We start from the raw sequence: 92,877 nt of genomic DNA, 5'->3' as shown, positions 1-92,877 counted from the left end.
CTGACGCCGGAAGAGTACCGGCTGATGGCTGAAACACCGGAAATCTCAAAAAGTGTGTGGAACTAAAACGGGTGTGCTTACAATACCCATACCGGACTCGGCAACGGCCATTTTTGCGAGCGGTATGCGAGCACCAGCAGCAGCCAGAGCGGCGGCGCGGAAAATTTTGTCTACCTTCTCTTGAGGGAATTTAGCAAATTCGGCTTGAGCTATTTTTACCCGGTTAACTAAATCATTAAGCGATATTATACTTGCTGTGTACTCATTTTTGGATAATGATAAAGCCTCAGTCTGTTCAGCTGATTGATTATCAATGATTGACATGTAATATCCCCAGGAATTAATGAAAACTATCAATGGATTGGTTTCTCTTAAAAAAACAATCCATTGATATAAGGATAATATAAGTAGGTTGCTTTGCTTTTTTACATTGACTTCAGAAAAAGTATAATACAAGTTAATCACATGCACTTTTATCATTTTTTATGAGGTAGGATTTTGAAAACCAACATTAATGCGATTGTGTTGGTTGCGGAAAACCCTACCTGTGGTATAATTAATGTCCGTTCTTTTAAATATTTAAATTACCCTTGAGGCTGAAAGAAACCTTCATTAATGCGGCTAAGTTTCTGGAGTTGTTGTAAATGTTTTTTTCGGCATTTTTTAAAATAACATCAAGAGGTTCAACTTTATTTAGGATGCTAAAGACAGCATCAATCCCGCAGGAATAAACCATTTCGAACCCTTCGCCATAAACACCTGAGATTGCAATTACAGGTACGTCATATTTTTTTGCTATCCTAGCAACACCAGTCGGTACTTTACCATTTACAGTCTGACTATCGATCCGACCTTCTCCCGTAATAACAAGATGCGCATCCTTTATCTTGCTCTCGATATTTAAACTTTCTGAAATCAAGCTAAATCCAGGCTTTAATTCGGCATTAAAAAAAGCTAAAAAGGCAGCGCCTAAACCACCTGCAGCTCCCCCCCCAGCAACACCACTCACGTCGACATTGAACTTTTCATAGATAACTTTTGAAAAATTCTGCAAATTTTTATCAAGTTTTATTACCATTTCAGAAGTAGCGCCTTTTTGTGGACCAAATATATAAGACGCCCCATTTCTACCGAGTAAGGGATTTGTTACATCACATGCTATTTGAAAAGAACATTTACTTATCCGAGGGTCAAAATGAGAAATATCTATATATTTTAAAGATGCCAGACCACAACCTCCACGTGGAATTGATTTTCCATCGATATCAAGTAGATCTACACCAAGTGCTTGCAACATGCCTGCACCACCATCGTTTGTTGCACTACCTCCTATGCCAATAATAAAGTGCGTGGCACCATAATCTAATGCTTTCCTTATAAGTTCACCAGTGCCAAAAGAAGTCGCATAAAGTGGATTTCTTTTTTCTTGTGATATTAATTCTAATCCACTTGCAGTAGCCATCTCTATGAAGGCAGTTTTCTTATCGAGTGATAAGCCAAAGTATGACTGTATTCTTTCCCCATTAGGGTTTGTTACCTCAGTTGAAATAATACTTCCACCGCTAGCTTCTACCATTGTGATGAGGCTTCCTTCTCCTCCATCAGCCATTGGGCATTTAATACACTCAGCTTCAGGAAATATTTCTTTGAAGCCTTTTTCTATAGCATTTGCTACATTTAAAGCTGATAAGCTCTCTTTGAAAGAATCTGGAGCGATGACAATTTTCATAGAAATCCTTAAAATAAAATTAAATACGCCGAGAACCCATCAGCTATTTATAGACTATTATTTTGGTTCGTCAATTATCAAAATCATAATCAGACCAATTACTGCGCACACCCCAAAGTAGGTAAATACAGAGGTAAAGTGCCCGGTCTGATCCAGCAAGAATCCAGCTGCCATTGGTGAAACAAAACCACCCAAATTCCCCCCGCTGTTTACCACAGAAATAGCAATTGGATAATTCTTTCTGTCGACTACCCCCATTGGATATGCAGTGAAAGCAGGCCAACCAATGTTAAGAAGAAAACCTACGAAGAACAATGCAGTACCAACCAGTACAGTGTTCTGAGGTACATTAATCATGATAATCATCATAACAATGGTCGCTACGGCAGTAAATAACATTGTTGGTTTGCGACGTCTCCCAAAAATATTATCTGATATCCAACCACCGAAGATTGATCCAATAAATCCGCCAACGAATGGCATCGCGGCAACAAATCCCATTTTTACGAAAGAGAAACCTTTCTCATTCACTAAATATGATGGAATCCATGTCAATATTCCATATAGGATACTAACCATCATAAAGTATGCAACTGCATTGCCTATGATGTTTTTTGATACAAAGATCTTTGATGCGGTATCGATAGGTTTCAAATCTTTAACTTTAATGAACTTATCTAATTTATTGAATTTGCTATCGATAATTATATTGCCGGTTTTTTCTTCAGTATTGTTGCTGCCCTCAGTTGAACGAATGTATTCAAGTTCACTTTGTGATACATAACGGCTATCTTCTGGTCTGGATTTAACAAACAGATACCATATCAGTGCCAAGAAAAGACCCGGAATCGCAAAGCTAAAAAATACCCAACGCCATCCATAAGTTAAAGAAATCCAAACAACAAGTGGCGGTACAAGGATAGGGGAAAACATTGTTGATGCAATATAAATGCCTGTCGCAGTTGCTTTTTCTTTTGGTGGGAACCAGTTGTTAATTATCGATGTTAAACCTACTGGAGTAGGGCCTTCTGTAATACCAAGTCCTAGTCTCATCCATTTAATAGCAAATGCAGACGACGCGGTACCAATCAACCATGTGAATGCTGAAAAACCAAGGATTGATAGCGTTACGATGCCTCGCACACCTCTTTTTGCCATTAAAAAGCCAGCTGGAATTTGGCAAAGAGCATATCCAAGGAAGAACATACTTGCTATTTGACCCGCTTCGAAGTTACTAAGGTGAAACTCCTCTGTTATAAATGGAAGAACTGCACCTATGTTTGAACGATCTGCATAATTAACAGCATATACAGCAAAAATCAATGCCAATACAACCCATCTATAATTGGTTTTTGGCTTTGCCAAATTTAATTCCATAGCTTTCATGGTGTATTCTCTTTTGTAGGGTAAAAGATAATATTGCTTTATGGTGTTCCTTTTTATTAACGTCACTTTCACTTAAGGTAGCCATATAAAATAAATGGCTACCAAGTGTTGGTTCTCATATATTCTATTTTCTACCGAATAAGGAGTGCATCGTATTTTTCAGAACGGGATATAAACTCTCATATATATGATAGTTTTGATCATAAAGTGCTTTTGTTTTTTTATCCTGACTTGGTTTAAAACTTAAATCTTCGGTTCTTAAGATAGGTAAGTCCGGGTCATTTATACCACAGAAGAAACCAGACCCTGTGGCACCTATCATTGCAGCACCAAATGCAGCTGCATCGCTCGTTTTTGCGACGTTATATTCTACGTCAAGGATATCTGCCTTAATCTGAGTCCATAACAAGTTTCGCGACCCTCCCCCAACACTTAATAGCTCATCAAGTTTAAACCCCCATCTTTCATATGCGATTTTAAGTATTTGCTTCATACCATACGCGGTGCCTTCCATTGCGGCTCTGATTAAATCATTACGATTATGAGACAATCTCATTCCCAACCAAGCGCCAGAGGCTTTTGCATCCCAAATTGGACTTCTTTCTCCAGCAAGATAGGGTAGATAAATTAATCCATTAGCCCCAGGAACCGATTTTTCTGCAAACTTTTCCAGCTCATTAAGATTATTAATCTCTGGCCACACTGACTCACTTAACCACCCAAATGTTCCACCTGCGGTTGACATAGCACCATGAGCCAGCCACTGGTTAGGTACCACATGATATCGGTTCATAAATCTGCAATCGAAAATCGGGTTTTCAAGGCAAAAAGTAATAACTCCAGAGGTTCCGGTAGATTCAAATGCAGTACCGCCATCAATAAGTCCTACTGCAAACGCTGATGCGGCAGTATCAGCAGAACCAAGTACAATGGGCGTTCCTTCTTTCAATCCCGTAATTTCACTTATTACATAATTTATTTTCCCCACCACAGAGATACACTGATAAATAGGCGGTAAAATATTGTAATCAAATTTCCAAAACTTTAATAATTCTTTTGACCATTTTGGTGATGAAGCCAAAGCAACTGCACCAGAATAGGATGCCTGAGTCGGATCGATGCCAATTTTGTTCGCACCAAGACGCAATGCCAGGTAACCATTAAAGAGTGTGACTTTATACACTCTTTTCATTAACTCAGGCTGCTGCTGCTGTAACCATCCGAGAGTTCCAACCCAACATGCGGAGGGGCTAGGGCTGTTGTGTGTTAAAGAACTAACAAATTCTTTCTCCGCACCTAAAGTTTGATGGATAAAGCCTTCGGAGCGACCATCAAGATATGTAATCGCATTGCAAACAGGTTTCTTATCAGCATCAAGCAAAACCAATGTTGGACACGCTACTGACAGACCAATTGAAACGATGTTATCGACTTTTGCTGTTACATCTTTGATAGCATCAACTACATGCTCCCAGTATTCATCAAGATCCAATTCATGATGAACTGAGGATTTAGATATTATTTTGGTTTCTCTTGATGCTTTCGCGAGCAGCTCTCCGTGAAAGTTAAAAGCGCATACTTTTACACTGCTACTACCTGCATCAATACCTAAATAGGCTTTATCCATCATCAATGCCTCCATCCGAAGCAGTTATTTGTTATTGATAATAACCTTTACCGCATCGCCATTTTGAGCGTAATTGAAAGCATCATTTATCTCATCCAGACTAAGCCTGTGTGTTATTAGTTTCTCAACATCAACCTGCCCTGAAGAGATAAGCGAAAGGGCAGTACGGTAACCTTCTCGACTTAGTGCACTCGCTCCGGTAATGATAAGTTCATTATAGTGAATGAGATTTACATCAATACTGGACATATCATCTTTCGAGAAACCAGCAAACAGATTGGCGCGCCCTCCTTTTCGTAATAACTCGAATGCGGAGTTAACAAGAGAAGGGATTCCAATTGCCATGATAACGACATCTGCACCTACACCGTCTGTTTCTGACATAACAAAATCTTTGAGGTTTTGTTTACTGGAATCGATGGCATGGTCTGCCCCAATCGCAAGTGCCGCTTCCCGTCTCTTTTCACTGAGTTCGCTGACAATCACATTGGAGGCACCTGACAATTTCGCCAGAATAATGTGCATCAAACCAATGGGACCGGCACCAATAACGACGACAGTATCACCAAGTTCGATTCCGACATTTTTTTGTCCATTAATACAACAAGCAAGAGGTTCCGCAAGTGCAGCAGCATCAAACGACACTGAATCAGGAATTTTAAAAACATTGCCTGCTTCGAGTGCAATCGCAGGTACTTTTAAGTATTCTGCAAAGGCACCATTAAACTCATAACCAATCGCCTGCCGGTTTTTACAAACGTTTTCTTTGCCACTGCGACAATAAACGCATGAACGGCATGGAACAACAGGATCAACAGCAATGCGATCCGAAACTTTAAACTGAGTAACGCCTTTGCCGACATCGACCACTTCACCAGCGAACTCATGACCAATTACCGAAGGAAAGCGCACACCTTTAGTTTTTTTTCCCATCACAATACGGCTGTCTGTACCACAGAGTGCCGCTGATTTGACTCGAATAACAAGCTCACCTTCATCAGCAACGGGTTTATCAATATCGGTAATTTCAAGTTTATTAGCTTCAAATAGCACTGCTGCTTTCATAATTAGATCCTCAGTAATGATACTAAATGGTTATTTGCCGCCAGCTTGTTTATAAACAGCAATGGCTTCGTCAACACTGCAATCATCGTTAATCATTGCATCTAATGCTCTGATAACAGCCGTAGGGTTCTCGTGTTGCCATACAAATCGACCGTAAGTAACACCACCAACTCCGATATCGAGTGCCTGGCGAGTATTAGTCAGGAAACTGACTAAGTCTTTGCCCATGTCACCACCAGCCAGAGCTACCATTGCAGGGCAGCAATCCACGACTTCTTTAAATGTATCTGCCGACCCTGACCAAAGGGTTTTAATAATATCCACACCAAGCTCTGCGCCAGCACGGACGCAATACGCTAAATTTTTAGGATCAAAGGAATTTTCAACCATTGGCCCTTTAGGGTAAATATGCGCTACGACAGGTAAGCCAGCTGAACCTGCTGCTTTGGTAATTTGCCCAAGGAAGCTTAATTGCTGTGCTTGTTCAGGACCGCCCATGATACAACCTACCGAGATTGCATCTGCACCAAGACGAATGGCTTCTTCTACATCAGCCACAGGAGTATCATAAGCTTCATGGTAAGGAATTGAATAACTAGTAGCCTTCATAATTACTGAAATATCTGATGCAGCATATGGAGGGAATACTTTTTCAATAATTCCTTTGTGCATTGTAATCGCGTCTGGTTGCCCGGCAACAACTTGCTCCATTACGGTGTTAATTTGTCCTATGCCCGGCAGTACACCACGAGTAATAGGATGATCCATGGTAATAGCAAGCAGGCGACCAGATTTTTTATTTAACAGGCGTTTTAAACGAATTTCTTTACCCAAGAACATATTTTATATCTCCATATTTAATTGCAACGATTTATTGATTAACGATATTTTTTGGACATCCGGAAAGATATGAATTTATGTTATCAATTAGCATATCTGCTAATGTTTGAATAGCTTCAACACTTGCCCACGAAATGTGTGGCGTCAAAATGAAATTAGGTAGTGAAGTTAATTTCATTATTAATTCATCTTTCCCTGGTGGTTCATTTACAGCAACATCAAAGGCAGCTCCGGCGATATTACCATTCATTAGAGCATTATAGAGTGCGGTTTCATTAACAATGCCGCCGCGAGCCGTGTTAATAAGAAGCGCTTCCTTTTTCATCATTTTAAACTCTCTTTCTGAAATCATATCTTTGGTTGATTTTAAAAGAGGGCAATGGATGGTGATAATATCACTTTCTTGTATAACTTGGTCGAAGTCTGTGTATAAAGGTCCCATGTTTGAGACTCCTTTATACGAAGAGAATAATACTTTCATTCCGAATGCTTTAGCGAGTTCGGCAACTTTTTTACCTAAAACGCCGTCACCAATGATACCTAATGTTGCATCAGAAAGATTCTTGATTGGGTAATCAAAAAAACAAAACTGCTCCGATTGGATCCATCTTCCTTTCTGAACTGCCTGATGGTAAGCAGCGATGCTTCTTCTTAAAGTTAACATTAATGCAAATGTATGCTCTGGCACAGTATCAATTGCATAATTCTTAATGTTTGAAACGGGGATTTTTTTAATCTTACAGGCTTCTAAATCGATGACATCAGTTCCAGTAGCTGCAACGGCGATGAATTCTAATTTTTTGGCTTCATCAAGGATATCACTTGTTATTTTGACTTTATTCGTAATTATGATTTCAGCATCCTTGATTCTGTCAATAATTTCATCTTTATTTGTTCTAATGTAACAAGCCAGGTCATAGGGAATATCCAGTTTTTTTTAATTTTACTTCACCAGGAAATGTTCCGTAATCCAGGAATACTACTTTTTTCTTTTTCATCGGATAAGCACCTTGAATCATTCACCATGCAATGACAAAAATATAATCCATTTGTTATGTTAATCGCATTGTGCAAGTGCACAGATATATTTTTAATATGGCTTATTTATTTGTAAAAAATCACAATCCAATGCCGCTTCTGTCACATATGTATGTCTCAGATCATTTCGATTCTGCTGTATGACGATAGAAGACAGTGAAAAATGGACAGGGCTAAGTGAGTATATTTTCAATCAGAGGTAACTTACATTGTATAAAACCCAATGAGCGCAAGCGAGCTGTAGCTCACCTGACGCTGTCTGAGCGCGAGGAAATACGAGCCGGTTTGTCAGCCAAAATGAGCATCTGCGGGCGCTGAATATCCAGATCCAGCGAGTGGAGCAGATCAAAGTGCGTCATATTGAATGCTACATCGAGGAACGACTGGAGCAGGATATTGGTCAACGGACGCTGCAAAACGAAATGGCGGCATTGCGATCTGTGTTGAAACAGGCGGGACGCCGACAGGTGGTGGAGCATCCGCGCCTGACCAATAAGGCGCTGGGGTTGTCGGGTGCTTCGCGCAACGGCACGCGCCGCGCCATCACGCCGGAACATTATGAAAAGGTGATGGAGAAGGCCCGCGCACAGGATGCGGGACTGGCGACAGCGCTGGAGATTGCGCGGCTGATGGGGCTGCGTTCACAGGAAGCGGTGCAAAGTTCGCAGTCGCTAAAGACATGGCTGAAAGCCATTGAGCGCGGGGAAACCCGGCTGAAAGTGGTGTTTGGCACCAAAGGCGGGCGTCCGCGCTATACGACGATTCTGGACACTGACGCAGTCAGAAAGGCGCTGGAAAAGGCATTACCTGTTGCAAAACAGCATAATGGCAGACTGATCGACAAGCCTGACCTCAAAACGGCGATGGATCACTGGCACAAGCAGGCGACTAAAATCGGGCTGACGGGCGAATTTTCCCCGCACTCCCTGCGTTATGCCTGGGCACAGGATGTGATCCGCCATGATCTGGCGCAGGGATTCAGCGAAAAGGAATCCCTGGCACTGACCGCGACGGATCTGGGCCACGGCGACGGTCGCGGACGCTGGGTGAAACAGGTCTATGGCTACCGCTGGAAAGAGGAATAACGATTTTCATGAATGGCGCAAAATCAGACAGCGATAATATATCTGGCGCAAATTCTCATGACACATTTCTGAATAAACTGGCTGCACCACAAAGGGAAAGGGCATAAAGGTTTTAAGGGTAACAGCGCCTTACCGGAAAGGGCCGGTACTCGCGCAGTCCTGAATGTTTATGCCAGCAAAATACGCGTTTTGTTAATCGCACCATTAGCCGCCGCGTACAACCCAGGCACCACACAGCGGTATTTCCCCAATCTGCATAATCCACGGTTCATTAACTGACCGCATTTCATCTTCATAGTCGCGACAACACATCATGGGCTAACGCGCTCACAGATAGCCATAGCGTGTTAAACAAGTACGCCAGTAAGTACGCGAGAGGAAAAATGAGAAGATTTCAATAAGAGATGGTGATGTAACTCTTTGATTTTTATGGTGCCGATAAGAGGAGTCGAACCTCCGACCTTCGCATTACGAATGCGAGCCAACTTCAAATTGAAGTACAAATAAAAATATAAATTAATTAAACATTACAGTCAACAAGTTAGAGTTCAAATAACGGTTCAACGTATAAATGGTAACTTCATTGCGTTTTCTCTTAATCCTCTGGAATCATTCTTAATGCTGCATCACGTTCATCATTTAACATGCTGCCTACAAACGAACTTTGTGAGGCAAAGTATTTTACTCCCGGGCCAAGAGCACCAACACGCTTTAAAATACGTTGCTGCGCTGCATAAGCTGGCTTTATTCTACTATCAACATCTCTCCACCATTTGAGACCATATTTTCTAATTATCTTCCCCTTTATTCTTTTAAAATACTCCTTACTATCCTCACCCTTATAAGAGACTAATACACTAGCCCAGATCATTTTCTTGTGAATAGATAATGGCCTATACTCCCGCTCAATTAAATCAATTCGAACATTAGGATGTAAAAGCAAACTACCATCAAGTATTTTACGTTTTATCCACAAACGTCTGGCACACTCATAGATGCTTTTCTTGACTTCTTTTTCAAGATATCTGGTATAAGTTGCCCAAGTTTCTAGTTCATCAACTAATGATAATTTCTCAATTAGAGTTTGCTGTTCGGTATTAAAATTGCTAAGCATGAATAATCCCTTCTATTGCAGCAACATAAATTAATAATACATCTGTATTTGTTATTTTATCAGGCCATCCAAATAATCCGCCCACACCAGCAACCACTTCCGGCACTCAGCATCATACTTATACAAATTATAAATACCTTCAACGCCGCCACGTGTATGCCCCAATACGGCCTCTGCTACCTCATTTGGACACTGCAAACGAGATAACCCCGTTCGTACTGTACGACGCAGATCGTGCGGCGTCCAATGAGGTATATCAAGCATTTGACCGCTTTCACGTAAACGCCATGAGTTTTCAGTTAGATACTTCTGCTGAATTGGCTTCTTAGTGGCTTGCGAAGGAAACAGATATTTGTCAGAGGTAAGGTGTAGAACTTTGAGAAAGTCGATTGCCTGATCAGATAACTGTACGTAGCGCTCTACCCCTGTTTTGGTTTCTCGCAGATGAATAGTGCCTTTTTCAAGATCAACATCCTTCCATGCCATATTGCAGACTTCACCGGTACGACACCCGGTCCAGAGAGTCAGACGTAACACGTTTTTGATCGTTGGCGTGTAAGCCGAACCCGGAAGCCATTTAAGGAATTTTGCTAGCTCGTCCTCGCTCAGTACTCGTGTTCCACGTCCGTTTGTGAGCTTGATTCTGGTCTGTCGTAAGCTGGATTTTGCTAACAGCGCCGGATTCGCAAAGCTGTCATCAAAGCGCCCAAGGCCAATTGCAAACTCATAAGCGAGTGAAAGTTCCCTCAGTACATTCCCAGCCTGTACGGTTGCCCCTCGGGCTACAATGCCATTGATTAAATTAATGACATCCTGGCGCGTAATCTCAGCAGCATTCCGGGTTCCTAGGCTTTTGACGGCATCACCATAAAGAGTACGACGGACTTCGGCCTGCCCTTTCGGTTTTCTGGCACCGGGTATGATCTTTCCGTCCTTCGTTTTACGATCCTCAATACGTTCGGTAAGATACAGTTCAACTAATCCCTGTACGGTCAATTCAGGGATTTTAGCTTGTTCAGCCTCAATCGCACGCTGGATCTTATCTTTTTTGAGTTCAGTCGCAGGGCACCGACCTTCCTGTCGGAGGAGCTTTAATTCGTGGAGTTTAAGACGTGCAGCGGCGAGAGAAGTCTGCGGGAAGTTACCAATTTTAACCTGAGCAAGCTTGCCAGTCAGAGGACTTGTGTAACGGTAGAAAAATGACTTAACCCCGGTTGCACCACAGGAGACACGTAAGCCACGATTTTCGCCTACATCAGCCTTATCTTTATCGCCTGGCTTCATCATTTCTACCGCTTTAAACGAAAGTGGCTTTCCCTCTTATTTTCCTGCCATAAAGACTCCGTTATCATGCACCTTATGCAGTCATGAACATAAATGTAGGTTGCGCTGTATGTGCCCATATTTTACCAGGCTATAGGTTGGCAAGCTACACTTTAACCTACATTTAAATGTAGGATTTCATGATATCCGATGAGACAACGTGAAACCTAATGATAACCATAAAAACCAATAACTCATTAAAAATTAAGAGAATGGACATCACAAGCCGATGAGTACAATAGAAAGTTTAGACTCGCACACCCCAATGATGCAGCAGTATCTTAAGCTGAAAGCTCAGCACCCGGAGATCCTGCTGTTCTATCGTATGGGGGACTTTTACGAGCTGTTTTATGACGATGCGAAACGCGCATCGCAACTGCTCGATATTTCGCTGACCAAACGCGGCGCCTCGGCGGGCGAGCCGATCCCTATGGCCGGAATCCCACACCATGCGGTGGAAAACTACCTTGCCAAACTGGTCAATCAGGGCGAATCGGTAGCCATTTGCGAACAGATTGGCGACCCGGCCACCACCAAAGGTCCGGTCGAGCGCAAGGTGGTGCGTATCGTCACGCCCGGCACCATCAGCGATGAAGCGCTGCTGCAGGAGCGTCAGGATAACCTGCTGGCCGCTATCTGGCAGGACAGCAAAGGCTTTGGCTATGCGACGCTGGATATCAGCTCCGGTCGTTTTCGCCTGAGCGAACCGGCCGACCGTGAAACCATGGCCGCCGAGTTGCAGCGTACCAACCCGGCTGAACTGCTGTATGCCGAAGATTTTGCCGAGTCGGCGTTGATTGAAGGCCGCCGCGGCCTGCGCCGCCGTCCGCTATGGGAGTTTGAAATCGACACCGCGCGCCAGCAGCTGAATTTACAGTTTGGCACCCGCGACCTGGTCGGTTTCGGCGTCGAAAACGCGCCGCGTGGTCTCTGCGCCGCCGGCTGCCTGTTGCAGTACGTCAAAGATACCCAGCGCACCTCCCTGCCGCATATTCGCTCTATCACGATGGAGCGCCAGCAGGACAGCATTATCATGGACGCGGCAACCCGCCGTAACCTTGAGATAACCCAGAACCTGGCCGGTGGTTTCGACAATACGCTGGCGTCGGTGCTCGACTGCACCGTAACCGCGATGGGCAGCCGGATGCTCAAACGCTGGCTGCATATGCCGGTACGCGATACGGTGGTGCTCGTCGAACGTCAGCAAACCATCGGCGCACTGCAGGAGCGTTACAGCGAACTGCAGCCGGTGCTGCGTCAGGTGGGCGATCTGGAACGTATTCTGGCGCGACTGGCGCTGCGCACCGCGCGTCCGCGCGATCTTGCCCGCATGCGTCATGCGTTCCAGCAGTTGCCGACCCTGCGCGAGATGCTGGCCGACGTCGGCTGCGCGCCGGTCCAGAAGTTGCGCGATAAAATGGGCGAGTTCAGCGAACTGCGCGAACTGCTCGAACGCGCGATTATCGATGCGCCGCCGGTGCTGGTGCGCGACGGTGGCGTTATTGCCCCCGGCTACCATGAAGAACTCGATGAATGGCGCGCGCTGGCGGATGGCGCCACCGATTATCTCGATAAGCTGGAAATTCGCGAACGCGAAAGGCTAGGGCTGGACACGCTGAAGGTCGGTTACAATGCCGTTCACGGTTACTACATCCAGATCAGCCGCGGCCAAAGCCAGCACGCCCCGATTCACTACGTCCGTCGCCAGACGCTGAAAAACGCCGAGCGTTACATTATTCCGGAACTCAAGGAGTATGAAGACAAAGTACTGACGTCGAAAGGGAAAGCGTTGGCGCTGGAGAAACAGCTCTACGAGCAGCTGTTCGATATGCTGCTGCCGCACCTTGCCGACCTTCAGCAAAGCGCCAGCGCGCTGGCGGAGCTGGATGTGCTGGTAAACCTCGCCGAGCGTGCGGAAACCCTGAACTACTGCTGCCCGACCTTTAGCGATAAACCGGGTATCCGCATCAGCGAAGGCCGCCACCCTGTGGTTGAGCAGGTTTTGAAAGAACCTTTTATCGCCAACCCATTAAATCTGGTCCCGCAGCGGCGGATGCTGATTATTACCGGCCCGAATATGGGCGGTAAAAGTACCTATATGCGTCAGACTGCGCTGATTGCGCTGCTGGCCTGGATAGGCAGCTACGTCCCGGCGGAAAAAGTTGAAATCGGCCCCATCGATCGCATCTTTACCCGCGTCGGCGCGGCCGATGACCTGGCAAGCGGCCGTTCCACTTTCATGGTCGAAATGACCGAAACCGCCAATATTCTGCACAACGCCACCGAACACAGCCTGGTACTGATGGATGAAATCGGCCGCGGAACCTCTACCTACGATGGCCTGTCGCTGGCGTGGGCCTGTGCGGAAAGTCTGGCCAATAAGATTAAGGCACTGACCCTTTTTGCCACCCACTACTTCGAACTGACCCAGCTGCCGGAGAAAATGGAAGGCGTGGCGAACGTCCATCTTGATGCGCTGGAACATGGCGATACCATCGCCTTCATGCACAGCGTCCAGGATGGCGCCGCCAGCAAAAGCTACGGTCTGGCGGTTGCCGCGCTGGCGGGCGTGCCTAAAGAGGTGATTAAGCGCGCGCGGCAGAAATTGCGCGAGCTGGAGAGCATTGCCCCAGGCGTTGCCGCCACGCAGGTCGACGGTACGCAGATGTCGCTGCTCTCCGCCCCGGAGGAGACCTCGCCGGCGGTAGAAGCCCTGGAGAACCTCGATCCGGATTCGTTGACCCCGCGTCAGGCGCTGGAGTGGATTTACCGGCTGAAGAGCCTGGTGTAACGCCTTCTTGTTCCGCTGAAGCGACAAAAGGGCAGCCCGCTAAGCGCTGCCCTTTTACAAAAATAAATGGGTGCGAGAGGATGCGACCTGACAACCAATACGCGGGGTCGCCCCCGCGCGCGGTTGCTACTTCTTCGGTTCGTAAGCGAGAACAGCTTTAAACTCCATACTACGCTCTTTAATATTCAGCTCGCACAATGAGCCGCGTACCATTAGCGTAAATCCCAGCACTGTAATACACAGTACAATGATTGCCACAAGGGCATATTTTGTCAGCATGTCTTGCCTCCCTGCAAAGAAGAGACTAACATCTGAATTGTCTAGGTTCAAACGCCAGCCTCAGTTGATAGAAATATCTCCTGGGGCTTTCGTCTGTCTGAACCCTGTCAATGCCCAAAGCCAGACAGCCTCAAGCACCCGCCGTTATTCTATACTCACCTGGTCGACAAAATTACTCCACCGGAATAAAACGGAATGGAATTATTTTAGATTGCGAGAAGACTCGCAAATATTGATATGCCGTTAATCTTTTACGTTATTTTAAATTTTAATTAATAAAGATTCTTTCATTGAAAAGAGAAATATAAAAAGGGCCCGACTGCGCGGACCCGTTTATTTAGCCTTTATCTTCCGCCAGCAGCGGCGGAATACTCGGCACCATCGGCGCCTCATCAATATCTTTCTGGGTCATCCGAAATGCTTCCGGGTAGTGCTCGCGACTAATACGGCGCAGCGGTTCGGTGTCGCGCCAGGTATAGAAACAGTGCTGGCACTGGAACACAGTCCAGACATCTTTTACCGGCGACTTCGCCAGCACGTCAATCTGCGCATCGGCGCAACGTGGACATATCATCTTTTTCTCCTTACTTACGGTTGGCCAGCATGGCGGTCAGTTTTTCAACCCAGGCTCTGGTTTCAGGGAGATCCCGCACCGGCTGGCTGTAGTGGCCGCGGAGATCCGGCGCAACCGGCGTGGTGGCATCAATAACCAGTTTGTCGGTAATTCCCGCCGGGCTGGAGCCAGGGTCAAGCTCCAGCACGGACATATTCGGTAGCTGTACCAAATCCCCCGCCGGATTGACCTTCGAAGACAGTGCCCACATCACCTGAGGGAGGTTGAACGGGTCAACGTCCTCATCAACCATAATCACCATCTTCACATAGCCCAGGCCATGCGGCGTGGTCATTGCTCGCAGACCGACCGCACGCGCAAAACCGCCGTAGCGTTTTTTGGTCGAGATAATCGCCAGCAGGCCGTGGGTATACATGGCATTGACAGCCTGCACTTCCGGGAACTCAGCTTTGAGCTGCTGATATAGCGGTACGCAGGTCGCCGGGCCCATCAGATAATCAATTTCGGTCCACGGCATACCGAGGTACAGCGATTCAAAAATCGGTCTCGTGCGATAAGAAACTTTATCGATGCGCACCACCGTCATATTGCGCCCGCCGGAGTAGTGACCGGTAAATTCACCGAACGGGCCTTCGATTTCACGTTTGCGGCTCTCGATAACCCCTTCAAGAATCACCTCCGACCCCCAGGGCACATCAAAACCGGTCAGCGGTGCGGTGGCAATCGGATACGGGCTTTCACGCAGCGCACCCGCCATTTCATATTCCGACTGATCGTACTTCAGCGGCGTTGCGCCCATGAGCGTGATAATCGGGTCATTGCCTAATGTAATGGCGATTGGCAGATCTTCGCCGCGCTCTTCGGCTTTGTGCAGGTGTAGCGCGATATCATGCATGGGGACAGGCTGCAGGCCGAGCTTGCGTTTGCCCTTCACCTCCATGCGATAGATACCGACGTTCTGCTTGCCAAAGTGGTTGGGGTCGAGCGGATCGCGCGAGACGACGCAGGCTTTATCGAGATAAAAACCACCATCCCCATCGTTCAGACGAAACAGCGGCAGAATATCAAACAGGTTAATATCCTGGCCGTCGACGGTATTCTCCGCCCACCCCGGGTTAGCCCTGCGCTCCGGCGTGACCGGGTATGCATCCCAGCGGCGGATAAACTCATCAATCTGTTTCCTCACCGGCGTGTTAGCCGGCAGGCCCAGCGAGATAGCATGGTTCTGCCACGAACCGATGGTATTCATCGCCACCCGGGCATCGGTAAAGCCGCGAATATTGTCAAACCACAGCGCCGGTGCCCCATCGCCGATACGCCCGGTGGCGTTAGCCGCGGCAGCCAGATCCGGTTCGGCATTCACTTCTTCACAAATTTTCAGCAATTGCCCCTGGTCGTCCAGCGCCTGTAAAAAGCTGCGCAAATCATCAAAAGCCATTATTTATCCTCCTGTGAAAAATTCTCTGTGGCCCGTAGTCCGTTCCAGCGACGCGCTTTGTGGTACTCAAGACCAAACTGATCCAGAACTCGCGTGACAACGTGGTCAGTCACGTCTTCAATCGTTGCCGGATGGTTGTAATAAGCAGGCATCGGCGGCACCATCGCCACCCCCATACGGGACAGGGCCAGCATGTTTTCCAGGTGGATAGTGCTCAACGGCATTTCCCGTGGGACAAGCACCAGCCTGCGCCCCTCTTTCAGCACCACATCCGCCGCACGTCCAACCAACCCTTCTGCATAACCCGCACGAATTCCGGCCAGCGTTTTCATACTGCAGGGGATGACAATCATGCCCGCGGTACGAAAGGAGCCTGATGAGATGATGGCGGCCTGGTCAGCAGGGCTATGTGAGAAATCAGCCAGTTCAGCCACTTCACGAGCGCTATACGGCGTTTCCAGTTCAATCGTGGTCTTAGCCCACTTCGACATCACCAGATGGGTTTCCACTTCCGGCATCCCGCGAAGCGCCTTAAGCAGCGCGACACCCAACGGAGCACCGGTGGCACCGGTTATCCCGACAATCAGCTTCATCATTTCCTCCGCACATTGTTCGTATACGAACGTTTTTATTAAAACTACGCCTGATACCCATCGCGTGCAAGTGCGTTCACGGTTGGCCGCATTTTTAATCAAAGCGGGAAAGATGCGTAAAAGCGTCGCAAACGGCTATTATAGAGCCGACGTTGTTTTTACGGAGTTCCCATGGAGTTAAGAAACGAGGCGTTCCACCTCTTGCGCCAGCTTTTCCAGCAGCACACCGCCCGCTGGCAGCACGAACTGCCAGAGCTGACTAAGCCCCAGTATGCGGTGATGCGCTCGATTGCAGAGCACCCGGGAATTGAACAGGTCACGCTGACGGAAGCGGCAGTCAGTACGAAAGCGACGCTGGCGGAAATGCTCAGCCGTATGGAGAGCCGCGGACTGGTCCGTCGCGAACACGATCCGGCGGATAAACGTCGCCGGTTTGTCTATTTAACCGCGGAAGGTGAAGCGTTGCTGGCACATTCAGTACCGCTGGGAAATGCCGTCGATGACGAGTTCCTGGGACGGTTGAGCGACGCAGAGCGCCAACAGTTCTCGCACATCATCCACAAGCTGATCGCTCAAGAAACAAAAGATTAGCGCTGGCTGAATTCGGCTAGTGCGGGAATAATCACCTGGGCGCCGTACTCCGGAGTCGTGGTGATACGGCGTTCACCGCTCAACCCGCTATGGCTGGCCCGCACCTCATCCTGCAGGTTTTCCGCCGTTTTCAGTAACGCCAGGCCGCGATGATAGAACAGCGACCCCGCCTCGGTGAGCGTGAGCCGTCGCGTGGATCGTAACAATAGCGATAGTCACGCGCCTGCACAAAAAAATGGAGACCCCATGAACCCGTATATTCAGGAAACGATCGACGCCCATGTGGCTATTGAAAACTGGCTGAGTCAGAAACAAGGCGCGGTAGAGGCCTTAATGGAACGCTTTTCCCCTGATTTTTCAATGATCGGTATCGGCGGAAACGTGATGAACCATCAGGCGCTCAGCGCTTTCTTTGCTACCTCAGGCGGCAGTCGTCCAGGCTTGCGCATCGCCATTGATAGCACGGCCACGCTCGCCGAATGGCACGATGGCGCGGTGATATGCTATCGGGAAAGGCAGTGTTTGCCCGAACAGGGCGAGACCATCCGTTGGTCAACGGTCTTATTCAGGAAAGCTGAAGGGCGCATTTTGTGGCGTCATTTACACGAGACCCGACAGGCGTAGCATGCAAAGAAAAAGGCCCGATCGTCCGATCGGGCCTTTTTGAGAGGAAAATGGCTTATTCGCGGAATAGCGCTTCGATGTTCAGCCCCTGTCCTTGCAGGATTTCCCGCAGGCGCCGCAGGCCTTCTACCTGGATCTGACGTACGCGTTCGCGGGTCAGACCAATTTCACGACCAACATCTTCAAGCGTAGCGGCTTCGTAGCCCAGCAGGCCAAAACGACGCGCCAGGACTTCACGCTGCTTGGCGTTCAGTTCGAACAGCCATTTAACGATGCTTTGTTTCATATCATCGTCCTGCGTGGTGTCTTCCGGACCGTTGTCTTTCTCATCGGCCAGAATATCCAGCAGCGCTTTTTCCGAATCGCCGCCCAGCGGCGTGTCCACTGAGGTAATACGCTCATTGAGACGCAGCATACGGCTCACGTCATCAACCGGCTTATCCAGCTGCTCGGCAATCTCTTCCGCACTCGGCTCGTGGTCCAGCTTATGGGACAACTCACGCGCGGTACGCAGATAGACGTTCAGCTCTTTGACAATATGGATAGGTAAACGGATGGTACGGGTTTGGTTCATAATAGCCCGTTCAATCGTTTGACGAATCCACCAGGTGGCATAGGTCGAGAAACGGAACCCACGTTCCGGGTCAAACTTCTCAACCGCGCGGATCAGCCCCAGATTGCCCTCTTCAATCAGATCCAGCAACGCCAGACCACGATTGCTATAACGACGAGCAATTTTCACCACCAGACGCAGGTTGCTTTCAATCATCCGGCGGCGTGAAGCCACATCACCACGCAATGCGCGACGGGCGAAATAAACTTCTTCTTCGGCCGTCAGCAGTGGGGAATAACCAATCTCACCCAAATAGAGCTGCGTCGCATCCAGCACGCGTTGCGTGGCGCCTTGCGACAGAAGATCTTCCTCGGCCAGATCGCTATCACTGGGTTCCTCTTCTACTAAGGCTTTCTCATCGAAAACCTCGACTCCGTTCTCATCAAATTCCGCGTCTTCATTTAAATCATGAACTTTCAGCGTATTCTGACTCATAAAGATGGCTCCTACCCGTGATCCCTGAGCAAAGCACCTTCGCGATACATCATTCAACGACGCCAGACGGAGACGTTTTGCCCCGGTGAAGGGGCAGTTGCGACCGGCCTGACGTCGGTTAACTGATGCGACGCTTATCCGTACTTCGCCAAATTATCGCTGCGGTAAATACTGCAGCGGGTTGACGGATTTCCCCTTGTAACGAATTTCAAAATGCAATCTTGTAGAGCTGGTGCCGGTGCTACCCATGGTAGCGATTTTCTGCCCCGCTTTAACTTCCTGTTGTTCCCGGACCAGCATTGTATCGTTATGAGCGTAGGCACTCAGGTAATCATCGTTGTGTTTGATGATAATAAGATTACCGTAACCGCGCAGCGCGTTACCGGCATAGACGACGCGCCCATCAGCGGTCGCGACAATAGCCTGTCCCTTACTGCCTGCAATATCAATACCTTTATTGCCGCCCTCTGCGCCACTAAAGTTCTCGATAACCTTGCCATCAGTCGGCCAGCGCCATGTGGAGATAGGCGAACTGGTTGACGTACTGCTTGCAGTCGGTTGGTTGCTGCTAACAGCGGGAGCCGTCACTGGCGCAACGACAGTCGTCGCTGGCTTATTGTTCGGCAACATCTTATTAGCATTCTGTTCACCTGAGGATTCAGAATACGTAATAGTTGGTTGTGACGCAACCACCGCGGTCGATTTTTGTGCAGTATTTGAGGCCGCCGTCGCACCTCCACTTGCCCGCACGCTTGCCGCAGCAACGGCGTTATCACCGGTGATCGGCTGGCCTGCGGAGTTGCCAACCTGCAGCGTCTGACCGACGTTCAGGCCGTACGGCGCGGGGATGTTGTTGCGTTGCGCGAGGTCACGGAAATCGTTGCCTGTTACCCATGCAATATAGAACAGCGTATCGCCGCGTTTCACGGTATAGGTGCTGCCGCCCGTATAGCTGCCTTTCGGAATATCGCCATATTTACGGTTATAGACTATCTTACCGTTCACGGTCTGCACCGGCTGCTGGGCCATCGGCTGAACCTGCGGCGCTGGCGTCTGAACCGGCTGTACCTGAGGTGTGCGCGGAACAATGGCGGATCCTGTCGTCGGCGGCGGAGTGATCAGCATCCCGGAATTCGTTCCCGAGGATGGGGCTCCACCCGCCGTGCTAACCGGCGCTGGCGGATGATTGGTGTTTGAACACCCCGCCAGCCAGAGTGAAACCAATGATAACGCCGCAATACGGCTTAAGGTAAATTTTGGGCTTCCCGCGCTCATTTATCCCCCAGGAATATGTTAACAGCCAATATCTTGCTTACCGGACAACACCCGGCCAGGACACTGAAAATGTGTCCACCCTACGCCTAAAGTCAGGCAAAAAAAACCTGGATTAATCCGGGTCTCATGCCAGCTCCCCTTGCACCAGGGGAACAAAGCGTACGGCTTCAACGGTATCCATCACAAATTCATTACCGCGACGACGGATCCGTTTCAGAAACTGATGCACCTCGCCGACCGGTAATACCAGCACGCCTCCCTCATCCAGCTGCGCCAGCAGCGCAGGCGGCACTTCCGGCGGTGCGGCGGTGACAATAATCGCATCAAAGGGAGCGCGTGCCTTCCAACCCTGCCATCCATCGCCATGACGGGTTGAAACATTATGTAAATCAAGTTGTTTCAGGCGACGACGCGCCTGCCACTGTAAACTCTTAATTCGTTCGACCGAACACACATGATGAACGAGGTGTGCCAGTATCGCCGTCTGGTAGCCTGAACCGGTGCCAATCTCCAGCACCCGCGATTCCGGCGTCAGCGTCAGAAGCTCCGTCATCCGCGCCACCATGTAGGGTTGCGAGATGGTTTGCCCCTGGCCGATAGGTAATGCCGTGTTCTCCCACGCCTTGTGTTCGAAGGCTTCATCAACGAATTTTTCACGCGGTACCTGGGCTATCGCCTCCAGCACGCGCTCGTCAACAATGCCCTGAGTACGCAGCTGATTCAGCAGGCTTTCAACACGTTTGCTTACCATTGAGTGTCCACTCCGACGCGATCCAGCCAGTCGGCCACCATCCCGTGAGCCTGGTGGGCGGTTAAATCAACGTGCAGCGGCGTCACGGAGACATAGCCTTCGTCGACGGCGGCAAAGTCGGTATCCGGCCCGGCATCGTGCTTCTCTCCCGGCGGGCCAATCCAGTACAGCGTATTGCCGCGCGGATCTTTTTGCGGAATAACCTGATCGGCGGGATGTCGGCTACCGCAGCGGGTCACGCGGATACCTTTGATCTGCTCAAGAGGCAGATCGGGCACATTGATATTGAGGATACGGCCGGTCCGCAGTGGCTCGCGGCTTAAAGCCCGCAGGATAGAGCAGGTGATGGCCGCCGCGGTGTCATAGTGCTGATGGCCATTCAGGGAGACGGCCAGGGCCGGAAAGCCGAGATGACGACCTTCCATTGCGGCAGCGACAGTGCCGGAGTAGATAACGTCATCGCCGAGATTGGGACCGGCATTAATGCCGGAAACCACGATATCCGGACGGGGACGCATCAGGGCGTTAACCCCGAGATAGACACAGTCCGTCGGCGTCCCCATCTGGACGGCGATATCGCCGTTATCGAAAGTGAAAGTGCGTAGCGAAGACTCGAGGGTCAGGGAATTTGATGCGCCACTGCGGTTACGATCGGGTGCAACTACCTGGACCTCAGCAAACTCCCGTAAGGCCTTCGCCAGGGTCTGAATGCCCGGCGCATGAATCCCGTCATCGTTACTCAGCAATATTCGCATAGTCACCCGTTGTATTGATAAGTTCCCTTACCACGCTGGTGGCGAAGCTGCCCGCTGGTAGCCAGAAATGCAGTTCAACGGTTACGTCATCCCACCAGTTCCAGCTCATCTGCTGCGGATAGAGCAACATCGCCCGGCGCGCCGCTTCGACTTTTTCACGCACCAGCAGAGCCTGGAGCGGCGTCTCTTCGGCAACAGCCGCCTGCTCGGCGGCCAGCGCCTCGCGTTGGCTGCCCCACTCACCGCTTCCCGGTAACGCCGCCGTAATCAGCAGTTCACGGTTATCAACCCGCTCCTGCAGCTGCATGCGCTCCTCAGAGGTGGCGACAAACCAGCTCCCGCGCCCCGCTAATTGTAGCGCATCGCCATCAACAACCTGATTAAATTCCGGTTTTTTTAATCTAATACTGACCTGTTGATTAAACAAGCCGCTACGCGCCGCCGACAGCCAAAAACTGCGTTTATTGCGATCGCGAACCGCTGCGCCGCTCTCCGCCCAGCGCAGCGCGCCCAGCAGATTACTGCCGCCAATACCAAAGCGCTGGGCGCCGAAATAGTTCGGCACCCCCTGCGCGGCAACAGCCTGCAGACGCCGCTCGACATCGTCGCGATCGCTGATTTCCCGCAGAATCAGAGTAAACTGGTTGCCCTTGAGCGCGCCGAGCCGCAGCTTGCGTTTATGCCGCGCGTATTCCAGCACCTGGCAACCTTCCAGCTGAAACTTGCTCAGGTCGGGCATCTCTTTGCCCGGGAGTCGGGCGCACAGCCACTGTTCGGTCACGGCATGCTTATCTTTCTGCCCGGCAAAACTCACTTCACGCGCATGGATTTTAAGAAACTTAGCCAGCGCATCAGCCACAAACCGCGTATTGCAGTCCGTTTTCAGAATCCGTACCAGCAGATGCTCACCTTCGCCATCCGGCGCAAAGCCGAGATCTTCGACCACCACGAAATCTTCCGGGTTGGCTTTCAGTATCCCCTGCCCCTGTGGTTTACCGTGCAGCCAGGTGAGGTCATTGAAAGCGATCATGACTGAGCCTTATGCAGCAGCGCCACCGCTTCACAGGCGATGCCTTCACCGCGGCCGGTGAAACCGAGCTTCTCGGTAGTGGTGGCTTTGACGTTGACCTGATCCATATGGCAGCCGAGGTCTTCGGCGATAAAGACACGCATCTGTGGAATATGCGGCAGCATTTTCGGCGCCTGAGCAATGATGGTGACATCCACGTTTCCGAGGGTATAGCCTTTGGCCTGAATCCGCCGCCAGGCTTCGCGCAGCAGTTCGCGGCTGTCGGCGCCCTTAAAGGCCGGGTCGGTATCCGGGAACAGCTTGCCAATATCCCCCAGCGCCGCCGCCCCCAGCAGGGCATCGGTCAGCGCGTGCAGCGCCACGTCGCCATCGGAATGGGCCAACAGCCCTTTTTCGTAAGGGATGCGTACCCCACCAATAATGATTGGGCCTTCACCACCAAAAGCGTGTACGTCAAAACCATGTCCAATTCGCATTAAGCCTTCTCCTGGTGTCGGGAACGGGTAAGGTAAAATTCTGCCAGCGCCAGGTCTTCCGGGCGCGTCACTTTAATATTATCAGCTCGTCCGGCCACCAGTTCGGGATGGAAGCCGCAGTACTCCAGCGCCGAGGCTTCATCGGTGATGGTCGCGCTTTCATTAAGCGCGCGCGTCAGGCACTGGAGGAGTAATTCACGCGGGAAAAATTGCGGCGTCAGCGCATGCCATAGGTCATTGCGATCGACGGTGTGCGCAATAGCCCCCTTGCCGGGTTCAGCGCGTTTCATGGTATCGCGCACCGGCGCGGCGAGAATGCCCCCCACGCGACTGGTTTCGCGCAGCGCCAACAGGCGCCGGAGGTCGTCCTGGTGCAGGCACGGGCGCGCGGCATCGTGCACCAGCACCCATTCGGCTTCGGGCAACGCCTGCAGACCAGCCAGTACGGAGTCAGCGCGCTCGGCGCCGCCGTCGACGACGGTAATTTGTGGATGGGTGGCCAGCGGCAGTTGGCTAAAGCGGATATCGCCGGGACTGACGGCAATCACCACGCGCTGCACGCACGCGTTCGCCAGCAGCGCGGCGACCGCATGTTCGAGAATCGTTTTGTTACCGATTGAGAGATATTGTTTCGGGCATTCCGTTTGCATACGGCGGCCAAAACCGGCCGCCGGCACCACGGCGCAAACACCCGGAAAAGTGGCTGCCATGTCGTCATCCTGGGCTTGTTTATCGATTGTTCTGCGTCGACCCCTGGTTGCGCTTAGACGCATCCGGGACCAGACGATAAAATGTTTCGCCCGGGCGGGTCATGCTTAGTTCATTGCGTGCGCGCTCTTCGATCGCTTCCTGACCGCCGTTAAGGTCATCGATTTCCGCAAAGAGTTGATCGTTGCGCGCCTTTAATTTGCTGTTAGTGGCTTGCTGCGCGGTGACGTCATCATTCACCCGGCTATAGTCATGCAGACCATTTTTACCGAACCACAGCGAGTACTGTAGCCAGACCAGCAAAGCCAATAGTAGCAGCGTTAATTTACCCATTCTGCCCCCTGAAAAACGGCATCATCATCCCATAACTCGCCCGAGTATTTCACTCCGACGCGCGGACGATGCCGCGTAACGCGGGGACTGTAACACATTTCTGTCGCCGATACCCAGGCTTGATTCATACGCAGAAAGGACTATCCCAGCAGCCAGAGAAACAGCAGGCCAAACATCATCCCCACGGTCAAAATCGTCGCGCATGCGCTGTACAGGAGCTTACCGCTCAACAGCGAGTGCAGCGCAATCCCAACCACAACGGCGACCGGCATTAAGGCGAGAAAAAAGGGCCAGGTGTAGAGAAGGAAAAATAACGTATTACTGCCATACATGAGGAAGGGAATACCCAGCGCCAGCAGCCATGAAATAAAACCCACGGCGGCGCCTGACAAAGACCAGGTGGTCTCGTCATGGGACACCGCGGGCGGTTCCGGACGAATAAGACTGATGTTCTGGGTATTGCGCATATCGAATCCTGTTGACCTGGCGACCGGCATCTCAATGCCGCCGCCGTTTCAGGATCTGATAATATCTTGCTGTCTGAGGAGGTCTAATAGTTGGTGCACCAAATTTGTTACCAATTGTTCACCATCCAGATGAATTTCCGCCTTTTCTGGCGATTCGTACACCGAATCTATCCCGGTAAAGTTGCGCAATTCACCCGCACGCGCCTTCTTGTATAACCCTTTTGGATCCCGCGCCTCGCAGATAGCCAGCGGCGTATCGACAAACACTTCGATAAAAGTCCCTTCGCCCAGGCGCTCACGCACCATCTGGCGTTCAGCGCGGTGCGGGGAGATAAAGGCGGTCAACACCACCAGCCCGGCATCAACCATCAGTTTCGCCACTTCCCCGACGCGACGAATATTTTCTTTACGATCGCTATCGCTAAAACCGAGATCGCTGCACAGGCCGTGCCGCACGTTATCGCCATCCAGCAGATAGGTGCTGACGCCCAGTCGATGCAGCGCCTCTTCCAGCGCACCGGCAACGGTAGACTTACCAGAGCCGGACAGCCCGGTAAACCACAGCACCACCCCGCGATGGCCGTGGTGATGTTCGCGCTGCTGCCGGGTGACCGGATGGGCGTGCCAGACGACGTTTTCGTCATGCAGGGCCATTACTTGCCTCCCAGCAGGTCGCGCGCATCCCAGTGCGGGAAGTGTTTACGGATCAGCTGGTTCAGTTCCAGTTCAAACGCGCTGTAGGAGGATGCCGACGCCTGACGTTGTTCCTGCGGTTCGCGCACCATACCGGCGCCCACCGTCACGTTGGTCAGCCGATCGATGAAGATCAGCCCGCCGGTGACCGGGTTATGCTGATACTTGTCCAGCACCAGCGGCTCGTCGAAGGTCAAATCGACAAGGCCAATCCCGTTCAGCGGCAGCGACTCGACTTCACGCTGGGTCAGGTTATTGATATCAACCTGATAGCGAATCCCGTCGACGCGAGCGCGGGTTTTCTTGCCGGCAATTTTGATGTCATAGCTCTGACCCGGGGCTAACGCCTGCTCGGCCATCCACACCACATCCACGCTGGCGCTTTGCACCGCAGGCAGCGTCACCTGCGCATCGACCAACAGGTCGCCGCGGCTGATATCAATCTCATCTTTCAACACGATGGTGATGGCTTCACCGGCACCGGCTTCCTGCAGGTCGCCGTCAAACGTCACAATACGCGCCACGCTCGACTCCACGCCCGACGGCAGTACCTTCAGGCGCTGTCCGATCGTCACGCTGCCGGAAGCCACAGTACCGGAGAAACCGCGGAAATCGAGGTTGGGCCGGTTAACAAACTGGACCGGGAAACGCAGCGGCTGGCTTTCCACCACGCGACGAATTTCAACGGTTTCCAGCACTTCCAGCAGCGTCGGGCCGCTGTACCACGGCATACTGGCGCTCTGGGTTGCGACATTGTCCCCCTCGAGGGCAGAAAGCGGAACAAAGCGAATATCAACATCGCCCGGCAGCTGCTCCGCAAAAGAGAGATACTCTTCGCGAATGCGATTAAACGTCTCTTCGCTAAAATCCACCAGGTCCATTTTATTCACCGCCACCACCAGGTTTTTAATTCCCAGCAGCGTCGAGATAAAGCTGTGGCGGCGGGTCTGATCGAGCACGCCTTTGCGCGCATCCATCAGCAGAATCGCCAGATCGCAGGTGGAAGCGCCGGTGGCCATATTGCGAGTGTACTGCTCGTGCCCCGGCGTATCGGCGATAATAAATTTGCGTTTCTCGGTGGAGAAATAGCGATAGGCGACATCGATGGTGATGCCCTGCTCGCGCTCAGCCTGCAGGCCATCCACCAGCAGCGCCAGATCCAGTTTTTCACCCTGCGTACCGTGACGCTTACTGTCATTATGCAGCGATGAGAGCTGATCTTCGTAAATCTGCCGGGTATCGTGCAGCAGGCGGCCAATCAGGGTACTTTTCCCGTCATCGACGCTGCCGCAGGTCAGGAAACGCAGCAGGCTTTTGTGCTGTTGCGCGTGCAGATAAGCTTCTACGCCGCCTTCATTAGCAATTTGTTGGGCAATGGTCGTGTTCATGGCGGCTCCTTAGAAATACCCCTGACGTTTCTTCAGCTCCATGGAGCCGGCCTGGTCGCGGTCAATCATACGACCCTGACGCTCGCTGGTGGTGGAGACCAGCATCTCTTCAATAATCTCCGGCAGCGTCTGCGCGTTGGATTCCACCGCGCCGGTCAGCGGCCAGCAGCCTAAAGTACGGAAGCGCACCATCTGCTTTTTGATCATCTCGCCCGGTTGCAGATCGATACGATCGTCATCAATCATCATCAGCATACCGTCGCGCTCAAGCACCGGACGCTCGGCCGCCAGATACAGCGGAACGATTTCAATATTTTCCAGATAGATGTACTGCCAGATATCCAGCTCGGTCCAGTTGGAGAGCGGGAACACGCGGATGCTTTCGCCCTTGTTAATCTGGCCGTTGTAGTTGTGCCACAGCTCCGGACGCTGGTTTTTCGGATCCCAGCGGTGGAAACGGTCGCGGAAAGAGTAGATACGCTCTTTGGCGCGGGATTTTTCTTCGTCGCGACGGGCGCCGCCGAAGGCGGCGTCAAAGCCGTATTTGTCCAGCGCCTGCTTCAGACCTTCGGTCTTCATGATGTCGGTGTGCTTGGCGCTGCCGTGAACAAACGGGTTAATCCCCATCGCCACCCCTTCCGGGTTTTTGTGCACCAGCAGTTCGCAGCCGTAGGCTTTGGCAGTCCGGTCGCGGAATTCATACATTTCGCGGAATTTCCAGCCGGTATCAACGTGCAGCAGCGGAAAAGGTAAGGTTCCCGGATAAAACGCTTTACGCGCCAGATGCAGCATAACGCTGGAATCTTTACCGATGGAGTACATCATCACCGGGTTAGAGAATTCGGCGGCCACCTCGCGAATAATATGGATGCTTTCCGCCTCCAGTTGCCGCAGGTGAGTGAGTCGTTTTTGGTCCATAACCGTTCCTTAAGCCAGATTCACCACAGACGCGTTAAACGCATCTGCTTGAGTTGTTTGTTGAAACCAGGCGAGCTGTTGGTGTAATTGCACCACTTCGCCCACCACCAGCAGAGCAGGCATCGGAGCATCTTTCGCCAGCTCTTCGAGCTGCTGTAATGTGCCCGTTATCGTTTGCTGATCGGCGCGGGTGCCGCGAGAAATTACCGCCACCGGCGTATTGCTGTCCCGGCCGTGGGCGATAAGCTGCGCGCTAATTTCCGCCGCTTTCATCGTCCCCATATAGATAGCCAGCGTCTGACGACTCTGCGCCAGCAGCGACCAGTCGTGCGCGGCGCTGTCAGCCTTGTAATGACCGGTGACGAAGGTGACGCTCTGGGCGTAATCGCGATGGGTCAGCGGAATGCCGGCATAGGCCGTCGCCCCGGCGGCAGCCGTTACGCCCGGGACCACCTGAAACGGGATCCCTGCATCGGCGGCGGCCTGTAGTTCTTCGCCGCCGCGTCCGAAAATAAACGGATCGCCGCCTTTCAGGCGCACCACCGTTTTGCCTTCTCGCGCCGCATCGACCAGCATCTGGTTCGTTTCATGCTGCGGCACCGAATGTTCGCCCGCGCGTTTACCCACGCAAATCATCTCGGCGTCGCGGCGCACCAGCTCGCGGATCTCCGGCGTCACCAGATGGTCATAAAACACCACGTCCGCCTTCTGTACCGCCTGCAGGCCGCGCAGCGTCAGCAGCCCGGCATCGCCCGGTCCGGCGCCGACGAGAATAATTTCACCCAGCCGTTTTTCCGGCTGATACAGTTCTTCTTCCAGCGCCTTATCGGCGGCGGCTTTATTTCCGGCAATCATCAGACTGGCAAAGCGGCCATTGAAGACCCGCTCCCAGAAGCGCCGCCGCGCTGCGGTGGTCGTCAGATGGGTTTTAATATGCTGCCGCCAGTAGCTTGCCGCTTCGGCAACACGTCCGAGATTGGTCGGCAGTAAAGCTTCAATTTTTTCGCGAATCAGCCGGGACAGTACCGGCGCCGAACCGCCGGAGAAAATGGCGATCAGCAGCGGAGAGCGGTCCACGATGGAGGGAAAAACCACCGAGCAGAGCGGCTGATTATCGACAACGTTCACCAACCGGTAACGGGCGCTGGCGGCAGCGGAAACCCGCTGATTGAGCGCGTCATCGTCGGTCGCGGCAATCACTAAAAAGACGTCGTCGAGCTGGGGTTCTTCAAATTCGTGGGCCCGCCACTGAATCTCCTGACGCTCAACCAGAGCGGCGACGTCTTCGCATAAGGCTGCCGCCACGACCTGCACGTTGGCTCCTGCCCGCCGCAAGAACATAATTTTGCGCGCCGCAATGTCCCCGCCGCCAATAACCAGCACCGGTTTTGCTTTCAGTTCGGCAAATAAGGGCAAATAGTCCACGTTGCAACAACCCGCTTACAATCAGTCATAGAGCGACTATAGGGTGCTGTTTAGAGCAAATGAAATTACTAAATGGAATGAGTAGTTACCCAAAAGAATAACGACCTGAAAAAGCAAATATCAAAAAGTGCTTAACGCGCGACTTTTCCGCTATTTAAGAGGAAATGAAATTGTTTAACCGCAGTCACAGTTTCATACTAAGGGCGTTAAATATTTCCCTCGAGAAAGGACCCCCGCTATGTTTTCCGCGTTGTGCCGCCGCCTCCTTCCCCTGGCGCTTGGCGCAGGTTTTGTTTTCTCCGCCCCGGCTTTCAGCGCCATCGGCGAAACCGCAAATACCCAGGCTCGTCATATCGCGACTGTTTTTCCCGGAAGAATGACCGGTTCACCCGCAGAAATGCTGTCAGCGGACTATGTGCGTCAGCAGTTTGCCCAAATGGGCTATCAAAGCGACATCCGCAGCTTCCATGCGCGCTATATCTACAGCAATACGGATAAACGGAAAAACTGGCAAAACGTCACCGGCAGCACCGTCATTGCCGCCCACGAAGGCGCGGCTCGCCAGCAGATCATTGTGATAGCCCATCTCGATACCTATGCCCCGATGAGCGATGCTGACGTCGAACGCAACCTTGGCGGTCTGACTTTGCAGGGCATCGACGATAATGCCATGGGTGTCGGCGTGTTGCTGGAGCTGGCCGAGCGGTTGAAAAGTGTGCCCACCCACTATGGCATCCGCTTTATTGCTTCAAGCGGCGAAGAAGAAGGTAATCTCGGCGCGCAAAATGTCCTGAAACGAATGAACGATGCGGAGAAGAAAAATACGCTGCTGGTGATTAATCTCGATAACCTGGTGGTTGGCGATAAGCTCTATTTTAATAGCGGGCGCAGCACTCCCGCCTCGATTCGCAAACTCACCCGAGACCGCGCGCTGGCCATTGCGCGCAGCAAAGGGATCGCCGCCTATACCCATCCAGGCCTCAATCATGATTCTCCGCAGGGGACCGGCTGCTGTAATGACGCCAGCATTTTTGATAGCGCGGGGATCCCGGTCCTGTCCGTGGAGGCCACGAACTGGTCGCCGGGTAAGAAAGATGGCCATCAGCAGCGCAACAAATCCGCCGCCTTCCCGCAAGGAACCCGCTGGCATGACGTGCAGTTCGATAACCAGCAGTATATTGATAAAGCTCTGCCGAGCCGTATCGAACGCCGCAGCCGCGATGTCGTCAAGGTGATGCTGCCGCTGATAAAAGAGCTGGCGAAGGCAGAGAAGCACAGCTAATCCGCTGGCCGATGATATGAAAAGCCCTCGTCGTTCAGACTGAGGGCTTTGTCTCAGGAAACCGTCTCTTAGCCTTCGTGCAGTCCGCACTCGCGCTTAAGACCAAAGAAACGGGTCTCTTCTTCCGCCATGCCCGGCTCCCATTTGCGGGTAGTGTGGGTATCCCCTACCGACAGATAGCCTTCATCCCACAGCGGATGGTATTTCAGCCCGTGTTTTTGCAGATACTGGTATACCGTCCGGTTATCCCAGTCGATGATCGGCAGCACCTTAAACACGCCGCGCTGTACCGCCAGCACCGGCAGCGTGGCGCGGCTGCCGGACTGTTCCCGGCGGAGTCCCGCAAACCAGGTTTGCGCGTTCAGCTCTTCCAGCGCCCGGTTCATCGGTTCGACTTTGTTGATTTCATTGTATTTTTCAATGCCTTCAACGCCCTGCTCCCAAAGCTTACCGTAGCGTGCCTCCTGCCAGGCGGCGCTCTCCTTCGCCCGATAGACCTTCAGGTTCAGCTTGAGCTTGTCCGTCAGCTCGTCGATAAAGCGATAGGTTTCCGGGAACAGATAGCCGGTATCGGTCAGAATGACCGGAATATCCGGCCGTACCTGATTGACCAGATGCAGACTCACCGCCGCCTGAATACCAAAACTTGACGAGAGCACATAGTCACCCGGCAGGTTTTCCAGCGCCCACGCCACGCGCCCTTCGGCGTCCAGCGTTTCGAGATGCGCGTTGGTTTCTGCGAGAGCCAGAATACGTTCGACTTTTGGCAATGCGTTAAGCGCGTTTAGATCGAGTACGGACATAAAGACCTCGTTAGCCTGTTTTGCCGGGCGGCACTGCGTTTGCCCGGCCTACTAAACCCGTAGACCCGGTAAGCAAAGCGCCACCGGGCAATTGGGTGTTACTCCCAGAAATCCCGTGCGGGATCGAGCACCGGGCGAATGATGCCCGCACGCACCGTAAAGTCGCCGAAGCCTTCACCCGCTTCGCGCTCTTTCGCCCAGCGCCCTACCAGTTGGTCAATTGAATCGAGAATCTCCGACTCGGTTATATTCTCGCGATACATCCGTGGAATACGCGTCCCGCTGCGGTTACCGCCGAGATGCAGGTTGTAGCGACCCGGCGCTTTACCCACCAGCCCGACTTCCGCCAGCATCGCACGGCCACAACCGTTCGGACAGCCGGTTACGCGCGTCACGATATGCTCATCGCTCACGCCGTACTTGCTCATGATCCCGTCGACCTTATCAATAAACGACGGCAGGAAGCGTTCTGCTTCGGCCATCGCCAGCGGACAGGTCGGGAAGGAGACGCAGGCCATTGAGTTTTCACGCTGCGGGGTGACGGCATTCATCAGCCCGTGGTCGCGCGCCAGCTTCTCAATCCGGGCCTTTTCCGTCTCCGGAACGCCGGCAATAATCAGGTTCTGGTTCGCCGTGATCCGGAACTCGCCCTGATGGATCTTCGCTATCTCCAGCAGACCGGTTTTCAGCGGACGGCCTGGGTAATCAAGAATACGTCCGTTTTCAATAAACAGCGTCAGGTGCCATTTTTTGTCGATCCCTTTGACCCAGCCGATGCGATCGCCGCGACCGGTGAACTCATACGGACGGATCGGTTCAAACTTGATCCCCGCCCGGCGCTCCACTTCGGCCTTGAACGTCTCGACGCCGACGCGCTCAAGCGTATATTTGGTTTTCGCATTTTTACGGTCGGTACGGTTGCCCCAGTCACGCTGGGTGGTGACAACGGCTTCCGCGACCGCCAGGGTATGCTCCAGCGGCAGGTAGCCAAACTCGCTCGCCGTACGGGCGTAGGTTTTTTTGTTGCCGTGCTCAATAGACAATCCGCCGCCGACCAGCAGGTTAAAGCCGACCAGCTTGCCGTTTTCGGCAATCGCCACGAAGTTCATGTCGTTGGCGTGTAGATCGATATCGTTCTGCGGCGGGATCACCACGGTGGTTTTGAACTTACGCGGCAGATAAGTCTGACCGAGGATCGGTTCTTCGTCAGTGGTGGCGACCTTTTTCTGATCGAGCCAGATCTCCGCATAGGCGCGGGTACGCGGCAGCAGGTGCTCAGAGATCTTTTTCGCCCACTCATAGGCTTCAGCATGCAGCTGAGACTCGTGCGGGTTAGAGGTACAGAGCACGTTACGGTTCATGTCGTTGGCGGTGGCCAGCGCGTCCAGACCAACCGAGTGCAGCATCTGATGCACCGGCTTCACGTTCTTCTTCAGAATGCCGTGGAACTGGAACGTCTGACGGTTGGTCAGACGAATGCTGCCGTAAATGGTGTTATCGGCGGCAAATTTATCAATCGCCTGCCACTGCGTGGTGGTGATAACGCCACCCGGCAGACGGCAGCGCAGCAGCATCGCATGACGCGGCTCCAGCTTCTGTGCCGCGCGCTCGGCGCGGATATCACGGTCATCCTGCTGATACATGCCATGAAAGCGAATCAGCAGAAAGTTGTCGCCTTTAAAGCCACCGGTGAGGGGGTCGTTTAAGTCTTCTGCGATCGTGCCGCGCAGGTAGTTGCTCTCTACCTTCATACGCTCGGCGTCGGTCAGTTTACCTTCGACCACCAGAGGTCCTGGATGTTTTTCGCTCATTAGTAGACATCTCGCTGATAACGGCGCTCAACGCGCAGCTCACTTAAAAATTCGTCCGCCGCTTCGGCGTCCATCGCGCCGTATTCGGCAATCACTTCCAGCAACGTCTGCTCAACGTCTTTCGCCATACGATTGGCATCGCCGCAGACATAAATATGGGCACCGTCATTAATCCAGCGCCACAGTTCGGCCCCCTGCTCGCGCAGCTTGTCCTGAACATAGACTTTTTGTTGTTGATCGCGGGACCAGGCCAGGTCGATACGGCTCAGCACGCCTTCTTTGACGTAGCGCTGCCATTCCACCTGATAGAGGAAATCTTCCGTAAAGTGCGGGTTGCCGAAGAACAGCCAGTTCTTGCCTTCCGCACCATCCGCCGCACGCTGCTGCATGAAGGCACGGAACGGTGCAATACCGGTCCCCGGGCCAATCATAATCACCGGCGTCTGCGGGTTGGCAGGCAGACGGAAGTTGTCGTTGTGTTCGATGAAGACGCGAACTTCACCCTCTTCTTCCAGGCGATCGGCCAGGAAGCTGGACGCACCGCCAGCGCGGGCGCGGCCTTCGATGTCGTAGCGAACGGCGCCAACGGTGATATGGACTTCGCTTTCGACTTCCGCCTGCGATGAAGCAATGGAGTAGAGACGCGGCGTCAGCGGACGCAGCAGACCGATTAAGGTGTCAGCATCCAGTTGCGCCGGAGAGAAACGCACCATATCGACGATTGGGGTGTTGGCGGCATACTGTTGCAACTGGGCTTTGTCGCCCACCAGCGGCAGCAGCGTCTCGCTACGGGTCAGGGTGGCATAGTTTTCGACGATAGTGGCGGTGTTGACCGTGAGTTCAAAATGCCACTGCAGAGCTTCTGCCAGCGGCAGGGTTTTGCCCTCGACGGTTACCGACTCGTCACCCTTCAGCCACAGCAGTTCAACCAGCTCTTTCACCAGCTCAGGATCGTTCTGATACCAGACGCCCAGCGCATCGCCAGGCTGGTAACGCAGACCGGAGTCAGCGAGGTCGATTTCAATATGGCGCACATCTTTTTCAGAATCGCGGCCGGTGATTTTCTGATTCACCGCCAGCGTCGCCGTCAGCGGCGCTTCTTTGGTATACGGGCTGGAGTGAATGTCATTCACCGCCCCGCTTGCCGCGGCCTGGGTCGGAGCCGCGGCTGGCGCACGGGCTTTCAACACGTCGACCACGCGCGCGCGCCATTGCGCCGCCGCAGGCTGGTATTCGACGTCAGCGTCAACGCGATCCAGCAGGCGTTCACCGCCCAGCTCAGCCAGACGGCTGTCAAAATCTTTCCCGGACTGGCAGAAGAATTCGTAGGAGGTATCGCCTAAGCCAAATACCGCAAAGGCGGTGCCTTCAAGCTTCGGCGCTTTTTTGGAAAACAGGAATTTATGCAGCGCAACGGCCTCTTCCGGCGACTCGCCCTCACCTTGCGTCGACGTCACGATAACCAGCAGCTTTTCGGAGGCAATTTGTTTGAATTTATAGTCGCCTGCGTTCACCAGTTTAACGTTCAGCTGTGCTGCCAGCAGATCGTCACGCAGCGCTTCCGCCACCCGGCGGGCGTTGCCGGTTTGCGATGCGGAAATAAGGGTAATGCCCGGCATTTCTGCCGCCTGCGCAGGAACCGCTGTCGCCGCGCCAGCGTGCTGATTCAGCACGCCCCAAAAGTAGCCCGAAACCCAGGCAAGCTGAGTCGGCGTGAAGTCTGTCGTGGCCGCCTGAAGGCGCGCCAGTTGCTCCGGGTTCAGCGGAAGCAAATTGGAAGGTGGGGCCTGTGTCGTCATGCGTCGTTATGTTCCAGTAAGCAAAGCTGTTATTCGCACCCTGTCAGCGCGGCAAAAACAGAAGAGAATGTAAGGTTAACGGTGCTAATAGTAACAATTAAAGAAGGGATGGAAATAACAAATAACCAAATGGACTAACCTGTTTTAGTTATAGTTATTAACAACAAAAACGATTAATTAAGCTCATGAAATTAAAAAGAATATTACGTAATCAGCTGGCGAATGCGTCGATATTTTGCTCAGGGCAGTTTTAGTTAATGATAAAAAAATCGCTTTCCGGTACCCTACGGCGGTTTTTTTGTCTTATTGAGAGTAAAAGATGTCCACCACCCTGTTTAAAGATTTCACCTTCGAAGCCGCCCATCGCCTGCCTCACGTACCGGAAGGTCATAAGTGCGGTCGCCTGCACGGCCACTCTTTTATGGTGCGACTGGAGATTACCGGTGAAGTCGATCCCCATACGGGTTGGATCATGGATTTTGCCGAACTCAAGGCCGCGTTTAAACCGACCTACGATCGCCTGGATCACTACTACCTGAACGATATTCCCGGCCTGGAAAATCCAACCAGCGAAGTGCTGGCGAAGTGGATTTGGCAGCAGATGAAACCGCTGGTGCCGCTGCTGAGCGCCGTGATGATTAAAGAGACCTGCACCGCTGGCTGTATCTATCGCGGCGAATAACGCGCGGGTCGTAAACCGATCGTTTGCTGGCCCGCAGAACACAAAGGCCCGGTATGCATCCTGCAACCGGGCCTTTTTATCAGGCAATATTCAGATATTTATGCGTCTGCATCGACAACCGCCAGTTACGGGCGATACAGGTTTCGATACATAAACGCGTGGCGTCGTCTTTCTGACTGATGGGCTGCAGGGCAATGATCCGCGGTTTTTCATCGCTCAGCGTTTCCAGCAGTTCGTCCAGCGCTTCGATATCCCGCACGCGCCCTACCGGATGCTTAATTTCATCGGCCCGCAGCAGCGCCTGCGACAGCACGTCATAACCACCGCGCATATTGACCTTCGGCGATACCGTTACCCAGGTATTGGGGCTACAGCGCACTTCATGAGTACCGCTGGTTTCAATCTGGCAACTGAATCCGTTCTGCTCCAGCAGCATAGTCAGCGGCGTTAAATCGTGGATGCAGGGTTCACCGCCGGTGATCACGACGTGACGGGCGGTCCAGTCCTGACGCCCAATGATCGCCAGCAGGTCTTCGCCGCTTGCCGGGCCCCACTTATCGCTCTCTTTGGTTTTCGCCAGAATACTAAACAGCGACACTTCCCGATCCGCAAGCTTATCCCAGGTATGTTTAGTATCGCACCAGGCGCAACCAACCGGGCATCCCTGCAGACGAATAAAAATGGCAGGCACGCCGGTGAAGTAACCCTCGCCTTGCAAGGTCTGGAACATCTCGTTAATCGGGTACTGCATAATCATCTCTGTTTAAGTTCGAAACGCGCATTATCGCAGATTTAGCGCCCGGGGTCTTGTCTTCAGCAGTGATTGCACATTATCCGCTATCCATGGTTCTATACTGCTTGTCGTGAGCCATTGCTTCCGGCGCCTTAGCAGGATATTGCTTCACCTGATTGGCTCAGCCGTTTTATTTTTCTCTCCATTGATGTAACAAAATATTTTATATATAACATTTATATGAAACTATAAAACTCGAAAAGAAAAATAAAACATCTATAAAAATCAGCATAGTACAAATGGATACATAATAAATGGAATCTTTTTAAATGTCAGAATGTCTTATCTAATCCGCATCGGCTAGTAACCTTAATTTAGTCTTAAGAAGCCATTTTAATCCCCTTTTTCTATTGATTTACTGTTTAGTTTTCCCCGCTTAGAATCCAGTCGACTAACCATGTTGAGACTGCATTCATGAATACATTATTAATTACAGGCGTTACCGGATTTCTGGGGGGAGCGGTTTTAGAGAATATCCTGAATCAAAAAAAAGGAATTAATCTACTGCTTTTAGTTCGTGCCGAAAATGCCGAAGCGGCTCTTAACCGCGTGAAAGAAAACATGCGCAAATTCAACATTGCTGAGGAAAAACTGGCGGCGCTGACCTCGCGGAATATCCTCCTCGGTGATTTGGTCAATCCACAAGGGTTTCTTGACGATCCGCGCCTGGAGCAGGTGACTCACGTCCTCAACTGCGCTGCCGTCGCCTCCTTTGGCAATAACCCGCTCATCTGGAAGGTGAACGTGGAAGGCACCCTGCAGTTTGCCCAACGCATGTCCCAGGTTGCCGGATTACAGCGCTTTCTGCACGTCGGCACGGCAATGTCATGCTCGCCTGAACCTGACTCGTTGGTGGCGGAAAGCGCCGAATTCCGTGAGCGCGCTGAACACCTTGTCGAGTACACTCACTCTAAATCCGCAATAGAACAACTGATGCAGCAGACCTGTCCGACGCTTCCGTTGACGATCGCTCGCCCGTCGATTGTGGTGGGCCATACTCATCACGGCTGTCAGCCCTCCAGCAGTATCTTCTGGGTATTCAGCATGGGTTTAATGCTGCAAAAATTCCTCTGCTCGATGGAAGATCGGATCGATGTGATTCCCGTCGACTATTGCGCCGATGCGCTGATGATGCTGCTTGATAACCAGCTTGCGCGCGGCGAAGTCGTGCACATTTCGGCAGGCGAAGAAAATAGCGTGAAATTTGCGGAGATCGATCGCGCCATGGCCTCTGCGCTGGAACAGGTGCCCGTCGGCGATAAGTATGCGCAGGTCAGCTATGAGACGCTGGTCAAGATGCGTCGCGAACTGAAGGATATCTTCGGGCCCTGCAATGAACGTCTGATGCTCAAAGCCATGCGCCTCTATGGTGCCTTCGCGACCCTTAACGTACGCTTCAGCAACGATAAGCTGCTCAGTCTGGGAATGCCGAAGCCACCGCGCTTTACCGATTATATCGATCGCTGCGTACAGACCACCCGCGGGCTTTCGATTCCGCAGCAGATGGCGGTCGACTTTAAGTAATCGCCGGCGCGAAGATAAACCGCAAAGGTAAAAAAAATGCCAGTCCGAAGACTGGCATTTTCATATCAGATAAAGACAGGCTTATGCCTGACCTTTGATCTCTTTACGACCGTTGTACGGTGCTTTTTCGCCCAGCGCTTCTTCGATACGAATCAGCTGGTTGTATTTAGCAACGCGGTCAGAACGGCTCATAGAACCGGTTTTGATCTGGCCTGCAGCGGTACCCACTGCCAGGTCAGCGATGGTCGCGTCTTCAGTTTCGCCAGAACGGTGAGAGATAACGGCAGTGTAGCCAGCGTCTTTCGCCATTTTGATCGCAGCCAGAGTTTCGGTCAGGGAACCGATCTGGTTGAATTTGATCAGGATGGAGTTAACGATGCCTTTGTCGATACCTTCTTTCAGGATCTTGGTGTTGGTTACGAACAGATCGTCACCAACCAGCTGGATTTTGTCGCCCAGGACTTTAGTCTGGTATGCGAAACCAGCCCAGTCAGATTCGTCCAGACCGTCTTCGATAGAAACGATCGGGTACTGTTTGGTCAGGTCTTCCAGGAAGTGAGTGAACTCTTCAGAGGTGAACGCTTTGTTGCCTTCGCCAGCCAGAACGTATTTACCGTCTTTGTAGAATTCAGACGCTGCGCAGTCCATCGCCAGAGTGATGTCTGTGCCCAGCTCGTAACCTGCTGCTTTAACCGCTTCAGCGATAACAGCCAGCGCTTCTGCGTTGGAACCCAGGTTCGGCGCGTAGCCGCCTTCGTCACCCACTGCAGTGTTCATACCTTTAGCTTTCAGAACTTTAGCCAGGTTGTGGAACACTTCAGAACCCATACGTACGGCTTCTTTCAGGGATTTAGCGCCAACCGGCTGAATCATAAATTCCTGGATGTCGACGTTGTTGTCAGCGTGCTCGCCACCGTTGATGATGTTCATCATCGGAACCGGCATGGAGTATTTGCCCGGAGTGCCGTTCAGCTCAGCGATGTGTTCGTACAGCGGCTGGCCTTTAGAGGCAGCGGCTGCTTTGGCGTTAGCCAGGGACACAGCCAGAATGGCGTTCGCACCGAAGTTAGATTTGTTTTCAGTACCGTCCAGGTCGATCATGATTTTATCGATGCCAGCCTGATCTTTGGCGTCTTTGCCAAGGATAGCCTGAGCAATCGGGCCGTTGACCGCGCCAACAGCTTTCAGTACGCCTTTACCCATGAAACGGGATTTGTCGCCATCGCGCAGTTCCAGCGCTTCGCGGGAACCAGTAGAAGCACCTGACGGAGCTGCTGCCATACCAACGAAACCACCTTCCAGGTGTACTTCGGCTTCAACAGTCGGGTTACCACGGGAGTCGATGATTTCACGACCGATGACTTTAACGATTTTGGACATTAGGTTTTCCTCAGTACAAGTTAAACTAAAACTCCAGACAAACAATGCACCCGAAGGGGTGCATTGCCGTTCTAACTCTTTTACTTCGCCTGACGCTTTTGATACTCGCTTGCCGCTTTCACAAAACCGGCAAACAGCGGATGGCCATCACGCGGCGTCGAAGTAAACTCCGGGTGGAACTGACAAGCAACGAACCACGGGTGATTCGGCACTTCGATGATCTCGACCAACTGATCATCCCCGGAACGGCCTGCAACACGCAGGCCCGCATTTTCAATCGGTTTCAACAACATGTTGTTGACTTCGTAGCGGTGACGGTGGCGCTCGGTAATGATTGACTCACCGTACAGCTGGCGCACCAGGCTCGCGTCGTCCAGCTGGCACTGCTGCGCGCCCAGGCGCATGGTGCCGCCGAGGTCGCTCTTCTCAGAGCGCACTTCAACGTTGCCTTCTTCATCACGCCATTCAGTAATGAGCGCCACGACCGGATACTTACAGTCTGGCACAAATTCTGTGGAGTTGGCGTTTTCCATCCCCGCGACGTTGCGCGCGAACTCAATCAGCGCAACCTGCATACCCAGGCAAATACCCAGATACGGAATATTATTTTCACGCGCATAGCGTGCAGTGGCGATCTTCCCTTCAACACCGCGGTAGCCGAAGCCGCCAGGGATCAGGATAGCGTCGAGATTCTTCAGAATTTCAACGCCGCGCGTTTCCACATCCTGCGAATCAATCAGCTTGATGTTAACGGTCACGCGGTTTTTCAGACCACCGTGTTTCAGCGCTTCAATCACTGACTTGTACGCGTCCGGCAGTTCAATGTACTTGCCGACCATACCGATCGTGACTTCACCAGCCGGATTAGCTTCTTCGTAAATCACCTGTTCCCATTCGGCCAGGTTTGCTTCCGGGCAGTTCAAGCTGAATCGTTTACAAATATAATCGTCAAGGCCCTGAGATTTCAACAGGCCTGGAATTTTATAAATGGAATCGACATCTTTCATCGAAATAACGGCTTTTTCTGGCACGTTACAGAACAATGCAATTTTTGCACGTTCGTTAGCCGGAATCGCACGATCGGAACGGCACACCAGAATGTCAGGCTGAATACCGATGGACAGCAGTTCTTTTACAGAGTGCTGAGTCGGTTTGGTTTTGACTTCACCCGCTGCCGCCAGATAAGGAACCAGGGTCAGGTGCATGAACAGCGCGTGTTCACGTCCGATATCTACCGCCAGCTGACGGATAGCTTCGAGGAACGGCAGGGATTCGATATCGCCGACGGTACCACCGATTTCTACCAGCACCACGTCATGGCCTTCGCCACCGGCAAGCACGCGTTCTTTAATGGCGTTAGTGATGTGCGGGATAACCTGTACGGTTGCGCCCAGATAGTCGCCGCGGCGCTCTTTACGCAGAACGTCGGAGTAAATACGGCCCGTGGTGAAGTTGTTGCGGCGGCTCATTTTGGTACGGATGAAACGCTCGTAGTGCCCCAGGTCCAGATCGGTTTCAGCGCCGTCTTCAGTAACGAACACTTCCCCGTGTTGGATTGGGCTCATGGTGCCCGGATCGACGTTGATGTACGGATCCAGTTTCATCATGGTTACGTTAAGCCCACGGGCTTCGAGAATAGCGGCCAGGGAGGCTGCGGCAATGCCTTTACCCAGAGAGGATACGACCCCGCCGGTCACAAAAATATAGTTCGTTGTCATGCTGAACCTGAGAAGTTAGGGTGAAACGATGGAATAACCAGGACGGGAAAGTAGTATACCCGAACACGGCGAGCGCCACAAACTTTCATTCTCCGTCTCCTTTCCAGGTCATGACAAACATAAGGAGTGAGAAAATAGCCCCTTTTGGGTAAATGTTTTTGACGCAAATCAAGCGCTTGTCATTTAAAAAATCACACAAATAGCGCTTGATCGCAAAATTTCTTTAGAGATCAGTTTCCTGGCGTTTTACCTCTTGCCACACTTCCTCCATGGTATCGAGGTCTACACCGGTCATTTCCAGGCCGCGAGCGGCGACGATTCGTTCAACTTCACGGAAACGACGTTCGAATTTCAGGTTCGCTTTCTGCAAGGCGACTTCAGCTTTTACCCCTAAATGGCGGGATAAATTGACCGTTGCGAACAGCAGATCGCCCATCTCCTCCTCCAGTTTAGCTTCATCGACGACCGCCTGCTGCGCTTCGTGCATGACCTCATCGATCTCTTCATGCACTTTATCCAGCACCGGTCCGAGCGATGTCCAGTCAAACCCTACCGCCGAGCAGCGACGCTGAATTTTGTGCGCACGCATCAGCGCCGGCAGACTGTGCGGAATGTCGTCCAGCGCGGAATGCTGCGCCTTTTCCGCCCGTTCAGCGCTTTTTATCTGCTCCCAGCGCGCCAGCACGTCAGCGCTGTTGCCGGCGGTAGCCTCGCCGAAGATATGCGGATGACGGCGCTCCAGCTTGTCGCTGATGGCGGCACAGATGTCGTCAAATGCAAAGCGACCTTCTTCCTGGGCCATCTGGGCGTAGAACACCACCTGAAACAGCAGGTCCCCCAGCTCGCCGCGCAGATCGTCGAAATCTTCACGGGCGATGGCATCCAGCACTTCGTACGTCTCTTCAAGGGTATACGGGGCGATAGTGGCGAAGGTCTGCTCTTTGTCCCACGGACAGCCGTTTTCCGGATCACGCAGGCGTTTCATAATGCCAAGCAGGCGATCGATTTGGGTCATAGTGATTCCTTGCAACATATTGGTTTTATTTACCTTCCCCGGCTAAAACACGGGAAAAATCAGCGCAGTTCGCGGGTAAAAGACGCGCAAAACCCTCTCTCCGTCAGAGAGAGGGTCAGCATGGAAGGCAAAGCGGTTAGCCGCCGTGCAGGCGGCGGGCATCAATCACATCCGGAACCTGGTTCAGTTTCCCGAGCACGCGGCCGAGGACCTGCAGGTTGTAGATTTCAATGTTCATATCGATAGTCGCCAGCTGCTGTTTGGTGTCGCTACGGCTGGCAACGCCCAGCACATTCACCTTCTCGTTAGCGAGAATGGTGGTGATATCGCGCAGCAGGCCGCTACGATCGTTGGCCACGACCCGAACGACTAACGAATAGCCAGCGGAATAGCTTTCTCCCCAGACCGCGTCAACGATACGCTCCGGGGCGTGCGATTGCAGCTCAGCCAGCTGATCGCAGTCTGCCCGGTGCACGGAAATCCCGCGCCCCTGGGTGATGAAACCGACGATCTCATCGCCTGGAATCGGCTGACAGCAGCGCGCGATGTGGTGCATCAGATTGCCCACCCCTTCCACAACGACGCGACCGTTGTCTTTGCTGCGATTCTGAGGCGCCCAGGTTTTCTGCTGCAGTTGTTTCAGCGCCGCCGCGTCCTGCTCTTCGGCGCTCGGCTTATTGAACTGCGACTGCAGGAAGTTGACCATCTGGTTAAGGCGAATATCTCCGCCGCCAATGGCCGCCAGCAGCTCATCCAGCTCATTGAAGTTGTAACGCGGCAGCAGCTGTTTCTCTGCCTCCTTGAGGCTAATCCCCAGGTGCTCAAGCTCATCATCGAGAATCTGTCGCCCGGCGAGAATATTCTTGTCGCGATCCTGCTTGCGGAACCAGGCGTGGATTTTGGAACGTCCGCGGCTGGTGGTGACATAGCCGAGGTTGGGGTTCAGCCAGTCGCGGCTTGGGTTTGGCTGCTTCTGGGTAATGATTTCAATCTGATCGCCCATTTGCAGCTGATAGGTAAACGGTACAATGCGCCCGCTGATTTTGGCGCCAATGCAGCGGTGGCCGACGTCGCTATGGATATGGTAGGCGAAGTCGAGCGGCGTGGAGCCGGCAGGTAAATCGACCACGTCGCCTTTTGGCGTAAAGACATATACCCGGTCGTCAAAGACCTGGCTGCGCACCTCATCGAGCATTTCGCCGGAATCCGCCATCTCTTCTTGCCAGGCGATCAGCTTACGCAGCCAGGCAATACGATCTTCATAGCCGCGTCCACCGCCTGCCGCCGCGCCGGCGCCTTCTTTGTATTTCCAGTGCGCGGCGACGCCCAGCTCGGCATCTTCATGCATCTGGCGGGTACGAATCTGGATCTCCACCGTTTTACCGCCCGGCCCCAACACCACGGTATGAATCGACTGATAGCCATTCGGTTTGGGATTGGCAACGTAATCATCGAACTCATCCGGCAGATGGCGATAGTGAGTGTGCACTATCCCCAGTGCGGCATAGCAGTCCTGCAGGCGCTCGGCGACAATACGTACCGCGCGCACATCAAACAGCTCATCAAAGGTGAGATGTTTTTTCTGCATTTTGCGCCAGATGCTGTAGATGTGCTTCGGTCGGCCATAGACTTCGGCCTTCACCCCTTCGGTTTTCATTTCGACACGCAGATGGCCGACAAACTCATCAATGTAGTGTTCACGATCGATGCGCCGCTCGTGCAGCAGTTTGGCAATCCGCTTATATTCATCGGGATGCAGGTAGCGGAAGCAATAATCTTCCAGCTCCCATTTCAGCTGGCCAATACCTAAACGGTTGGCCAGCGGGGCGTAGATATTGGTGCACTCTTTTGCCGCCAGTACGCGTTCGTCTTCGGGCTCATCTTTGACTTCCCGCAGGTGGGCGATCCGCTCGGCCAGCTTGATGACCACGCAACGGAAATCGTCGACCATCGCCAGCAGCATGCGGCGAATATTATCAACTTGCTCCGATGAGACCGAGTCGGTATGGGTGGCTTTAAGCTGGCGAATCGCCGCCATATCGCGCACGCCGTGAATCAATGTCACGACGGACTTGCCGACGCTCTCCTGCATCACCTCTTCGCTGACGACGTTGCCATCCGCCAGCGGGAACAGCATCGCGGCCCGTAGCGTATCGATATCCATGCTTAGTGTAGAAAGGATTTCCACCATTTCTACGCCGCGCCATAAGATCAGATCCGCTCGAGGATGCCCCTGCGTTTTCTCGCGACAATAGTCCCAGGTTTCGGCTAAGCGTTCACACGACTGCTGGCTGGAAATTCCCAGACTCGCGATCCATTTCTTCGGGTCAAATTCACCAGCTTTATTTAAATGTGCACTTCTTACCGCAACCATTGTCCTCTCCTTAAGGGACCTGGCCTGCCGAAGTCGGCAAGCCTCAACGTTGACACTTCATCCTTCGGTACGCCGGGGGATTGGCTGCCTCGGTCTGATCCGAACGATTCTATGCATCTCTGTGCTCAAACAACACCATTGATTCCAGATGTCCGGTGTGCGGGAACATATCCAGCATCGCCAGGCGTTGAATCTTATAGCCCGCCTGCAGCAGCAGGTCGCTATCGCGCGCCAGGGTCGCCGGATTACAGGAGACATAGACGACGCGACGCGGGGCAAGTTTTATAATGTGTGACATCACGCCCGGCGCCCCGGCTCGCGCCGGGTCGAGTAATATTTTATCAAAACCATGCTGCGCCCAGGCCTGACGGGTTACATCTTCTTCCAGATTTTCATGAAAGAACGTCACGTTATGCAACTGATTAAGCGCGGCATTTTCCCGCCCTTTCTCGACCAGCGCCGGAACGCCTTCAACGCCCACGACGCTGGCTGCGCGCGTAGCCAGCGGCAGGGTAAAATTCCCCATACCGCAGAACAGATCGAGCACCCGGTCCTGAGGCTGAATATCCAGCCACGCCAGCGCCGTTTGCACCATCAGCTGATTGACGCCATCGTTCACCTGGATAAAGTCGCGCGGGCTAAACATTAAGCGTAGCCCCTCGGAAGTATACCAGGGGGATTCCCCGCTAATATGTTCCAGTTTCTCGCTTTGCGGCGCCAGGTACAGCGCGAGTGCGTGAGATTGCGAAAATCGTTCCAGTTTTTCTTTATCGACGGCCGGTAACGCTGCCGTGTGGCGCAGGACCATCAACGGGCCATTGTCCGCCAGCACCAGCTCGACATGCCCGAGCTGACGCAGCGATTTCAGGCCGGACAAGCACTCGCGCACCGCCGGCAGCAATGCCTCAAGATCGGGCGCCAGAATGGGGCACTGCACCACGTCGATTATCTCGCTGGATCCAGCCTGACGAAACCCCATCTGTAATTGTGAGGTCTTTGGCTGATAATTCAAGCTCAGACGTGCGCGTCGACGATATCCCCACGGCGAAGCGGCTATAATGTCGTCAACATCGCGCTTCATCAGCCGGGCAAGCGCGGCGCGTTTACTTTGCTGCTGGAGCTCTACGCTGGCATGCTGTTGCTGGCAGCCGCCGCAGGTACCGAAATGCGGGCAGCGCGGCGCCTGGCGCTGCGGGCTGTCATTAAGACGACGTTTGACCTGCGCCCGGGAGTACTGTTTTTTGTCTTCAACCACGACAACGTCAGCCTGTTCCTGGGGCAATAAGCCATGAATAAATAGCGCTTTACCATGGTGACGAGCAACGCCCTGACCAAAGGGATCGAGGTCATTGACTGTAACGGTTATGATCTGGCGCGTCGTCACACGCCGTTTTGCAGAGTAGAATTGCGCCATCGTAGAGATTTGTCTCAATCAAATAAACTGACTCTGTACACGAGTCCATACACAGTGCGTCAGGGCGGCCAGTCAGCGTCCCCGGCGGCGAAGAGTGGCCCGTCGCAGGAACCGCCAACGCAGAGCACTTGATGGATGAAGGGTATATTCTCCCATAATGGAACCGCATGACCAACTACAGCCTACGTGCCCGCATGATGATTCTTATTCTGGCGCCAACCGTACTGATCGGTTTGTTGCTCAGTATTTTCTTCGTCGCGCATCGCTATCACGACCTGCAGCGTCAGCTGGAAGACGCCGGGGCCAGTATTATTGAACCGCTGGCGGTCTCCAGTGAATACGGTATGAATCTGCAAAACCGCGAGTCCATCGGCCAGCTGATTAGCGTTCTGCATCGCCGCCATTCCGATATCGTACGCGCTATTTCGATTTATGATTCGCAAAACCGGCTATTCGTCACCTCTAATTTTCAGCTCAACCCCAGCGAGCTGCGTCTGGAGAATGGGGCGAAATTTCCTCGCCAGCTAAGCGCGGTGCGCAAGGGCGACGTCATGATTTTGCGTACGCCTATCGTCTCGGAAAGCTATTCACCCGATGAATCGCCGATGTCCGATGCCAAAATGCCCGGCAACATGCTGGGCTATGTCGCCCTCGAACTGGATCTCAAATCGGTGCGGCTGCAGCAGTACAAAGAGATTTTCATCTCCAGCGTCATGATGCTGTTCTGTATCGGCATTGCGCTGATTTTCGGCTGGCGCCTGATGCGCGATGTCACCGGGCCGATCCGCAATATGGTGAATACCGTCGACCGCATTCGTCGCGGCCAGCTCGACAGCCGCGTCGAAGGGTTTATGCTCGGCGAACTGGATATGCTGAAAAACGGCATCAACTCCATGGCTATGTCGCTGGCGGCCTACCACGAAGAGATGCAGCACAATATTGACCAGGCGACCTCCGATCTGCGCGAAACCCTCGAACAGATGGAGATTCAGAACGTTGAGCTGGATCTGGCGAAGAAGCGCGCCCAGGAGGCGGCCCGCATCAAATCAGAATTCCTCGCCAATATGTCTCACGAGCTACGAACGCCGCTCAATGGCGTTATTGGCTTTACCCGCCTGACCCTGAAGACCGATTTAAATACCACTCAGCGCGACCACCTCACCACTATCGAGCGCTCGGCGAACAACCTGCTCGCTATCATTAACGACGTGCTGGACTTCTCGAAGCTGGAAGCGGGTAAACTGATTCTCGAGAGCATTCCGTTCCTGCTGCGTAATGCGCTGGATGAGGTTGTGACGCTGCTGGCGCACTCCGCGCACGATAAGGGACTGGAGCTGACGCTGAACATCAAAAATGATGTTCCGGATAATATTATCGGCGACCCTCTGCGCCTGCAGCAGATCATCACCAACCTGGTGGGCAATGCCATCAAGTTTACCGAACATGGCAATATTGATGTTCTGGTCGAACAGCGCGCGCTGAGCAACACCAGCGTACAAATCGAAATTCAAATCCACGATACCGGGATTGGGATCCCGGAACGCGATCAGTCCCGTCTGTTCCAGGCGTTCCGTCAGGCCGATGCCAGTATTTCCCGTCGTCACGGCGGCACCGGGCTCGGACTGGTGATTACCCAGCGGCTGGTCAGAGAGATGGGCGGCGATATCTCATTCCACAGCCAGCCGAATCGCGGCTCCACGTTCTGGTTCCATATCAACCTCGACCTCAATCCCAACGCGGTTCAGGAGAGTCCGCCGACCCAAGGTCTGGCGGGCAAAACGCTGGCCTACGTCGAGGCCAATGCGGCGGCGGCGCAGTGCACCATGGAGCTGCTGGCGACCCTGCCGCTGGAGGTGGTGTACAGCCCGACATTTTCCGCGCTGCCGGAAGCACACTACGATATCCTGCTGGCCGGCCTTCCGGTATCAATGCGCGACCTGAGCCAGCAAAAGGATAACCTGACGAAAGCCTGCGCCATAGCCGACAACTTACTGCTGGCGCTCCCCTGCCATGCGCATATCAATGGCGAAACCCTGAAGCAAGACGGCGTCGCCGCCTGCCTGCTCAAGCCGCTGACCGCCACGCGGTTAATCCCGGCGCTCACCGCCTCCTGCCGCAGCCGAACGCCGATAGTCGCGCCCCATACTGACAGCCACAAGCTGCCGATGACGGTGATGGCGGTGGACGATAATCCGGCGAACCTGAAGCTTATCGGCGTGCTGCTCGAAGATCTGGTCCAGCACGTCACGCTGTGTGAGAGCGGTCAGCGCGCCGTCGAGCAGGCCAGAGAGATGCAGCTGGATCTGGTTCTGATGGATATTCAGATGCCGGATATGGACGGTATTCGCGCCTGCGAGCTGATTCGCCACCTTCCCCATCAGCAGCAAACGCCGGTGATCGCCGTCACCGCCCACGCCTTTGACGGGCAAAAAGAGAAGCTGATGAAGGCCGGGATGAACGACTACCTGGCGAAGCCCATCGAAGAGGATAAGCTGCACAGCCTGCTACTGCACTATCAGCCGGGCAGGCATACCGTGCCGCGGCGGGCGGTGGAGCCTGTCGAAGCCCCCATCGACTGTAACGTGACGCTCGACTGGCAGCTGGCGCTACGCCAGGCCGCCATGAAACCGGATCTGGCGCGGGAGATGCTGCAAATGCTGCTCGCCTTTATGCCAGAGGTGCGTAATAAAGTGGAAGAACAGCTGGTTGGCGAAGAGCCGGAGGGGCTGCTGGATTTGATTCATAAACTTCACGGAAGCTGCAGCTATAGCGGAGTTCCGCGGCTGAAAAAGCTGTGCCAGACCCTCGAAAGCCAGCTGCGCGCCGGTACCACCGCCGAAGAGCTGGAGCCGGAGTTGCTGGAACTGCTGGATGAAATGGATAATGTCACGCGGGAAGCGTGCAAAATGCTGGGCATATAAATCGCCTTCCCCGGCTTGCGCGGGCTATGGCGCAAACGACGCCGCCCCGGCGGGCGGCGCGTGACCGGGGAAGCGTCTTACAGCTTGCGTCCCATGTTCAGCACCGCGGCAACGTTTCTCGCCGTCATGCGCACGTTATCGGCCGCGTTCTCCAGCGCCTCCTCCAGTGTACAGACCGAATAAATCACGCTGAATACCGCATCCAGCCCGTGCTGATGAACAATCCCCACATCCGCAGTCAGGCTGCCGGCAATAGCAATAACCGGTACGTTATAGCGCTGCGCAACCTTCGCCACCCCCACCGGCACCTTGCCATGGATCGTCTGGCTGTCAATGCGCCCTTCGCCGGTGATAACCAGGTCTGCGTCCGCCACCAGCTCCGCCAGGCGCAGCGCATCAGTCACAATCTCAATGCCCGGACGCAGCCGCGCGCCACAGAATGCATACAGGGCGGCACCCATGCCGCCTGCCGCGCCGCCGCCCTCAAGATGCAGCACGTCGACAGCTAAATCACGTTGAATAATGCGCGCATAATGCGCCAGCGCGCGATCGAGACGGACTATCATCTCCGCCGTCGCCCCTTTTTGCGGCCCAAATACCGCAGTAGCGCCTTCCGGCCCCGTTAGCGGATTGGTCACATCGCAGGCCACATCGATGCGGCAATCGGCGAGACGGCTATCCAGTTCGCTCAGATCAATGCGCGCCAGTTGCTCCAGCGCGCCGCCGCCGACGGCAATCTGCTGATTATCCGCCGTCAGCAACTTTCCACCCAGCGCCTGCACCATTCCGGCGCCGCCGTCATTCGTCGCGCTACCGCCAATACCAATAATAATCTGCTGGACGCCGGCATCCAGCGCGTGACGAATCAGTTCCCCGGTTCCCCAGGTGGTCGTTACCAATGGGTTACGGCACGTCGGCGGTACGCTTTCCAGTCCGCTGGCCGCCGCCATTTCAATAAAAGCACAGCGCTCATCGCCGGAAAGGCCGTAGAAAGCGTGCACCGGTTTGTTCAACGGGCCGGTCACCGTCACCGGCACCAGACGCCCCTGAGTGGCGGCAACCATCGCTTCGACGGTCCCTTCTCCGCCATCGGCAACAGGCAACCTGACATACTCCGCATCAGGATAAATCTCCTGAAACCCCGCTTCTATCGCCGTTGCAACATCCAGAGCACTCAGGCTCTCCTTGTATGAATCCGGTGCAATCACTATTTTCATACGCTGTCCTTAATATGCACAAACATCCGGTAGCAAAACCACTCAGGTTCCCGCAGGAAGCGGATTTTCCTTAGCGCACCATACACGGACGCTTGTTATCAAACGTCCAGTTCGGGATAAGGTACTGCATGGCCATCGCATCGTCACGCGCGCCCAGCCCGTGCTTTTTATATAGCTCATTCGCCTGCATCACGCGGTCCATATCCAGCTCAACGCCGAGGCCCGGCGTGGCGGGCACCTGCACCATACCACCTTTGATCTCAAAAGGTTGTCGGGTCAATCGCTGATTGCCTTCCTGCCAGATCCAATGGGTATCGATAGCGGTAATGTTGCCTGGCGCCGCCGCCGCAACGTGGGTGAACATCGCCAGCGAGATATCGAAATGGTTGTTGGAATGCGAGCCCCAGGTCAAACCAAATTCATGGCACATCTGCGCCACGCGCACCGATCCCTGCATGGTCCAGAAGTGCGGATCCGCCAGCGGAATGTCCACCGATTGCAAAGATAAAGTATGCCCCATCTGACGCCAGTCGGTGGCAATCATATTGGTGGCCGTCGGCAGGCCGGTGGCGCGGCGGAACTCCGCCATCACTTCACGACCGGAGAAGCCCTGTTCAGCGCCGCAGGGATCTTCCGCATAGGCCAGCACCCCTTTCAGCTGTTTGCCAATGTTGATGGCTTCATCCAGGCGCCAGGCGCCGTTCGGATCGAGCGTCACGCGCGCCTGCGGGAAACGTTTAGCCAGCGCCATAATCGACTCCGCCTCTTCTTCGCCCGCCAGCACGCCGCCTTTGAGTTTGAAATCGTTGAAGCCATATTTTTCGTAGGCCGCCTCCGCCAGACGCACGACGGCGTCCGGCGTCATGGCCTCTTCATGACGAAGCCGGTACCAGTCGCACTTCTCATCGCCCTGACTTTGATAGGCCAGCGGCGTGGCATGACGGTTACCGACGAAGAACAGGTAGCCCAGCATTTCGACTTCGCTACGCTGTTGGCCATCGCCGAGCAGAGAGGCGACGTTGACGCCCAGATGCTGTCCCAGCAGATCCAGCAGCGCGGCTTCAATCCCGGTGACAACGTGAATGGTGGTACGCAGATCGAAAGTTTGCAAACCGCGCCCGCCGGCGTCACGGTCGGCAAAGCGGCGGCGTACCGCCCCGAGGACGTTTTTATATTCGCCGAGCGCTTTCCCGACGACCCACTCCGCGGCCTCTTCCAGTGTCTGGCGGATTTTCTCGCCGCCGGGGATTTCCCCTACGCCGGTATGGCCTGAGTTATCTTTGATAATCACAATATTGCGGGTGAAGTACGGGGCATGCGCGCCGCTAAGATTCATCAGCATACTGTCGTGGCCGGCAACCGGAATAACCTGCATCGCGGTGACGACGGGGGTAGAAAACAGGGTGGTCATGATGAAATCCTTTTGTTATTGATTGGCGACCGCGCGGCGGCCAAACACGGGACGCTTGCGGTCAAATTTCCAGCCGGGGATCAGATACTGCATCGGCGCCGCGTCATTACGCGCGCCTCCCGGCAGCGCCTTATAGGTCTCATGGGCTTTTTGCACCTGCGTCCAGTCCAGCTCGATACCGAGGCCGGGCGCATCCGGTACGGCAATCTTGCCGTGCTCAATCTGCAGCGGATTTTTGGTCAGACGGCAGTCGCCTTCCTGCCAGATCCAGTGAGTATCGATTGCCGTCGGGTTGCCCGGCGCGGCGGCGCCCACGTGAGTAAACATCGCCAGTGAAATGTCAAAATGGTTGTTCGAGTGGCAACCCCATGTCAGCCCCCATTCATCACACAGCTGGGCGACTCGCACCGCGCCGGAGAGCGTCCAGAAGTGCGGATCGGCTAACGGAATGTCTACCGCGTTGAGCATCACCGCATGCCCCATTTCCCGCCAGTTGGTGGCAATCATATTGGTGGCGACCGGTAGCCCGGTGGCACGACGAAATTCCGCCATCACCTCCCGCCCGGAGAAGCCCTGCTCGGCGCCGCACGGATCTTCCGCATAGGTCAACACCTCCTGCAGGCCCTTACACAGTTCAATCGCCTCATCCAGCAGCCAGGCGCCGTTCGGGTCGACCGTAATCCGCGCATCCGGGAAGCGTTGTTTCAGCGCACGCGCGCTTTCAATTTCCTGCTCACCGGGTAAAACACCGCCCTTCAGTTTGAAATCTTTAAAGCCGTAGCGATCTTGCGCAGCCTCGGCAAGGCGCACTATCGCAGCGCTGGTCAGCGCCTCCTGATGGCGCAGGCGGTACCACTCATGAGCTCCTGGGGTACTCTGCAGATAAGGAAGGTCCGTTTTGTTTCGATCGCCGATATAGAAGATATAGCCCAGCACGGTGACCGCATCACGCTGTTTACCCGGTCCCAGCAGTTCACAAACCGGGACATTCAGCGCTTTGCCCAGCAGATCCAGCAGCGCGGCCTCCAGCGCCGCGACCGCATTAACCCGCAGTTCAAAGGTCCAGGCCCCCTTACCGAAGGTGTCAAAATCCGCCGCCTGGTTGCCTTTATGAACCTGCTGAACCACGTTATTCAGGCGGGCGACCTCTTTTCCCAGTACCAGCGGAATAGCGTCCACCAGCGTCTGATAAATCACTTCGCCGCCGGGCGCCTCGCCGATGCCGGTATTCCCCGCGTTATCGGTCAGTACCACGATATTGCGGGTAAACCAGGCGCTATGCGCCCCGCCGATGTTCAACAGCATGCTGTCGTGGCCAGCCACCGGAATGACTTTCATATCGGTGATTGTCGGACTGGATTGAGTATTCATGATTAGCGCTCCGTGACCGGTTTAAGTTCAATGCGTTTGATATCGCCCACCAGCACCAGATAGCTCAGTACCGCCACCAGCGCATGCACCCCGACGTAAATCAGCGCGCCGTTGAATGAGCCCGTCGTTCCGACGATGTAACCAATCGCAATCGGCGTCACGATGCCGGAGATATTGCCGAACATATTGAATAATCCGCCCGACAAACCGCTGATCTCTTTCGGCGCCGTATCGGCCATCACCGCCCAGCCGAGGGCGCCAATCCCTTTGCCGAAGAAGGCCAGCGCCATGAAGCCGATAATCATCCACTCCACGTTAACGTAGTTACAGAACACCATAGCCATCGACATCAGCATGCCTGCGACAATCGGGGTTTTACGGGCAATATTGAGCGAGCCGGTGCGACGCATTAACCAGTCGGAAATAATCCCGCCCAGCACACCGCCAGCAAACCCGCAGATTGCCGGCACCGAGGCGACAAAACCGGCTTTCAGAATCGACATGCCACGCGCCTGCACCAGGTAGACCGGGAACCAGGTGATAAAGAAGTAGGTCAAGGCGTTGATGCAGTACTGGCCGATATAGATCCCGACCATCATCCGGGAGCCGATCAGCTGTTTGATCTGCCCCCATTTTTCGCTAAGCGGGACTTTGCGGACATTTTTCTTCTGATCCATGTTGATCAGCGCGCCGCCTTCAGCAATGTACTCCAGCTCTTTTTTGTTTACGCCGGGGTGCTGATTCGGTTCATGGATGACTTTAAGCCATACCAAACTGATGACAATCCCCAGCCCTCCCATAAAGAAGAAGACGTGCGACCAGCCCACTTCATGGGTTAACCAGCCCATGATCGGCGCGAAGATAACGGTGGCAAAGTATTGCGCGGAGTTGAATATCGCCACCGCGGTTCCCCTTTCCTGCGCCGGGAACCAGGCCGCGACGATTCGACTGTTGCCGGGGAACGAGGGGGCTTCCGCCAGCCCGACCAGAAATCGCAGGGTAAACAGCGCGATAATAATACCGAAGCCGCTAAAGATATCGACGAAGCCCTGTAACAGGGTAAACATCGACCAGATGAAGATAGACCAAAAATAGACCCGTTTTGAACCAAAGCGGTCCAGCAACCATCCGCCGGGGATCTGACCGATAACGTAGGCCCATGAGAACGCGGAAAAAACATAGCCCATGCCCACCGCGTCCAGGCCAATATCTTTGGCCATTTCCGAACCGGCTATCGACAGCGTTGCGCGGTCGCCGTAGTTGAAAGAGGTGACGATAAACAGCATCACCACTATCCAGTAGCGGGCATTGGTGCGTTTTTCTGCACCGCTAGCCGCCTGACTTAATGTACTCATTGTTGCACTCCTGAATCATAGCCGTTAGCTACGTTCATTCTGAATGGCACAACCTGTAGGGTAGTCAGAATGACGTGTTTGAGTTTTTCATTGTTTTCGTTTTATCTGGCGCGCTGCTTTTTTAACTGGCAGGGAAAGTATAAAAAGAGGGCCTGAGCGGCTCACCGTGCATACACACAGCTTTAGCGGAGATTTAGCAATAGATTTATGGCTTATGCCTGACTGGATGGGGGGTAGTTCACGGAAATGAAAAGCGGAGGCGAGGAACAGCGGAAACGGCGAGACAAACGGCAGGAGTGTGAAATGCCTCACTTGACCCGGTGGAAACTCCCGGAATAAATCGTCCGCGTGAACCGCTTGTCGTGCAAATGCCCGATGTCCGGGACCGGTAAAAGGGTTAACATTTCATCGACCGTTTATCTGGCACTGGCATCAGGAAGTGACGCCCTCTATGTAGGGAGAGGGCGCAACTTTTATCCGTTGATGGATTGGCTTATTCGAGCAGACTCGCCCACTGTTCAACCCATGGGTTAGACACGCTCTCGGGTTCAGGGTCTTCGCTGGCATCGATCATCAGCATGTCGCCGATACGCCTGGCCCCCTGCTCCTGCAGCAATGCATCGAAGGTCTTACCGCCGCCGCAAAAGTTAGCGTAGGTGCTATCGCCAAGCGCGATAATCCCGTAGCGCAGGTGCGGCTGGTACATGTCTTTCATCCCTTCATACAGCGGGACGATGCTGTCCGGCAGATCGCCCTGACCGGTGGTGGAGGTGACGACCAGCACATATTTGCCGCTGTACGGCTCCCAGTCCTGAACCTCCGGGTCTTCAAACACCTTCGCTTTATGCCCGAGACCGCTCAGAATGGCTTCAGCCTCTTCGGCCACCAGCAGCGCGTTTCCATACATCGTGCCTACAAAAATACCGATATCTGCCATGATTATCTCCCTGAATTGACCTCAATTTCTTCATCCTGACCGCTGTCGTCAGCAAACTCAACCCTTTCATTTAGCGGCAGAAGGCCGCGCCAGCCAAACTGCGACAGCGCCCGCATCCAGACCTCGTCAAGGCCCGCACGGATCGTCAACGGCTCGCCGGTAAAGGGATGCGTTAACGATAGCTGGCTGGCGTGAAGCATCAAGCGGTCAACGGAAAAATGCTCTGCGGCGCTGCGGTTTTGCCGGAGATCGCCGTGTTTACTGTCGCCGATAATCGGGTGACGTAAATGGGAAAGATGGCGGCGCAGCTGGTGTTTACGCCCGGTTTCAGGCTCCAGCTCAACCAGGCTGTAGCGCGTCGTCGGATAACGTCCGGTGGCCACCGGCATTTCGACGGTCGCCATTCCACGATAGCGCGTAACCGCCGGCTGGGGTTCTTTATCGTCGCGGGCAAATTTATCGGCGATTTTATCCAGCTCTTCCACCAGCGGGTAATCGAGCACCGCTTCGTCGGTCAGCCAGCCGCGCACCACCGCGTGGTAGCGCTTTTGTATCTGATGCTGCTCAAACTGTTGAGACAGGCGCCTTCCCGCTTCGCTCGACAGCCCCATCAGCAGGACACCCGACGTCGGGCGGTCAAGGCGATGGGCGGTAAACACATGCTGACCAATCTGGTCGCGCACGGTTTGCATCACCACCACTTTTTCATCGCGGTCCAGCCAGCTGCGATGAACCAGCCAGCCGGAGGGTTTGTTCACCGCCACCAGCCACTCATCCTGATAGATAATCTCCAGCATCAGGCGTCATCACCGGCAAATAACGTATCCAGCAGCAGCAGCTCCGCCAGTACCCGCTCGCGCAGCGGATGCGCGGCATCGAGAGCCATCTCATAGTAGGGCGCAACGGCGAAATCCTGCGGCAATGGCTGTTCGCTATCGAGTAAATGGTGCATACGAGGGATCAGGACCCACTGCAGCCACTCCAGCGGTTCAAGCGTGTCCATACAGAAAGGCTGTTGGCTGGCAAAAGCACCGCTTTCCGGCGCATTTTCTTGCCAGTGGTCCGTTTCGCGCAGCAGCGCTTCAAGGGCGTGCAAACGCTCGCGCACGCTAAGGTGAAGAGTCATGGGAAACCTCGATGAGTTGTAAACCGGACGCAGGATAGCAAATACAGCGGCGAAAACTACTCAAAATCATGGCGCCTGGCGCATGACAACGCGCGCGGTCATGCGCCAGGCGCCAGACTCGTTGCCCGGTCTGGCCTGAAGCTGTCCCAGGCGATGCGGCCTTCGCTCAAATGCCCCCGGCCAAAGGCGCTGCGATAAAAAACAGGCATAAAAAAGGGAGCACTGTATAAACAGTGCTCCCGGTTCGTTTTGCAGCAATCCAGCTACATTGGTGCTCCCTGCTCGTCCATGAAAACTTTTCCTGAGGTCTCCTGACCATGTTCATCCGTAAACCTGTGCATCCTGCTCCCACACCACCCCGATGTGAAATCACTTATCCTTAAGTCTGTCCCGATCTTCCTGATCCACCGTTCATCATGAGCGGCTCACATTCTCCATCCTGGAGGTGTCCTTTACGCGTTCCTGCGTTATCCTGCGCTTCATCCTGAAGCCTGTCCTTGCAACGCCTTCCCGGCGGGTCCTGCATGAAGAGTCATCATCCTGATGTTCACTTCATTTCGCGACTTCCTGTCGACACACATAGGATCCCTGATTCCGCTTCGTCTTACAAGCCTTCTTAAGAGAATCTCTTAAGGTTAATCCCTGGCTGAACAGGCAAAAGGAAGAATAACTCACTGAATTGTATTGATTTAAAAGAAATAAAGTTTCGGAAAATTGGCTTAAATGATGACGATCTCTTACAGGTCTTGTAAGAGATCTCTCACAAACGGGTGGGGAAAAATGGATTACAGCACCGGCTCAAGCTGCTCAAGGAAGCTTGCCAGGGAAGGCGAAAGAGTGGTGCGTTTACGCGTGCCGAGCGTCTCTTTAAGCACTTCGCCGCTCAGATTGCACACCGAAATGACCTCCAGTTCGCTCTCGAGCGTGGCGATAAACAGCGTTGGCGACAGCTTCAGCCGTTTTTGCACCACCAGATGGCCGATTAAATTCTCCTGCACGCGCCGGAAGTCATCCGGACTCCAGGTTTGCAGCAGCAGCATCGTCTCACCGGCAAAGCGCGCGGCCATATCGCCAGCGAACTGAGTGGTATAATAACTGTGAATCGGCTGTTGTATCACAATATCCAGTGCCCGTTCAACCGCGCTGATATTTTGTTCTGCGGTAAAAGGCTGCGGCTGCCAGAAAACGGCGTCGTCGTTCGTCGCGCTGATGCAGGGTGACGGTACGCCATAAAGCTCTTCGCTACGCGGCAGGCTGGCGCGCTGCTGCTGCCAGGCGGCGCAATAACGTTGGGTGAAGGCTTGCAGCGCTTCTGCGGTTTGATAGTCCACCGGTTTCTCTCTTCACGTCAGACAGGATACACTTGGCGTATAGTGTACCCGCTTTACTATGGTGAAACATGTATTCTTACGATAATCATCAGGCGCTCGCTGGCCTGACGCTCGGTAAATCAACCGATTACCGCGATACTTACGATGCCTCGCTGCTACAGGGCGTACCGCGCAGTCTGAACCGCGATCCGCTGGGCCTGCACGCGGACAATCTGCCTTTTCACGGTGGCGATATCTGGACGCTGTACGAACTCTCCTGGCTCAACGCTAAAGGGCTGCCGCAGGTCGCCGTGGGCCATGTTGAACTCAATGACACCACCGTGAACCTGGTCGAGTCGAAGAGCTTTAAGCTCTACCTCAACAGCTTTAACCAGACCCGTTTTGCCAGCTGGCAGGAGGTTCAGGCGACGCTGACGCGCGATCTCAGCGCCTGCGCGCAGGGGGAAGTCACGGTTTCACTCTATCGCCTCGACGAACTCGAAGGCCAGCCGGTCGCACATCTGCACGGCACCTGCATCGACTTTCAGGATATTGAAATCGATAACTACCAGTTCAGCGCCGACTATCTGCAGGATGCCGCAAGCGGCAAAGTCGTCGAAGAGACGCTGGTCAGCCATCTGCTGAAGTCCAACTGCCTGATTACCCATCAGCCGGACTGGGGTTCGGTGCAAATTCAGTACCGCGGTTCCAGAATCGATCGCGAAAAGCTGCTGCGCTACCTGGTGTCGTTCCGTCACCACAACGAATTCCACGAGCAGTGCGTAGAGCGCATCTTCAACGATATTCAGCGTTTCTGCCAGCCGGAAACCCTTTCCGTTTATGCGCGCTACACGCGACGCGGCGGCCTGGACATCAACCCGTGGCGCAGTAACACCGATTTTGTTCCGGCCACCGGTCGCCTCGCGCGGCAATAATAAACATTTTCACAATTTGCGTGCGTTAACCCGCGCGCAAGGTTGTGAAAACGCCATCAGCAAGGCTATTGTAATCACAGGAAGACGATAATCGTCCTGTAAGGAGTTCACTTGATTACACACGTTAGCCCGCTTGGTTCAATGGATATGCTGTCACAGCTGGAAGTGGATATGCTTAAACGCACCGCCAGCAGTGATCTCTATCAACTCTTTCGTAACTGCTCGCTTGCTGTACTCAACTCGGGGAGTCTGACCGATAACAGCAAGGAGCTGCTGTCTCGTTTTGAAAACTTCGATATCAACGTGCTGCGTCGTGAACGCGGCGTGAAGCTGGAACTGATTAATCCTCCGGAAGAGGCCTTCGTTGACGGGCGCATTATCCGCTCCCTGCAGGCCAACCTGTTTGCCGTACTGCGCGATATCCTGTTCGTTTACGGGCAGATTCACAACACCGTGCGTTTCCCGAATCTCGACCTCGAAAGTTCAGTGCATATCACCAACCTGGTGTTCTCTATTCTGCGTAACGCCCGTGCGCTGCACGTCGGCGAAGCGCCGAATATGATCGTCTGCTGGGGCGGCCACTCGATTAACGAAAACGAATATCTGTACGCCCGTCGCGTCGGGACTCAGTTGGGTCTGCGCGAACTGAATATCTGCACCGGCTGCGGTCCGGGCGCGATGGAAGCGCCGATGAAAGGCGCCGCGGTCGGCCACGCCCAGCAGCGTTACAAAGACAGCCGCTTTATCGGCATGACCGAGCCATCAATTATCGCCGCCGAGCCACCTAACCCGCTGGTTAACGAACTGCTGATCATGCCGGATATCGAAAAACGTCTTGAGGCGTTTGTCCGTATCGCCCACGGCATTATTATCTTCCCTGGCGGCGTCGGTACCGCGGAAGAGCTGCTTTATCTGCTGGGGATTCTAATGCACCCGGCCAACACATCGCAGGTCCTGCCGCTGATCCTCACCGGTCCGAAAGAGAGCGCCGACTATTTCCGCGTGCTGGATGAGTTCATCGTCCATACGCTGGGCGAATCGGCGCGTCGCCACTATCGCATTATCATCGACGACGCCAGCGAAGTGGCGCGCCAGATGAAGAAAGCGATGCCGCTGGTGAAAGAGAGCCGCCGGGAAACCGACGATGCCTACAGCTTTAACTGGTCGATTCGTATCGCCCCGGATCTGCAAATGCCCTTCGATCCGACGCACGAAAACATGGCCAACCTCAAGCTTTATCCCGATCAGCCGGTCGAGTTGCTGGCAGCTGACCTGCGACGCGCGTTCTCCGGCATCGTGGCCGGTAACGTCAAAGAGGTGGGTATCCAGGCGATTGAAAAATTCGGCCCTTACAAGCTGCACGGCGATCCGGAGATGATGCGTCGGATGGACGACCTGCTGCAAGGCTTCGTCGCCCAGCACCGTATGAAGCTGCCGGGCGGCACCGCTTATATCCCTTGCTACGAAATCGGTTCCTGATAGCGGGTTAACCCGTCATTGCGGATTACGGCACGCGCTGGCGTAATCCGCTTTCTCCTTTTCTTGCCATCTTAAACTCCCTTTAGCCTCTTGAACTTCCCCGACCCAGGCTCCCATTGATCCATTTATTTTAAGAATGCTTTGTAACATTTTTACAAAGCCAATCGTTTGCGTTTCCATGACCAGCAATAAATATCACTAACAAAAAGGTGTTTAAGCGCAAAAACATCGTCAGTATCTCATTTTTACAGTAAAAACATCGTTATTAAGCCTCCCTCCTTTTATCTCATATCCTGTAAATGGTAGCCTTCGCGCCACAAATACCTGGCTGATCACCAGATACAGACTGTTGAACTAAAAATACCCACCCAGAAAGTGGATTATTGCAATTGGGATCGCGATCACTGATGCATTTAGCAGATAAATGTATCTTTCCGCCCCACTTGTTACGGAGAAAATCATTAAAAAACCGTAATCAAACGCATTTCATATCACTTAATTGATTTTAATCATTATATTTGGTCGCTTCATCCAGGAGATACAGATGGAAACCACTCAAACCAGCACTATCGTATCGGGCGAAACCCGTAGCGGATGGCGCAAAACAGATACCATGTGGATGCTGGGGCTGTACGGTACGGCAATCGGCGCGGGCGTGTTGTTCCTGCCGATTAATGCCGGTGTCGGCGGCATGATCCCCCTGATCATCATGGCAATTCTTGCCTTCCCGATGACCTTTTTCGCCCACCGCGGAATGACCCGTTTTGTCCTTTCCGGTAAGAATCCGGGGGAAAACATCACGGAAGTGGTGGAAGAGCACTTCGGTATCGGCGCAGGCAAACTGATTACTCTGCTCTACTTCTTCGCCATCTACCCGATTCTGCTGGTGTATAGCGTGGCGATTACCAATACCGTCGAGAGCTTTATGACCCACCAGCTGCAGATGACCGCACCGCCGCGTGCGATCCTGTCGCTGATTCTGATTGTGGGCATGATGACCATCGTGCGTTTCGGCGAACAGATGATTGTGAAAGCGATGAGTATTCTGGTGTTCCCGTTCGTTGTCGCGCTGATGATCCTCGCGCTGTACCTGATTCCTCAGTGGAACGGCGCGGCGCTGGAAACCCTCTCCCTGAACAGCAGCACCTTTAGCGGCAATGGTCTGTGGATGACTCTCTGGCTGGCGATTCCGGTGATGGTCTTCTCCTTTAACCACTCGCCGATCATCTCTTCCTTCGCCGTGGCGAAGCGTGAAGAGTACGGTCAGGACGCAGAGAAGAAGTGCTCCAGCATCCTGGCTCGCGCGCATATCATGATGGTACTGACCGTGATGTTCTTCGTCTTCAGCTGCGTACTGAGCCTGTCCCCGGCCGATCTGGCGGAGGCAAAAGCGCAAAACATCTCGATTCTGTCTTACCTGGCGAACCACTTTAACGCACCGGTCATTGCCTGGATGGCGCCGATCATCGCGATGATCGCCATCACTAAATCCTTCCTCGGCCACTACCTTGGCGCCCGTGAAGGCTTTAACGGCATGGTGATTAAATCCCTGCGCGGTAAAGGCAAATCCATCGAAATCAATAAACTGAACAAAATCACGGCGCTGTTCATGCTGGTGACCACCTGGATTGTGGCGACGCTGAACCCAAGCATCCTCGGGATGATCGAAACCCTCGGCGGCCCGATTATCGCAATGATTCTGTTCCTGATGCCGATGTATGCCATTCAGAAAGTCCCGGCCATGCGCAAATACAGCGGCCACATCAGCAACGTCTTCGTGGTGCTCATGGGCCTGATTGCTATCTCCGCGATTTTCTACTCTCTGTTCAGCTAATCTCTCCCCCGCGCCGCCAGCAGGCGGCGCGCTCCCCGACAGTACTGGATGCAACATGATCAGCGTATTCGATATTTTTAAAATCGGCATTGGCCCTTCCAGCTCCCATACCGTTGGCCCCATGAAAGCGGGCAAGCAATTCACGGACGATCTTATCGCCCGCGGGCTGCTTGCCGACGTCACCAAAGTCGTTGTCGACGTTTACGGCTCCCTTTCCCTCACCGGTAAAGGCCACCATACCGACATCGCGATTATTATGGGCCTGGCGGGCAACCTGCCTGACAGCGTTGATATCGACGCCATTCCGGCATTTATTCAGGACGTCAACACCCACGGCCGCCTGATGCTGGCAAACGGTCAGCAGGAAGTTGAATTCCCGGTTGACCAGTGCATGAATTTCCATGCTGATAACCTGTCGCTGCATGAGAACGGCATGCGCATTACCGCCCTGGGCGGCGACAAGGTTCTCTACAGCCAGACTTACTACTCCATCGGCGGTGGGTTTATTGTCGATGAACAACATTTCGGCCAGAGCAATGAAGCGCCGCCCGTGGTGCCTTACCCGTACAAAAATGCGGCCGACCTGCAAAGACACTGCCGCGAAAGCGGGCTCTCGCTTTCTGGTCTGATGATGCAAAACGAACTGGCATTGCACAGCAAAGAGCAGCTGGAACAGCACTTCGCCGCCGTCTGGGAAGTGATGAGCAGCGGTATTGAGCGTGGGATCACCACCGAAGGCGTACTGCCAGGCAAGATGCGGGTACCGCGTCGCGCCGCCGCCCTGCGCCGGATGCTGGTCAGCCAGGACAATACCAACAGCGACCCGATGGCGGTGGTTGACTGGATCAACATGTTTGCGCTGGCGGTCAATGAAGAGAATGCCGCCGGTGGACGCGTAGTGACCGCGCCCACCAACGGCGCCTGCGGCATCGTGCCGGCGGTGCTGGCCTATTACGACAAGTTTATCCGCAAGGTGAATGCCAATTCGCTGGCGCGTTACCTGCTGGTCACCAGCGCTATCGGCTCGCTGTATAAGATGAACGCCTCGATTTCCGGCGCCGAAGTCGGCTGCCAGGGCGAGGTCGGCGTAGCCTGCTCAATGGCAGCGGCCGGCCTGACGGAACTGCTGGGCGGCAGCCCCGGCCAGGTGTGCATCGCGGCGGAGATCGGTATGGAACACAACCTGGGTCTGACCTGCGACCCGGTTGCCGGCCAGGTACAGGTTCCCTGTATCGAACGTAACGCCATCGCCGCCGTCAAAGCGGTCAACGCCGCGCGAATGGCGCTGCGCCGTACCAGCGAACCGCGCGTCTGCCTCGATAAGGTCATCGAAACCATGTACGAAACGGGTAAAGATATGAACGCCAAGTACCGCGAAACTTCGCGCGGTGGCCTGGCGATGAAAATCGTCGCCTGCGATTAACGCCCCCTCCCGGTATGCTACGGCATGCCGGGCTCTCCTCTTCCCGCCCCCCTTCATTTATGTTATATAAATGATAATTTAGTTATTTATTGGTTATAAAGACGATTTGTTACCTTACGCAAAACCGCTCAAGGAGAACGAATCATGCACAGATTATCCCGCGCCGCGCTGCTACTGCTGGCTGGCTTATCCACTTCCGCGCTGGCGAAAGCGCCGGAAACCGTCAACATCGGCTACCAGAAGGCCAATATCTTCGCCCTGTTGAAATATCGTGGCACCCTTGATGAAAGCTTCAAAAAGCAGGGAATCGCCGTGCGCTGGATTGAATTTCCCGCTGGCCCGCAGATGCTGGAAGGGCTGAACGTCGGCAGTATTGACCTGGCGGCCACCGGCGATGCGCCGCCGGCCTTTGCCCAGGCGGCACAGGCGGATCTGGTCTACCTCGCGCACTCGCCGGCCAACCCCAAAACTGAAGCCATCGTGGTGCCGGAAAACTCGACGATTCACAACGTGGCCGACCTGAAAGGCAAGCGCGTGGGGCTGAATAAAGGCTCTGACGTCAACTACCTGCTGGTCGCCGCGCTGGAAAAAGCCGGACTGAGCTATAAAGATATCACTCCGGTTTACCTGCCTCCGGCCGATGCCCGCGCCGCCTTCCAGCGCGGGGCCATTGATGCGTGGGTTATCTGGGATCCGTACCTTGCCGAAGTCGAAACCAATGCCAGGGCGCGACAGATCCGCAACGCTGAAGGGCTGGTGCCGCACTACACCTTCTATCTCGCCAGCCGCAAATTTGCCGAAAACCACCCTGAGACGGCAAAACAGGTGGTGGATGAGTTAAGTCAGCTAAGCGACTGGGCCAACACCCACCAGGAGGATGCCGCCGGCATTCTGTCAACCTCAACCGGGCTGGACAAGGCTATCTGGCTGAAAGCCCTTGCCCGCCTGCCCTACGGCGCTGAACGCATGACGCCTGAAGTGTATAACGAGCAGCAGGCGCTGGCGGATACCTTCACCCGTATCGGTCTGCTGCCGGTGAAGGTGGATGTACGCAGCGCCAGCTGGTCGCAGGATAAGCAGGATAAATAGCCCATACCGGCGACGGGCCTCCCGTCGCCTTCTCCGTTGTTACCCCTGCGCCTTTTCGCCATCGCCAATCTGCCAGATAAAGGTCGGCGCTTCGCCGTTGACCAGCCAGTTGCCGATATTGCGCGCTTTGTAGATAACCGGGTTATGCGAGGCCACGGTGCGCGCGTTGCGCCAGTGCCTGTCGAGCGCTTTCCCCACCCGGGTATCCGACGCGCCGAGGGCGTTAAACAACTCGGTCGCCGCGCGAGGCACCCACTCGCTGGCAACCACCTGCGCCTGCGCCGCTTCGACCTCCGCCAGCCGGTTGCGCTGCTCAATCAGCGCCTCATCGCCGCTGGCATGAACAATATAGGCCTGCTGTAAAGACTCCGCCGCCTGCAGTACCGCCGCGCGGGTCGCCCACGCCCAGCTGCTGATTTGCCCCACCACCTGCAGCACCTGAGCATCGTCGCGCGGCACGGCGGCATTGCCGTGGCTGTACATGCGGCGGCGTTTTTTCACCCCCTCGGCCGCGTCGCGCTCTACCGCCAGGCCGATTCCCGCCAGCGTCGCCAGTAAGATATGCTGATAGAAGGCGGTCTGGTAGCGAAAGCGCTCGGCAAAATCGTAGACATGCTCCTGCTCAACCTGCGCCTGCTTAAAGCGGGTGGTGCCGCTGCCGGTCAGACGCTGACCAAAGCCATCCCAGTCATCTTCCCGCTCAACGGCATTTTGCCGGGTGCTGACCAGCGCGATGACGTCGCCGTGGTTGTCGCTGCGGCGGGCAAAAACATCAATCCAGTCGGCGTACAGCGTTCCGGTGCTGTAAAACTTCTCGCCGTTTAAACGCCAACCGTGGTCATCCGGCGTCACCTGGGTCATCACCTCCCCAAGTTTAACCCCGCCCGTTTCGGTCCAGCCGCTGCCCACCAGCTCACCGTCGCGAAAACGTTGAAACCAGCGATCGCGCTGCGCGGAGTCCGGTTGATTCAGACGGTCTTCAACAAAGGCAAAATGGGCGCGCAGCGCCTGCGGCAGGTTGGAGTCAGCCTGGGCCAGCTCAATCAACAGGGCAATCAACTGCGGCAGCGATGCGCCCCAGCCGCCCTTTTCCCGCGGAATGCGCAGCGTGCCAAACCCCGCCTCCTTCAGCCAGCGAATCTGCTCATCGGGCAAAATACGCTGCTGTTCGCGGTTCGCCGCCCCCTGCGCAATACGGGAAAAAATTGGCCGGAAAGCCGCGGCCAGCTGTTCATAATCGGTGCCGGTAGAGAGTAATGTCATCATCTGTTCCTCAATGGTGGCTGTCGTCAATATCGTGACGCGTCGGCTCGTGGCGGACCGCAAGCAGGAAGAAAATCGGAATAATGGCGGCCAGCGACACCACCCAGAACATTTGCGTGCCGAGAGAGGCTTGCAGCAGCGGCAACACAAACAGCGCCAGCGCGCTGCCGATCCCGGAGAGCGCCCGGCTGAAACCGACGCCGGTGGCGCGAATCGCGGTGGGATAGGAGAGCGCCGGATAAATCATCAGTTGCGCGCCGGGGCCAACCCCCTCGGCAAACAGCCACAGCCCAAGCATCGCAATCGCCAGCACCACGCCGACGGTGGCCTGCGGCTGCCCGACGAGGGCAAGGACAATCAGGGCGATAAATTGCAGCGCAAACCCGGCAATCGCCACATGGCGCGACGGGTATTTCCACGCCAGATGCATCCCCAGCAACCCGCCGGTAAAGGCAAACAGCGCATTCAGTCCCAGCGAGGCGGAGAGGGTTTCAAACACCCCGGCGCCGAGAAACTGGGCGAGAATCGACGGCAGGAAGAAAGCGATGGCGGTGTACTCAAAGGCGATACAGATATTCATCACCCCGGCGACGATAGTACGTTCGCGGTACGGTTTTTCGAACAATACCCGGAAGCTCACTTTCGGCGGCGGCGCGCGATGTTCAGCCGGCGCCTCATGGGCGGCAATGCCGTAAGAGTCGCGCAGAATCCTCACCGCTGAAGTCAGGTCCCCCTGGTTTGCCGCCCACAGCGGCGACTCATTCATAAACTTGCTGCGCACGGCGATAATCAGCAGCGCCGGAACGGCGCCAAACAACAGCGAGGCGCGCCACAGCCAGTCGAGGTGCTCCTGTGGCAGCAGGAAATAGAGGCCGAAAATAATCAGAAAGCAGACCGTCGAGGCGGCATACCACATCGGGCACCAGGCGGCGAGGCGCGCCGCTTTATTACCCTTGCCGGTAAAACGGGAAAATTCAGCGAGATAGGACATAGCGACCGGCAGATCGATACCCACGCCGATGCCCATCAGGAAACGCGCGCCAATCAGCACCCAGACGTTGGGGGCCAGACCCGCAGCGATGGCCGAGACGACGAAAAACAGCATGTCGGCCATGAACACCGAATAGCGACCATATTTATCCGTCAGCCAGCCGCCGATCACGTTGCCAATAATGGTACCCACCATGATCGATGAGGTGACCAGACCGGTCAGCAGCGGCGAGAGCTGGAATTCACGCACTACGTCATCGATGCCGTAGGAGAGGGTGGTGAGATCATAGGCGTCGAGAAAGACGCCGCCGAGAGCGAGGAAGACAATCATCCGCGCATATTTAGCCTGTTCCTTGCCTGAATTGATCAGCCGCGCCACATCCCCGACGCTACTCACCGGTGCGGAGGCCACGCCGGGATTATCAACAGACAGCGTACTCATGTTTTCACCTTATTATGTTGTGCAGGTGATCGCAGTTATAGGCCGTCAGACGATAAAGTGAAACCAACAAAAACGCATATAAAAATCAATATATTCAATAAGTTAAAAAATAAAACAACAAAATCAGGACGTGCTTTCGCCCGTCCTGCAAGGTCATCGATTGGCAAATTTATTCCGCAGAAACCGGCACCAGCACATCCTTAACCAGCGGGTCGTCGGTGGTTTTCAACCAGCTCTGAATGCGCGGGTCGGAAAACGCCTTCTGCAATTTGACGATATTCTCCTGCGACAGATAAGGCGTCCCGATAACCAGCTGCGACGCAAAAGTCCGCGGTGCAGGCGGGAATAAGATGCCCTTCTCGCGCGGCACTTTTCCGGCATCAAACTGCGAGACATAGCCGATTGCCGCATCCACCGAATTGAGCGCCCGCGGCATGGTTAACAGGTCCAGCTCTTTGAAATGAAACTGATGCGGGTTGCCGACGATATTTTTCAGCTTCGCCGTACGCGGCTCCACCGCCGGGTCGAGCGTAATCAGGCCAATACGCTGCAGCAGCCACAGCGCCTGCCCCTGGTTGGCGCCGTCATCCGGCACCACGATCGTCGCCCCGTTCGGCAGATCCTTAACCGATTTATAGCGATCGGAGTAGATGCCAAAGGCCCACTGGAACACCGGCACCGTGGTGGAAAGCGCGAAGCCGTTGGCATCCACCACCTGCTTCAGCCACCATTGATGCTGATAGATGGTTCCGGCGTACTCCCCTTGCGCCACCGCGCGATCCGCCTGCACCGGATCCTGCACGCCCACCGCCTCCAGCTTGAGGCCATAATCCGGCGCAATATGCTGGCCGATGTACTCGATAATTCTCTGTTCGCCGGCCATCGCCGGTTCATAGTGGATTTTCAGGGTGGTGCCAAACACCACCTGCTGCGACTGGGCCTGTCCCCGCCACCACCAGAAGGCGACGGCCAGCGCCACTATCACCAGCAGCGCCGCCAGCCACGGCCAGCGACGGGCCTTACGTAATTCAAACGGTTCTGTTGTCATGAAGAGATCCCCTGCGTGTGGCGAAGTTTGGTGACCAGGCGGTCACCGAAAAATTGAATCAGCTGAATCGTGGCGATCAGCGCAATAATGGTGGCGATCATGATGTGGTTGTCGAAGCGCTGGTAGCCGTAAACCACCGCCAGATAACCGATGCCTCCCGCGCCGATGGTGCCGGCAATCGCGGAATATTCGATCATTGAGACCAGATTTAGCGTCACTGCCGCCACCAGCGCTGGCAGGGCTTCGCTCAACTGGGCGCTGCGGATAATTTGCCAGCGCGAGCCGCCGCAGACGATCCCCACGGCGGTGACCTCCGCCGGCAGTTCGCGCAGCGCGTTTTCCACCAGCCGGCCAAAAAACGGCACCCCGGCGGCAATCATCGGCACCACGGCGGCCGGGATGCCGATCGTCGTCCCGGTGAGCCAGAAGGTGAAGGGAATAATCGCCGCCATCAGCACCAGAAACGGCAGAGAGCGCCCCATATTCACCAGCCAGTTCAGTACCCGGTACAGCGCGACATGCGGGAATAATCCGCGCGGCGAGGCATTGAACAGCACCACCCCGACCACCCCGCCAAGGGTCACCACAAACAGCATCACAATGGCCACCATCAGCCAGGTTTCGCCATAGGCGGGCAGCAGCAGCGTATGGATCTCGCTCCAGGGGGTATCCTGGCTTATCACCGTGGGTTTCATACCGCCTCCTTGAGTTCCGGCGCGCCATCCAGCACCTGCGCCGCGATACCAAGCTGTGCCAGCAGCGCCAGCACCCGCGACGGCGGCAGCCGCTCCCCCTGGAAACGCACGCCCACCTGAAGCCTTCCCGCCAGCCGGTCGTTGATCAACTCAACGTGCCCCCCGAGCACATCTATCTGCAGGGCGAACTGCTGGCTCAGACGACTGATCCAGTCGGTCGCCACCGGAACATCCCAGCGATAGCTCAGCCGCAACAGCAGATCGCTGGCGACCGTAACCGGAGAGAGTGGCAGCAGCTGCTGGCCCAGCAGCGAATCCGGGCGCGCCAGCAGCTCTTTCACCTGGCCGGACTGGACAATCGCGCCATCGCGAATTTCCGCCACCGCATCCGCCGCCGCCCGTACCGCATCCATCTCGTGGGTGATCAGCACGATCGCCAGGCGGTATTCATCGCGCAGGCGTTTAAGCAAATTCAGCACCGTTGCGGTGGCCTGCGGATCCAGCCCCGAAGTGGCCTCGTCCGCCAGCAGCACCGACGGGCGCAGCGCCAGCGCACGCGCAATAGCAATCCGCTGGCGCTGGCCGCCGGAGAGCTGCGCCGGCCAGGCATCCGCCTTATGACTCAGCCCCACGCTTTCCAGCAGTTCGCCGACGCGGGCTTTAATATCGCGCTCGACCACCCCGAGGTATTCCAGCGGCAGGGCGATATTCTGCCAGGCCGTTTTACGGCTGAGCAGCGCGGAGGACTGAAAAACGGTGCCGATGGTGCGTCGCCGCTGAGCAACGACAGGTCGTTGCCGTTAACCCGAATACTGCCGCTGTCGGGGCGCTCCAGCAGACTGATAAGGCGCGCGAGGGTCGATTTTCCCGCGCCGCTCGGCCCGACCACCGCGGTGATCGAGCGGGTCGGCACCCGCAGCGACAGCCCCTTCAGCACCTCGCTGACCCGCCCGTCTGCGGTACGATAGCTTTTATGCAGGTTGTCGATTTCGATCATGTCACCTTCTCCTCTGTCCCGACGTCGATGCGGGCGCCACGCCGGTATCCGGCGCCCGGATGCGGCGCCACCAGCCGTGGCCCGGCGCCAAACAGTTTTTCGCGCAGGGTGCCTTCGCGATACTCCTGCTTAAAGACGCCGCGTTTTTGCAGTTCGGGAATAAGCAGTTCCACCACATCGCGGAAGGTTTCATGGGTGACGGCATACGCCAGGTTGAAACCGTCAACATCGGTCTCCTCAACCCACGATTGCAGTTCGTCGGCGACGGTTTGCGCACTGCCGACAATCAGCGGGCCGAAGCCGCCAATGCCGACCCAGTCGGCCAGCGCCTGCACCGTCCACTGGCGATCGGGATCGGCGGTGGAAAAGGCTTCAACCGCCGACTGAATGGCGTTGGTATGCAGGTATTTCAGCACCTGATCCGGCTGATACTGGCCGATCGAGATACTCATCGGCGTAGTCATAGCGCGCATCGTGATCGGTCTGCGCCTGATGACCAATGTTGCGCGCCCCGCTTTCCAGATACGAGGTGACGATGTTCCAGCCCACCCGGCCTTTGGTCAGGTGGTCAAGGGTCGAGAGACGGCGGGCAAACGGGTACGGGTGCTCAAACGACAGCGACGCGGTCAGGCCAAAGCCCAGATGCTCCGTCACCAGCGCCATCGGGGTAATCAACGCCAGCGGATCGTTCACCGGCACCTGCGTCGCCTGGCGAATGGCGGCATCGCCATTGCCATTCAGTACGTCATAAATCCCCAGCACGTCAGCAATAAACAGGCCATCAAACTTACCGCGTTCGAGCAGGCGTGCCAGGTCAACCCAGTAATCAAGGTCCTTATACTGCCAGGAGCGGTCGCGCGGATGGGTCCACAGCCCCGGCGACTGGTGGCCGACGCAGTTCATATCAAAAGCATTCAGGCGAATTTCACGTTGTGATGACATAGGGCTCTCCACGGTGCATTCCGTCAACGGAACGCACGCTTAATACATCAAAGAAAAAGGGGGAATGGGGGTTAGATCGTGGGACATCGGACGAATTGCCCAATCCCCAGCGCCTGTAAAGCTTCAGCGGCGACGGCGGCGGCATGGTCGGCCACCTGCGGCAGCCCCATCAGTTCGCCAAAATAGCCGCGCGCCGCCGGGCCAGAGATCAGCAGATTGGGCAACGCGCGCCCCTCGCGGCCAATCGCCCGGGAGTGAGCATCAACGTCCAGCCCAAGACCCAGCTTATCGGCGCGAATCAGACCGCGCCGGGCCAGTTCGCGCAGCAGCGGCTGGCTGTCGATCAACCCGCCGTGGGCCGGGCCGGTCGTCAGAATCAGGCTATCGACCGTCAGGGCAATGCGTGCACCTTCGCGCGCGGTCAGGGTCAGTCTCAAAGAACGCGCTTCGCTCTCCAGCGCCGTCAGCCGTGCGGCCAGCACCTTCAGACTTCCCTCGCGCTGACGTTGCTCAAGCACCTCGGCGACCTGCGGCGCAATGCGATAACGATGCACATCCCAGTAGCGCCGCAGATGACGCAGGAAGCGCTGACGGTCGGCAAACGTCAGACTCTGCCAGATGTGTTGTCCCTGCTGGCGCACCGCGTCGAGCACCACCTGCCAGGGAAGCCCCTGCTCTGCCGCGCGGGCAACATCGGCGCGCACCTGCCGCAGCCGCTGACGGAGCGAGCCCTGAGCGTACTCGCCCGGCCAGGGCGTCGCAGCGCCGCCGGTGTTGCCCCTGGACAGCAGACCGTGGCGCGAAAAGGCGCTAATCGGTCCGCGGTGGCCGAGCCGGGATAGTGTGGCGATGCAGTCCGCCATCGTCAGCCCGGTTCCCATCACCGCCACCCGCGCATCCGGGGCGATTGTCGCCAGACTGTCCGCGCGCCACGGGTTGGCAATCAGCGCCGGATGGTCGTGAAACGGCGCCGCCAGCCGCGGCAGCGCCGGCGGCGGATGGCTAATCGCCAGAATCAGCACATCGCTTTGCAGCCGACGACCGGTATCGGTAATGAGACCGCTTTCGTCAACGCTCAGCGCCTGTTCGCGCAGGTGAACCAGCCGTCCGCCGCTCGCCTGTACCGCCGCGGCAAAACGCTGGCTGACATAACGCCTAAACTGGCCGCGCTGGGGATACAGCGCGCCGTCTTCACGCCGCGCCAGCGGGTCGTCAGCAAAAGCAGGCTGACTACGGTACCAGCGGTCAAAAGCGCCCTCTTCCTCACCGGCCAACTGCATCCGCGAGGCGGGCACGTTGATGCGGTGGCTGGGTTCAGCGGTGGAATAGGCAACGCCCGCTCCGGGAACGGTACGCGGCTCCAGCAGCGTCACCCGTAGCCCTTGCGGCATCAGGCCAAGCAGATGAATCGCCACCGCCGCGCCGCTAAAGCCGCCGCCGACGATAACGATGTGAGGTTCAGCTGGCATAGACCACCGCCTTATGAAAGAAGAAGCGAAACATAGCGACCCCCGCTCAGCTGGCGCTGACCTGTTTTACCGGGCGCTTATCGCCGCCGATGGTTTCACCGAACGGCCCGGTATTGACACCGCGCGCCTTTGGCTGCGCGTTGCTGGCCAACGGCAGCAGCGGCATCACCAGCTCGGCAAAGCGGTGCGCCTCTTCCAGATGCGGGTAGCCGGAGAAGATAAAGTTAGTGATCCCCAGCGCCTGATATTCACGGATGCGCTCCGCCACCTGCTGCGGATTGCCCACCAGCGCCGTCCCCGCCCCGCCGCGCACCAGACCGACGCCGGCCCACAGATTTGGCGCGATACGCAGATTGTCGCGGGAACCGTTGTGCAGGGCGCTCATCCGCGCCTGGCCTGCAGAATCCATGCGCGCAAAAATCTTCTGCGCCTGGGCAATGGTGTCATCATCCAGGTGAGCGATCAGCCGGTCGGCGGCGGCCCAGGCCTCCTCTTCCGTTTCACGGACAATCACATGCAGGCGAATACCGTAGTGCAGGGTACGTCCACGGGCGGCGGCGCGTTCACTGACGATAGCCAGCTTTTCCGCCACTTTTTCCGGCGGCTCGCCCCAGGTTAAGTAGCTGTCGATATGCTCAGCGGCGACGTCGATGGCGTCGTCTGACGAGCCGCCAAAATAGAGCGGCGGACCATCTTCCTGCACCGGCGGAAACAGCACCTCCGCCCCTTCGACATGAATATGCTTGCCGCGATAATCCACCTTTTCGCCTTTCAGCAAACGGGAGTACACGTCGAGAAATTCGCGGGTCACCTGGTAGCGTTCACTGTGGTTGAGGAAGATCCCATCGCCTTTGTTCTCCACCGGATCGCCGCCGGTCACCACGTTGATCAGCAGCCGCCCCTCCGACAAACGATCGAGGGTGGCCGCCATTCGCGCCGCCAGCGTCGGCGGCTGTAGCCCAGGGCGCACCGCCACCAGATAGCGCAGGCGACGGGTCAACGGCGCCAGTGCCGACGCCACCAGCCAGGAGTCCTCACAACTTTTTCCGGTCGGAATCAGGACGCCGTAATAGCCAAGACTATCGGCGGCCAGCGCGACCTGCTGGAGATAAGGTAGATCCACCGGGCGGCCGCCTTCAGTGGTGCCCAGATAACGGCCATCGCCGTGGGTGGGCAAAAACCAGAACACATTGATCTTATCGTTCGCTTTCTGCGTCATTATCCATTTCCTATATAACCATATTCGATATTTATCGAAGAGATGTTTTAATTTGGTTATATGACTGTTAGCGATTATCGTGCCAACGACGAGATGAAAATAAATAAAACAAAATCAATACATTAAAAAACACACCCGGCGTCTCAGCTGTTGCAAATGCGTCAGCGCCTGCGTGGGCGCTGTCGGTTTTGCAGCAAACCGGTGGCGTCCCCCTCTGGTGTCTGCCGCCGGCAAAGGATAAGTTCAAAGCGTCATTTAACGGAGGTCCGCCATGCTCAATCCTGAATCCCTGTCCGATACGCCCGTGCTCATCGACCCGGCGTCGAAAGCATTTCAGAGCCTGCTGGATAAACTGGCGCCCACGGAAGCCACCGTGCTGATCGTCGGCGAAACCGGCACCGGTAAAGAGGTGGTCGCCCGCTATCTTCATCATCACAGCACGCGTCGCCACCAGCCGTTTCTTGCCGTTAACTGCGGCGCGCTGACCGAAAGCCTGGCGGAAGCTGAACTCTTCGGCCATGAAAAAGGCGCCTTTACCGGCGCGGTGCAGAGCCACCCCGGCTGGTTTGAAGCCGCCGAGGGCGGGACCCTGCTGCTCGATGAGATCGGCGAACTCAGCCTGCCGCTGCAGGTTAAGCTGCTGCGCGTGCTGCAGGAGCGGGAAATTACCCGCGTCGGTTCGCGCAAGGCCATCAAAGTGAATGTGCGGGTCATCGCCGCCACCCATGTCGATTTAGCCCAGGCGATCCGCGAACGCCGCTTTCGCGAAGACCTCTACTACCGTTTGAATATCGCCATTGTGCCGCTGCCGCCGCTGCGCCAGCGCCGCCAGGATATTCCTCAGCTGGCCAATCACTTTTTAACGCTATATGCCCGCCGCCTGGGCCGCCCGACCCGCCGCCTGGCGCCGGAAACGCTGGCGAGACTGATGGACTATCCGTGGCCCGGCAATATCCGCGAACTGGAAAATACATTACATAACGCAGTGTTACTCAGCAAAGAGGAGGAGATCACGCCCGCGCAGCTGCGGCTGAGCACGTTGCACGATACGCCGGCGACCGCCACGGACAACGAACTGGATAGTTTTATCTATCAGCAGCTTAACCAACCCGGCGAGGCGCTGTGGGAGCGCATGACCGGGGCGCTGATCCGCGGGGCGATGGCCCACTGCGATGATAACCAAAGTCAGGCGGCGGCGCTGCTGGGCATCAGTCGCCATACCTTACGCACGCAGCTGGCCAACATTGGACTGATTAAAAGCCGTCGGCGACCAGAAACCCCGCAGCGCCCGCTGTCCGGCGCCGTTTCCGCCGACCGCGAGTTACGAATTGGCTATCAGCGCTTTGGCAATCTGGGCATTTTAAAGGCCCGGCAGAGTCTGGAGAGCGCCTTCGCCCATCTCGGCGTCAGCGTGTTGTGGAGCGAATTTCCCGCCGGACCGCAGCTGCTGCACGCCCTCGCCTGTCACGAAATCGATTTTGGCACCACCGGCGAAGCGCCGCCGGTCTTTGCCCAGTCCAGCAACAGCGAGCTGGTGTACGTGGCGTGGGAACCGCCCGCGCCGCAGAGCGTCGCGATGGTTGTCCCGCAGCATAGCGCGATCCGCACAATTGCCGATTTGCGCGGGAAGCGTATTGCGCTGAATAAAGGGTCAAACGTGCACTGGCTGCTGTTGCAGATTCTCGAGGAGGCGGGGCTGGGCTTAAATGACGTCAGGATTGTCTACACCCCGCCCAAATACCCGCTGACCGCCAGCGACTATCTGGCGGTGGATGCCTGGATGATGTGGGATCCGCTGTTAAGCGACGCCGAACACACCGGGGAGCTACGGGTGGTGGCCAACGGCGAAGGTCGGGTGCAAAACCATCAGTTCTACCTGTCGCGCCGCGACTACGTGACGCGCCACGGCGATATCATGCAGCGCCTGCTGCACGAGCTGACGCAAACCGGGCAGTTTATCGATCGTCGGCGGGATGAAGCCGCCGGACTGCTGGCGGCGGAGCTGGGGATTAACGTCGGGTCGCTGTCCCTGGCGCTGGCCCGCCGCAGCCATCGCCCGCGGATGATGGACCTCAAAGTGATCCGCGCGCAGCAAACTATTGCCGACCGCTTTTATGCGCTGGGCCTAATCGGCAAGCCGGTGTCGGTCCGCGAAGCGGTCTGGTACGGCGAGGCCACCAACAGCGAAGCGGGCCTGCTGCTGCACGCCGATTAAGCCTCTTTGCGGCGCCTCTTCCCGAATCCCCCCGTGCCGATAGCCTCTCCGCCACGGCAATGATACCCTTAAGGTTCTGTGAATAAGGGCCGGTTTCGACAGGCTCGCCAGGAGGTATCTGTGGCCGTTCATCTGTTAATTGTCGACGCACTCAATCTGATCCGCCGCATTCATGCGGTGCAGGGGTCCCCCTGCGTTGACACCTGCCTGCACGCGCTGGAGCAGCTCATCGTTCATAGCCAGCCCACCCATGCCGTGGCGGTTTTTGATGACGAAGATCGCGCGCAGGGCTGGCGACACCAGCGCCTGCCGGAATACAAAGCCGGACGAGCGCCGATGCCAGAAACCCTCGACGCCGAAATGCCCGCCCTGCGCGCAGCCTTTGAGCAGCGCGGGATCCGCTGCTGGGCTTTAGCAGGCAACGAGGCGGACGACCTCGCCGCCACGCTGGCATGCAAAGTCGCCCATGCCGGGCATCAGGCGACGATCGTCTCGACCGATAAAGGCTATTGCCAGCTGCTGTCGCCGACGATTCTGATCCGCGACTACTTTCAGAAACGCTGGCTGGACGCCCCTTTCATCGCCAAAGAGTTCGGCGTCACGCCGGAGCAGTTGCCTGATTACTGGGGACTGGCGGGGATAAGCAGTTCAAAAGTCCCGGGGGTCGCCGGAATCGGACCGAAGAGCGCGGCGCAACTGTTAACGGAGTATCAGGATCTGGAGGGCATCTATGCTCAGCTGGCAGAGGTGCCTGAAAAATGGCGTAAAAAACTGGAAGAGCATAAAGAGATGGCCTTTACCTGCCGCGAGATAGCCCGCCTGCAGACCGATTTACAGCTCGACGGCAATTTACAGCAGCTGCGGCTGGCCCCCCAGGCGTAACAGACAGGGCGAAGCCGCCCACGTGATGTAGCCTGCAATCGTACAGGCCGGGATTGACCATCTGTGATGTGACGCACATTCTTTCGGATGCGCAGATAGCGGCAAAATAGCCGGCGAGGCAAGAGAGAAGAGAGCCCGGATAACGAAGCCGTTATCCGGGACGCGACGCGGGCTTAGCGTTCGTCGCGACGACCGCCAACGGCCGCCCACAGGCGACGGACGTGAACGGTCACTTCTTCACGGTCGTGATACAGCTGGCGCGCCTGGATCTGGGCATTAACCCCGTGTTCATCCAGCTGTTCCTGGATATAGGCGAGGTTACGCGACAGCTCTTCATAGCGCTTTTTCATCGGCAGTTTCAGGTTAAAGATGGTTTCCCGGCACCAGCCGTTCACCAGCCACTGCGCCATCAGCGCCGCCACTTTCGCCGGTTTCTCCACCATATCGCACACCATCCATGAGATGTTGTTGCGCGTTGGGCGATACTTGAAGCCATCTTCACGCAGCCAGGTCACCTGTCCGGTATCCATCAGACTCTGCGCCATCGGGCCGTTATCCACGGAAGAGACCCACATGTTGCGTTTCACCAGCTGATAGGTCCAGCCGCCGGGGCAGGCACCCAGATCCACCGCATACATCCCGTTGCCCAGACGCTCGTCCCACTCATCTTGCGGGATAAAGACGTGAAACGCCTCTTCCAGCTTCAGCGTAGAACGGCTCGGCGCATCGGACGGGAACTTCAGACGCGGGATCCCCATATAGAACGGCGAGTTGTTGGTGGTGTACGAGTAGCCGGTATAGCAGCAGCCGGGGGCAATAAAGAACACATGCACCACCGGGCGCTTCGGCGTTTCATAGTTAGTGAGCACGCCCGCGTCACGCAGCGCCGCGCGCAGCGGTACCGTCAGCTTACGGCAGAACTTCATCAGCTCTTTGCTTTCATTGGTATCGGCCACTTCCACCCGCAGATCGCCGCCCTTCTCGACCACGCCCTGCAGCATCCCGACGATCGGCGTGATGCGATCTTCCGGCGGCAGGTCGCGCAGCAGCTCGCCGGCTACAAACATCTGACGGGCGAAAACCAGCGAGCTGAACGGCAGTTCACGCACCAGTTTGTCGCCATCTTCCATCTGATAGCATTCAAAAATGACATAGCCAGAGTCTTCTTTCACTCGGGCAAAACCAAACACCTCAAGGCGGGAGGCCTTATCGGTAATTTCTGCTGCGCACTCCTTCTCAAACCCGGGGCGACAATAGAGGACAACCTTATTCATGAACAACGCCCTTACGTTTCAGACGAATTGCACCAATTAACATTAAAACCCAACCGGCGAGGAAGCTCACGCCTCCAACCGGCGTTACGAACGCCCACAGGCGTAAATGCGACAGCGCCAGGCAATAGAGACTGCCGCTGAACAAAACGGTACCGAGCGCCATAAAGACGCTGCTCCAGTAAAACCAGATACTGATACGGCGCTGCATCGCCACCGCCAGACCCAAAATAGCCAGGGTATGGAAGGCCTGGTACTCAAGCCCGGTATGAATCCAGGCCATTTCCGCCGCGCCTAACGACCGGCTTAACACGTGCGCGCCAAAGGCGCCCAGAGCAACAAAGATAAAACCGCTTATCGCGGTGAATATCAGCATAAAACGGCTGGTCATGTTTTTACCCTACAATCATTTATTGTTCGTAACGAAAACGAAATTTTTCTTGTTCGCTCGCCGCTTTCGCCAGTATCCATTGTCGGAAAGCGGCTATTTTACCCAGTTCAGCCTGACTGTCATGACAAACGAGATAAAACGCATTCTTACTGACCAGAACATCATTAAACGGGCAGACCAACCGGCCGGCCTCGATTTCGGACTGGGACATCACATTATTGGCCAGCGCGACCCCTTGCCCGTGAATAGCCGCCTGCAGCACCATCGCGCTGTGGCTGAAAATAGGCCCCTGCTGCACATTAATATGGCTTAGACCCAGCTGACGGGTATAAGTTTGCCAGTCGCGGCGGGAAGCATCGTGCAACAGCGTATGTTGCGCCAGATCCGCAGGGGTTTTCAATGCCTTGTCTCCGGTAAGCAGCGCCGGCGAACAGACGGGCAGCAGATATTCGGCGTACAATTTTTCGACACGCAGACCCGGCCAGTTTCCGCGACCGTAGAAAATCGCCACGTCGACGTCATCCGCCAGTTTGTCTTCCTGACGGTCCACGGCCTGGATTCTGACATCAATCCCCGGATAAGCTGAGTTAAAGCTTGAGAGTCGCGGCACCAGCCACTGGATAGCAAAACTGGGCAATAAACTCACCGTTAAGGCCCCTTTCGCGCTTCGCGCCTGCAGTTTACGCGTTGCCTCGGTCAGCTGCGAAAAAATCTCTTTAATATCCTGAAAATAGCTCTGGCCTTCTTCCGTCAGCAGCAGCGATCGATTGCGGCGGCGAAACAGCTTCAGCCCTAGAAAATCCTCTAGTGACTTGATTTGGTGACTTACTGCGGCCTGCGTCACAAAAAGCTCATCTGCTGCGCGAGTGAAGCTTAGATGACGTGCGGCGGCATCAAAAACACGTAATGCATTCAGGGGCGGTAATCGCTTTGACATGGTTATTCTGGCTTAGATGTTAAGGCGCTTTAACAAACAGGAAACAACAGTTAACCTATTAGTTTTTTTTATCTGAGCCATTATAATTTGTCCGTTGAGGTTCTACCAGCAAATACCTATAGTGGCGGCACTTCCTGAGCCGGAACGAAGAGCTTTTTTTTGGAATGCGTGTTCCAACAAGCTTTTGGCTTACGGTTGTGATGTTGTGTTGTTGTGTTTGCAATTGGTCTGTGTTTGCAGACCATGGTAGTTAAGCTACCCTTTTCACTTCCTGTACATTTACCCTGTCTGTCCATAGTGATTTAATGTAGCACCGCAACAAGCGGTGCTTTTTTTTGCCTGTCTGCCGCCGCACCGACCAGAATCGCCTCCTCTCTTCCTTTCGCCAGCCTTGCCCTGATGACTAAATTGCGCGACGATCGGCGTATTGCAACGAGGAACTCCATGAACGCATTCAATCCTGCTCACTTTCGCGCCCAGTTTCCAGCGCTGGCCGATGCCGGCGCGTACCTTGACAGCGCGGCGACGACGCTGAAGCCGCTCGCCACGATTGACGCCAGCGACCAGTTTTACCGCCTCAGCGCGGGCAACGTTCACCGTAGCCAGTTTGCCGCCGCACAGCGTCTGACTGAACGCTATGAAAATGCGCGCGAGCGCGTGGCGGCGCTGCTGAACGCCCCGTGCGCGAAAGATATCGTCTGGACGCGCGGCACCACCGAAGCCATCAATATGGTGGCGCAGAGCTATCTTCGCCCGCGCCTGCAACCCGGCGATGAAATCATCGTCAGCGAAGCGGAGCACCATGCCAACCTGGTTCCCTGGCTGATGGTCGCAGAGCAAACCGGCGCCCGGGTAGTGAAGCTGCCCATCGGAGCCGATCGCCTGCCCGACGTCGCGCTCCTGCCTTCTCTTATTACGCCGCGCAGTCGGCTGCTGGCCATCGGCCAGATGTCCAACGTCACCGGCGGCTGTCCGGACCTGGCGACGGCAATTCGCCATGCGCATGATGCCGGTATGGTGGTGATGGTTGACGGCGCCCAGGGGGCGGTGCATTTTCCCGCCGACGTTCAGCAGCTGGATATCGATTTTTATGCGTTTTCCGGCCATAAGCTGTACGGACCGACTGGGATTGGCGCGCTGTACGGCAAAAGCGCGCTGCTGGATGCCATGTCGCCCTGGCTCGGCGGCGGCAAAATGATTACCGAGGTCACCTTCGCCGGGTTTGCCACTCAGCCGGTCCCCTATCGTCTGGAGGCCGGGACGCCAAATATTGCCGGCGTCATTGGCCTGAGCGCGGCGCTGGAGTGGCTGGAAGAGACCGATATTGCCCAGGCCGAAAACTGGAGCCGTAGCCTGGCGACGCTGGCGGAAGATGAGCTGGCGAAGCGGCCAGGCTTTCGTTCCTTCCGCTGTCAGGAGGCCAGCCTGCTGGCATTTGATTTCGCCGGCGTACATCACAGCGATATGGTGACTCTGCTGGCGGAGTCAGGGATTGCGCTGCGAGCCGGGCAGCACTGCGCCCAACCGCTGCTGGCGGCGCTGGGCGTCAGCGGAACCTTACGCGCCTCGTTTGCCCCCTATAATACTCAGGATGATGTTTACGCGCTGGTGCATGCCGTTGACCGCGCTCTGGAAATACTGGTGGATTAATGACGACTTCTCACCCTTTTGCTACCGGCATCACCGCAGAAACCTTACGCCAGACGTTTATCCCGCTCAGCCAGTGGGAAGATAAGTATCGCCAGCTGATTTTATTGGGTAAGCGGCTGCCTGCGCTGCCAGATGACCTGAAAGAACAGGCGACGGAGATTGCCGGATGTGAAAACCGCGTCTGGCTGGGCCATACCGTTGATGCTGAGGGTAAGCTGCACTTCTTCGGCGATAGCGAAGGCCGGATTGTGCGCGGTATGCTGGCGGTGCTGCTCACTGCGGTCGAGGGGAAAAGCGCCGCCGAGCTGCTGGCTCAGGATCCGCTGACGCTGTTTGATGAGCTGGGGCTGCGCGGTCAGTTGAGCGCCTCGCGCAGTCAGGGGCTGAGCGCGCTGAGCGAAGCGGTTCTCGCCGCCGCCCGCGAGGCTTAATTTCTCTTTAAACCTCCCCCGGTGGCGCTGCGCTTACCGGGGCTACAATCGGCGCTATATCGTAGCCCGGGCAAGGGGTTACCCACAGCCCGGGTACATCTCCCAACTCCGTCACACGGGTACATCTTCCTACGCCGCCGAGGGGTACAGTCCCCCGGTGGCGCTGCGCTTACCGGGGCTACAATCGGCGCTATATCGTAGCCCGGGCAAGGGGTTACCCGCAGCCCGGGTACATCTCCCTACGCCGCCGAGCGGGTCATTCCCCCGGTCGCGCTGCGCTTACCGGGGCTACGGTCTGCGCCGTATCGTGGCCTGGGGGAATTATCCGGCTGAAGCCGCTCCGCGCTCCGCCTTCGCCAGCATTTTCTTCAGCGCATGGGACACGGCGACAAAACCGAAGGTCGCGGTGACCATCGTCGCTGCGCCAAATCCGGAGGCGCAATCCATCCGTTTCGGGCCATCGGCGGTGCTCTTCATGGCGCAAACGCTGCCGTCGGCCTGCGGATAGACCAGCGCTTCGGTCGAGAAGACGCAATCCACTCCCAGCTTACCTTTGCTGTTCTTCACTACCCCAAACTGACTTTTTAACCGCTCGCGTAGCTTTGCCGCCAGCGGATCCTGGATGGTTTTCGCCAGATCGGCTACCTGAATCTGCGTCGGGTCGATTTGCCCGCCCGCGCCGCCGGTGGTCACCAGCGGCACCTTATAACGGCGACAGTACGCGATTAACGCCGCCTTGGGACGTACGCTGTCAATCGCATCAATCACATAGCTGAAGCCGACGCCGAGATACTCCGCGACGTTTTCCGGCGTGACAAAATCGTCCACGACCGTCACCCGACACTCGGGGTTAATCAGACGAATACGCTCGGCCATCACCTCGGCTTTCGCCAGCCCGACGTTGCCCCCCAGGGCATGAACCTGTCGGTTGGTGTTAGTGACGCAGACATCATCCATATCAATCAGGGTAATCGCGCCAATCCCGGTTCTTGCCAGCGCTTCCGCCGCCCAGGAGCCCACGCCGCCGATACCGACCACGCAAACATGCGCACCGGCAAAACATTGCAGCGCTTTTTCACCATATAAACGCGCCGTGCCGCCAAAGCGTTGACGCCAGGCATCGCTGATTACAACAGACATAAAACCTCAGAATGCATCAGGGCCTGCCAGCGCAAGCCCCGTCGCGCGAATAAAAAATAGATGCGACCGCCAGGTAACCCCGGAGGCGGCGCGTTGCGCCGGTCCGGGCGACAAAAGATGGACGGTAGCGCGTTAACCGCTAAAGACGTTGCCGGCGCCCGGGGCATTTTTCAGCACCCAGACGCGACCATAGTGGTTATACCAACCGGCGCGGTGGCCGGCGTCAGCGCCGATACCCTGGTAGATATCGAAGTGCTGGCCTTTAATCGCCCCGCCCACATCCAGCGCGACCATCAGACGCAGTTCGTACTGGCCGTTAAACTTGCCTTTATTATCCAGCAGAGGCACTTCCGCCAGCAAGGTCGTTCCCGGCGGAATAATGCTGCGATCGGAAGCCACCGAGGCGCGACCAATCAGCGGCACCGCGCTGGCGCCTTTTACCGGAGCAAAGGACTGCGGTTTAAAGAAGACGAACGACGGATTCTGTTCAAGCAGCTCGCGAACTTCGGCTTCACTGTGTTTCTCGCCCCATTCCCGGATTGCCTGCATCGACATGTCTTCTTTCTTCACTTCACCGCGATCGATCAGGACTTTACCAATGCTGCGATATGACCAGCCATTTTTCCCGGCATAGCTAAAGAAGTTCAGCGGCGAGCCGTCGCCAAAATCAATATAGCCGCTGCCCTGAACGTCCATAATAAAGTTGTCCATCAGCGAGTTGCTGTAGGCCAGAACATAGGCGTCGCTCAGGCCGCCGGCGTAAATGCTGGCGCGGGACGGCAGCTTACCGCGCTTCGGCGGCATGCGATAAATCGGGTACTGAAATTCACCCTGACGGGTATGGCGCGCCTGCACCACCGGGGTATAGTAACCGGTGAACTGAACGTTACCGTAGCTATCGGCGCCCTGCATCTGCCAGGCATCAATGCCGAACTGGCTCAGGGTGCGGGTATCACCACCGGCACGCAGCCACTCCTGCAGCGCGTTATAGACGTTGCTCTGGCTATTATAAAGGCGCGGAGACGCGCTGCGGATCTGACGGACCTGCTCGGAGAAGTCCCCGGCGTTAATTGGCGAACCGACCGCATCAGGCTGGTTAACCAAAGAGAACGGCTGGGTAAACTTCCCTTCACTATACTGCTGGCCGCGATCGGTCGGTTTTGAGGAACAGGCGGCGAGCATCGCCAGCATTGCTCCTGTCGCTATATACTTTGCCCAACATCCTTTCATGGTATCTCTTCTTTATGCTGCTTAGCCGCGGTTCGTGATGAGGGAAGATAACAAACCCCCAGGGCTATTGAAATGCGCGAAAGCACCACAAATACAACATTGCGCAAAAAACCAGCCAAAAGTGGTTCTTTATACAGCATTTATTACAAATTTGATGATTTTACTGAAAAAGGGTTGCATCAAAACGCGAGCGGAGTATAGTGCGCTTCCACGGACGCGGGGTGGAGCAGCCTGGTAGCTCGTCGGGCTCATAACCCGAAGGTCGTCGGTTCAAATCCGGCCCCCGCAACCAATTAAAATCAGATAGCAGTTTACTCGATGAAAGAGTAAAGACGGACGCGGGGTGGAGCAGCCTGGTAGCTCGTCGGGCTCATAACCCGAAGGTCGTCGGTTCAAATCCGGCCCCCGCAACCAATTTAAAATCTGATACGCAATTTACTCGATGAAGAGTAAAAACGGACGCGGGGTGGAGCAGCCTGGTAGCTCGTCGGGCTCATAACCCGAAGGTCGTCGGTTCAAATCCGGCCCCCGCAACCAACACAATGAACACCCTGACGGGTGTTTTTTTGTTTCTGCGTACCGCTCACGGTCGCACCAGCGTCCTCTCCCGTTCTCACAACAGACCGACTTACTGGCGTTAGTCAGCCGCGCGTTCTCTGTCCGCGTCAAGGCTCGCCTGTTCTTGCCCGCATAATGCCAGACGCGCCATCGCCTTCCGTTGCGCAGCGGACATGGCGCGCTGACGAATAGCCCCGATGCGGCTTATCGTGTTGCCAGACTCACAGCAGCGCCAGCAGGAAAATCAGCTCGCCCAGCTCAATCGCCGCCCCCAGCGTGTCACCGGTTTGCCCGCCCAGGGTGCGTTTCAGCAGCTGGCCGAGGATAAAAATGGCCACTATGGCGATCCCCAACGCCACCACGCCGTGCATGCCGGGCAACAATATGGCGGCGAGAATTGCCGCTAAGCCCAACGTGACGCAGGTTTGCCGCCCGTTAACCTTGCCGATAAAGATGTTACCCAGCCCTTCTTCGCGGGCGTAACGATGGCGGTACATCAGCAGCACACAGACGCCACGCCCGGCTGCGCAGGCGGCCGCCAGTGCGGCCAGCACCGACGTTCCACGCAGCGCCAGCTCGCTGACCACCAGCACTTTTGCCAGTAAAACAAAAATAAGCGCCAGTCCGCCGTGGGTTCCCAGTCGGCTGTCGCGCATAATCTCCAGCATCCGTTCCCGACGGCGGGCGGAAAAGACGCCATCGCAGGTATCGGCGAGACCATCGAGGTGAAAACCACCGGTTAACAGCGCCAGCGCTAAAATGCTAAACAGCGCGGCAAGCGGCAGACCGCACCAGGATTGAACGGCAAGAAACACCAGCCCGCTTAACCCTCCCAGCAACGCCCCGACCAACGGGAAAGTGACGATCCCCCGGACATACCGATCGATCTCAAGCCCCTGCGACCAGCGATCCGGCATCGGTAAGCGGCTGAGAAAAGAGAGCGTTGCCCAGAATAATTTGATCATTTAATTTTGACTCCAATACCTGATACCACCAGCCAGACCTCATCCGCTGCCGCCGCCAGGCGCTGGTTAACCCGGCCGGCAATATCGCGAAAATGCCGCGCAAGGCGGTTTTCCGGGACAATCCCCATCCCCACTTCATTGGTCACCAGCACCACTTTTGCCGGGCAGCGCTGGCACGCGGCAATCAGCGAGTGAATCTCATCGTCTATCACCCGCTCCATTGCCGCATAATCCCAGTCGTCCGGGGAGCGCTCGCCCCCCTCGGCAAACAGCATGTTGGTCACCATGGTCGTCATACACTCCAGCAGCACGGCTTCTTGCGGATCGTTATGCGGCGTAATGACCTCATCGAGATGGCGCCAGCGCTCGACGGTGCGCCAGTGCGCCGGGCGGCTATCGCGGTGGTGCTGGATCCGCTGGGCCATTTCGTCATCCACGATCTGCGAGGTCGCAAGATACAAAACCTGCGCTGAATCGGCGATCAGCGCCTCGGCGTGGCGGCTTTTCCCGCTGCGGGCACCGCCGGTAACCAGAATCAGCATGATGGCTCCTGATGCTGCTGCATAATGTGGTAAATCTTTTCAATATCAATATGCTGGCGTATGGCGGCGGCCAGGATATCGAACTGCTGCGCTTTATATTGTGCATAGTGAAGCGTGGTATCCAGCGCCTCCAGCCCTTTGCGCCGACGCAGGCCGTTGACCAGTGCGCGGGTGAAATCATCGCTGTCGAACAGGCCGTGCAGGTAAGTTCCGAACACCAGCCCGTCGTCCGTCATCGCGCCGTCCGCCGTCTGCTCGCCGTCTTTCTCCCGTTGCATCACCGGACGGCAGCGCCCGTTAAGGGTCGTTTCCCCCATATGAATTTCGTAACCGCGCACCCGCAGGGCAGACGCTCCCGCCAGCCAGCCCGGCAGCGCGCTTGCCATTGTCGCCTCGACCCGAGTGGTGGTTTTATGTCGGGCAAATTGCGTCACTGTGTCGAGCAGACCGAGTCCGGGCAGCGTTCCCAGACCGGACTCCACTTCATCGACAATCGCCTCACCCAGCATTTGATAGCCGCCGCAAATCCCCAGCAGCGGAATCCCCTGCTGATGCGCCTGCAAGATGCCCGTCTCCATTCCGCTGTCGCGCAGCCACAGCAGATCGCCCAGCGTATTTTTACTGCCGGGCAGGATAACCAGATCGGCCTGCGTCAGATCCTGCGGGTGCCGTACATAGCGCACGCGAACATCCGGCTGCGCCGCCAGCGCGTTGAAATCGGTGAAGTTTGAGGTATGGGGAAGCTGCACGACCGCGATGTCGATTTCGCGCTGCGCGGTACGCAGATACTTGCCTTTCTGCAGCACCACGCTGTCTTCATCCTCCAGATCGACCTCCAGCCACGGCAGCACTCCCAGCACGGGGACGCCAGTTAATGCTTCGATCTGTTCGATTCCGGAATAGAGCAGCGCGATATCACCGCGAAATTTATTGATAATGACCCCTTTCACCCTCGCGCGCTCCCGTTCCTCAAGTAGCGCCAGCGTCCCGTAGATCGCAGCAAAGACGCCCCCTCTGTCGATGTCGGCAATAAGGATAACCGGGCACTGCGCCATCTCCGCCATCCCCATATTGACGATATCGCGATCGCGCAGGTTGATCTCCGCCGGGCTACCGGCCCCTTCCAGAACCAGCACCTCATACTCCTGTGCCAGGCTGCGATAGACCGAGAGGATCTGTTCGCGCAGGCGCGGTTTGTACTCGTGATAGCTCACCGCATCCATATCGGTCGCCACTTTGCCCATCAGCACCACCTGGGCTTTCAGGTCGCTGGTGGGTTTCAGCAAGACAGGGTTCATCCGCACATCGGGTTCGATACCGGCGGCTTCGGCCTGAAAGATCTGCGCCCGCCCCATCTCTTTGCCGTCCGCCGTGCTCCCCGAGTTGAGCGCCATATTCTGTGACTTAAACGGTGCCGTACGCCAGCCATCCTGATGAAAAATGCGGCATAAACCGGCCACCAGAACACTTTTACCGACATCGGACGCCGTCCCCTGCAACATGATTGCCTGCGTCATGAGCCCTCCTCGCTCGCGTTTTCGCGCATTGTTTTCCCATCCTGCTCTGTTTTATGCTGCCCCTGCCCGGCGCCGGAAAGCCATCTGATTTCGCCCTCAGGCCATCCCTGTCCATAGATACCGCGCGACCATAAACATCGCCAGCGCCAGCGTCGAGGCGACCCACATCAGGCGCAGAGCGCGGGGAATATCCTCGACCGAAATATCGCGTACGGCGTCGCCAATCCAGGGTTTGTCCACCCGCTGGCCAAAATAGTCATTCGGGCCGCCGAGTCGGATACCTAACGCGCCGGCGACGCTGGCTTCCGACCATGCGCAGTTGGGACTGCTGTGTTGATAGCGATCGCGCCAGCCAATACGCAGGGCGCCCGCGCCGTCGTAGCGACATAGCCACGCCGCGAGGCTCAACAGCAGCCAGCTCAGACGCGCGGGAAGACAGTTCGCCACATCGTCAAGCCGGGCGCTGACCATACCAATGGCGCGATATTTTTCATGTTTATACCCCACCATGGAGTCGAGGGTGTTGACCGCTTTATAGGCCATCGCCAGCGGCGCACCGCCCAGCAGCAGGAAGAACAGCGGCGCAATAATGCCATCGACGGTGTTTTCTGCAACCGTCTCCACCACCGCGCGATTTATCTGTTCCGGTTGTAGCCGCGCGGTCTCGCGCCCGACAATCCATGAGAGCTTTTCCCGGCTTAGCGCCACATCGCCCGCGCGCAGCGGGCGTTCGACTTCCCGTGCGGAATCCGCAAGGCAACGGCCGGCCAGGACCGTAAATATCATCCACACTTCAACGCCCCAGCCCAGCCAGGGATGGAGGCTTGCCGCCAGTTTCAGTACGCCCCAGGAGAGGAGCCAGGTCAGGCCGACCACCGTCAGCCACATCAGCGCGCCGCCGACGCGCAGCGCGCGGTCGCTATGGCAATACCGGCGCACGATACGTTGAGTCAAGGTGATGAGATTGCCTATCCAGCGTACCGGATGCGGCCAGCGCGGCGGGTCGCCGATGATAAAATCGAGAATCCAGGCCACGCACCAGGCAAGTAGCGTCATCGCCCGGGCCTCGTAGCCGCCAGCATACGGGCGCCAATGGATGAATGCAGTCGTACCGCCATACCCTGTTCCTGTTCAGGGTGGTCGGGGTGTCACAGTGCGCCTGACGCCGTTTGGCGACGGCACGCATCTGAGCCCCCACTTCCCACCGAAATTGTTGGTCATGACCGACAGACAGGTTTGCTGGCTTAGCGTCTTCCTCGCCCTTCCCGGATCCGCGGCCGGTGGGATTTACGGGGTTGCCAGCATGACAGCCGCGGGGCTGCGACCTGGCGCCTGTTGGTCTCCTGCCGCTGCATGCGGGCTCTCGTCAGCCGGGGAGTCTGAAACAGCAGGCGGCCTATTATGCCATACGCCGGAGCCGGTCGCTTGCCGTCAGACGGCGGCGGTGAGGATGGCGCTGAGCGCCGTAAGCAGCTGCTGATTCTCCTCAGGGCTGCGAATCGCCACGCGATAATAGCCGTTTTCCAGTCCCGGATAGTTAGCGCAGCTGCGAACCAGAATATGCTGTTGCAGCAACGCCTGTTGCAGATCGAGTCCCGGGAGGTGGCAACGTAAAAAAAGATAGTTCGCCCGCCCGGGATACACGGTCAGGCCGGGAAGCTGGCGGAGGGCCTGATAAAAACGGCTTCCCTCCTGCGCCAGCCATCGCCAGGTGGCCTGCTGATAGGCGCGATCCTTAAGCGCTATTTCCCCCGCCAGAGCGGCAAACGCATTGATCGACCACGGCATTTGTTTCTCACGCAGTCGGGCCACCGCCCGTTCGTCGCTGTTAACCAGATAGCCCAGACGCAGGCCGGGAATGGCGTAAAATTTGGTGAGCGAGCGGAGCACCCAGATATGCGGGTTGTGCTGCAGAAAGGGGATAAATCCCGGCTGGTCGGGAATAAAATCGATAAACGCTTCATCAAGAATAAGCGCGATGCCGGCGTCCCGGCAGCGGGCGACAATCGCCTCAAGCAGCGGGCGTTCCGGCAGCAGGCCGGTCGGATTATTGGGCGTACAGAGGAACAAACAGTCCAGCTCTGGCGTCAACGCCGCGAGAATCGCGTCGGTCAACTGCCAGCCATCTTCTTCACGCAGCGCGAACTCACGCAGAGTGCAATCCACCGTCTGCAGCGCGCGGCGATATTCCGCAAAACCGGGCTTCACCACCATCGCCGTGCGCGGCTTCAGCCCGTGCACGAGCGTAAAAATGGATTCGGTTTCGCCATTGCCAGCCAAGATCCACGATGCGGGAATACGGTGGTGTTCCGCCAGCGCAAGGTGCAGCTGCTGGTATTCAACGTCAGGGTAGCGCTCCGCCAGGACAAGATTATCGATAAGCGCACGTCTGACGCTCTCCGGCATACCAAGAGGATTAATATTGGCGCTGAAATCCCGCAGCTGCTGCGCCTCAATGCCCAGCAGCGCAGCGGCTTCCCGGGTATTACCGCCGTGCACGCTCTTCAGTAGCGCCATCTCCCGCTCCCGTGTTATCCGCGCCTTGCCAGCGTGGCGCCATCGGCGAAGTAGGCTTTAATCCCCGCCAGAATCGACTCCGCCACCTGCTGCTGGAAGGTTGCCGTTTTCAGCTTCCGCTCTTCTTCGACGTTACTGATAAACGCCGTCTCCACCAGGATCGACGGAATATCCGGCGCTTTCAGCACCGCAAAGCCCGCCTGCTCGACCTGATTTTTATGCAACTTATTGATTCCGCCCATTTTTTGCAGCACCGCTTTACCAAACTTCAGGCTATCGGCGATGGTCAGCGACTGCACCATATCGAACATCGTATGGTCGACATAGCGATCGCCGCTCTTGCTGACGCCCCCGATCAGGTCAGAGGCGTTCTGGGTCTGCGCGAGGAATTTCGCGGCGGTACTGGTGGCGCCTTTGGTCGACAGGGCAAATACCGAGGAGCCTCGCGGCTGTCGGCTGGTAAAGGCATCGGCGTGAATCGACACAAACAGGTCAGCGCGCTGCTTTTGCGCTTTGGCCACGCGAACCTTCAGCGGAATGAAGACATCTTCATTGCGGGTCATGTAGGCGCGCATGTTGCCCTCTTTTTCGATCAGCGCCCGCAGCCGACGGGCAATCTGCAGCACCACATCTTTCTCACGGGTATGGTATTTGCCGATCGCGCCGGAGTCTTCGCCGCCGTGGCCTGGGTCAAGCATGATGACGATAGGCCGATCGCGCCCGGCTTTACCCGGCTTCGGCCCGCTTTCTGCCGGAGGAACCTGACGTTCAAGATCGCCCTTGTTGTAATCTTCCAGTAACGCCAGCAGCGGATCCTGAACATCGGTGGCGTTCGCAGGATAGAGATCCATCACCAGACGTTCTTTAAAGCCAGCCACCGGCGCCAGGGCAAAGAGCTGCGGTTTGATGTTCTGCTTGAGTTCAAAGACCATGCGCACGGTTTGCGGATCAAACTGGCCGACGCGCGCGGACTTAATATAAGGGTCATCATCGCGAATACTCGCCCCCATCCCCTTTAACACGGAGTTAAGATTGACGCCTTCGAGATCCACCACCAGCCGTTCCGGATTGCTCAACGCAAACTGCCGATATTTCAGCACATGACTGGATTCTACCGTTACGCGCGTGTAGGTCGACGACGGCCAGACGCGCACGGCGACGACCTGCGCGGCCGCCGCTAAACCCAGCGGGCTGACGCTCATTAACCACATTGCGCCTGCCCCCTGTAAAAAACGACGACGGCTTAATCCTGACTTGTATCCCGGCATGCCACTCCCAAGCAAAAAAACGTATTCGAACTCAAAACAGACAGATTGACCGGAAACTTTAACGAAAGCTGCATAACCTGTCATCAATAAAAGGGTAAACAATCTCAGGCAATACGCATTTGATCACAGATTTTTCTCAGTTTCGTCGCAAATTTAGACTTGCGTTTAGCTACGAAACAGAATAAAAATACACTAATTACGAATAATCATGCATTGAGGGTTGAGTCATGGTGAAGGAGCGTCGCACCGAACTGGTAGAAGGATTCCGCCATTCTGTCCCCTATATTAACGCTCATCGGGGAAAAACGTTTGTCATCATGCTCGGCGGAGAAGCAATCGAGCATGAAAATTTCTCCAGTATTGTCAATGACATTGGCCTTTTGCATAGCCTGGGCATCCGCCTGGTGGTGGTCTATGGCGCGCGCCCACAGATTGACGCCAATCTGGCAGAGCATCACCACGAGCCGGTCTACCATAAACAGACCCGCGTCACCGATGCCAAAACCCTTGAACTGGTCAAGCAGGCCGCGGGCATGCTGCAGCTGGAAATTACCGCGCGTCTGTCGATGAGCCTGAATAACACCCCGCTGCAGGGCGCCCATATCAACGTGGTGAGCGGCAACTTTATTATCGCTCAGCCTCTGGGCGTCGACGACGGCGTGGATTATTGCCATAGCGGGCGCATCCGCCGTATTGATGAAGAGGCGATCCATCGCCAGCTGGATAACGGCGCTATCGTGCTGATGGGCCCGGTTGCCGTTTCGGTCACCGGCGAAAGCTTCAATCTGACCTCGGAAGAGATTGCCACCCAGTTGGCCGTTAAGCTGAAGGCGGAAAAGATGATCGGTTTCTGCTCTTCGCAGGGGGTTTACAACCAGGATGGGGTGATTGTTTCCGAATTGTTCCCCAACGAAGCTCAGGCGCGCGTGGAAGAGCTGGAGGCGGAAGAGGATTACAACTCCGGCACGGTGCGTTTTCTGCGCGGTGCCGTGAAGGCCTGTCGCAGCGGCGTGCGGCGTTGCCACCTGATCAGTTATCAGGAAGACGGGGCGCTGCTGCAGGAGCTGTTCTCACGCGACGGTATCGGCACCCAGATCGTCATGGAAAGCGCCGAGCAGATTCGTCGCGCTACCATTAACGATATCGGCGGTATTCTTGAGCTGATTAGCCCGCTGGAGCAACAGGGCATTCTGGTGCGCCGCTCCCGCGAGCAGCTGGAGATGGAAATCGATAAATTCACGATTATTCAGCGCGATAACACCACGATTGCCTGCGCCGCGCTCTATCCGTTCCCGGAAGAGAAAATCGGCGAAATGGCCTGCGTCGCGGTGCATCCGGACTACCGCAGCTCATCGCGCGGGGAAGTGCTGCTGAACCGCATTGCCACCCAGGCGAAGCAGATGGGATTGAGCAAATTGTTTGTCCTTACCACTCGCAGTATTCACTGGTTCCAGGAGCGCGGCTTCACGCCGGTCGATATCGATCTGCTGCCGGAAAGTAAGAAAGAGATGTACAACTACCAGCGCCGCTCCAAAGTCATGATGGCCGACCTCGGCTGACGTCGCCTCCGCCCCGAAGCCGCACAAGTGGCTGAAAGCTAAGCCTGATTAGCCCCGGATAGCGGAGGGTCCCTCCCCGGATGGCGGCGTAAACGCCTTATCCGGGCTACCATTCCCACGTAGCCCCGGTAAGCGTAGCGCCACCGGGGACTGTTCCCGGGCCGCGATGGGCCCTCCCGGATGGCGGCGTAAACGCCTTATCCGGGCTACCACCCCACGTAGCCCCGGTAAGCGTAGCGCCACCGGGGACTGTTCCCGGACCGCTGTGGGGCCGTTCCCGGGCCACGGCAGGTCCCTCCCCGGATGGCGGCGCGAGCGCCTTATCCGGGCTACCATTCCCACGTAGCCCCGGTAAGCGTAGCGCCACCGGGG

General features: G+C 55.5%; 76 protein-coding genes, 3 tRNA genes and 6 pseudogenes. 22 read left to right on the top strand and 63 right to left on the bottom strand.

Translation table 11 applies throughout. The annotated features are described in order from the left end of the window. Positions 1 to 54 precede the first annotated feature (54 nt). From CWM52_RS26495 to CWM52_RS13340, 7 genes and pseudogenes are all read right to left on the bottom strand, one after another. Positions 55 to 249: pseudogene (locus CWM52_RS26495) on the bottom strand (aldehyde dehydrogenase); the annotation flags it as partial. 322 nt (positions 250 to 571) lie between these two features. Further along, a complete protein-coding gene (locus tag CWM52_RS13365) occupies positions 572 to 1,729 on the bottom strand; it encodes a glycerate kinase (RefSeq protein WP_100684553.1) in 1,158 nt (385 codons plus the stop codon). 57 nt (positions 1,730 to 1,786) lie between these two features. After that, entirely contained in the window at positions 1,787 to 3,115 is a 1,329-nt protein-coding gene (locus tag CWM52_RS13360; RefSeq protein ID WP_100684556.1) for an MFS transporter, read from the bottom strand. A gap of 124 nt (positions 3,116 to 3,239) precedes the next feature. Continuing rightward, the gene (locus tag CWM52_RS13355; protein ID WP_227521296.1) at positions 3,240 to 4,745 is read right to left on the bottom strand and encodes a xylulokinase; all 1,506 of its coding nucleotides are present in this window, start codon (positions 4,743 to 4,745) and stop codon (positions 3,240 to 3,242) included. A gap of 21 nt (positions 4,746 to 4,766) precedes the next feature. Further along, positions 4,767 to 5,807 (bottom strand): zinc-dependent dehydrogenase, encoded by a 1,041-nt coding sequence (locus CWM52_RS13350; RefSeq protein WP_100684551.1) that lies wholly within the window; start codon positions 5,805 to 5,807, stop codon positions 4,767 to 4,769. A gap of 30 nt (positions 5,808 to 5,837) precedes the next feature. After that, complete coding sequence (locus CWM52_RS13345) at positions 5,838 to 6,647, bottom strand: class I fructose-bisphosphate aldolase (RefSeq protein ID WP_100684550.1); 810 nt, start codon at positions 6,645 to 6,647, stop codon at positions 5,838 to 5,840. A 31-nt stretch (positions 6,648 to 6,678) separates the two neighbouring features. Then, positions 6,679 to 7,494, bottom strand: a complete 816-nt coding sequence (locus CWM52_RS13340) for a D-2-hydroxyacid dehydrogenase (protein WP_255410874.1) — start codon at positions 7,492 to 7,494, stop codon at positions 6,679 to 6,681. 401 nt (positions 7,495 to 7,895) lie between these two features. On the opposite strand from CWM52_RS13340, the pseudogene CWM52_RS27145 reads away from it, so the two are divergent. Further along, a pseudogene (locus CWM52_RS27145) lies at positions 7,896 to 7,991 on the top strand (hypothetical protein); the annotation flags it as partial. Next, positions 7,982 to 8,770: pseudogene (locus CWM52_RS13330) on the top strand (integrase domain-containing protein); the annotation flags it as partial. The pseudogenes CWM52_RS27145 and CWM52_RS13330, both read left to right, overlap by 10 nt. A 595-nt stretch (positions 8,771 to 9,365) precedes the next feature. On the opposite strand, the gene CWM52_RS13325 reads toward CWM52_RS13330, so the two are convergent. Further along, entirely contained in the window at positions 9,366 to 9,884 is a 519-nt protein-coding gene (locus CWM52_RS13325) for a hypothetical protein (protein WP_100684548.1), read from the bottom strand. 51 nt (positions 9,885 to 9,935) lie between these two features. Beyond that, the gene (locus CWM52_RS13320; protein ID WP_100684547.1) at positions 9,936 to 11,171 is read right to left on the bottom strand and encodes a tyrosine-type recombinase/integrase; all 1,236 of its coding nucleotides are present in this window, start codon (positions 11,169 to 11,171) and stop codon (positions 9,936 to 9,938) included. 265 nt (positions 11,172 to 11,436) lie between these two features. Between CWM52_RS13320 and mutS the strand changes: the two genes are divergently transcribed. Beyond that, on the top strand, positions 11,437 to 13,998 hold the full coding sequence (gene mutS, locus CWM52_RS13315) for a DNA mismatch repair protein MutS (protein ID WP_100684546.1): 2,562 nt from the start codon (positions 11,437 to 11,439) through the stop codon (positions 13,996 to 13,998). A gap of 126 nt (positions 13,999 to 14,124) precedes the next feature. Here mutS and CWM52_RS13310 read toward each other — a convergent pair whose 3' ends face one another. The 4 genes from CWM52_RS13310 to CWM52_RS13290 all read right to left on the bottom strand — a co-directional run bounded on the left by CWM52_RS13310 (position 14,125) and on the right by CWM52_RS13290 (position 16,882). Continuing rightward, positions 14,125 to 14,277, bottom strand: a complete 153-nt coding sequence (locus CWM52_RS13310) for a Hok/Gef family protein (RefSeq protein WP_100684545.1) — start codon at positions 14,275 to 14,277, stop codon at positions 14,125 to 14,127. 337 nt (positions 14,278 to 14,614) lie between these two features. Next, positions 14,615 to 14,851, bottom strand: a complete 237-nt coding sequence (locus tag CWM52_RS13300) for a non-oxidative hydroxyarylic acid decarboxylases subunit D (RefSeq protein WP_100684544.1) — start codon at positions 14,849 to 14,851, stop codon at positions 14,615 to 14,617. 10 nt (positions 14,852 to 14,861) lie between these two features. Next, complete coding sequence (locus CWM52_RS13295) at positions 14,862 to 16,289, bottom strand: non-oxidative hydroxyarylic acid decarboxylases subunit C (protein ID WP_100684543.1); 1,428 nt, start codon at positions 16,287 to 16,289, stop codon at positions 14,862 to 14,864. Next, positions 16,289 to 16,882, bottom strand: a complete 594-nt coding sequence (locus CWM52_RS13290; RefSeq protein ID WP_100684542.1) for a non-oxidative hydroxyarylic acid decarboxylases subunit B — start codon at positions 16,880 to 16,882, stop codon at positions 16,289 to 16,291. The genes CWM52_RS13295 and CWM52_RS13290 overlap by 1 nt, the downstream gene beginning before the upstream one ends. A 171-nt stretch (positions 16,883 to 17,053) precedes the next feature. On the opposite strand from CWM52_RS13290, the gene CWM52_RS13285 reads away from it, so the two are divergent. Next, positions 17,054 to 17,473 carry a MarR family winged helix-turn-helix transcriptional regulator gene (locus tag CWM52_RS13285; RefSeq protein WP_100684541.1) on the top strand — a complete coding sequence of 140 codons (420 nt, stop codon included), beginning with the start codon at positions 17,054 to 17,056 and terminating at the stop codon, positions 17,471 to 17,473. On the opposite strand, the pseudogene CWM52_RS13280 reads toward CWM52_RS13285, so the two are convergent. Beyond that, positions 17,473 to 17,688, bottom strand: a pseudogene (locus tag CWM52_RS13280) (LysR family transcriptional regulator); the annotation flags it as partial. The gene CWM52_RS13285 and the pseudogene CWM52_RS13280 overlap by 1 nt on opposite strands. A gap of 31 nt (positions 17,689 to 17,719) precedes the next feature. On the opposite strand from CWM52_RS13280, the gene CWM52_RS13275 reads away from it, so the two are divergent. Continuing rightward, the gene (locus CWM52_RS13275; protein ID WP_100684540.1) at positions 17,720 to 18,097 is read left to right on the top strand and encodes a DUF4440 domain-containing protein; all 378 of its coding nucleotides are present in this window, start codon (positions 17,720 to 17,722) and stop codon (positions 18,095 to 18,097) included. A 55-nt stretch (positions 18,098 to 18,152) separates the two neighbouring features. On the opposite strand, the gene rpoS is transcribed toward CWM52_RS13275, so the two are convergent. From rpoS to cysG, 13 genes are all read right to left on the bottom strand, one after another. Next, positions 18,153 to 19,145, bottom strand: a complete 993-nt coding sequence (rpoS, locus tag CWM52_RS13270) for an RNA polymerase sigma factor RpoS (protein WP_004866938.1) — start codon at positions 19,143 to 19,145, stop codon at positions 18,153 to 18,155. Positions 19,146 to 19,298: 153 nt separating this feature from the next. Beyond that, on the bottom strand, positions 19,299 to 20,420 hold the full coding sequence (nlpD, locus tag CWM52_RS13265) for a murein hydrolase activator NlpD (RefSeq protein ID WP_100684539.1): 1,122 nt from the start codon (positions 20,418 to 20,420) through the stop codon (positions 19,299 to 19,301). A gap of 124 nt (positions 20,421 to 20,544) precedes the next feature. Then, the gene (locus tag CWM52_RS13260; RefSeq protein WP_100684538.1) at positions 20,545 to 21,171 is read right to left on the bottom strand and encodes a protein-L-isoaspartate(D-aspartate) O-methyltransferase; all 627 of its coding nucleotides are present in this window, start codon (positions 21,169 to 21,171) and stop codon (positions 20,545 to 20,547) included. Beyond that, a complete protein-coding gene (gene surE / locus CWM52_RS13255; protein WP_100684537.1) occupies positions 21,165 to 21,926 on the bottom strand; it encodes a 5'/3'-nucleotidase SurE in 762 nt (253 codons plus the stop codon). The genes CWM52_RS13260 and surE overlap by 7 nt, the downstream gene beginning before the upstream one ends. Then, positions 21,907 to 22,956 (bottom strand): tRNA pseudouridine(13) synthase TruD, encoded by a 1,050-nt coding sequence (truD, locus tag CWM52_RS13250; protein WP_100684536.1) that lies wholly within the window; start codon positions 22,954 to 22,956, stop codon positions 21,907 to 21,909. The genes surE and truD overlap by 20 nt, the downstream gene beginning before the upstream one ends. Next, positions 22,953 to 23,432, bottom strand: a complete 480-nt coding sequence (gene ispF, locus CWM52_RS13245; RefSeq protein ID WP_100684535.1) for a 2-C-methyl-D-erythritol 2,4-cyclodiphosphate synthase — start codon at positions 23,430 to 23,432, stop codon at positions 22,953 to 22,955. The genes truD and ispF overlap by 4 nt, the downstream gene beginning before the upstream one ends. After that, positions 23,432 to 24,142 (bottom strand): 2-C-methyl-D-erythritol 4-phosphate cytidylyltransferase, encoded by a 711-nt coding sequence (gene ispD / locus CWM52_RS13240; RefSeq protein WP_100684534.1) that lies wholly within the window; start codon positions 24,140 to 24,142, stop codon positions 23,432 to 23,434. The genes ispF and ispD overlap by 1 nt, the downstream gene beginning before the upstream one ends. Before the next feature lie 19 nt (positions 24,143 to 24,161). After that, on the bottom strand, positions 24,162 to 24,473 hold the full coding sequence (ftsB, locus tag CWM52_RS13235; protein WP_004866952.1) for a cell division protein FtsB: 312 nt from the start codon (positions 24,471 to 24,473) through the stop codon (positions 24,162 to 24,164). 140 nt (positions 24,474 to 24,613) lie between these two features. Further along, positions 24,614 to 24,940: a DUF3561 family protein gene (locus CWM52_RS13230; protein ID WP_100684533.1), complete on the bottom strand. Its 327-nt coding sequence runs from the start codon at positions 24,938 to 24,940 to the stop codon at positions 24,614 to 24,616. Between the two features lie 48 nt (positions 24,941 to 24,988). Continuing rightward, entirely contained in the window at positions 24,989 to 25,594 is a 606-nt protein-coding gene (gene cysC, locus CWM52_RS13225; protein ID WP_100684532.1) for an adenylyl-sulfate kinase, read from the bottom strand. Next, positions 25,594 to 27,021, bottom strand: coding sequence for a sulfate adenylyltransferase subunit CysN (gene cysN / locus CWM52_RS13220; protein WP_100684531.1), 1,428 nt, complete (start codon positions 27,019 to 27,021; stop codon positions 25,594 to 25,596). The genes cysC and cysN overlap by 1 nt, the downstream gene beginning before the upstream one ends. Before the next feature lie 9 nt (positions 27,022 to 27,030). Beyond that, entirely contained in the window at positions 27,031 to 27,939 is a 909-nt protein-coding gene (gene cysD, locus CWM52_RS13215) for a sulfate adenylyltransferase subunit CysD (RefSeq protein WP_004866959.1), read from the bottom strand. Between the two features lie 9 nt (positions 27,940 to 27,948). Then, entirely contained in the window at positions 27,949 to 29,355 is a 1,407-nt protein-coding gene (gene cysG, locus CWM52_RS13210) for a siroheme synthase CysG (RefSeq protein ID WP_160703333.1), read from the bottom strand. A gap of 247 nt (positions 29,356 to 29,602) precedes the next feature. On the opposite strand from cysG, the gene CWM52_RS13205 reads away from it, so the two are divergent. After that, positions 29,603 to 30,646: an aminopeptidase gene (locus tag CWM52_RS13205; protein ID WP_100684529.1), complete on the top strand. Its 1,044-nt coding sequence runs from the start codon at positions 29,603 to 29,605 to the stop codon at positions 30,644 to 30,646. 68 nt (positions 30,647 to 30,714) lie between these two features. Here CWM52_RS13205 and cysH read toward each other — a convergent pair whose 3' ends face one another. The 3 genes from cysH to cysJ all read right to left on the bottom strand — a co-directional run bounded on the left by cysH (position 30,715) and on the right by cysJ (position 35,059). Then, positions 30,715 to 31,449: a phosphoadenosine phosphosulfate reductase gene (gene cysH / locus CWM52_RS13200; protein ID WP_100684528.1), complete on the bottom strand. Its 735-nt coding sequence runs from the start codon at positions 31,447 to 31,449 to the stop codon at positions 30,715 to 30,717. A 98-nt stretch (positions 31,450 to 31,547) separates the two neighbouring features. Then, the gene (gene cysI, locus CWM52_RS13195) at positions 31,548 to 33,260 is read right to left on the bottom strand and encodes an assimilatory sulfite reductase (NADPH) hemoprotein subunit (protein WP_100684527.1); all 1,713 of its coding nucleotides are present in this window, start codon (positions 33,258 to 33,260) and stop codon (positions 31,548 to 31,550) included. Next, complete coding sequence (cysJ, locus tag CWM52_RS13190) at positions 33,260 to 35,059, bottom strand: NADPH-dependent assimilatory sulfite reductase flavoprotein subunit (RefSeq protein WP_100684526.1); 1,800 nt, start codon at positions 35,057 to 35,059, stop codon at positions 33,260 to 33,262. The genes cysI and cysJ overlap by 1 nt, the downstream gene beginning before the upstream one ends. Positions 35,060 to 35,378: 319 nt before the next feature. On the opposite strand from cysJ, the gene queD reads away from it, so the two are divergent. Continuing rightward, positions 35,379 to 35,741 carry a 6-carboxytetrahydropterin synthase QueD gene (queD, locus tag CWM52_RS13180; RefSeq protein WP_100684525.1) on the top strand — a complete coding sequence of 121 codons (363 nt, stop codon included), beginning with the start codon at positions 35,379 to 35,381 and terminating at the stop codon, positions 35,739 to 35,741. Positions 35,742 to 35,820: 79 nt separating this feature from the next. Here queD and queE read toward each other — a convergent pair whose 3' ends face one another. Next, on the bottom strand, positions 35,821 to 36,492 hold the full coding sequence (gene queE, locus CWM52_RS13175) for a 7-carboxy-7-deazaguanine synthase QueE (protein ID WP_100684555.1): 672 nt from the start codon (positions 36,490 to 36,492) through the stop codon (positions 35,821 to 35,823). Positions 36,493 to 36,948: 456 nt separating this feature from the next. Here queE and CWM52_RS13170 point away from each other — a divergent pair, with 456 nt between their 5' ends. Then, positions 36,949 to 38,058: an SDR family oxidoreductase gene (locus tag CWM52_RS13170; RefSeq protein WP_100684524.1), complete on the top strand. Its 1,110-nt coding sequence runs from the start codon at positions 36,949 to 36,951 to the stop codon at positions 38,056 to 38,058. An 81-nt stretch (positions 38,059 to 38,139) separates the two neighbouring features. On the opposite strand, the gene eno is transcribed toward CWM52_RS13170, so the two are convergent. The 5 genes from eno to rlmD form a co-directional block, all read right to left on the bottom strand. Continuing rightward, entirely contained in the window at positions 38,140 to 39,438 is a 1,299-nt protein-coding gene (gene eno / locus CWM52_RS13165; RefSeq protein ID WP_100684523.1) for a phosphopyruvate hydratase, read from the bottom strand. Positions 39,439 to 39,518: 80 nt separating this feature from the next. Then, positions 39,519 to 41,156: a glutamine hydrolyzing CTP synthase gene (pyrG, locus tag CWM52_RS13160; protein ID WP_100684522.1), complete on the bottom strand. Its 1,638-nt coding sequence runs from the start codon at positions 41,154 to 41,156 to the stop codon at positions 39,519 to 39,521. 223 nt (positions 41,157 to 41,379) lie between these two features. Then, positions 41,380 to 42,171 carry a nucleoside triphosphate pyrophosphohydrolase gene (gene mazG / locus CWM52_RS13155; protein WP_100684521.1) on the bottom strand — a complete coding sequence of 264 codons (792 nt, stop codon included), beginning with the start codon at positions 42,169 to 42,171 and terminating at the stop codon, positions 41,380 to 41,382. Between the two features lie 136 nt (positions 42,172 to 42,307). Next, positions 42,308 to 44,545 carry a GTP diphosphokinase gene (gene relA, locus CWM52_RS13150; RefSeq protein ID WP_100684520.1) on the bottom strand — a complete coding sequence of 746 codons (2,238 nt, stop codon included), beginning with the start codon at positions 44,543 to 44,545 and terminating at the stop codon, positions 42,308 to 42,310. 109 nt (positions 44,546 to 44,654) lie between these two features. Next, the gene (gene rlmD / locus CWM52_RS13145) at positions 44,655 to 45,959 is read right to left on the bottom strand and encodes a 23S rRNA (uracil(1939)-C(5))-methyltransferase RlmD (protein WP_100684519.1); all 1,305 of its coding nucleotides are present in this window, start codon (positions 45,957 to 45,959) and stop codon (positions 44,655 to 44,657) included. Positions 45,960 to 46,126: 167 nt separating this feature from the next. On the opposite strand from rlmD, the gene barA reads away from it, so the two are divergent. Beyond that, positions 46,127 to 48,880: a two-component sensor histidine kinase BarA gene (gene barA, locus CWM52_RS13140; protein ID WP_100684518.1), complete on the top strand. Its 2,754-nt coding sequence runs from the start codon at positions 46,127 to 46,129 to the stop codon at positions 48,878 to 48,880. Between the two features lie 77 nt (positions 48,881 to 48,957). Here barA and CWM52_RS13135 read toward each other — a convergent pair whose 3' ends face one another. The 8 genes from CWM52_RS13135 to syd form a co-directional block, all read right to left on the bottom strand. Continuing rightward, a complete protein-coding gene (locus CWM52_RS13135) occupies positions 48,958 to 50,097 on the bottom strand; it encodes a glycerate kinase (protein ID WP_100684517.1) in 1,140 nt (379 codons plus the stop codon). Between the two features lie 70 nt (positions 50,098 to 50,167). Further along, complete coding sequence (gudD, locus tag CWM52_RS13130) at positions 50,168 to 51,508, bottom strand: glucarate dehydratase (RefSeq protein WP_100684516.1); 1,341 nt, start codon at positions 51,506 to 51,508, stop codon at positions 50,168 to 50,170. A 15-nt stretch (positions 51,509 to 51,523) separates the two neighbouring features. Further along, positions 51,524 to 52,879: an enolase C-terminal domain-like protein gene (locus CWM52_RS13125; RefSeq protein WP_100684515.1), complete on the bottom strand. Its 1,356-nt coding sequence runs from the start codon at positions 52,877 to 52,879 to the stop codon at positions 51,524 to 51,526. 2 nt (positions 52,880 to 52,881) lie between these two features. After that, on the bottom strand, positions 52,882 to 54,234 hold the full coding sequence (gene gudP / locus CWM52_RS13120; RefSeq protein ID WP_100684514.1) for a galactarate/glucarate/glycerate transporter GudP: 1,353 nt from the start codon (positions 54,232 to 54,234) through the stop codon (positions 52,882 to 52,884). Between the two features lie 493 nt (positions 54,235 to 54,727). Next, positions 54,728 to 55,171: a flavodoxin gene (locus tag CWM52_RS13115; protein ID WP_100684513.1), complete on the bottom strand. Its 444-nt coding sequence runs from the start codon at positions 55,169 to 55,171 to the stop codon at positions 54,728 to 54,730. Positions 55,172 to 55,173: 2 nt separating this feature from the next. Then, the gene (truC, locus tag CWM52_RS13110) at positions 55,174 to 55,968 is read right to left on the bottom strand and encodes a tRNA pseudouridine(65) synthase TruC (RefSeq protein ID WP_100684512.1); all 795 of its coding nucleotides are present in this window, start codon (positions 55,966 to 55,968) and stop codon (positions 55,174 to 55,176) included. After that, positions 55,968 to 56,297 (bottom strand): YqcC family protein, encoded by a 330-nt coding sequence (locus CWM52_RS13105; RefSeq protein ID WP_100684511.1) that lies wholly within the window; start codon positions 56,295 to 56,297, stop codon positions 55,968 to 55,970. Before CWM52_RS13105 ends, truC begins: the two co-directional genes overlap by 1 nt. Positions 56,298 to 57,082: 785 nt before the next feature. After that, positions 57,083 to 57,628 carry a SecY-interacting protein gene (gene syd, locus CWM52_RS13095; RefSeq protein WP_100684509.1) on the bottom strand — a complete coding sequence of 182 codons (546 nt, stop codon included), beginning with the start codon at positions 57,626 to 57,628 and terminating at the stop codon, positions 57,083 to 57,085. Between the two features lie 68 nt (positions 57,629 to 57,696). Here syd and queF point away from each other — a divergent pair, with 68 nt between their 5' ends. The 5 genes from queF to CWM52_RS13070 all read left to right on the top strand — a co-directional run bounded on the left by queF (position 57,697) and on the right by CWM52_RS13070 (position 64,367). Next, positions 57,697 to 58,542: an NADPH-dependent 7-cyano-7-deazaguanine reductase QueF gene (gene queF / locus CWM52_RS13090; protein ID WP_100684508.1), complete on the top strand. Its 846-nt coding sequence runs from the start codon at positions 57,697 to 57,699 to the stop codon at positions 58,540 to 58,542. Positions 58,543 to 58,653: 111 nt separating this feature from the next. Further along, positions 58,654 to 60,021: a nucleotide 5'-monophosphate nucleosidase PpnN gene (gene ppnN, locus CWM52_RS13085; RefSeq protein WP_100684507.1), complete on the top strand. Its 1,368-nt coding sequence runs from the start codon at positions 58,654 to 58,656 to the stop codon at positions 60,019 to 60,021. Between the two features lie 544 nt (positions 60,022 to 60,565). Next, complete coding sequence (locus CWM52_RS13080) at positions 60,566 to 61,855, top strand: HAAAP family serine/threonine permease (RefSeq protein ID WP_100684506.1); 1,290 nt, start codon at positions 60,566 to 60,568, stop codon at positions 61,853 to 61,855. A gap of 55 nt (positions 61,856 to 61,910) precedes the next feature. Continuing rightward, positions 61,911 to 63,278, top strand: a complete 1,368-nt coding sequence (locus CWM52_RS13075) for an L-serine ammonia-lyase (protein WP_100684505.1) — start codon at positions 61,911 to 61,913, stop codon at positions 63,276 to 63,278. Positions 63,279 to 63,422: 144 nt separating this feature from the next. Continuing rightward, positions 63,423 to 64,367, top strand: a complete 945-nt coding sequence (locus tag CWM52_RS13070) for a sulfonate ABC transporter substrate-binding protein (protein WP_100684504.1) — start codon at positions 63,423 to 63,425, stop codon at positions 64,365 to 64,367. 39 nt (positions 64,368 to 64,406) lie between these two features. On the opposite strand, the gene CWM52_RS13065 is transcribed toward CWM52_RS13070, so the two are convergent. The 8 genes and pseudogenes from CWM52_RS13065 to ssuD all read right to left on the bottom strand — a co-directional run bounded on the left by CWM52_RS13065 (position 64,407) and on the right by ssuD (position 73,432). After that, positions 64,407 to 65,630: an acyl-CoA dehydrogenase family protein gene (locus tag CWM52_RS13065; RefSeq protein WP_100684503.1), complete on the bottom strand. Its 1,224-nt coding sequence runs from the start codon at positions 65,628 to 65,630 to the stop codon at positions 64,407 to 64,409. A 10-nt stretch (positions 65,631 to 65,640) separates the two neighbouring features. Further along, complete coding sequence (locus tag CWM52_RS13060; RefSeq protein WP_100684502.1) at positions 65,641 to 67,062, bottom strand: MFS transporter; 1,422 nt, start codon at positions 67,060 to 67,062, stop codon at positions 65,641 to 65,643. 169 nt (positions 67,063 to 67,231) lie between these two features. Beyond that, positions 67,232 to 68,110, bottom strand: coding sequence for a MetQ/NlpA family ABC transporter substrate-binding protein (locus tag CWM52_RS13055; protein ID WP_100684501.1), 879 nt, complete (start codon positions 68,108 to 68,110; stop codon positions 67,232 to 67,234). Continuing rightward, positions 68,107 to 68,805 (bottom strand): methionine ABC transporter permease, encoded by a 699-nt coding sequence (locus CWM52_RS13050; RefSeq protein ID WP_100684500.1) that lies wholly within the window; start codon positions 68,803 to 68,805, stop codon positions 68,107 to 68,109. The genes CWM52_RS13055 and CWM52_RS13050 overlap by 4 nt, the downstream gene beginning before the upstream one ends. After that, positions 68,802 to 69,802 (bottom strand): annotated as a pseudogene (locus CWM52_RS13045) (methionine ABC transporter ATP-binding protein). Before CWM52_RS13045 ends, CWM52_RS13050 begins: the two are co-directional and overlap by 4 nt. Continuing rightward, a pseudogene (locus CWM52_RS13040) lies at positions 69,799 to 70,744 on the bottom strand (LLM class flavin-dependent oxidoreductase). Before CWM52_RS13040 ends, CWM52_RS13045 begins: the two co-directional pseudogenes overlap by 4 nt. Positions 70,745 to 70,815: 71 nt before the next feature. After that, positions 70,816 to 72,213 carry an FAD/NAD(P)-binding protein gene (locus tag CWM52_RS13035; RefSeq protein WP_100684499.1) on the bottom strand — a complete coding sequence of 466 codons (1,398 nt, stop codon included), beginning with the start codon at positions 72,211 to 72,213 and terminating at the stop codon, positions 70,816 to 70,818. Positions 72,214 to 72,259: 46 nt separating this feature from the next. Beyond that, the gene (ssuD, locus tag CWM52_RS13030; protein ID WP_100684498.1) at positions 72,260 to 73,432 is read right to left on the bottom strand and encodes an FMNH2-dependent alkanesulfonate monooxygenase; all 1,173 of its coding nucleotides are present in this window, start codon (positions 73,430 to 73,432) and stop codon (positions 72,260 to 72,262) included. Between the two features lie 271 nt (positions 73,433 to 73,703). Between ssuD and CWM52_RS13025 the strand changes: the two genes are divergently transcribed. Then, positions 73,704 to 75,647: a sigma-54-dependent Fis family transcriptional regulator gene (locus tag CWM52_RS13025; protein ID WP_100684497.1), complete on the top strand. Its 1,944-nt coding sequence runs from the start codon at positions 73,704 to 73,706 to the stop codon at positions 75,645 to 75,647. 120 nt (positions 75,648 to 75,767) lie between these two features. Then, positions 75,768 to 76,529 (top strand): flap endonuclease Xni, encoded by a 762-nt coding sequence (gene xni, locus CWM52_RS13020; protein ID WP_100684496.1) that lies wholly within the window; start codon positions 75,768 to 75,770, stop codon positions 76,527 to 76,529. A 173-nt stretch (positions 76,530 to 76,702) separates the two neighbouring features. Here the strand turns inward: xni and rlmM are convergent, their stop codons facing one another. Genes rlmM through gcvA form a run of 3 tightly spaced genes read right to left on the bottom strand, consistent with a single transcriptional unit; the run spans position 76,703 to position 79,128 of the window. Beyond that, complete coding sequence (gene rlmM / locus CWM52_RS13015; protein ID WP_100684495.1) at positions 76,703 to 77,803, bottom strand: 23S rRNA (cytidine(2498)-2'-O)-methyltransferase RlmM; 1,101 nt, start codon at positions 77,801 to 77,803, stop codon at positions 76,703 to 76,705. Further along, positions 77,796 to 78,191: a DUF423 domain-containing protein gene (locus tag CWM52_RS13010; RefSeq protein ID WP_100684494.1), complete on the bottom strand. Its 396-nt coding sequence runs from the start codon at positions 78,189 to 78,191 to the stop codon at positions 77,796 to 77,798. The genes rlmM and CWM52_RS13010 overlap by 8 nt, the downstream gene beginning before the upstream one ends. Positions 78,192 to 78,210: 19 nt before the next feature. Then, positions 78,211 to 79,128 carry a glycine cleavage system transcriptional regulator GcvA gene (gene gcvA, locus CWM52_RS13005; RefSeq protein WP_015585849.1) on the bottom strand — a complete coding sequence of 306 codons (918 nt, stop codon included), beginning with the start codon at positions 79,126 to 79,128 and terminating at the stop codon, positions 78,211 to 78,213. Positions 79,129 to 79,572: 444 nt separating this feature from the next. On the opposite strand from gcvA, the gene csdA reads away from it, so the two are divergent. Then, on the top strand, positions 79,573 to 80,778 hold the full coding sequence (gene csdA, locus CWM52_RS13000; protein ID WP_100684493.1) for a cysteine desulfurase CsdA: 1,206 nt from the start codon (positions 79,573 to 79,575) through the stop codon (positions 80,776 to 80,778). Continuing rightward, complete coding sequence (gene csdE, locus CWM52_RS12995) at positions 80,778 to 81,209, top strand: cysteine desulfurase sulfur acceptor subunit CsdE (protein WP_100684492.1); 432 nt, start codon at positions 80,778 to 80,780, stop codon at positions 81,207 to 81,209. The genes csdA and csdE overlap by 1 nt, the downstream gene beginning before the upstream one ends. A gap of 321 nt (positions 81,210 to 81,530) precedes the next feature. Here csdE and tcdA read toward each other — a convergent pair whose 3' ends face one another. Further along, entirely contained in the window at positions 81,531 to 82,349 is an 819-nt protein-coding gene (gene tcdA / locus CWM52_RS12990; RefSeq protein ID WP_100684491.1) for a tRNA cyclic N6-threonylcarbamoyladenosine(37) synthase TcdA, read from the bottom strand. A gap of 132 nt (positions 82,350 to 82,481) precedes the next feature. Beyond that, complete coding sequence (gene mltA / locus CWM52_RS12985) at positions 82,482 to 83,579, bottom strand: murein transglycosylase A (protein ID WP_100684490.1); 1,098 nt, start codon at positions 83,577 to 83,579, stop codon at positions 82,482 to 82,484. A 215-nt stretch (positions 83,580 to 83,794) separates the two neighbouring features. Between mltA and CWM52_RS12980 the strand changes: the two genes are divergently transcribed. The 3 genes from CWM52_RS12980 to CWM52_RS12970 all read left to right on the top strand — a co-directional run bounded on the left by CWM52_RS12980 (position 83,795) and on the right by CWM52_RS12970 (position 84,116). Continuing rightward, positions 83,795 to 83,871 (top strand) — tRNA-Met (locus CWM52_RS12980). A 45-nt stretch (positions 83,872 to 83,916) separates the two neighbouring features. After that, positions 83,917 to 83,993 (top strand) — tRNA-Met (locus CWM52_RS12975). A gap of 46 nt (positions 83,994 to 84,039) precedes the next feature. Further along, a tRNA-Met gene (locus tag CWM52_RS12970) sits at positions 84,040 to 84,116 on the top strand. A gap of 242 nt (positions 84,117 to 84,358) precedes the next feature. Here CWM52_RS12970 and cobS read toward each other — a convergent pair. From cobS to amiC, 6 genes are all read right to left on the bottom strand, one after another. Continuing rightward, positions 84,359 to 85,102 carry an adenosylcobinamide-GDP ribazoletransferase gene (gene cobS / locus CWM52_RS12965; protein WP_100684489.1) on the bottom strand — a complete coding sequence of 248 codons (744 nt, stop codon included), beginning with the start codon at positions 85,100 to 85,102 and terminating at the stop codon, positions 84,359 to 84,361. Further along, a complete protein-coding gene (gene cobU / locus CWM52_RS12960; RefSeq protein WP_100684488.1) occupies positions 85,099 to 85,644 on the bottom strand; it encodes a bifunctional adenosylcobinamide kinase/adenosylcobinamide-phosphate guanylyltransferase in 546 nt (181 codons plus the stop codon). Before cobU ends, cobS begins: the two co-directional genes overlap by 4 nt. Beyond that, positions 85,638 to 87,161 carry a cobyric acid synthase gene (locus tag CWM52_RS12955; RefSeq protein WP_100684487.1) on the bottom strand — a complete coding sequence of 508 codons (1,524 nt, stop codon included), beginning with the start codon at positions 87,159 to 87,161 and terminating at the stop codon, positions 85,638 to 85,640. Before CWM52_RS12955 ends, cobU begins: the two co-directional genes overlap by 7 nt. A gap of 96 nt (positions 87,162 to 87,257) precedes the next feature. Continuing rightward, entirely contained in the window at positions 87,258 to 88,217 is a 960-nt protein-coding gene (gene cbiB / locus CWM52_RS12950) for an adenosylcobinamide-phosphate synthase CbiB (protein ID WP_100684486.1), read from the bottom strand. Positions 88,218 to 88,592: 375 nt separating this feature from the next. After that, the gene (cobD, locus tag CWM52_RS12945; protein ID WP_100684485.1) at positions 88,593 to 89,678 is read right to left on the bottom strand and encodes a threonine-phosphate decarboxylase CobD; all 1,086 of its coding nucleotides are present in this window, start codon (positions 89,676 to 89,678) and stop codon (positions 88,593 to 88,595) included. 14 nt (positions 89,679 to 89,692) lie between these two features. Next, complete coding sequence (gene amiC, locus CWM52_RS12940; protein WP_100684484.1) at positions 89,693 to 90,946, bottom strand: N-acetylmuramoyl-L-alanine amidase AmiC; 1,254 nt, start codon at positions 90,944 to 90,946, stop codon at positions 89,693 to 89,695. Between the two features lie 227 nt (positions 90,947 to 91,173). Here amiC and argA point away from each other — a divergent pair, with 227 nt between their 5' ends. After that, the gene (gene argA, locus CWM52_RS12935; RefSeq protein ID WP_004867060.1) at positions 91,174 to 92,505 is read left to right on the top strand and encodes an amino-acid N-acetyltransferase; all 1,332 of its coding nucleotides are present in this window, start codon (positions 91,174 to 91,176) and stop codon (positions 92,503 to 92,505) included. Positions 92,506 to 92,877: the final 372 nt, after the last annotated feature.

Source organism: Raoultella sp. T31, from assembly GCF_002806725.1.
GTDB lineage: Bacteria > Pseudomonadota > Gammaproteobacteria > Enterobacterales > Enterobacteriaceae > Klebsiella > Klebsiella electrica.
The sequence above is the reverse complement of the archived record's forward strand: the minus strand, read 5'-3'. Positions and strand labels throughout refer to the sequence as shown.

Bases quoted from the DNA above. Each gene is read 5' to 3' on its own strand.
- CWM52_RS13365 (WP_100684553.1), bottom strand. From the start codon at position 1,729: ATGAAAATTGTCATCGCTCCAGATTCTTTCAAAGAGAGCTTATCAGCT.
- CWM52_RS13360 (WP_100684556.1), bottom strand. From the start codon at position 3,115: ATGAAAGCTATGGAATTAAATTTGGCAAAGCCAAAAACCAATTATAGA.
- CWM52_RS13355 (WP_227521296.1), bottom strand. From the start codon at position 4,745: ATGATGGATAAAGCCTATTTAGGTATTGATGCAGGTAGTAGCAGTGTA.
- CWM52_RS13350 (WP_100684551.1), bottom strand. From the start codon at position 5,807: ATGAAAGCAGCAGTGCTATTTGAAGCTAATAAACTTGAAATTACCGAT.
- CWM52_RS13345 (WP_100684550.1), bottom strand. From the start codon at position 6,647: ATGTTCTTGGGTAAAGAAATTCGTTTAAAACGCCTGTTAAATAAAAAA.
- CWM52_RS13325 (WP_100684548.1), bottom strand. From the start codon at position 9,884: ATGCTTAGCAATTTTAATACCGAACAGCAAACTCTAATTGAGAAATTA.
- CWM52_RS13320 (WP_100684547.1), bottom strand. From the start codon at position 11,171: ATGATGAAGCCAGGCGATAAAGATAAGGCTGATGTAGGCGAAAATCGT.
- mutS (WP_100684546.1), top strand. From the start codon at position 11,437: ATGAGTACAATAGAAAGTTTAGACTCGCACACCCCAATGATGCAGCAG.
- CWM52_RS13310 (WP_100684545.1), bottom strand. From the start codon at position 14,277: ATGCTGACAAAATATGCCCTTGTGGCAATCATTGTACTGTGTATTACA.
- CWM52_RS13300 (WP_100684544.1), bottom strand. From the start codon at position 14,851: ATGATATGTCCACGTTGCGCCGATGCGCAGATTGACGTGCTGGCGAAG.
- CWM52_RS13295 (WP_100684543.1), bottom strand. From the start codon at position 16,289: ATGGCTTTTGATGATTTGCGCAGCTTTTTACAGGCGCTGGACGACCAG.
- CWM52_RS13290 (WP_100684542.1), bottom strand. From the start codon at position 16,882: ATGAAGCTGATTGTCGGGATAACCGGTGCCACCGGTGCTCCGTTGGGT.
- CWM52_RS13285 (WP_100684541.1), top strand. From the start codon at position 17,054: ATGGAGTTAAGAAACGAGGCGTTCCACCTCTTGCGCCAGCTTTTCCAG.
- CWM52_RS13275 (WP_100684540.1), top strand. From the start codon at position 17,720: ATGAACCCGTATATTCAGGAAACGATCGACGCCCATGTGGCTATTGAA.
- rpoS (WP_004866938.1), bottom strand. From the start codon at position 19,145: ATGAGTCAGAATACGCTGAAAGTTCATGATTTAAATGAAGACGCGGAA.
- nlpD (WP_100684539.1), bottom strand. From the start codon at position 20,420: ATGAGCGCGGGAAGCCCAAAATTTACCTTAAGCCGTATTGCGGCGTTA.
- CWM52_RS13260 (WP_100684538.1), bottom strand. From the start codon at position 21,171: ATGGTAAGCAAACGTGTTGAAAGCCTGCTGAATCAGCTGCGTACTCAG.
- surE (WP_100684537.1), bottom strand. From the start codon at position 21,926: ATGCGAATATTGCTGAGTAACGATGACGGGATTCATGCGCCGGGCATT.
- truD (WP_100684536.1), bottom strand. From the start codon at position 22,956: ATGATCGCTTTCAATGACCTCACCTGGCTGCACGGTAAACCACAGGGG.
- ispF (WP_100684535.1), bottom strand. From the start codon at position 23,432: ATGCGAATTGGACATGGTTTTGACGTACACGCTTTTGGTGGTGAAGGC.
- ispD (WP_100684534.1), bottom strand. From the start codon at position 24,142: ATGGCAGCCACTTTTCCGGGTGTTTGCGCCGTGGTGCCGGCGGCCGGT.
- ftsB (WP_004866952.1), bottom strand. From the start codon at position 24,473: ATGGGTAAATTAACGCTGCTACTATTGGCTTTGCTGGTCTGGCTACAG.
- CWM52_RS13230 (WP_100684533.1), bottom strand. From the start codon at position 24,940: ATGCGCAATACCCAGAACATCAGTCTTATTCGTCCGGAACCGCCCGCG.
- cysC (WP_100684532.1), bottom strand. From the start codon at position 25,594: ATGGCCCTGCATGACGAAAACGTCGTCTGGCACGCCCATCCGGTCACC.
- cysN (WP_100684531.1), bottom strand. From the start codon at position 27,021: ATGAACACGACCATTGCCCAACAAATTGCTAATGAAGGCGGCGTAGAA.
- cysD (WP_004866959.1), bottom strand. From the start codon at position 27,939: ATGGACCAAAAACGACTCACTCACCTGCGGCAACTGGAGGCGGAAAGC.
- CWM52_RS13205 (WP_100684529.1), top strand. From the start codon at position 29,603: ATGTTTTCCGCGTTGTGCCGCCGCCTCCTTCCCCTGGCGCTTGGCGCA.
- cysH (WP_100684528.1), bottom strand. From the start codon at position 31,449: ATGTCCGTACTCGATCTAAACGCGCTTAACGCATTGCCAAAAGTCGAA.
- cysI (WP_100684527.1), bottom strand. From the start codon at position 33,260: ATGAGCGAAAAACATCCAGGACCTCTGGTGGTCGAAGGTAAACTGACC.
- cysJ (WP_100684526.1), bottom strand. From the start codon at position 35,059: ATGACGACACAGGCCCCACCTTCCAATTTGCTTCCGCTGAACCCGGAG.
- queD (WP_100684525.1), top strand. From the start codon at position 35,379: ATGTCCACCACCCTGTTTAAAGATTTCACCTTCGAAGCCGCCCATCGC.
- queE (WP_100684555.1), bottom strand. From the start codon at position 36,492: ATGCAGTACCCGATTAACGAGATGTTCCAGACCTTGCAAGGCGAGGGT.
- CWM52_RS13170 (WP_100684524.1), top strand. From the start codon at position 36,949: ATGAATACATTATTAATTACAGGCGTTACCGGATTTCTGGGGGGAGCG.
- eno (WP_100684523.1), bottom strand. From the start codon at position 39,438: ATGTCCAAAATCGTTAAAGTCATCGGTCGTGAAATCATCGACTCCCGT.
- pyrG (WP_100684522.1), bottom strand. From the start codon at position 41,156: ATGACAACGAACTATATTTTTGTGACCGGCGGGGTCGTATCCTCTCTG.
- mazG (WP_100684521.1), bottom strand. From the start codon at position 42,171: ATGACCCAAATCGATCGCCTGCTTGGCATTATGAAACGCCTGCGTGAT.
- relA (WP_100684520.1), bottom strand. From the start codon at position 44,545: ATGGTTGCGGTAAGAAGTGCACATTTAAATAAAGCTGGTGAATTTGAC.
- rlmD (WP_100684519.1), bottom strand. From the start codon at position 45,959: ATGGCGCAATTCTACTCTGCAAAACGGCGTGTGACGACGCGCCAGATC.
- barA (WP_100684518.1), top strand. From the start codon at position 46,127: ATGACCAACTACAGCCTACGTGCCCGCATGATGATTCTTATTCTGGCG.
- CWM52_RS13135 (WP_100684517.1), bottom strand. From the start codon at position 50,097: ATGAAAATAGTGATTGCACCGGATTCATACAAGGAGAGCCTGAGTGCT.
- gudD (WP_100684516.1), bottom strand. From the start codon at position 51,508: ATGACCACCCTGTTTTCTACCCCCGTCGTCACCGCGATGCAGGTTATT.
- CWM52_RS13125 (WP_100684515.1), bottom strand. From the start codon at position 52,879: ATGAATACTCAATCCAGTCCGACAATCACCGATATGAAAGTCATTCCG.
- gudP (WP_100684514.1), bottom strand. From the start codon at position 54,234: ATGAGTACATTAAGTCAGGCGGCTAGCGGTGCAGAAAAACGCACCAAT.
- CWM52_RS13115 (WP_100684513.1), bottom strand. From the start codon at position 55,171: ATGGCAGATATCGGTATTTTTGTAGGCACGATGTATGGAAACGCGCTG.
- truC (WP_100684512.1), bottom strand. From the start codon at position 55,968: ATGCTGGAGATTATCTATCAGGATGAGTGGCTGGTGGCGGTGAACAAA.
- CWM52_RS13105 (WP_100684511.1), bottom strand. From the start codon at position 56,297: ATGACTCTTCACCTTAGCGTGCGCGAGCGTTTGCACGCCCTTGAAGCG.
- queF (WP_100684508.1), top strand. From the start codon at position 57,697: ATGTATTCTTACGATAATCATCAGGCGCTCGCTGGCCTGACGCTCGGT.
- CWM52_RS13080 (WP_100684506.1), top strand. From the start codon at position 60,566: ATGGAAACCACTCAAACCAGCACTATCGTATCGGGCGAAACCCGTAGC.
- CWM52_RS13075 (WP_100684505.1), top strand. From the start codon at position 61,911: ATGATCAGCGTATTCGATATTTTTAAAATCGGCATTGGCCCTTCCAGC.
- CWM52_RS13070 (WP_100684504.1), top strand. From the start codon at position 63,423: ATGCACAGATTATCCCGCGCCGCGCTGCTACTGCTGGCTGGCTTATCC.
- CWM52_RS13065 (WP_100684503.1), bottom strand. From the start codon at position 65,630: ATGACATTACTCTCTACCGGCACCGATTATGAACAGCTGGCCGCGGCT.
- CWM52_RS13060 (WP_100684502.1), bottom strand. From the start codon at position 67,062: ATGAGTACGCTGTCTGTTGATAATCCCGGCGTGGCCTCCGCACCGGTG.
- CWM52_RS13055 (WP_100684501.1), bottom strand. From the start codon at position 68,110: ATGACAACAGAACCGTTTGAATTACGTAAGGCCCGTCGCTGGCCGTGG.
- CWM52_RS13050 (WP_100684500.1), bottom strand. From the start codon at position 68,805: ATGAAACCCACGGTGATAAGCCAGGATACCCCCTGGAGCGAGATCCAT.
- CWM52_RS13035 (WP_100684499.1), bottom strand. From the start codon at position 72,213: ATGCCAGCTGAACCTCACATCGTTATCGTCGGCGGCGGCTTTAGCGGC.
- ssuD (WP_100684498.1), bottom strand. From the start codon at position 73,432: ATGACGCAGAAAGCGAACGATAAGATCAATGTGTTCTGGTTTTTGCCC.
- CWM52_RS13025 (WP_100684497.1), top strand. From the start codon at position 73,704: ATGCTCAATCCTGAATCCCTGTCCGATACGCCCGTGCTCATCGACCCG.
- rlmM (WP_100684495.1), bottom strand. From the start codon at position 77,803: ATGAATAAGGTTGTCCTCTATTGTCGCCCCGGGTTTGAGAAGGAGTGC.
- CWM52_RS13010 (WP_100684494.1), bottom strand. From the start codon at position 78,191: ATGACCAGCCGTTTTATGCTGATATTCACCGCGATAAGCGGTTTTATC.
- gcvA (WP_015585849.1), bottom strand. From the start codon at position 79,128: ATGTCAAAGCGATTACCGCCCCTGAATGCATTACGTGTTTTTGATGCC.
- csdA (WP_100684493.1), top strand. From the start codon at position 79,573: ATGAACGCATTCAATCCTGCTCACTTTCGCGCCCAGTTTCCAGCGCTG.
- csdE (WP_100684492.1), top strand. From the start codon at position 80,778: ATGACGACTTCTCACCCTTTTGCTACCGGCATCACCGCAGAAACCTTA.
- tcdA (WP_100684491.1), bottom strand. From the start codon at position 82,349: ATGTCTGTTGTAATCAGCGATGCCTGGCGTCAACGCTTTGGCGGCACG.
- mltA (WP_100684490.1), bottom strand. From the start codon at position 83,579: ATGAAAGGATGTTGGGCAAAGTATATAGCGACAGGAGCAATGCTGGCG.
- cobS (WP_100684489.1), bottom strand. From the start codon at position 85,102: ATGATCAAATTATTCTGGGCAACGCTCTCTTTTCTCAGCCGCTTACCG.
- cobU (WP_100684488.1), bottom strand. From the start codon at position 85,644: ATGCTGATTCTGGTTACCGGCGGTGCCCGCAGCGGGAAAAGCCGCCAC.
- CWM52_RS12955 (WP_100684487.1), bottom strand. From the start codon at position 87,161: ATGACGCAGGCAATCATGTTGCAGGGGACGGCGTCCGATGTCGGTAAA.
- cbiB (WP_100684486.1), bottom strand. From the start codon at position 88,217: ATGACGCTACTTGCCTGGTGCGTGGCCTGGATTCTCGATTTTATCATC.
- cobD (WP_100684485.1), bottom strand. From the start codon at position 89,678: ATGGCGCTACTGAAGAGCGTGCACGGCGGTAATACCCGGGAAGCCGCT.
- amiC (WP_100684484.1), bottom strand. From the start codon at position 90,946: ATGCCGGGATACAAGTCAGGATTAAGCCGTCGTCGTTTTTTACAGGGG.
- argA (WP_004867060.1), top strand. From the start codon at position 91,174: ATGGTGAAGGAGCGTCGCACCGAACTGGTAGAAGGATTCCGCCATTCT.